We start from the raw sequence: 115,343 nt of genomic DNA on the forward strand, positions 1-115,343 counted from the left end.
AACACGTCCTTAGCCACCTTGGTGACTATGCTGCACTAGCTGAAAGAAACAAAGATAATAAAACGGTAATTAATGGCAGCGAAGTTGAGTTATTAACCCTAGAAGAAGCACATAATACAATTCTTGAATCTATCTCAAATGTGATCCGGTGTGGGTATGTTGAGGACAAGGATGGAAATACAGTTGAAGAAGGTTCTTTATCTAAGCCAATCGTTGACATCAATGCACATATAGAATTTATTGATACTCTATTTAACCACGCCTCCGCTGGTGTTTTTGAACGAAGAAAAGCAGTAAACATATTCACAACTAACTACGACACTCTTTTGGAAGATTCACTAGCACTTAATAGGGTTCCATATTGGGATGGTTTTGCAGGAGGAGCTGTAGCGCATCGTATACAAAAATATGGAGAACCCACACCAGCAAATGGACAGCGTGCGAACTTAATTAAAATGCATGGTTCGATAGATTGGTTTCTTTGTGACAAAGGGTATGTATGGCGAGTGAGAGATAACGACCTCTATCCAAAGGCAGAACGGCGAGTTTTAATTTACCCACAAGCTACAAAATATATTGCGACTCAACAAGATCCCTTTTCTACGCAATTTGATTTATTCAGAAAATCGCTAAATTCCTCCAATAGTAATATTTTAGCTGTGTGCGGCTATAGTTTTGGCGATGATCACATCAACAACGAAATAGAGTTTGCTTTATCAAAAGAAGAGAATAAAACTGTATTGCTTGCTTTCTTGGAGTGTAAGGATGCAATTCCTCCATGTCTAGAAAAGTGGCGTAATGGTAGTTTTGGCTCAAGCGTAATTATTGCCTCCATACATGGCCTGTATATTGGAAAAGAAGGCCCATTTAAAAGGAAAGGCGAAGATGATTATTGGTGGACATTCAACGGTGTAACATCAGTATTAAAGAATGGATGCGAGGTTTAATTATGTTTACACCATCTGAAGAACTAAAAATAGGTCAAGTTGTCGAGGTATCTGGAACCAACATAAAAGTTGAGATTTCCGATAAAATATCAGAATTAACAAGAACTTTTAATGGCCGTGTTTACCCGATTGGTCAAATAGGTAGCATGGTTAAAATTCACTATGGTCGTAAAATAATTTTTGGCTTGGTGACAATGCTAAGAATGCGTTCAGAAGAGTTAATTGAAGCTGGAATGCCTGTAACTCCTGATTCTGATCAACGTGTAATGGAAGTCCAACTGCTGGCTGAAGGAAGCTGGAATAATACAAAATCAACTTTGGCTTTTAAACGCGGAATTAAAACTTACCCTTTACCTCAACAAGGCGTATTCCTTCTAACCAACGAAGAAATTTCTTTTGTCTATCGCTCAGCTGAAGGTACAAGAAATGATGAAGTAGATCCATTAGTTCCTTTTGCTGTTTATAGTGCTTCTGAATCTACAGCCTGTCGAACTAACATTAATAAAATGTTTGGTATGCACTGTGCTGTTCTTGGTTCAACTGGATCAGGTAAATCTGGTACAGTTGCTGCAATTATTCATAGTGTACTTTCCCATAAAAATAACGATAAAGAGTTGTCACCTCAGATAGTGGTCATTGATCCTCACGGAGAGTACGGCTCAGCCTTTAAGACTAGAGCGGTCCAATATCGTGCATATGACATAGCAACAGGTGATGATGGACAAGATGAAATCAAGCTTCCATATTGGTTAATGTCTAGCGATGAGTTTACTAATCTGATTATCGGTAAGACAGAAAGAAGTGCTACTAGCCAGAATAACGCAGTCCAGAAAGCACTTGCACATGCAAGAATGGTTGCAGCTAATATTGTAAAGCCTTGTCCAAGAGAGTTTGGGACAAATGAATTAGATCATTTAGAAAGTTTTGATGAACCAAACCTTTGTGATGGCAAAGATACGTCAGATATTCTGGAATTCGACCGTGATAAACCTAGACCATTCTGTTTGGAAGAATTTGAAAGTCATATTAAATATATACAGGGTGGGAGAAAAACTAATGCTGGTCATGTGAGCTTGTCAAATACTGATCTAGCAAAATCTCCCGTACCATCCATACTCGATAAGCTCAAGGTTCTTCGAAGAGATACTCGGCTTTCATTTATGATGAAGTGTTGGCTCGATAATGAAGATGAAATCAAGCTACATCAAGTCCTGAATCAATTTATAGGGGCTCCTAGTCAGGAAGGTAAAGATATCAGAATTATTGATATTTCAGGCCTGCCAAACGAAGTCGCAGGTCCACTGACAGCTCTAATCGCCAGACTGCTCTTTCAGTATAAAATATTCCAGACTCAAGAAGAAAAAGAAAAAGATCCAATTCTCTTAGTTTGTGAAGAAGCCCATAGATATGTTCCAGATCATGGAGAAGCTCAATACGCTGCTGCACAGGGCGCAATTAGACGCATTGCAAGGGAAGGTCGTAAATACGGAATAGGCCTGATGCTTGTTAGTCAACGACCAGCAGATGTAGATAGTACGGTCATATCTCAATGTGGTACATGGGTTGTATTAAGACTTACAAACTCAGCTGATCAACAACATGTCGCTCGCTTTTTGCCTGATGGTCTATCTGGCATGGTTGGGGCCTTACCTATTTTATCTCAACAAGAAGCTATTTTTGTCGGTGAAGGAGCTGCATTACCTTCTCGAATTAGAATAAGAGACTTGAAAAGTGATCAATTACCTAAATCTAATACAATCCCATTTGCTCAAGGTTGGGCGAGTGAACGTTTAAACTTGGAAAAACTCGAAACTATATCTCAGCGAATGTGTGTCGACTAACTCTAGCTAATTCACAAGGCTTTAAAAATTGCTGACCTAATCAACTGTATGCTTAGGTCACAACCTAGATAAAAGATATGACCTACTAAAATTTAACCTATTTATTATGAGATAACTCAATAATGTTATTAGAGCGCAATTTTTCTTGAAGTTCATAAACCCTAAACATTAAAGTACTATTGAGCATTTCCAATTCTTTTTGGATCATCACTGCTTCATCTTTTTCCTTTCTATACTTTTTTTTAAGCGCAATTTCTTTCTTTAATTTTTTTTTGAGTTTTTCAACATCATTTGACGGATCATCATTTTCACTTGTGTTAGGATCATACTCCTTATTGAATTTTTCAATCGCAGGGATCGCTATATCATCCACAAAATCTTTAAATTTATGAATATAACTATGTCCTAATCCTGCTTCATTATTAATCCTATTTAATGATAGTTTTCCATGCTTTTTAACACGCTCAGGCTCTCCTTTTAACAATCGAACAAGCGCATTATTTAACCTAGCTTCAGTTATATCTTTTGTTCCCACTTAAACCTCCGATGTGGCTATGACGCCCTTTATCGCATCATTAAATTCTTCAAAATTTAAATCATGCTTTTTAATTGTTATTTCATTACGTTTTATCTTATGTTTCATACCAATTAAAATGCTGTTCATCATTGTGTCACCTGTATTAAGTTCTCTAAAGCTTGATATTAAACGTTTATTCTGACGTAAAACTTTCTTAGCCTCTTTATCTGTAACTAGTTGATGGTCACAAGGCTTTATCTCGCCAGGAAATTCACCTATACCGCATACTCTGCTGCAAGATGCATTCAGGCAGTAACCTCCTGTAGGGAGCTTAACAACCGATAGAGTACCATTTCGAACTAAACGTTCTATTTCATCTCGATTCATATATACAAGATGACCATTTTCAAGCTTTTCAAATTTATCTTGTGCAATACGCTCACCACCTGCGCCACTTAAATTTTCAGATTCATTATAAATTTCATCAAAAATATCCACCCCCATACGGATACCTTCTTCTTCCATCAATTCTAATAACTCGGTATCCATTAAAATGTCTTCCATGGCTTGTAATTGAGCATTATTGGCGTAGTAGTTAGACATATTTATATTCTGATGCTTATATTGAAACTTAATGGTTGCAGAAGAACCAAAACCATAGCGTTTGAAGAAAACAGCAAAAGTACGACGAAGATCATGAGGTGTGAGTTTAGGTAATTTCCCACCAACTTTCAGTTCACCTTCGCGGGTAGGGTTCAATCGATTAAATTCCTCAACGTCATTTTGAGAGGCGACAATTCCTGATTCAGCAAACGAGTCGTTAAAACGCCTTTCCATACCAGAGATAATAAAGCGAGTGTCGATCTTATCAGGCAAAGTACTAATAAATGCGCTATTAATCTCCCTAAGTGCATGTTGATAGTCATCATTCGATAATTCTCCAGCAATCACCATTTGTTCAACTTTACTAACGTACTCATTTCTTAAATGCTCAGTTATGCCATAAGCTAACTCTAAAGCGTCTTTTACAACAGGATGAGTTTGCCAAGTAGCAACCCTTGGAACCCCGTCATTCCCTTTAGAAGTTTCTCCTTTAATAACTGATATATCATTATCTTTACCTGATATTACTGTTTTATAGCTATTAATTGACATGCTCAGCATCTCACCAAGCCTCATACCAGAGAATGCTATAGCCACAATGCTACAATTGGTCAGTATTCTATTTAATACAGTACCATCCAAGAGGATTTTAAAGTCAGGAATATCATGAAGAATTTGTTTTGTTTTAATTAATGTTCTTTGTGATATTGAACCAGGTTTTTGACTTAATTCTTTTCTATTTTTTTCACCTTCCCTTATTAATCTAGCTTCCTTCATAACTCGATCAATTTCATGAATGAAAGGTTGATATAATTCAACAAGTTGAATTGCGCTAGCTAGAATAGGTTGATACATACCTATAGGAATTGCAATATGCTGCTTAGTTGGCCTTAACTCAACAAACTTTCTTAGGCTATTTCGATTTATTAATCTCATACATAGCCCGTACTCGTGAAGTTTTTTAATTGCAGTAACGACTTCATCAACGGTGGTTTCTGATTTTTTATTAAGATCCTTAACTACTTTTTTTGTAAATGAAGAGAATACTTTATCATCTGATAAAGATATCCAATTACAGCTCTTTAATGCTGTTGCAATTTTAATAAGGCCATTCTTCCAGCGCTGTATTTGACTACATGTGGCTTTTTGGTGGTGTTTTACTTCATACCTATCAGAAATAACCCCTAAAGCTCTTTGTATTCCTTCTCGGTATGCTAAATCAATATTTTTAAAAGAAACTTTAAAAGGTTGCCCCACTGCACGTGCTTCTTGCCCCGAGTAAATCCATGTTTCATCATAAATTCGACTACGTGGTAAACCATCAGAACGAGTTGTTATTACAGTATCTGCACTAAATTCAGGTATATCTCTGAGTTTAACTTTTGCGTTTATTTTCATGAGAAGACCTCAAATAAGTCGTTTAAACTGTAAACATTATTATAAAGCGGGTGTGCAGCTTCTTTTATCTTCTCTTCTGCTAACAAGAAGTTACTGCTGGATTTTTCCTTAAAGCGCTTGAGAATACTCTCAATAATATTGAAGAGCCATGTATATCGCTTTTCAGGCATAGAGTTAACAGCTGGTAACTGTTGAAGCTGCTGTAAAGTTTCTTTAAATGAAAGCATTAACCAAATATCCATAACATCAGCAACTAGAGCATGATATTCACATTCAAAACATGATAGAAAATCTGTACAGATACTTTCTTCTACGGTTGTATCAACCCCTTCTTTTTTAAGTAATTTTCTTATTATACTTGCAGAACCTTTTTTATTATCGTTACAACGAACACCAAGTGGTGTTCGTGATTCGTTATTTCTATCTTTTCCTGCTCTAAGATGTTCGTACTCATAGTTATCAAGGACATCGGCAAATTTATATTTCGCCGCTTCCGTTGCTGCTTTTATTTCTTTTCCATTAGCGATGGCATATTTAGCATCCATCGCAGCCCCTAGATTATTCTGATGCTCTGTTTTCGTTCCATGAACATAGTTTCTCGCCACAACATTTATACTGTTATTTCCAGACATTGCGACTAAATAGACGCTCTGTGTAACACGAAATAATGTATCCAACTTGGACTTTCTAAAACGTGACGGATTTATTGTAGGAAGCCCTAGTTTTTCAAGTAATTTGTTGATACAAGCTTGTGGGGAATTGATCACTGCATCGTATGTAGTTACGCTTCCGTCTTGTTTGAAATAGGGAAATACTGGAGCTGAGATGTCTCCTTCTGCCATAGTTTTAGCAACAGAAAGCCAGCTTTCTATAAACTCCTTAGCATGTTTATTAAAGCCGAGAGAATTATCTTGCTCTTGATTTCTAGCCCTACCTTTTGATGAATCAAAAATATACTTGCCACCTTGCACCTCTTTAAAATATATATCAGATATTTTAAGCTTTGCTAATGGATTAGTATTTATTCCTGTAAACATGTAAGTAATCATCATTGCGATTCTTACAATATGATTCCGTGCATCTGATTTTTGAAGTGCTTTTTTAAACGCTGCTTTTTGTCCTACAAGTTTGTTTCCTTTTAGACCTCTCTCAATGGCAACCTTATTTAATAACTCTTCATCGTATAAAGGATGTCGCTCCGGTAATGTACTTTCTTTAAAATGCTTTAATAGAGACTTATATGCCTTAAACAACGATTTAGCTAAAGGTTTTAGCTCAGTTTCAAGATCATGAGCCTGATAAGAATTATTGCCTACTGTAGCGCCTTTAACTGATGGAAGGCTTTTAGCGTCTAAACTTCTATTTAACTGTTTAAGTACCCACGAGAGTGCTTTTTTATCTGCTGACCAACTAGTTTTTTGTTTCCGATTTAACGCACATTCTTCGCTAAACCATTTCATATATTCATTTATTAAATCCATATGAAACCAGTCACCTTTGATAGCCTTAAGTCCAAAACCATCTAACCAGCGTATATAATTTATAACACCACAAAAATGAGAGTAAGTTGTTTGATTAGTATCTTTACTCATTAATTGATAAAGGTTACGAATTAAATCATTGCGCTTCATATCAACAAGTAAAGCACCTTTTTTAAAGTCAGCAGTTTGATTGTCTAAAACTGGACAGCCTTTATACTTAAATCGCTTAAAGTACATCTTTCCCCGTCCAGGTACAGCGATATTCATGTCTATTATATGAATTGGGTTAACTGTAGCTCTTGGTGCAACATTATCACGAATTGGGGCTAATTCTTTGCGTTTACCTTTCAATACTTTAAACCTCACTTGAGATATCATGAGTTAAGGCATCATCGATATCGCCTAGACCATCAAATATACCCAGGTAGTCTAAAACATCTTCATAGATCTCATCACCTGCCGGCTCATCTTGTGCAATTTTAAGGTACAATAATGTGGTTGCCGCATCTTCATGACCTAGGCATTCAGATACTAGTGCAAGAGCTGTATCAGGATCAGTTTTACGCAATAAAACTCTGAATAATGAGACTGCAAATGTTGGCCGTAGATTATGTATAACCCCATTTATATTAATGCCATTATCATTTTCAACTGTGGCTCTAATTTCATTCCAACGAGTATTAGCTTCTGTCAATTTAGTGAAAAAAGGTATACCTGTTTGACTGATAAAAATGTAGTCTTTTTCTTCATCAATACCGTCTTCAACTTCAAAGAGTGCATTATCACCCAAAGCTCTTCTTTCTCTACAAAAGGCTTTAAACTTAGCAAGTCTCGCTTGATACCTATCACTACGAGTATACTCATAGAGCATTTGCATCGTACTTGTTGGAATGATTGTGCGTCTGGGTTTATTATCATGACCATTTGACTTGGTGAGTGAGCCGTAAGTACTACCGACACCAAAGCGCATCATTTTCTTTTCAAGATTTGGTTTTACTACTTGCCCTTTATGTAAACTTGCAACTTCTTCTTTTCTTAGCCCTGTGAACCTACCCACAAGGAAAAATAAACAATACTCAATTGGAAATGAAGCCCTCTTTAGTTCCCCTCCAACATTTTTTATAACCTTTCTTGAGCCTAGTAGTATCTTCTCTACTGATGTCCACTCAACATTTGCTAATGGCTTTAGATCGCGTCTTGACGAGGGGAGCCCACCTCCTTCGTTTTTCTTCGATTTTCCAAAGTTTAAACGTAAGTCAGTTGTATGAACTTGCTTAGACATATAAGCCTTCATGCTAGTACCACTTGCTTGAAAACTTATCGTAACAACTTCATACTTAAAGGGCGGATTATTAAATTGGTAACCATTTCTAAGATAATAGGAGTAAAATTTAACGACACCATTCATATACGCTGACGCTGTTGTTCTAGCAATTTTCAATTGAGGGTTTTGTTCTTCAAGAACAGCATGCTTTAACGCAGCTCGATATTGATAAGTAATTCGTTGATTTTTACGTAAGGGAAAGGTATTCCAGGTAGGTCGAGGTAAATCAATTAATTCATCAAATAAATCTTCATCATACTCTGCATCCCATAGGCTTTGTGATTTAAGCAGAAATGAAAAGAAGTGTACTAAAGCTTTGCTATATTGATCAGATTCTTGTTTTGATTCATCGACATGATGAGCTAACAAGAACCGGTTCACCTGCTCTAATGGTTCATAAGAGACTATAGTTCCAGACTCATCTCTACCTACTAAATTCAATAAAGTAAGCTTTTTAATATGAACAGGATCTTGTTTGGAGTATTTAACTGAGAGTTCACCATTGTCATCTACAATCACTAAAGGGGTGCGATATGTATATGGTTTAATTTCAGTTGTTTTTATTTCGTAAAAGATTTCTATGAGAATACCTACCTTGATAATACTTATTAGCTATTATCAACATAGTAGATATTCTCACATCGTCAAGGTGTATAGTTACTCTTTGGGGTAAAAGGTGTTTGGGTGTTCATCCCAGTCTTCATCATCAAGATCATCATCGAGCTCATCGACTGTTTCTTGATGATAAGTGTCCCATTTAAATTCAACCGATTTTTCTTCTGGCGTTTCTTCTACTTCGTCCGGTAATTCGTCAATAAACTTCATTACCCCTTGGCAAAGTTCTTCAGTACCCATTTTATTGAAGGCCGAAATTGATCTCACTTCACCTTGCCAGTCAAGCCCCTCAATAATACGATCCGTTAGCTCTTTTGCTTCTTCTTCGAGTATTAAATCTAACTTATTAAACACTAACCAACGAGGTTTACTCGCCAGTTTTGCTGAATGTGTTTCAAGTTCACTAATAATAGTTTTGGCATTTTCTAACGGATCAGAGCCATCAGCAGGTAAAACGTCAATCACGTGTAATAGAATACGACAACGCTCTAAATGTTTCAGAAACTGCGTACCTAATCCAGCACCATCCGCTGCGCCTTCAATTAACCCTGGAATATCGGCAATCACAAAGCTACTTTGATTATCAATGCGCACTACACCTAAATTAGGCACTAATGTAGTAAACGGATAATCGGCTACTTTGGGTTTCGCTGCAGAAACACTACGTATGAGTGTCGATTTACCCGCATTTGGTAAACCTAACAAGCCAACATCCGCTAATAATAATAGCTCTAATTTAAGGCTTCGAATTTCACCCGGCGTACCATCAGTTTTTTGACGAGGTGCTCGGTTAGTACTACTTTTAAAGCGTGTATTCCCTAAACCGTGCCAACCACCTTTTGCCACTAACAGCTTTTGCTTATGCTGGGTTAAATCGCCAATCAATTCATCGGTATCAACATCAACTGCACGTGTGCCAACGGGTACTTTCAAATATAAATCATCTGCACCTTTACCGGTACAATCACGACTTTTACCATTTTCACCACGCTTTGCCCGATGAAATCGTTCAAAGCGATAATCAATTAAAGTATTTAATCCTTCGTCAGCAATGAGATAAACATCACCACCGTCCCCGCCGTCGCCGCCGTTTGGACCACCGAATTCGATATACTTTTCTTTTCGAAAACTTACGCAACCATTACCACCGTCGCCGGCTTCTACGCGAATTTCAACTTCATCTACAAATTTCATGGTGCTGTAAAACACTCCAAAACTAATTGCTTGTATGTATTATAAGCGATTTTATTCACTTAAGTGATACAAAGCCTAACTATTTAATGCTAGATCAAATATAGCTGCAAAAAAAAACCCTGCCAAACAGCAGGGTTTTTCAATTCTTAAATACTGTTACTCTGCAACAATACTTACAAACTTGCGGTTTTTAGGACCTTTAACATCAAACTGAACTTTACCGTCAGATAATGCAAATAAAGTATGGTCTTTACCGATACCCATGTTGTCACCTGCGTGGAAACGAGTACCACGTTGACGAACAATAATGTTACCTGCTAATACTGATTCACCACCGAAACGTTTAACACCTAAACGTTTACTCTCTGAATCACGACCATTCTTGGTACTACCTGCTGCTTTCTTATGTGCCATTTTTAATCGCTCCTAATTAGCCGTTAATACCAGTAATCTTCACTTCAGTGAACCATTGACGATGGCCCGCTTGTTTGCGTGAATGCTTACGACGTTTAAACTTAACAATCTTAATTTTATCACCACGGCCTTGAGTAACAACTTCCGCAGTTACTTTACCGCCAGCAATGTAAGGCGCGCCTACATTGATGTTTTCGCCGTCAGCGATCATTAAAACGTTATCAAAATCAACTGATGCGCCAACTTCTAGTTCGATTTTTTCTAAACGAACAGTTTGACCTTCAGTTACACGGTGTTGTTTACCACCGCTTTGGAATACAGCGTACATAGCTACTCCGTACTGCGCCAATGTTATATTTGACGCTTAAATTTAAAAATATAGGGCGCGAATTCTACGCGAAGATATTAGGGATCGCAAGTACATTTAAGAGATAAATGATAATTAATAAAGAATAATTTTTCCAGTTCAATAGAGCCTTCTATATCATTGAATTTCGTGTAAACTTGAGCACATATAAATTTCTGGGTAATTGAACTTTTAGGTCACTATTTTCGCTTTATGGATCTCAAAAATATACAAGCATTAGCGCAAGCTGATATGACAGCCGTTAATGATCTTATTTATTCTCAACTTCAATCTGATGTCGCATTAATTAATCAACTCGGTGTTTATATTGTTAATGCTGGCGGCAAACGTATGCGTCCAATGTTAACCGTATTAGCCGCAAGAGCATTGAATTATCAAGGTTCAAATCATATTGATATTGCTGCCATTATTGAATTTATCCATACAGCTACGCTGTTACATGATGATGTTGTTGATGAATCCAATATGCGTCGAGGCCGTGAAACCGCCAACGCACTTTTTGGTAATAGCGCGAGCGTATTAGTAGGGGACTTTTTATATACCCGTTCTTTTCAAATGATGACCAAGCTTAATAACATGGACATTATGGATATTTTATCTGATGCCACCAATATTGTTGCTGAAGGTGAAGTTTTACAGTTAATGAATTGTAATGATCCTAATACCACCGAAAAAAGCTATATGCAGGTAATTTATTGCAAAACAGCAAAGCTTTTTGAAGCGGCGACTCGTTTAGCTGCTGTTGTTGCTGATCAAAATAAAGCAACAATTCTCGCGATGCAAGATTACGGTAAATATTTAGGAACGGCTTTCCAGCTTGTTGACGATATTATGGACTACACGGCTGATGCCAAAGAAATGGGGAAAAATATCGGTGATGATTTAGCAGAAGGCAAGCCAACATTGCCATTGCTATACGCGATGCAGCACGGCACCGAAAAACAAAAAACATTGATCCAAAATGCAATAGAGCATTGTAACGGTATGGACAACTTAGACGAAATACTGCAAGCAATGGAAGAAACAGGTTCATTACGGTATACACAAAAAATTGCAGAACAAGAAGCTGATAAAGCCATCAACGCACTGGCTAATATCCCAGCATCTGATTATAAAGACGCGCTAATCTCATTAGCCCATATTGCGGCAAATAGAACGGCTTAAAGCATAATCATCAGTTTGATCTAACGGTATCGAGTTACACATGCTTAGAAAACATCTTGGTTTTATTCTTAACTTAGCCGCCATAGGCCTTTTTATTCCTGGCATATATTTACCCATGTTTAATTTAAATATGGCGGTTACTGCCCAAATCGCGAATGGCAATTTAACTTCTGAAATCGTTAATAAAGAATTGTCATTATTAAATACCATTAATGAGCTTTGGCAAGATGAACGTATATTAGTAGCCGCGTTAATCTTTCTTTTTTCTATCGCAATCCCTGTATTAAAAACAGCGTTAATAACGCTCAGTTATTTTTTAAAGAATATTCACTTAGCAAAAAAACTTGTCGCTTTTGTCAATTTTATTGGTAAATGGTCGATGGCAGATGTTTTTGTCATTGCGATATTTTTAGCGGTGCTGTCGACTAACCACGCAGAAACAGCAACTCAGCAGACGATAGCTGTTTTTGGGTTTAAAATTAATCTCATCTTAAGTAGTGAAACGTTATCGCATGTTGGGACAGGATTTTATTATTTTTTAAGTTACTGTTTGTTATCTATGATAGGCACACAACTTAGTTTAAGTGCCCTTAAACAACTTAAACCAGCCTTAAAACTAAACGACGAAAATCAACAACAATCCTCGTTAAACACCTAGCCTAAATATTCACGCCATAAAAAAAGCCAGTCTGAGACTGGCTTTATTATCAAAAGATAAAAAATTAACCGTTGATAAAATCAACACCTTCTTGAATATCTTTGTTTAATGTTGCTAACATATCGTTTTTCGCTTTTTCTTCAAAAGCAGATAACTCACCGTATGGTAAGATTTCAGCAACACCGTTTACACCTAAACGTACCGGATGAGCAAAGTATGCAGCATCACCATCTGCAACGTCTACGTAAGCGTAATCTACAACATCTTCACCTTGTAGACCTTTCACTAAAGATAAACAAAATCGAGCAGCAGCAGCGCCCATAGATAAGGTAGCAGAACCGCCACCCGCTTTAGCATTTACCACTTCAGTACCCGCGTTTTGGATACGTGGCGTTAATGCAGCGACTTCTTCATCTGAGAAAGTAACACCTTCAACTTGAGAAAGAAGAGGTAAAATAGTTGTACCTGAGTGACCACCAATGACTGGAACTTTAACTTCAGCAACGTTTAAGCCTTTAAGTTCAGCAACAAAAGCTTCACTACGAATAACATCTAAAGTTGTTACACCGAAAACACGGTTTTTGTCGTAAGTTCCCGCTTTTTTAAACACTTCGGCAACAATTGGTACAGTACCGTTAACTGGGTTAGTAATAACACCCACTAAAGCCTTAGGACAGTTAGCTACAATGCCTTCTGCTAATGTTTTGATAATACCAGCATTTACCGCGAATAAATCTGCACGGTCCATACCTGGCTTACGTGGCATACCGGCTGGAATGATAACAATATCAGCACCACTTAACGCAGAAGCTAAGTCGTCAGCACCGAATCCTTCAACATTTACCGCTGTAGGGATGTGGCTTAAATCTACTGCAACACCAGGAACTACTGGCGCAACATCGTATAAAGCTAAATCTGAACCTGCAGGTAACTGAGTTTTTAATAATAAAGATAACGCTTGACCGATACCGCCAGCTGCGCCTAATACTGCTACTTTCATTGGGTGTCTCCGAAATTTGAGTAATTACGTAAATATTTGCCGGCAAAAGATATAGTATTATCCGGCAAAAAACAATGTTTAATCGTGTAATGACATATAAGGATAGCGTATAATTCAGACAACGAAATAATACTTAGGTATTACTCGATTCGATATTTAGGCTTTTATTCATAAGAAACGTAACTATTACTATGGCAACACTACAACAAAAACAAGAAGCACTCGTTCAGGCGTTCAAAGATTTATTAAAACAAGAACAATTTGGCTCTCAAGGTGAAATCGTTGACGCGTTAAAATTGCAAGGGTTCGATAATATCAGCCAATCGAAAATATCTCGCATGCTCAGTAAATTTGGCGCGGTAAGAACTCGAAATGCCCGTCAAGATATGGTGTATTGTTTACCGGCTGAATTAGGTGTACCAACGGCAAAAAGCCCGTTAAAACAATTAGTATTAGATATCGAACATAACGAAATGATGATTATCATTCGTACCAGCCCTGGCGCGGCACAATTAATCGCACGCTTATTAGATAGTTTAAGTAAAAGTGATGGTGTACTTGGCACCATCGCGGGCGATGACACCATTTTTATTGCCCCAACTAACGTCAGTGAAATAAAACAAACCATTGAAAAATTAGAATTATTATTTTCTAAAAACTTAACCTAATGACGTTGTCGCTTGCGTTAGCTTTGCCCTAGTTGACTCAAAAAATTTAAACTAGGCGCAAAAAATGCGGCACCTGTTTCAGCTTGAGTATATTTGAGCATGTGATCAAAATGGCCATGCTCGTCCCCTTCAATCATACTTTTTAACATCATTTCAAATGGCTGCGGCGCACTACAATAAGAAACAAAAAACAGTCCTTGGAGTTTCATATCACCGTACGGCATACTTTGACGTAATATTTCTATCGTATTTCCTTCATCATCTTTAATGCTAGTACGTTTGATGTGGGACGTTTCAGGCTTGTTTTCACTGGTATATTCTTCGTTATCAATTTTCGTGCGAGCAAATACATCTTCTTGCTCTTTCACTTTCATTCTATTCCATAAATTTAGGTTATGACGATAGCGTTGAATGTGTAAATAGCTACCACTGGCAAAGTCTGCGTCTTGTTCGTCATTTACTAAGGCTACCTGGCGGCGATGTCTACCTTGAGGGTTTTCGGTGCCATCAACAAAACCGGTTAAATCACGGCCATCAAGGAAGCGAAAACCTCGCACTTGCTCAATCAATTCAACACTGTCAGCCAACAAGGCACATACTTTACCTGCGACAATATGATTTACATCAGCGCGATCGCTTCTGACCTCAATGTATAAATCATAATTTACCGCAGGAGCAATACGATCATCACACTTAATTTCAGTAAACGACTTCAAAAATTTAGGGCGAGATTCTGGGTGGAGTTCATCCCAATAGGTTGCACCAATTGCAACAACGCCCGTTAAATTACTCTCAGAAAAGCGATCCGCATATTTATCAAATAAAGCAGGTAAACGTGATAATGCTTGGCGAATATGCGCATTTTTATCATCTAATACATTAAACATTAAATAATAGCCATGTAAGCTCGGCTCTGCGCAAATACCAAATTGTTCTCTTGCCATACTGCCCTCAATAAATAAGATTTTTGTGATGCTTAACTTGCTCACAAAACTTGGTAGAGATAATAAACCTTTAATAAAGAAAAGAAAACATCGTTATTCATGACAAGGTAAATCCCGTCATCACCACTGACTGTTATAACGGCTCAAATTTAACACACAAAAAAAGCAGCGATTAAGCTGCTTTTCAATACTTTCGTTGTTAATTAACCGTTTGTGAATTCTGGATAGGCTTCCATACCACAATCAGCTTTATCAACACCTTCATATTCTTCTTCTTCAGTAACACGAATACCCATAGTTATTTTAAGTACATACCAAACCACAAAGCTTGTTACAAATACCCATGCAAAGATAGTAGCAGCACCAATTAACTGACCACTAAATGATGCACCGTCATTTGTTACTGGCACTAATAATAAACCAAACAAACCAACGACACCGTGAACAGAGATAGCACCCACTGGATCATCAATCTTTAATTTATCTAAGCTAACAATTGAAAGGACAACAATAATACCACCAATGGCACCAAATAATGTCGCTTGCAATGCTGTTGGCGTAGAAGGTTCTGCAGTAATAGCAACTAGACCCGCTAAGGCACCGTTTAATGCCATCGTTAAATCAGCTTTCTTAAATAAAATTTTAGCTAAGATTAATGCTGCAACCGCACCACCAGCCGCCGCTGCGTTAGTATTTAAAAAGACCATAGCAACTGAATGTGAATTACCAATATCACCTAACTTTAATACTGAGCCACCGTTGAAACCAAACCAACCCATCCATAAAATGAATGTACCTAACGTAGCTAATGGTAAGTTAGAACCTGGGATTGCATTGACACGACCGTCAGCTGTGTATTTCCCTTTACGAGCACCTAACAATAATACACCCGCTAATGCCGCTGAAGCACCTGCCATATGAACAATACCAGAACCGGCAAAGTCAGAAAATCCTAAATCACCGAGTGTGTATAAACCAAATACGGCATTACCACCCCATGTCCAGCTACCTTCCATTGGATAAATAACCGCGGTTAAAACGACAGTAAAGGCTAAGAAAGCCCATAATTTCATACGCTCGGCAACCGCACCTGAAACAATCGACATTGCTGTAGCAACAAAGACTACTTGGAAGAAAAAGTCAGAAGCCGCCGAATAAATTGCTCCGCCAGTAAAGCCGTCTTCACGTTCAGCGAAAGATTTCAATACTGCGTCTGCGTCAACTGTTTCTATGCCCGACAAAAAGAAACCGCCGCCATACATAATTTCATAACCGCATGCTAAGTACATCATGCAAGAAATCGCATAAAGCGCGACGTTTTTCGTTAATATTTCTGTGGTATTTTTAGCTCTAACTAAACCTGCTTCTAGCATTGAGAAGCCAGCAGCCATCCACATGACTAATGCGCCACACACTAAAAAGTAAAACGTGTCCATGGCATATTGAAGATGAAAGATATTTTGTTCCATGATATTCCCCTTAAAGTGCTTCTACGTCATTTTCACCAGTACGAATACGTACGGCTTGCTCAAGGTTGTAAACAAAAATCTTTCCGTCACCGATTTTTCCGGTGTAGGCAGATTTAGTGATGGTTTCAACTAAACGTTCAACAACATCATCATTTACGGCAATTTCAAGTTTTACCTTAGGTAAAAAGTCAACTTGATATTCGGCACCACGATATAGTTCGGTATGACCTTTTTGTCGACCGAACCCTTTTACTTCACTTACTGTTAACCCTTCAACACCGATTTCAGAGATGGCCTCTCGAACATCATCTAATTTAAACGGTTTGATAATTGCGCTAATAAGTTTCATTTATTACCCCTTTTTATAGTTTGACAATGAATATTCAATTGTTATACCAATAGAAATAAAGCATTACTAAACAAGAGGTTACAAATAAAATATTGATTTGAATGCTTACTTAAGCACCACTTTGGTGCATGGAGTTAAAAATAGTGTTGATAGTTGGTGCATGTTTACGGTAAGTAAGAAAAAACGGCGATTATTAGCAATAATCGCCGTTTATATAAGTAGAATAAATTGTTAATAGGTTATTAATAAATCATTGCAGCACTTGGGTTTAATACCGCTAAAATACCTAAACGCTCCATATCGCAATAATCATTTGCTTCTGATATAGCATCTTGTTGAAGCGATAAGACAGTTAGTTTTTCACGCGTTAACACGTCTTCTTGCGCATGTGATTTACATTGGCGGTTTAGTTGCATCATTCGCTTAGCCGTATATAACAATTTCGTTTCCATGGTGCTGTATTGGAAATCTTCTTCATTTTGAAAACGAATAGGCTCAATTAAATTATAGGGTAATTGCCAAAGTTTCAATAACTCTGCGGTGCAATCGGCATAGGTAAAACCAAACACTTCTTGTTGTTTGTTCCATGGTAATTCTTTGCTACCTATTTGATTGGCCATTTCCACTTGTTCGGCTTGAAATTGCTGCATAACCAGCTCACCTAAATTATGCAGTAAACCCAATATAAATAAACGTTCAGCCTTAGGTACTCCTAATTTAAAACCTAAATACTTAATCATCAGTGCGCAATCGACACTTTGCTCCCAAAAAGATTCTAAGAATTCAGCAGAAGCCGAAATAGACTTGAAAGCTTTAGTGGTAAAATAAGCTATCACCAAATTATAAACTTCTGTGATACCAAGCACTAAAACCGCTTTTGAAATGGTGTCTATCTTACCGGGATAATTAAAAAACGAGCTGTTCGCCAATTTTAATATGGTTGCCGCTAAAGCCGGGTCAATTAAAATGACATCAGAAATATCATCGATGGTCGATGCTTCATCATCAATAAGTTCTTTAATACGGATAAAAGAGTCTGATAAAACAAAAATTTCATTCGCCTTTTCGGCATAATCCATAGCATCCATCTGCTTTACCTTATTAACAAAATCATTGAAAAGTTACGGTTAACACGTGATATATAAAAACTCACTTTTAATTCCTTTCAACGACACTAGCATGATATTTTTTATTATAGACACAATTTACCAGTTATTTTAATTAATTGACCAACGCATGAATATGATACGAAGAAAACTTTCTAATATTGATAACCCCTGTATCAAAGAATAAATATTGCCCTTTAATACCTTGTAAAATCCCACTCACTTCAGGGTTTTTATCAAAGTTATGCGACACAATTTTTGTTGGGAATTCTTCAACAGGAAAGTTCAGTTCAACCATGTCATTGGATAATTGTTCAACTGAATCTTCACCAAATTTTAATCGAATATCGTTTAATTTCTCAGAAATTAACGGAATTAACTCTTGAGACTTTGCGATTAAATCCATTGGCTCTGCATTACCTTTTAGCATAGTTCGCCAATTGGTTTTATCGGCAATAAACTCCGCAAGTGCTATTTCAACTAATCCTGACTGTAAGCGAGTATTCACTTTAAAAACTGGTAAAGCCTGAGTAGCCCCTTGATCTATCCAACGAGTTGGAATTTGAGTATGACGAGTGATCCCCACTTTCAACCCTGAAGTATTTGCTAAATAAACATAATGAGGAATAAAACAATTCGCCTCACCCCATTCAGGTTCACGACAAGTACCTTGTTCAAAATGACACGTTTCCGGTTTCATTATACACATATCGCATTGAGCAAGTTTTTGCATACATGGATAACAATAGCCTTGTGAAAAGCTCTTTTTAGTTTTCCTTCCGCAATGAGAGCAACTGATATGCTCATGATAAATAAGGGTGAGTTGCTTACCTATTAATTCATTTAGCGGCAATAATTGCTCGCCAATAGGTAATTGATAGTGAACATGACCTTGCTCATCTAATTGAGCTGTCATCTTTCTTAATGCGCCTACTTCTGTTTGCATTGATTTACCATTTCTAAAATATTATATCGACATGTTAAGGAAAAATGGCACACTACTCCATCGAAAATTTTTAATCGTCGCACAGTCCGCCATGTCAAAACCTTCAAATTGGTACGTATACATACTGCGTTGTGCAGATAATAGTCTGTACACGGGTGTCACTACTGATGTCGCCAGACGCCTCGCTCAACACAATCAGTGCAACAAAACAGGAGCTAAATATACACGTGTACGCCGACCTGTCTCTCTCGCCTATCAAGAAACAGCCCTAGATAGAAAAACAGCCTGTCAACGTGAATACCAATTAAAGCAACTTACCAAAAAAGAAAAAGAAAAACTCGTCTCTGCATTCAATTGCTAATTACAGTACAAGTGTACGCTCAACCCCTTGATTTTACTGGTCTGCTTTGTAAGGACATCCTTATATTATTTCGATTTTTACTGAAACAACTGTTAGAATAGTTCGGTTTTGTGTTTAATGAGTAAAGTGTATTTATGTTTTTAGAAAGTTATTGTAATAACGCTGCGGGTAAAATTAATTTCACTCGTCAACAAGCAAGTGATTTTGCCAAAAAAATTGCTGATGATTTTAATCCGTTGCACGACGTAGACGCAAAAAGGTTTTGTGTGCCCGGCGATTTACTATTTTCTTTAACATTAGAAAAGTCAGGTCTTTCCCAAGAAATGAAGTTTACCTTTTCAGGCATGGTCAACGATGGTGTTGAATTGATATTCCCTGATCATATTGAATCGCATGCAGCCATTGTCGATGAAAATGATAAAGAATATTTAACCATAGATGTCAGCGGAGAAAATACTAAAGAAGTAACGACTATCAGTGCTTTAACAAAAGCTTACGTAGAATTTTCAGGTCACACATTCCCACATATTCTGGTTGCTTTGATGGCTGAAAAGCAAGTAATGATCAATCCTACACGCCCTATGGTCATGTATGAAAGCATGAGTATTCACCTTGATACACTTAATTTTCATGAAGTAAATCTTGAACTCGCCACATCAACGCTATCAATTGAAGGTAAACGTGGTGTTGCTGATTTAATTTTTAACTTAATGTCTAACGGTAAAAAAATCGGCCATGGTAAAAAGCATATGTTATTAAGTGGCTTACGCCCTTATGAGCAATCTGTTATCGATGCGATTGTCCAAGAATACAATGACAAAAAAGCTAAATTTGTGGCGTAATCAACCCGTGATAAAGCTTAGTTAAACGTAACTTGTTAACTTACACTCACTTTCAATAAAGCGTACGAAAAAAGTACGCTTTATTAATGAAATACTATTGAGACATTCGATTATGGCTTTCGATATTTAAACCTAAGCCACATTTTATCAAGCTGTACCGCACTGTTTCTCATCAACCGTTGGCATCGTTTTAACCATACTTTTGCCCATTCATGCTGTAAACTTAGCAGTGCTAGTCCTAGTGGCAAAAATAATATTGCCGGACCTGGTAGTAGAATAAAAATCAGTCCAATCGCAACAAAGATAAAACCCACCAGTGATATCAAAGTATTTTTAATTGCTCTTCCCATCGTTTTCCACCTTAAAGTTGATTGTTGCATGATCACTAACATTGGTTTTGTCTATAAAGGTAAGCAAAAATCAATCCAAAAAAAATTAACATTAATTACAAGCGCTTGTATGATTCATTAAGGATTTAAGGTGTGAAAAACACCAAAAAATTGCTTTTTAATAAGTCATAGTTTGATATTGACGATCAAACTCAGCTTGTTGGCGTTGTTCATCTTCTAGACAAAATGCAAAAATTTTCGTTGATTTTGGCTGCTGACATTTTTTAGGTTGCTGATAATAATCCAGCCAAGCTTGTTGCTTTCTGCCTTTAAATTTAGCTTTAATCGTTAATGAACTTGTAAAACTTAGTGCTTTAGGATCAGATTTTGAAATCGAATGTAATGTAGGGAGTTGCTTGATACTTGCCATTGCTTTATTTGTTTTTTTAGTTTTTTTCTTGGTTTTTTTATTCTTAGCTGTTTTTAATTTTCCTTGTTGGCAAAGCCACCATTTATCGCGTGCTTTTTGTTCACGGTCAGCAAGCGAACGTCCTTTTTTATTACTATAACCGGCTCGCTGTTGCGATTGAATATTGCGAAGCTTATCCAAGTATGGCTGACACGCTTTTTTAGTAGCCCATACAGAGCAAGAGGTGAGATAAAATATAATGCACAACACATACATAAATCGCATGTTTATTTCCTTTTAACAATCCCTGTTAACTTTTCAGTGTAGTACATTTTTACTCTACTCGGTGAAAGTTAAATTTATCGCTATACTGATGTCATCAATTACAAGAACAAGGATGTTCATCATGTCAGTTATCAGTAATTTATTAGTTACGTCACTTAGTTTCATTATCTTTAGTGGTTATGCACAAAAACCTTCTAACGCTAGCTTAACAAAGCCTAGTTTTCAGCCTCCTATTCAACATGGCGTAGTCATGCAGGAAAATATCCGTATACAAGAATACTGGGTCAGTGAAAAATTAGATGGAATTAGAGGTTATTGGAATGGCACAAAACTTTTTAGTCGCTCAGGAAATGAAATAAATCTGCCTCCTTGGTTCACTAAGGGCTGGCCCAACACAGCCATGGATGGCGAAATATGGCGTGGTAGAAACGCTTTTGAAAGCACCGCATCTTGTGTCTCTTTGCAAAAAGACAATAATGCTTGCTGGCAAACATTACGCTTTATGATTTTTGATCTACCTGGACATAAAGGCACATTTTCCCAACGAATTATCGCGATGAAAACCCTTATTCGCCAAGCTTCTGCTCCATCTCTTAAAATGATCAAACAAATGAAAATAGCGAGCAAAGCAGAGCTTTACCAGCGTTTAGATCAAGTAGTAAAACAGCATGGCGAAGGATTAATGCTACATCATCAAGATGCTTTATATCAGCAAGGGCGCAGCAAAAAATTAATGAAACTAAAAAAGTATCAAGACGCGGAAGCACGGGTAATTCAACATATTCCTGGAAAAGGAAAATACCAACAAATGCTTGGTTCTTTATTAGTAGAAACTCAATCAGGGCTGCAGTTTAAAATAGGCACCGGCTTTTCTGATCTGCAACGTAAAAATCCACCCCCTATTGGCGCAATAATAACCTATCAATTTATTGGTAAAACTAAACGAGGTGTGCCAAGATTCGCAAGTTTTAAACGAATTAGAAATATGAATTAGGACGATTAATGGAATTTCATTTATGGCTATCGTTAGCTTTTATCTGTGTCATGGGCGCATTATCGCCTGGGCCTAGTCTTGCTGTAGTAGTTAAAAACACTCTTTTTGGTGGTGCTAAGCAAGGTTATGCCACAGCCATTAGTCATGGTGCAGGTGTTGCCTTATATGCGGCATTAACCGCTTTAGGTATTGGTGTGGTTATAGTGCAATCTCCGATGCTATTTTCAATCATCCAATATGCAGGCGCAGCCTTTTTAATCTATTTGGGTATTAAGGCGTTGATGAGTAAGAAGCAAAATTTTGACCTTCAAGAAGATCAACTAGCAACAGAAGTGAATCAACAAGTGATTAATGGTTGGAAAGACGGCTTTTTAATTGCTTTTTTAAATCCTAAATTAGCAATATTTTTCTTAGCATTATTTAGCCAGTTCGTTGATACCCAAGCAAGTTATCAACAAAAAATCATTATGGTTTCAACCGTTGGTATCATCGACACCTTATGGTATTTAATTGTCGCCTTTATGTTTTCTCGGGGACCAATATTAGAAAAACTGAAACGTAATAGTTATATTATCGATAAAATTACTGGCAGCTTTTTAATTCTACTTGCAGCTAGAATTGTCGTAAATTAAAGTCTTCATCAACGCATAAATGTAAAGGTATTAGGGTAAATATTTAAACCGTAATACCTTCAACCCCTTCCCTCTTTCTGCTTCAACAAATACCGTTGGATTGCTGATTTTTTCTTGAAAAATACAATCAGGGCATTCTCGGGCAACTTCGTCTAATAAAAATGATTCATCTAAATCAGGAGAATTTAAACACAGCAAAAGGTCTGCTTTCGGTTTAACTAATATTGGGATACGGCGAATGATTTTTTTGTAATCTCGCTCAATATCGACACTACCTTTTTGAAAGGACGGAGGATCGCAGATTAAAATGTCATAAGGACCATGTTTTTTCAGCCGACCGTAAGACTTAAAAATATCAACGCCTTCAAATTTTACTCGGCTAAGGTCTTGTTTATTTAACTTATGATTTTCACGTCCTTTGGCAAGCGCAGCTTTAGCCATATCAATATTAATAACTTGTTTGGCACCACCGGCAATACCGACAATTGAAAACGCGCAGGTATAAGCAAATAAATTTAAAATATTCTTATCTTTGCCATTATCTAAGAGCCATTTTCTCCCGTTGGCCATGTCCAAAAACAAGCCCAGATTTTGAGACTTTCCTAATTGAATATGATAATTCAGACCATGCTCTTCAACAATGGTAGCCGTAATAGGCTCACCCCATAACACCTCTATCGGCGCATATTTTTGATAACGATGCTGCACCTGAATTGATAAGCATTTTGCTTGAAAAGCTGCTAACTGTGATAACGCATCAACTTGTTCAGCCAACCATTGCTGGTCAACAGCTTGATATAAAGTGATAACAATTACCGGAGAAAACCAATCAACATTAATATGCTCAAACGATTGATAAGCATGTCCTCTACCATGAAAAATTCGTTGGCATTGGTTTAAATCACTTGTTTCAAGGTGTTGCGTAATATAAGAAATCATTTGCAAGAAATATAAAAAGAAAGGCCGAATAATTATATCAAATTACACGGCCTTTTTTACAGTTTGTTTAACGATTGATTAAAAACCAAAAAGATTTATCGCGAAAAATTTCGTCGCCACGGTATTAATAAAGATAAAGAACACAATCACAGGAATAAAGGTACCTAATGAAAAATTGACATATTTTTCTACCCAAGAGCCTGCATAGCTGTCACTCCCTTCAGATAGTTCAGCGGTAAGCTGTTTTTTCTTCCAGCGGTAACTCACAAAAATACACAATAAAAAGCCATTTAACGGCAAAATAGTGTCATAAAAAATATCGTAAACCACATCAAAGAAAGAACGTGAACCACCGGCATAGTTTGTGAACTCAGTGAAAAAGGCCACCATACCAAATGACACCGTTGCAAACACCGCTAAAGTACCTGCGGTCATTAATAAAATAGTTAATGCTTTTTTACGGCTATGACATTTTTCAGTCACTAAATAAGATACAGGTACTTCTAATATAGAAACAAGTGACGTGATAGCAGCAAAGAATACTAAAATAAAGAAAAATGCCGCCACTAAACTCGCACCGATATAGCCAATTGAAACCTGTAAAGCTAAAAATATTTTAGGTAAAAACGTAAAAATTAATGACACCGAACTATCACTTAGTTCCGCTGTATTTACATTTGGGTTAAACGAGAAAACAGCCGGTAAAATCATTAAACCAGCAGTAAAAGCCACTGCAGTATCAGTTATCGCTACTAACTTAGCAGAATTAGCAATATCCGTTTTATTGTTAATATAGGAGCCGTAAGTGATTAAAATCCCCATACCAAGCGATAATGAGAAAAACGCTTGCGAAAGCGCACCATTGATTACAGAAGGCGTGATTTTAGAAAAATCAGGAATAATAAAAAATTTCACCCCTGCCATCGAGTTTTCTAAAGTTAAAACAAAAATAACCATTAAGATCAGCATAATAAACAATGTCGGCATTAACACTTTGGCCGCTTTTTCAATACCGTCTTTCACACCCGCCACTAATATAAAATTAATGATGCCAGCCACAACCGCCATGGCGATAAAAAGATAAGGACTATTGATAAAGGTACCAAAACCTTCATTGCTCGCGAGAAAATCTAAATTTCCTGAAAGGGTTAACGCAATGTAGCCAAATAACCATACTGTCAGCACCATATAAAATACCGCGATCATAAATGGTGTTAGCACTCCTAAAAACCCAGCAGCCCCCCATAACTTACTGTCATTACTTAAGGATTTATATGCACCAACCGGTTCTTTTTGCGTTTTACGACCGACCGCCATTTCGGCAATCATAACCGGTAAGCAGATAAAAAATACAAAAAGTGCATACATAATTAAGAATGCACCACCACCGTTTTTAGCTGCGTTAACAGGAAAACCAACTAAATTACCGATACCAACAGCGGAGCCTGCAGCCGCCAAAATAAAACCGATGCGTGAGCTAAAATGTTCTCTAGATGCAGTCATGATGTCCTTCTTATAATAATTCTTACTTGTTATAATTTTTATTAAGCTATCTCGATATGTTGGACAGCCTTTATTTTTGATGCTCGATGCTAGCAAGGTTTCGTGAGAATGTCTTGCCTAACATTACCGTTTACGTAAACGTTGTGTACAGATAAGTTCACCCATTGCATTTACTCGAATAAAAATGATATTAAAACCAATGAATTAATATCTCTTACCTGATTAGCGTGTAAATAATTTCGCATCCATAATTTGTAAAATATTCGCGGCTTCTTGGCTGGCAAAATCTGCCGCAGCATTCAAATCATCGGTAGATATCGCTAAACTTTTACACAATGACTCATCAATCGTATCATCATAATTAAAAGTTTCAGGGTGTGAATCAACTAATGCTAACCGTGATGCTAAATATAGCACTTTGACATCTTTATTGATTTGAATGGTATGTGCTTCATTGTAATGGCGAATTGGTAAAATAATTTTTTCTGGAATTTGCCAAATTTTTAATAATTCTGCAGAAACATCAGTATAACTAAAACCCAATAGTTCATGCTGTAATTGCCAAGGTAAGTTCTCTGGAGAATAACCTTCACATTCTTTCGCAATTTCTGGGCTGATTTTAGCCACAATTAGCTCACCAAAATTTTGTAACAGTCCCGCAACAAAGAGACGTTCGATATCGCGAATTCCTGATTTTATCGCAAGGTTTTTCGTGGCTAACCCGCAAAAAACACTCATTCGCCAAAAACGTTTTAGATCGATAGCTTGATTTGAAAAATGCTTAAAAGCTGATGCTGCAACATCGACTAACATCATATTATAAATCGCTTGTGTACCAATAATTGTGATTGCACGTGATATGGTACTAATTTCTCCAGGAAAACTATAAATTGCACTATTGGCAATTTGAAGTAATCGCGAGGTCATTGAAGGGTCTACGCTGATCACATTGGCAAAATCTTCAATAGTAGAGCTTTCATCTTCCATTAACGATTTTACTTTAAAACAAGCATCTGGCAGTGCGAAAGAACCGTTTGCTTGAATCGCATATTCATGAGCATTCATCATTAATAATGTCCAATAATTTAAGTCATTTGAGTGTAACTGGTTGTACTGTTGAAGAAAACAAAAAAGCGCGACATTTTCATGCTGCGCCTTTAAAATGTTTACCCAATAAGCAAGACGTTATTGCGCAAAAGTTTTCCCAAAAAAGTCACCTTCATTCCATACTGGACGATTTTCACCATTCGCAATTTCAACACCAATCATCATGTTTACTTCAGCAAAACTAGCTGCAGCATCCCAACGGATCGGTAAATCAATTTGATCACTGTGTTGGTGATAATGATTTTTTAAGAAATCACCAAACATTTTACCACCATCAATTTCAGGATCTTTCGATTTAAAACCTGTCATTAAAAATACTGATGGAATACCCGCTTTAACAAAGCTGTAATGATCACTACGGGTGAACAAAGCTTGCTCTGGCATTGGATCAGGGCTCAAACTAATATCAATTTTCTTCGCCGCAGATTCAACAATGCTACCTAAAGTAGAGTGGGTTGAACCAAATGCGATTACATCAGCAAAAGGGTATAAAATTAATGGCATATCTAAATTAACATTCGCTACCATTTGCATCACAGGAACCGTAGGATTATTGGCAAAATAACTTGAGCCTAATAAACCTTTTTCTTCACCGGTTACCACAACAAATAATACTGAACGTTTCGGTTTTTCTGGCATTGAAGCAAGTAAACGTGCCGTTTCTAATAAAATTGACACACCAGAAGCGTTATCTAAAGCACCATTATTTATAGTATCGACTGCTTCACCTTCTTCGTGATCATCACCGTGTTTACTCACACCGATATGATCTAAATGAGCACTAAATACCACGTATTCATTTTTTAATACTGGATCACTTCCCTCAAGCGTAGCAACAACGTTAGGGCTAGTAATTTCTTCATGACGAGATTTACTTGCTAACGTTACTTTTGCGGCTAAATCGAAACCTTTAATGCTTTCATTGGCTGTATCACTTGCAAAAACATCTGCTAAGCTTTTTTCAGCACCGGCAAATAAAGCTTCAGCACTTTCGTGGTGTAGATAAGCACCACCTTTTATTTCTTCATATTTTCCAAATGGTTTCCCATCTTTACCGACCCAACTTAAACGTGGTGTACCAGCATATTTAGCTGACTTCTCAAAACTACGTACTTTTTCACGTTTTGGCGTATGAACAGTAATAAAACCTACAGCACCACGTTCCGCGGCATGACGGATTTTTTCACGACCTGAACCTAAATGTGCACCTTCTTCAGAAGGTAAATCATCCGGACGACCCGTTAATACCACAACAATTTTACCTTCAACATCTAAGTTATGGTAATCATCGTAACCAAATTCAGGCGCGATAACGCCGTATCCGGCAAAAACAGTCTCGGCTTGCACCATGGATTCAAGTTCCAGTGATGAACCAGACATAATAAAATCATCTTTGAAAGTTAAATCAACAGTTCCAGTAGCATTTTCAATGATCATTTTCGCACTGCCATCTTCTAAATAAGCTTTACGAAAAGTCACTTCTTGTTCATAGGTGCCATGATCACCTTGTGGCAATAACCCTAATTGTTTGAAATTTGATTTCACGTAATTGGCGGCAATTTGATGACCTTCACTACCGGTATCTCGCCCCTTTAACATGTCATCGGCTAAAAATTCAACATGCGCTTTAATACGTTCAGCATTAACCTTTTCTGGTTGAGCACTCACTGTTGATTCAGTTGTGGTGGCTTGCTGTGAGCAACCTGTTAATACAGCAAGTGACAATAAGCTTGCCGAAGTTAATAATTTAAATTTCATGTAAATCTCTTTAGATATGATTAAAAATGATTTCATAGCCAATAACTATGAAGTGCTTTTACTATATAGTTAGCACTGAAAGAATTCCAGTACCACTCATCGTAGATTTGTCACCACTAAACGATTCGCACTGTCGAGTTAATCAATATTAAATATTAATTGGTACGCCAGCATCTTGTTTAACATTTTCGGTGACAATATATGTATGGGTATGTGAAACTGCTGGCAAATTGACAATTTCTGATAAAATTTCTCGATAATCTTCAATGTTATTAAACAGAACTTTAATTAAATAATCAAAACCGCCCGCCACTAAATGACATTCAGCGACTTCTTCAATTTTCACCACTTCTTTTCGAAACTCGTTAAAAACATCGCCGGTTGTTCTATCAAGAGTCACTTGCACAAAAGCTTTCATACCAAAGCCTAATTTATTCGCATTTAAAAAAGCACCGTAACGATTAATAAAGCCTTCTTTTTCTAATCGCTTCATGCGCTCTAAACAAGGGCTCGCACTTAAATTCACTTTTTTCGCTAAATCAGTGTTCGAAATCCGCCCATCTTTTTGCAAAGTGTCTAAAATAGTTAAATCAATCCGATCTAAGGTACGTGTTTTAGCAGAACTCATATTTAAGCATTATCTATGGTTGTTTTCGTAATATTCAGTAAATTATCTTGTTATTTCTCGAAAAACGCAAACACATTCTGCGGCAATAGCTATAAAATTCGCACCAAAATTTGTCACCAATAAACTTTAATAAGGTACAATTATGCTATTCACTGGTTCATTAAATACACAAAACAGCATACGTCAAAAAATTCGTGAATTTTATCGCATTGATGAAAATGATGCCGTAGATCACATTTTACCATTAGCAGAAGTGAATGTTAGTGCCAGAAGTCGTGCATGGGAACGTGCACGTAAAATGGTGTTGAAAATTCGCCAAGACCAAGCAGGCAATGGTGCTATTGATGCTTTATTACAAGAATACTCGCTTTCAAGTGAAGAAGGGGTAGTATTGATGTGTTTAGCTGAAGCATTATTACGTGTACCTGATAAGCATACACAAGACGAATTAATTCGTGACAAAATTTCACAAGGTCAATGGAGTAGCCACTTAGGCAGCAGTGATTCATTATTTGTTAATGCTTCTTCGTGGGGATTATTAATCACCGGCTCTATGGTGAATTACGCCGACAAACGTAACCACGACCGGTTTAGTTTATTGAAAAAAACCATTGGCCGCTTAGGCGAACCTGTTATTCGTAAATCAATGAACTATGCCATGAAAATTATGGGTAAACAGTTTGTGATGGGCGAAACCATCAAAGCCGCCACAGAACGCGCTGCTACGAAAGAACAGCAAGGTTATGTCTATTCTTACGATATGCTTGGTGAAGGTGCCCGCACAATGCGAGACGCTGAACGTTATTTAAAAGCTTATCAGGATGCAATTGTAACTATCGGTGATGCCGCAGTTGCTTCAGGTAAGAATGATCCACGCAAAGTACCGGGTATTTCTGTTAAGTTGTCAGCGATTCATCCGAGATACGAATTTACCCATAAAGAACGTGTCATGGCTGAAATAGTGCCAAAATTAAAAGCGCTTTGTTTACAAGCCAAACAATACAATATTGGCTTAACGGTAGATGCAGAAGAATCTGAACGATTAGAAATATCTCTCGATATCATTGAAGCCGTTTTTTGTGATATTGATTTAGCCGACTGGAATGGTTTTGGTCTTGCACTACAAGCCTATCAAAAACGCGCTATTTTCGTGGTTGATTGGTTACGTGAACTTACTGAGAAAGCGGGCCGTAAAATGATGGTGCGTTTAGTCAAAGGGGCGTATTGGGATAGCGAAATTAAAAACGCCCAAAAAGATGGCTTGCAGCATTTTCCTGTTTTCACCCGTAAATCATCTACCGATGTTTCATATCATGCCTGTGCGAACAAACTTTTAGCCTACAGAGATACTATTTATCCGCAATTTGCGACACATAATGCTTATACTGCGGCAACCATAGTTGAACTTGCCGGTGATGATAAAGAAGGCTTTGAATTTCAGTGTTTACATGGCATGGGAGATTCGTTGTATGATCAAATAGTTAGCAATGAACACATCCAATGTCGTATTTATGCGCCTGTTGGTCAGCATGAAGACTTACTGGCATACCTTGTTCGTCGTTTATTAGAAAATGGCGCCAACTCTTCTTTTGTCAATGCCATTGTCGATGAAACACAACCTGTTGAATCACTATTAGAAGATCCAGTAGAAAAAACACAACGATTAAAAGATAAATACAATAATCAAATCACTAAACCTATTGCATTATATTATGATAAAAATGGTCAAGGACGTGATAACGCAAAAGGTTTAGATTTAACCGATATTAATAGCATCACGCCACTAAAAGAATCATTAGATCAGTGGCTAAAAGACAACTTAATCAATCATGATGATATTCCAACAGATGCGATTGCGGTAAAAAACCCGGCAGATCACAGCGAAATCATTGGTTTTCATCATATTCATAGCAAAGAAGATATGCTGGCGATGATCGATACCGCGCAAGCAAGCTTCGAATCATGGTCAAACACACCTGTTTCAGAACGTGCGGCTTTGTTATGTCGAGTAGCAGATATCCTTGAACGTCATACTGACGAGTTAATTGCTTTGTGTATAAAAGAAGCCGGTAAAGTCGCGCAAGATGGTATTGATGAAGTGCGCGAAGCGGTTGATTTTTGTCGTTATTACGCGCAAAGAGCTATTGAACTTGAAGCCGATGAACGTTTAGAAGCGCGTGGTGTGGTGTTGTGTATTAGTCCATGGAACTTTCCGTTAGCGATTTTCTTAGGCCAAGTGGCGGCCGCTATTTCAACCGGTAATACGGTGTTAGCTAAACCGGCTGAACAAACCAGTTTAATCGCCTTACGGACTATAGAGTTAATGAAGTCAGTTGGCTTACCAGAAGGTGTTGTACAAGCAGTCATTGCCCGAGGCAGCCAAGTTGGCAGCGTCATCATTCCTGATGAACGCATTCAAACTGTGATGTTTACTGGCTCAACCGCAACAGGAACGTTAATTTCACAAACCTTAGCAGAGCGCGGTGGCGATCAAGTACCATTGATTGCTGAAACTGGCGGTCAAAACTGTATGATAGTTGACTCTACCGCCTTACCAGAGCAAGTGGTTGATGACGTCATTTCATCCGGTTTTCAATCAGCAGGTCAACGTTGTTCTGCGCTGAGAGTGTTATTTTTACAAGAAGATATTGCTGACAATGTCATTACGATGCTCAAAGGCGCATTAGCAGAATTACATGTGGGAGATCCTGCTCAATTAAGCACAGATATCGGCCCCGTGATAGATCAAAAAGCGCTTGATGCACTCAATGCTCATAGTGATTATATGCAATCAAAGGGGCAGCTTTTATATCAGTGTGAAGTATCGACTGAATCAAAAGAAAACGAACATTTCTTTTTTGCACCTCGTCTTTATGAAATTAATGATATTGATGTATTGCAACAAGAAGTCTTTGGACCTTGTGTACACGTTGTGCGTTTTAAAGGCAATGAAATAGAAGCGGTTATTGATAAAGTAAATGGTACTGGTTTTGGTTTAACTATGGGGATACATACCCGTATAGAAAAGCGAGCGTTTGATTTAGCTAAACTTTCACGTGCCGGTAATATTTATATTAACCGCAATATGATTGGTGCAATTGTCGGGGTTCAACCTTTTGGTGGCCGTGGACTTTCAGGGACAGGACCAAAAGCAGGTGGACCAAATTATTTAACTCGATTAGTGAAAGAAAAAGCGACACCAAATCCAGAGCAATTTAACTTATTACCTGCGCAAGTAGACGCGTTAGATGGTGGTGAAGAATCAGTTAAAGAAGCTAAATTAATGATGGAAAAAGCAGCTTCTGCTGAAAAAAATTGGCGCTTAACCGATTTAAATACCCGTATTTCTTGTGTACGTCAGCTGTTAGCAAAAATCGCTCATGTGGGTATTGTTGATGAATTAGCTGAAGATTTAGATAGAACCTTAATGTCGGCTCGTTCGCAGTTAATCAATATTGAAAAACGGTTGAAAAAACCAACGTTATTGCCGGGGCCAACAGGGGAATCTAATGTTTTATACCTGGAAAACCGCGGTAACCTGATTTGTTTTGCCGATAAAAATGTAACTTTCCACTTTTGGGTGTTATCGATTGTAACGGCGTTAGCAACAGGTAATACGGTTATTACCGTAGTTTCGGACTTATTTTACGATGAAGCATTAGCGTTTAGAGATAAATTTATTGCCACCGGTGAAGATAAAAATGTTTTCCAAGTAGCTCGATTACGTCATTTATCCACTATGTTAGAACACCCTGCTCTTTCCGGCATTGTGGTAGACAGTTCGTGTGACCGTAAACATTTCTTCAGTGAAAAATTAGCGGAACGCCAAGGTGCGATATTGCCGGTGATCAGTTCTGAATATTTAGATAATTTAATTCAGCGCTTAACGACCGAAAAAACCATCAGCATTGATACAACGGCGTCGGGTGGAAACACTTCTTTAATGACCTTGATTGAAGAAGACGAATAATCAACTGAACAACAAAGGCTCTATCAATCATAGAGCCTTTTTTATCTTTCAAAGCTAAGTGACAAATCACAACCGCTTCAACAAATTAAATTTAAAGCAGTTATTTAACACCAGTTAACTGAAGTTAACGTATTCAATAGCGGGCAAAGATAACGTAACAGCAACACCTTTGTTCTTCACTCCGACATTTTTCAATTTTATTAAGCCGTTATGATTAAACATTATTTGCCGACATAACGTCAGTCCAATACCACTGCCTTTATTTTTTGTCGTGTAAAATGGCACAAAAACATTCTCTAAGTTGGCAATGCCAGCGCCCTGATCTTCAATAATAATATGCTGCCAAGCACCTTCTTGATAAGAATTTACCTGAATGACTTTTTCACTTTGAAGTTCCATGGCTTCGACAGCATTTTTGAAAATATTAATCAATACTTGCTCAAATTGATTTTTATCAACGTGAATCATTAATTTTTCATCAATAACCGTGTTAACTTCACACATTGGGAATAACGCAGCGAGGTTATCAAGCATAATCTTCAGAGAAATGTTGGAAACGTTTGGTTTTGGTAAATGTGCTAACTGGCTATAACTTGCGATAAATTCACTTAATGATCCAGCCCTTTCATTAATAATACCTATGCCATCAAGTAACGATGTTTGTTGCTTTTCATCGGCTAATTTTTGCAGCTTTGACTGCATGGTTTGACTAATGGCCACAATAGGGGTTAATGAATTATTCAACTCATGGCTTAATACCCGTAATAAGCTTTGCCAGGCTTTTCGCTCTTTTTCCATAAGCAAACGTTCTGCATTCGTTAGCATATAAAGTTGATGCTTTTTGCCTTCACTTAAAAAAGACTCTTTCAATAAAAAATGTTCGCCGGTTAATTGGGTGTGACTAAAATCAACAATGCCAGACGTAGCATGTTCAATTTCTCCACCAATTAAGGTGGAGGAAAGCTGAATTTTTTCAATATTCTCCACATTCCCTAGCACTAATTTTTTAGCGGAAGCATTGGCCATGACAACCAACCCTGTTTCGTCGGTGGCTAAGACAATGGCATCCATTTGCTCCATGATGCGCTCTAGCAATAATCGAGACTCTTTCGCTTCAATTTTATGTTGCGATAATGTATCAGCCAACTCATTAATTAAATTGAGCAATTCTTGAAACGCTTGATTGGTTTGTAGTCGCCCTCTTAAGGTATAATCGCCATCAATCATCGACTCAATTAAATTGGACAATGTACGAATTTGATAATCAGAATTAAGTTGACTTGCCACCACAACATAGCTGCATAACAAGGTAAGAATGATGATAATAAACGCGATTAAGTAAATAGAAATTTCTGCTAATAGCAACGCGCTTATCGTCATAGCAACACATGGAATACAAACCAAGAGCACTAACTTGAGCTGATTATCACCTTGGTAATATTTAGCGTTACCCAATAACCACTGACGAGCCGACTTAAACAAGTTCATATTTACTCAATCGTCGGTAATATCCACTGCGACTTAAGCCAAGTGACTTAGCTGTTTCCGTAGCATTACCACGGAAAAACGCTAATCGTTTAATAAGCGCTTTACGCTCAATAGCTTCAAGACTCAAGCTAGGATCGTCAAGAGATTCGTGGTTATTTTCCACTACTTTTAACATTAAATCATCCGCATCAATAGACGATTTTTTACAGGTAAATAATACCCGTTCCATCAAATGACTTAACTCGCGAATATTACCCGGCCAATGATATTGTTGTAGGGCAAGTACCGCTTGGTCAGTTAATTGAGGTAATGTACGATGATATTTAGAGCTGAACTGTATCAGGAAATGCTCAGCCAGCGCAGGAATATCTTCAAGACGTTCATTGAGTGATGGTACACGCAATTCAATGGTATTGAGTCGATAATATAAATCTTCTCTAAATTGATTATTTTTAATATCAGCTAATAAGTCGCTATTGGTTGCAGAGATAATTCTGACATTCGCTTGTAATGATTTGCTACTGCCAACAGCTTCAAATTTTTGCTCTTCTAAAACCCGCAATAATTTTGCTTGCTGGGCGATAGGTATATTGGCTAACTCATCTAAAAACAAAGTTCCTTGCTCAGCCATTTCAAAACGACCGACACGGTTTTCTTTGGCATCGGTAAATGCCCCTTTAACATGCCCAAACATTTCGCTTTCAAATAACGATTCAGGAATAGCCCCCATATTTACCGGCACAAAAGAATGCTTTGCACGATTTGAAACTTGATGTACGTATGAAGCTAACATGCTTTTGCCAGTACCATTATCTCCAGTCAGTAAAATACTCATTTCACTTTGTGCTAAATCATCAAGGGTTGATAACAGGTTTTGCATGACCGGCGATTGAGCGATAATACCTTCTCGATTGCTCGGATGAGCTTGCGAAGTGAGTAAGTGGTTTTGCTGGCTAAGTCGTTGCGCTTTTTTATCGGATTGCGCTAATGCCAATTGATTCGCAATTGCACTGAGCATACGTTCATTTTTCCAAGGCTTTTGAATAAAATCTTTTGCCCCCGCTTGCATTGCTTCCACGGCAATGTCTATGGTTGCCCACCCTGTCATCACAATAATAGGGATATTCAGTTCGAGTGCCGTAATAGCCGATACTAACGAAATCCCCTCTGAACCGGAGGTAGTATCATGTTGAAAGTTCATATCAAGTAACACCAGATCTACTACATGATTTTTAATACTTTCCAAAGCCGCTTCTGGTGTCGTTACCGCTAAAATGTCGAAGCCTTCATCGGCAAGGACAAATTTTAAACTGGCAATGATATTGATATCATCATCTGCAATAAGGATTTTTTTAGTCACTATAAGGTTCATTTCCGAAGTTATTTATTCACTTTAAGTAATATTCACTCAAGGAACAAGCATTGGTTCAAGATGAAAAGCAGATAAACTTGCTGTGTTATCTGCTTGTTTCAATCTCATGGTTAACGCGCTAAGTTATTCATATCTGAGCGCTAAACTCGGCTCCATCTTTACGGCTCTTCTGGTCGGTAAATAGGTCGCAAACATCACCACTAATGATAAGCCCACCGCCACAACAACCGCCTGCATAAAATAAATAGTTATTGGAAAAATTCCTTCAGTAAATTTATGGAAACCAAAGGCAAGAAGATAAAATAATACCATTGCTAATCCAAGACCTATTAATAATTGTTTAGCACCTTGTTTTAAAAACATTTGAATAATACTTTTATCACTGGCGCCAACGGCTCTTCTGATCCCTACTTCATGAGTACGTTGTGCCACGGCATTTGCCGTTAGGCCGTAAATACCTACCATTGCCAATAATAAGGCAAAAAAGCCTGTTCCAAAGGTAATATTCGACATTAACCGCATGGAATCACGCATCATATTTCTATTTTTATCTGAAGGTTGAACTTCATAATCTAATTCAATATTTCTATCGGTTTGGAACATGGCTTGGTAAAAAATTTCACCTCTATCTTTCGTATCAGGATGAACACGATAAAACAATATTTGAGACGCATCGGAAAACTGAAGCCCTGATAAATAGATTTCATCGGCGCTATCACGCTTACCAAACATTTTACTGGCATTCATGCGATTACTTACCACACCAACAATCACGACTTTCTCATCTTTATCGTTCACTGTGATCAAAAGACTTTTCTCTAGTGGCGACTCACCTGGCCAATAACGGTTAGCCATTGACTGACTAATAATGGCAACTTTTTGCTGGCCTAGTTTGTCATTATGCGTAAATTGTCGTCCCGCTTTCAGTGAAATACCAACCGTAGCACTATCACCAATCACACTGATGGTATCAACTTTTGGTTTCTCTTCTTCTGATTGGTATTCGTGCCCATCAAGACTAATTGCGGAAGAGCCCATCCAATTGTGAGTGATCACATCCACAACTTGAGGGTGAGATTTCAGTCGTTCAATTAGTTCACTTAATAGCGCTAATTGTTGTGGCTGATCCGTATATTTTAATTCCGGTATAGTAAAACGAGCGGTCATCACATCTTGGTAATTATCGCCCATTTCCATGTTAATAAATTTATGGGCAATAAAAGCAGATATCGACCCGATAAGCATTAACACGGCCACTAAAAACACTTGCGTAGTCACTAATATTCGAGAAAAACGTCCTGACTTTTTACTCTGTGCTCCTCTTGTACCATCTCTTAATACTAAGTTGATATCTTGATTTGCCGACCGCCAAGCGGGTAAAAAAGTCGATAACAAAATGGTAACTAAAGTAAATAAAATAGCCATCGCTAATGTTTCACTATCCATACCATAGTGCCACCAAAACGCACCACCATTGGGTAACCATGAACTTAGCACAACTTCGGTATAGTCAAGCACGGCTGCCACTAATAACACGGAAAGCAATGCACCTAGGCATGTTATAAGCGTTCCTTCCCACATTAACTGACTGACTAATCGTTTTGTTTTTGCACCTAAAGCGGCTCTGATGGCCGTTTCTTTTTGTCGTTCAATGGTTCGTGCGAATAATAAATTACCGACATTAATACAGGCCAGTAACAAAATTAACCAAGAAATAAGCATTAAGAAAGCAAATACAATATTGCCATCATTACCTGTTTGAGCCATTTGAAACGTCATGAGTTGCACGGTTTTATTTAATTCTGGCAAGCCATACAATTTAACATTTTCCTGATATATTTGATTGATGGCTTGGCCAAGCTCTTGCTCAGCTTGTGCAATTTCAACCCCTTGTTTTAATCGGGCATAGGCAAAATAACTGGTGCTTTTTTCAGGATCATCATTGAAGTATTCATTGGTTAATGGCAACCAAATTTGCGAAGAATGAGGGAATCGATAAGCCTTTGGCATGACACCAATAATTTCGGTGATTTGACCATTAATCACCATGGTTTTTTCTAAGATATCGTTGCTTCCTTGGTGATCCGCTTGCCATAATTCATAGCTGATTAATGCCACAGGTTTTGCACCTTCGAGCAGGTCACTATCTTGTATCACTCGGCCTTGGATCGGCAGTACACGGCTAAATTCGAGAAAGCCAGGGCGAATATAGCTACCAGAATAATTCTTTCCTGATTGTTCAACCGAAACGCGAATATTGGCATTTTCATAAATACCAAATTCGTCAAAACTAGATAAATCATTTTTTACATTTTCAAATTCATAACCCGTGATATGTCGAAACCTTTCATTATGATAAACCGTAACAGATTTTGCCGTCGTACCTTCCGGAATAGGCAAAGGTTTATATATGGTTGAATAGAGAAACGAAAAGGTAAATAAGCTTATGGATAAACCACCAATTAACACACCAATAGTCATGGCGGTAAATTTTGGCGATTGAAACAATAAGCGCACGGCATATTTTATATCGATAAACATTGACATTTTGTTACCCCACAGCAATTTCATCAGGACTAACCGTGGCTGACTTAGGCTTAGTAAAATGATCTTTAATCAACTGACCATCAAACATTTCTAAACAACGATTCGCTCTATTAGCGGATGCATGATCATGGGTTACCATGCAAATAGTAGCGCCATCTTGATGTAAAACATCAAATAACTGTAAAACAGCTTCGGCATTTTTAGAGTCTAAGTTACCTGTTGGCTCATCAGCTAATATAATACTAGGATCATTGACCAACGCACGTGCAACGGCCACACGTTGTTGTTGACCACCGGATAATTGCGAAGGAAAGTGATTTTTTCGATGGCTCATCTCAACCTTAGTTAAAACCTCGTTAACTTTTTCTTCCATAAATTGTTTAGATTTATGCGTTTGATAAGTTAACGGCAACATCACATTTTCAAAGACGGTTAAATCTGAAATTAAATTAAACGATTGAAAAACAAAGCCAATTTGTTCAGACCTAATCGTTGCGCGTTGGTCACGAGTTAATGAAGAAACATCATTATCGGCTAATAAATATTGGCCACCGCTTGGCGCATCGAGCAAACCTAGCAAAGATAATAACGTTGATTTACCACAGCCAGATTGCCCACTTAAAGCAATGTATTCACCTTTATTAATCACTAAATTAATATCATTTAATGCGCGGGTTTCTATCTCTTCTGTGAAAAAAGTTTTACTGATATTTTTTAAGGTAATTAATGGTGTCATAATTTTTATCTCTTTATTTAACACGTTATTTTTTAAATCTAACGTTGTTTTTTAACTTGTTATTGAGTTACGTGATGATTTAGTGTCTGTATTTTTTAATTAATCATAATTTGTTGGTGATCTTGCCAAGCCGTTGAGTCTGAAATAATAACTTCATCCCCAACTGATAATCCCGTCAATATCTGAATGTTATTCACAGAAGCTTGGCCTAAATTAACTTCTCGTTTATTCGCAAACGCTTTATCTTCACTTAAGGTATAAAGATTAACCGTGGTATGACTTGGTGCATACATGGGGCGTTTGATATATAACGCATCATCAATATTACTAATTTCAATTAAGCCATCGACGGTTAAATCGGGTCTAGCTTCATTCGGCAATTGACTCGTCAACGCAACATCTATTAATACCATGCCGTTCTTCACTGCCGGATCGATGCGAGTCACTTTGCCTGAAATTTCACTTATTCGAGTATCAATACTGACAAATTGTCCTATGGAAATATCTCGAGCCCTGACTTCTTGAACCTGCAACTCTGCAAATAAAGAATGTTGGTCGGCAATTAAGGCTACGCTATCTCCCAATTGAGTACGTTCTCCTAGCTCAAGAGAGACTTGTTGGATGATCCCTTCGGTATTTGCTCTCACTTGTAATGCCGCCACCTTATCGACCACCCGTTGGTAATTATTTTCGACTAACCCCATACGGGCATTTTGCGCTATTTTAGTGGCAGCCATATTGGCTTTCATTTTCTCAGCTTTTTGTTGCTGTGCTTGCCAATACTGCATTTGCTGCTTAACCGCTAATTGACTTTTTTGATAATCAAGTGCAGAAACGGTGGCATTTCCTTGTTGCATTAACATAGTTTCGGCATCTAGTTTTAATTTAGCTGATTGATAACTATATTCAGCAGAGACAACTGAATTTTGTAAATCAACCATTTGCGATTCAAGTGCTACATAGGCGGCATGACTTTCTGCTTTATTGGCTTCAAGTTCCCAGCGAGCAGTTTCTAATTCACGATGAAGTTCAGGATTTGATAATTTTACAAGCACATCTCCAACATTAACTTTAGCGCCTGCTTTAACCAAAACTTCTTCAACTCTTCCGGCAACCTGTGAAGAAACCCAACGGATATTTAACGGCTTTAATAAACCAGAAGCACGCACATTAACTGTAAAGTTTCCTTGTTGAACTTTCGCGGTGACAAATGATTTCTTATCGAGAAAATAGGAAGCATCTCCTAAATAACTTTTTAAAAGGTAAATAGTTGTGAGCAAAGCAACCGCTGGAAAAATATACCAATGTTTTTTCCACCATGGTTTAGCAACAAATGGTCTTTGTACGTCCATAATCATCAATATTGTTATTTATTGTAGATGAATGAATTACAAGTCTTATGCCATAACACAGAAGCATTATAAACCGTTAATATAAAAGAACTTTTAAGAAAGGAAACAACAACAGTAATTTCAACTGTGTCACTTTTGGGACAGTTTATTTAATGTTCAGTCGCAATTGCGAGACACCAAGTTAGCACATCCCTTAAAACTCGGCGTCTTGTTGAAAAGCCATCGTTTTTTTAGTGACTGGGTGTTCAAACGCTAAATATTCGGCATGTAAATGAAGCCGATTAGCTTTTTTACCATATAAATCATCCCCTAAAATGGGCATATTTAAGCCATCGAAATGAGCACAATGCATGCGTAATTGGTGAGTTCGGCCTGTTTTAGGATAAAGATAAACTTTGGTCAGTTTTTTATCAGATGTAAATGTTGGCTGTGGATGATATTTTTCAAAGCGAGTTAATGCTTTTTTACCGTGAGTAAAGCACACTAACTGGCGTGGTCTGTCATTAATATCTACCGTTAAAGGTAAATCTATGCTGCCTGTTTCTGTCGTTAGCTCACCTTCAATAATAGCGACGTATCGTTTCTCAATGGTTTTGTTTATAAACTGTTGTTGAAGTTTTTTGTGCGCTCTTGGGTTTAGCGCCAATATCAAAAGCCCTGACGTTGCCATGTCTAAGCGATGGACAATTAATGAGCCCGTTGCCTGAGGAAATTTTTCTTTAATACGGCTATAAACAGAGTCAGCTATCGATTTTCCAGGTACTGAAAGAAATTCAGCGGGCTTATTCACTACGACAATATCTTGGTCATGATAAACAATCGGCAAAGGCTTACCAGCCGCAGGATTTGTTAACAATGGGTTTTCATCCAATGCCATTCCTGCCAGCATATGTGTAAGAATCGGTTGGCATTTTCCCTGACATGCGGGGTAAAAGTTTTTATGTTGGCGAATTTCAGATTTAGGCGCTGCTCCCCACCAAAATTCTGCCATAGTGATTGGCGTTAAATGATGACGAAACGCATATTGTAATAACTTAGGTGCAGCACAATCACCCGCGCCTGCTGGAGGTGTTTGAAAAAGTGAATCTTTAAACAAGGTTATTAAATTTTGTGCTTCGCCACTTTGATTAAGAAATTGATATTGCTTAAAGAGGTACTTTTGTAGCGCATTTGATAATTTTTTTCGCTGCTTTTTTAAATCAGCAAGCGCTGCTTCTAACGGCTTAAGTGTTGATTCAATCGCCGCAATTTTTTCTTGCCAATGTTGTTTTAAATCCGCTAAAGCATGTTTGTCTTCAACACTTTCTCGACTCATTTGAATGCTATGAGCTTTATATTCCTGCGCATTTAAATCACCATCATTATACGCTTGCTCAGCGATTAAGCGCTTGTGCTTTCGCGCTTGGCGATTCGTTATCATTTTTTCACGATGCGCTTGTAGCTCACTTTCAAACTGACTATTTTGTTCAATTAACTGACAACTTAATTGTTCAATAGCGGGGTTCTGCTCAAGTCTCGATATTTGTTGATTAATATTATTAATAACTGATTGTTTCTCAATAAAAAAGTTATCTTCTTGCTGGATATCGAACACAGGAGGGACAAATTTCGCTAAACAACTTTGATTGGCAAGTTTGCCGGAAAATGCAGATAAATACCCTAACTCACCATGGCTATTTTTCACAACCAATACGCCAAACATTTTACCACTAACTTCTTCAGGAATTGCCGACGGAGTCGTGAGTTGATGAGATGGAATACCAAAATTATGATGCCATTGGCATTGATTCGTTAAATATTGCTGCAACTCTTTCACGGCCACAAGTGCCAAAGGATGGGGCTGATAATAAAACGGGTAAGTAAAGCGCTGTGGTAAACAGTGATCCGCTATCGATTCTTTAAAAGGGGTAAAGCAAGATTCACCAGAGAGCATAACAAAGCGAGTAGTAAAATTAACGTGGCTGCATTATAAGTGAATCGATAAAAAAGTTCGCATTTCTTAGTTATTTTTTATTGGCCAATAAAAAATAAAAACACTCGCTGAATCAAACTTAACTGATTTATGCGAGTGTTCTTTGACTGATTAAAAAGCTTTTATCTGTTTAAGACGGTTTAAGCTCTAACTTGGCCTTCACCATTAACGAGATATTTTTCTGTCGTTAATGACTCTATGCCCATTGGTCCGTAGGCATGTAATTTCGAGGTAGCAATGCCAATTTCAGCACCAAGTCCTAATTGTGAGCCGTCAGAAAAACGTGAAGAAGCATTTACCATGACCACTGAAGCATCCACTAAACGTTGAAAATTCATCGCTTTTTGTTGATCTTCCGTACAAATAACCTCGGTATGGTTACTACCAAACTGATCAATATGATCAATGGCTTGACCAAAATCATCTACCACACGAATCGCAATCTCTAAGCTTAAATATTCTTCACCAAACTCTGAATCAGCTAAAGGCACTATGTCGTCAAAATAAGGTACCGTTCGAGCACAGCCATTGACTTTCACACCAAGCTCTTGAAAACGTTTTGCAACTAAAGGTAAAAATTTATCCGCAACCTTTTGGTGAACAAGTAAACCTTCTAAGGCATTACAAACACCGGTTCTTTGGGTTTTGCCGTTTAACAGTAAAGCTAATGCTTTGTCGATATTAGCTTTTTCATCGACAAATAAATGACAAACGCCTTTATAATGCTGGATCACTGGAATTTGGCTATTTTCACAGACAAAATTGATTAAGCCTTCGCCGCCGCGAGGGATCACTAAATCAATGTAATCTTTTTGCGTGAGTAACTCTGTCATTAAAGCTCTATCTGGTTGATCAATGACAGTGACAATCTCTTTTGGTAATTGATGTTTCACAAGTACTTGTTGTAAAACGTTCGCAATGGCTAAACTACTGTTTAACGCTTCTTTTCCGCCTCTTAATATGACGGCATTACCTGACTTAATACATAAACCTGCGGCATCAGCGGTCACATTCGGTCGAGCTTCATAAATCATACAAATGACGCCTAAAGGCACCCGCATTTTGCTAATTTTCAAACCATTAGGTCTAACAACTTGCTCTCTAAGCGTGCCAACTACTTCAGATATTCCTGCAACTGTTTCTAAGCCTACTGCCATATCTTCGATGCGAGCAGCATTTAACTGTAAGCGATCGAGCATTGCTTCACCTAAGCCTTTTTCTTTCGCAAAACTAATATCGATATCATTCGCTGCCATAATAACTTTATTGTTAATTCTCAAGGCATTAGCCATATCATTTAATAACTTTGTTTTGGCTTCACTTGTTTGAATGGCCATAACTTTAGCGGCTTGTGCAGCTTTTTTTGCAATGTTGGTAATTAAACTCATTAAGACTCCATTAAGGCAATAAATTGATTAGATAAAATAGGTTCATCCGTTTTATCTAGTTCTTCAGAAAAAGATGAATTATCGCTACACGCGATAAAGTTAAGTAAGCAACTACTGTAATTGGTTTTTACTTTTGCCAGTTTTTCACCACTATGCTTTCTAAGTAAGACAGTATCTCCAGACGAGAAATTACCTTTTACACTGACTAAGTCATCAATATCTAAAATATCGTTAAGTTGATTGGCAGTGATCTCATAATCCTCACTCACGATTAATTCCCCTTGCGCACGGGTAGTATGACGCATCCAGTGCACGCCATCGTGCATCGGGTCTTTATGAGGATAAAAGTGTGTACCAGGATTCTCATCTTTTAATAACGAATTAAAGCTTTGTTCTTTAAAACCATTGACGATGAAAGTATCAATACCATGAGCAATGGCTTTTTCGGCGGCTTGAATTTTGGTTTTCATTCCACCTGTACCAACACTACTTGTCGCACCGCCCGCCATGGCATAAATGTCGTCATTAATTTGATACACATCTGACAATAGTTTTGCCTGGTCATTTAAATGTGGATTGGCATCAAAAAGTCCGTCAATATCGGAACATATGATCAATGAATCAGCTTTTGCAGCTGTCGCAACCATTGCCGATAAATTATCATTATCACCGACTTTCAATTTGTCGGTGGTAACGGCATCATTTTCATTGATAATAGGTAAAATATTATTCACTAATAACGTATCTATGGTATTTCGAATGCTTTCGTAACGATCTCGATTACGTAAATCACCATGCGTTAATAATAATTGTGCGGTAGGGAAATCAAAAAGTCTGTCCCAAGTAGCCATCATTTCAGATTGACCTGCAGCTGCCATGGCTTTTTTGATCACAATATTATCTTCACCCGACTCCTCAAAGAGATGAGCACCAGCCCCCACGGAACCAGAAGAAACTAATACCACTTGTATGCCTGATAAACGGCAACGGACAATAAAATTTGCAATACTCAATAAATATTGACTACTACATCCATTTTGGTTCGGTGCAAATAACGCACTACCCACTTTAATAACTATTCTTTGCCAAGTTTTAAAACTCACATGAAACCCTTAAAAGTTACATAGCACTTATGACTAAGCACTAATGACGATAAATGTGTTGAGTATCTAAATACCCAAAAGTTGATGATTAAGGCTCTTTGCAAAGCCTGTTCTTCCTAAACCCTTGAATTTTAATATTTATTTAACCTGTTTTTTTTGAACAAAGCTTACCTTCGTTTCATATAAAAACGATTAATGAAAAATAAAAATACAAATAGTACTAATTAAATATAGGAGGAGGATTGAATAAATTAATATAACGATTGAAATGACAAGCAGGAGGGAAGTGATGGTTTAAAGGTGTTCTAGAATATAAATAACCCTTGGTACTACTGTCTTTTGAAATATCACGTATGATATTCATTTTGTTTCCTTCTTGTTTAATCGTTAGCATTCTAATAATTAGTACTCTAACTAATAACCGCTATAAAATCAACCGGCATAATTGCCTAGATGACGTAAAGCCCCGTTAACTTCTCTTTAAAAAGAAGATACTAACAATTGTTTGTTTTACTCTCTAGGCTAGGTTAACTAAGGATTTTAGAGTATTGGTTTTCCATTTTCACAAGCTAAATACTGGCAATAATTTAGCAAAGTCATTTGTTTAAACCATTAAGGAATAAGTTAGAAAGTGTGATATTAAATGCTAAATCATTAAGATTCGTTCCGGCATATTCAACTAAAAAGTCCAATATAAGAGAAATTAAAAAGCCGCTTATTCTACTAAAAAGAATAAGCGGCTATATCAGGAACTAATGATAGTTGCCTTTGAGTAATTTCCCCCAAATATTACATTGCGGGTACTTTGCTAAAAACTTTACTTGGTCGTTTACGTTTTCTAAACCAATAAAAATACAGCCCAGTTAATGCTAACCATAAAGGCGTTAGCCCTAAAACACACCAAATAATTTTACTTGGTATTCCCGCAAAATAACCAAAATGAAGCTTTCTAAAGGTATCAATAACAACCGTTATAGTCGATTGGGTACGAATATCTAAAGCGGCCATTAATTCTCCTGATACTCGATCATAAGTAACAGTACTAGCATATTCACTAATTAAGAGATTATCAGTAGGCACTTCACCAAAAAACGTAATATGTAACTCTGGCTCAAAAGGGAAAATGAAATAGGTAGGATTAAACCCTTTGATATCTTTTTGAGACTTATCCACTAACCTTTGAAAATCTATATTTTGACTATAGAGAGGCTTAGTTAACAGCGGATGAGGCTCAATATGTTCACTCACTTCATGAACAACCGCGGCAATATTAAAATAGCCCCCAGTGATCGCTAAAATAATTAACACCGGCGATGAGATAATACCTATAAATTTATGCACATCACTATAAAAGATACGCCTTGCCGCTTTAAATCTGAGAGTAAATAATTTCTTCCAAAATTGACGATATAAAATAATACCGCTGATACCTAGAAATAATAAAATAATGGCAAAAATTGAGCCTAACACAGTGCCGGTAAAATCTAATAAAAACGTATAATGTAACGACAACAACCAGTCAGTAATATCGTGTACAACGGTGACAGGTTTAGAGAGTAATTCACCGGTATATTGATTGAGATAAAGTTTATACCAATGCCCCGTAGCTTTTTCAATAATATAAGCAGTATCAGCACGAGACTTATCATCGAATAACTCCCAACTGCCCATTAAGAACTGGGGATTAGCCGTTTCTACTTTGTTGATCAAGGTATTTAAATTCAGTCTTGGTGTAGTTTCATCTGCATTGACAGTCATATGCTCGGGCATCAACCAGGTATCGATCTCAACTTTAAACACCAAAATACTACCGGTAACCGCAATAACCATTAAAGGAATTAATGCTATTAGCGCACTCACTGAATGCCATTTAAAAAGTTTTTTTCTCATAATTAAATCCAAAAAGACAAAACACTGCCAAAGCAATGTTTTGTCTATTATTTATCGAATAAACATTTCGCGATAATTACAATGACCAACTAATCGTTGCAGAATAATTTGCTGGTGCAGCATAATAACCTTGTGCCCAATATAAGCTGTTTATATATTGTTCATCTGTCACATTGTAGGCATTCAAAGTTAATGCAAGCTGTTCTGTAAATTCATAACGCGCCATTAAACCAACCACCGCATACGCTTTTTGTTTGGTAATGATTTCTTGCCCGGCATTACTAAAACCTTCAGCAACAACACCTTGTAATCGAGATATTTCATCTTGCCAACGCATATTTATGCCCAATGACAAGCCTTCAACTTGCGGTACGCGATAAGTCGCCGCCACTTTAAATAACGTTTCAGGGGTATAGTCAGCAACGTTAGCATCTATCTCATCTTCAACATCAATATTAAAATGTGTAAAACCAATACTAGTTTGTAAGCCAGGCAATAACTCCCCTGCTAAGTCAAACTCAAAACCTGAGCTTTCTACGCCTTTCGTACCAATAAAACGAGAATCTCCCGGCGAAGAACGATCATCATACCTTGCAACATTCTCTTGGCTGGTTTCAAAATAGGTGACTGTCGCTAAAAATTTATCGTCAAATAAGTTACTTTTTATACCTACTTCTTGGCTCTTACCTGTGATTGGCGCTAAAACATTGTTATTGATGTCTAACTCAGTTTGCGAAACAAAGGTTTCGGTGTAACTTGCATATGCCACAAGGTTATCGGTTATTTGATAAACCCCACCAATATACGGAATAAATTGCTCATCACTGGCATCTTGCACAACACTATATGACTCACCTTTTATCTCCCAGTCATTTTGGCGGCCACCCGCCGTTAAATGAAAGTGATCAGTGAGGCTGAATCGTGCCGTAAAATACAATGCTTTTTGATCGCGTGATACATCTGAACCTGTTTTCCCATCAGCAAACGTAGCTTTAGGCGTGTTACCATCCCACTCTGTTAAAGGAGGCATCACTGGGAAACCATTGCCGGTGGTATAATCGTATAGCGATAATTCTTCCCCCGACATGGAAGAGTGATTTGCCCCAACAACAAATTCATGCTCGCGGCCAAAAAATTCAAATTCACCCGATAGATATATATCGATTAAATCGTGTTTGTCGTCATTGTCATATTCACTGGCATAACCAAACAGTCCTAACTCTGTTGATTTATCAGGCGTACCATAAACATAAAATAACTCCGAATCTTCATCTGTACTTTTATGTGAATAGGTACCACGCAGTTGCCAACCATTATCAAAGGCATGACTCACTTCTAGCACCGTATTTTCTTTGCTGATATCCCAGTAAGACCAATCTGCTGAAGTACTGGTTGAAATATCATAATTAGTTGCTGAACCATCGGTGTAAAATAAAGGATTCGCGCCCCAGTTATTGCCTGTCGCTTGACTATCGTTGATAGTATGGCTTAACGAAAACTTAGTATTCTCTGTCAATTGATGTGCTAAAAAGACATAAAAAACATTTTTCTCTTTGTGATATCGGTCTAGATATGAATCAGCATCTTGCTTAACAATTACCGTTCTTATCGCCGTACTGTCAGTGAAGTTATAACTACCATCAAGCTCTAAACGCTGGTTATCCCAACTGCTTAATGTGCCATTGATATTTATTTCATTTTCCGCAGTAGGACGCTTGCGAATAAAATTGATCGTGGCAGATGGGTTGCCTACACCAGTCATTAAACCGTTGGCTCCACGAATCACTTCGATGCGATCGTAAATTGAGGTATCTTCATCAGCATGATTATTTCCAGAACTAAGTGGTAAACCTACGCCATCAACCTGAAAATTGGTTATATCGAAACCACGAGCGGTATAATAAGTTCGATCCGTTTCAATGCGTTCCACATTCACCCCTGTGGCGGTATCTAAAACAGCATCAATATTGGTTAATTGATAATCTTTCATTTGACTAGCCGTGATCACCGAAACCGACTGCGGAATATCAATAATATCGAGCTCTAATCTTGAAGCGCCACTAGCACTGTGTGCGTTATAACCTTTTAAATAGCTACCTTTTACTTCAATGCGTTCTATTTCACTTTCATTTTTTTCATCATTTGCACTTGCATTGGTTGCCAATAATAACGCTAAAGAAAGCGCAGATAATTTCATATTTTTCACGTTTCGATCCTAATTAAGGGTGAGTTGGCATAGAGGCAAGCTCTAGAACCTTATTAACATTTATTAGAGTAAAAACTCATTTATGTGCATATCATACCACTGCAAACACAAATGTAAATACGAATTACTATCATTAGCGTAAACTTATTGTACAAATGAACTGTTTTAAGGTGTTTAGTTTGTTTAACTCTCCACTGTGGGTTTCAATTTATCTAAGAAAATTATATCCATCACTTGAAACGCAAATGAAAATCATTATTATTTGCTTTTTTAGCAATTAAAAGGATAACTTGATGGAAAGCGAGCAATGGAAGTCATTACTAACTCACGGGAATGACTGCTTTAAAGATAATCAGTGGCAAAAAGCTGAATACTTTTATTCTGAAGCTTATGATCTACTTGCATTTGGCTATAGAAATAATCCGCAATGTATTGAAACTATGATGGCATGGATTTGTAGTTGCCATAATTTATCTTCCCTCTATGAAAGAATGAATAAATTAACCTTATCGCTAAAGTTTTTAACCGTACCTCACGACTATTTAAAAAAAGTTAGTGAATCGGATCAAGCTGACAACGATATTAAGTTACTAGCATTAAAAGGACTGTCACTGACCTTCCCACCGATTTTAGCATTCAGTAAAAATCACCCTATTTGTGAGGATTGTGTAGAAGAGTTATCAAACATGGCAAGTGTTAGTGAGTTTTCAAAACGACAAATGCATTAACAAAATGAAGTTGAGTATTAACTCGTGAATATTAAAAATAAAAACCGCTTATTATCCTTTGATAACAAGCGGCTATAGGCTGAATAACAATAAAGCTAAAAGTTACTTAAAATAATTAGCTGGGCTTTTCACTTTTAGAAAATAAAATAAATCCTAAAACGGCAGATAATAATGATCCACAAATAATACCAAGCTTCGCTTTTTCAATGGTAGCGATATCCCCGATAAACGCCAAGTTGGTAATAAATAACGACATCGTAAAGCCAATGCCTGCAAAACAGCCTAAAGCAGCGAAGTCACGCCATTGCATATCAATAGGTTTTTCCGCCCAGCCTAATTTTATAAAAAGCGATGAAAACAAGACGATCCCTAACGGTTTGCCAATCAATAAACCTAACAAACAACTCCAAAATACCGGCATAGACAAAATTTCGGCTGAACTTTCAGGGAGAACAATTCCCGCATTTAACAAGGCAAATAATGGTAATACAAGCAAACTAATTGGACTATGTAATTTACTTTGCCAGCGCTGAACCGGTGTTGTCGCTGATTTCGCAATAACCTCAGCTGCTTCGGCTAATTCATGTTGCTTTTGTTGATCTAAAATCGTTTTCTCGTGATGGTCTATCCGTTTAAATTTTGCGATTAAGCGCTCCATTGAATGTGCGAACCAATTAGTGTCTGCTAAAGGCTTTGTCGGCACGGTTAACGCCGCAAGAATACCTGCGGTAGTTGCATGCACACCAGAATGTGAAACAAACCACCAAAGAACTAAACCTGAAAATAAATAAAACCAAACAGCGCGAATACCTACCAAGTTAGCGATAAACATCACGGCTAATACAATAGCGCCATAACCTAAATACAGTAATGACACATTGTCGGTATAAAAAAGGCCTATCACCAATACCGCACCTATATCATCCACGATAGCCAGTGCAGTAATTAAAACTAAAACTGACTTAGGTACTCGGGCTCCCAATAACACTAACAACCCTAAAGCAAAGGCTGTATCTGTTGCCATTACAATGCCCCAGCCCTGCCAGTCACTTCCTCCTAAAACCGACATGACCATTAAATAAGTTAACGCGGGAACAACCATACCGCCAAGCGCCATTGAAATTGCCAGTATTGAACTTTTGGCATCTTTTAATTCGCCGGCTAATACTTGAAATTTAATTTCAAGTCCGAGTAAAAAAAAGAATAATACGATCAAGCCTTCATTCACCCAGTCAACGGCAGAATGATAAAGCTGGCTTTCTCCCCAAATAAAGCCAATGTTAAAATTGGTTAACCAAACATAGTGTTCATGCCAGCTAGAATTTGCTAAAAACAATGCAATTGCGGTAGCAAATAACAATAAAAATCCTGCCGAAGACTGGCTATGAATAAAAGCTTGTAGCGGAGAAATAACCTTTTCGAACTGTTGTTCAAGTGGCATTCTTTCCCGATTTTGTTCTTTTATATTAATTTTCAACGTCTTGATTCCTTTTGCTTTAATAAGCGTTTATAGAAAAATTAAATACCTTGAGCTAATGCAGCTTTAACTAATCTATTGAGCGCGAAACTATTGGCGCCAACTAAGTAATTTTGAGTGTTTGTTTGTACACAGTGCTGATGAATTTTCTTCATTGTTAACGCTAACTTCTCATCCATTTTTTCGAAAGACTCAGGATAAAAGTTCGCGTTTTGCCCCATCTCGAAGGTAGACATTGCCACGCCCCCCGCATTAACCGCTTTCGCAGGTAAGAAACTTATCTTATGTTTTTTAAAATAATGAATGGCTTCACTTGTGCAAGGCATATTGGCTCCTTCGAACACAAATAACACACCATTTTTCACCAATTTTTTGGCATCATTAATATCCAACTCATTTTGTGTCGCGCATGGAATCGCGATATCAGCGTCAACTTCCCAAGGTTTCTTATCTGAGTACCATTTGATATCCGCACCATTGGCTATTTGACTTAAGTCGGGCTTAGCTTTTTGAGCAAGCAGCTCATCGATAAGTGCTGCACGTAATCCTTTAGTTGCCAATAGGTAGCCAGAAGAATTAGATAAAGTAAGCACTTTGGCGCCTTGCTCTATGGCTTTTTTGGCTGTATTTAATGCGACATTACCTGCGCCTGAAAGAATCAGAGTTAAGTTGTCAAGCGACTGTTCTTTATCCGCAAGTACTTCTTCAACAAAATAGATAACACCAAAACCGGTTGACTCGATACGTACATGACTCCCGCCAAATCCCACATCTTTACCCGTAAGAGCCCCTGAAAATTTATTTTTTATTCGACGGTAAGCACCGAACAAGTAACCAATTTCTCTAGGTCCAACGTTAATATCACCAGCAGGTATATCGGTATTAGGGCCAATATATCGATAAAGTTCTCCCATAAACGCCTGACAAAAACGCATAATTTCATTAGTCGACTTGCCTTTAGGATCAAAATTGGCCCCCCCTTTCGCGCCACCAATAGGGAGCCCAGTTAAGGCATTTTTAAACGTTTGTTCAAGCGCTAAAAACTTCAACACTGACTCATTGACATCAGGATGAAACCTTAGCCCTCCTTTGTAAGGACCGATTAAATTTGAATGTTGAACTCGCCACCCCCGATTAACCTGAACTTCACCTTGATCGTTTTGCCAAACGACATTAAAGCTGATCACTCTATCTGGCTGTAATATACGTGCTAAAACATTATATTGTTCACAAGACTCAGCCAGCGCAGGATCTAATTCACTAAATGCAATTAATTCTTCTATCGCTTGTAAGTACTCAGGTTGTTCTGCAAAGGTATCGGATAGTTTGCTAACAAGCTTTTTGACATAATTGGATTGCATAACGAAAACTCCAGGTTTCTGCAATTAGCAGTGCACACAATGGTATTCATTTAGAATATATCAATATTGACTATCCAACATTTATGCCAAGTAAAAAATGGGGCTGAAATCGACAAAAGACTTAAAAACCAATCGTCTTTAACTGATTCAGTGAGAACAATTTACATATTCAACATGTAATTTTTTCATATTAATGTTCACTCCGCTAAATTCCCCATTAAAATCTTCCTTCAATAGCAAAGTAAACCCTTTAAATTCATTGCGTTAAACAATCCAATAATGTCTGGCACTTTTTGTGCAACAACACTTTTGATATCAACAAAGATAGGAGATTGACATGTTAAAGTGGACGTTTACTTTTTTAGTGATTGCCATTATTGCTGCGATATTAGGCTTTAGTGGTATAGCTGGTGCCGCAACAAGTATTGCAAAAGTTATATTCCTCATTTTTATCGTTTTGATGATTATTTCATTCATTCTGAACATCACGCGTGGTAAAGCTCCCAAGCCTTAACAGTATTTTTTAACTTTTTTGTTAACTTAAATTCGACATCTTTACTTTTATAAGAGGATCTAATTATGAATATATTTAAATTGTTACTAACAACGACTCTGACATTATTTACCCTAAGCGCATTGACGGCATGTGAACAAGGACCAGCAGAAGAAACAGGAGAGAAAGTAGATGAGGCGATCACAGACGCTGGCAATGCCATTGAAGATGCCTGTGAAGAACTAAAAGATAAAGTAAAATCTGAAGATAAAGACTGTTAATGAACGTGCTAATGAATACTTTTGTTTAGCCTATTCATAGCAAATCATTAACACTTACAATACTGATAATAACGAGACCTTAGCAAACGCAAATACGCCAAGCTAAGGTCTATTTTTTTACGTCAATTGACACAAAGTTGTGGCACTACAACAATACATTATTAATAACGGCCACTTTCTCTTCGGTTAATAAGCAGCTTTACGATTAAGCCATTAAAGAAACGTTAACTGAACACCTAAACCAATGCGTTGTTGGTGTCGATTGTATTCAATGAGTGAGTCACCATAACCATTAAAATATTGCAATAATACCTCATAGCGCTCGTTTATTGGGTAAGATAGGTTCAATTCAACGCTACCTTTATTGTTACTTGTTCTTAAGTTATTTCTCACTAAAGCTAAAAAATTAACTTGCTTAAATTGAGTACCCACAGCAATTTCACCATACCCCAGATAACGCGCAATATCAGGATTATCATCTCCTAAAGCATCAAAAGGGTCAGCTTTTTCATCTTCTTCAATTCGATACCATGCCTTTAAACGAACAAAAGTGGCATGATTACTAACAGTTGCCGACGCATATAAACGATTCCAGCTGCGTGACTTTAAACCGCCTCGCCCGTTCGATTGATGTGAAAGACCTAAAGTAAACTCATTAACATTAAAGCCAAACAATGATGTATTGCTTTTCCACGCATAAAATAATTCAGGTTCATAATTGGTTTCTCTAAACGGTTTAGATTTTTCACTATTATAAAGTTGCCAAAATGACACCGCAGTGAAACCAAAATAGACACCATCGCCACGTTGTGATGCTAAATACACAGGTAGTTTGATACTTAATTGATACTTTGCTTCCAAATTGTCAACATTATCTTTATTTAATCCATTTGTGGTAATGGTGTTGGGATTTGTCACATAGCTAAATGGCAAAATATAATTTTGTCGATATTGAGAAATGGAAAAAGGATTTAACACTGCATTACTTTGCGAATGTACTCTTTCGTTTAATACTGAAACCGGTTTTACCGCCATCTGATTAGCAGATAATGTTGTGCTAACCAGAGTTATCATACTTAATATACACCTTTGAAAAACTGAAGGTATCTTTTGAAACATTTTATCGCCTTTAATTACTAAACACATCATTGGGTTGGAATTTTTGGATAAATCAATTTATTTCATTCTGATTATCATCGCTTTGTTTATTCAACATAGCGTTTAATTTCTCTCCTCCTTTGATAGCAAAATCTAGCGTCCTAATTGGAAATGGTATAAGAATGTTCGCACTTTTCAGCGCATCGTTTATCGCGGCAACCGCTTGATGACGTGCCTGCATAAAACCAGTTTCGCCAGGATAATCTATCCAAAACCATACCAATAAATTAATACTGCTATCGCCAAATCCTTCAGCATAAACCGCTGTCTCATCTTTTTTAATAACAAAGTCACATTGATTCAACTGTTCAACTATGACCTTAGCCGCTTCTTCAGGATCATCTGCATAGGAAATACCAACCGGAATTTCAATACACCGAATACGATTGACTGAAAAGTTAGTGAGAATATTACGAAACAAGATTTTGTTTGGGACGATTTCTAATTGTCCAAAAAAGGTTTCCACCAGTGTATTACGCAAGTTAATTGTTTTTACCGTACCAAATACACTATCAGCACGAATAACATCACCGACTTGAAAGGGTTTACGTATTCCCATGGCAATCCCTGCAATCAAGTTTTCTGTCATATCTTGGAAAGCAAAACCAATGGCTAAGCCAACAATTCCAGCCCCTGCTAATAAAGAAGTAACGGTGCCTTTTAAACCGATAAAATCTAGCGAGATAAAGATACCTGCGATTAAAATACTGACCTTACCAATAGAAGTCAGTAAATCAGCAATTTGTTTTGAATCTAACCCTTTGCGTAATATGTTTCCGATAACTTTACCAAAAAATCGTGCCATTATAGAAAAAATAAACACGATCAAAAATGCCACAACAACGTTGGGGATATGCATGATTAATTCTTGCAACCATGTGTCTAGCTTCTCTTCAATCAACCCCGAAAAATTATCTAACACGTTTAAATTCATAATTTGCAACTCACTCCAAATGCTCATGTTAAAATTGACAATAAAACCTCGTAAGTACCAGGGTCCCTTACAATGATTTCTTTTGTTCCGCTAAATATTCGGTTAAGGCTGATTCTTTTTTCTGAATCACCTGTAAAGAGTTTTTAATTTCATTGGTATATTGTTCGACGTGTCTTTTTAATGATTTACTTTCAATAAAACGCTCTAAACTATTGATCAATTCAATGTTTTGCTTAGCATGTTTGCACAATTGTTGAAGCTCATTCAGTAATGTCATTCCAGCTAATTGATAGTCTGAACTTTTTAAAGGGGAATATGTTTGAAGAGAACTAGCAGATTGCATCGCGATAAGGTGATTTAATCTAGAAATAGATAACAATCTCATGTCTATTTCTTCATGAAAATCTAACCCAACCTGATTCGTTTTCAGGTTATATTGCAAACTCAAGAGATTTTTAATTTCTTCTGTATATGTTTGAGCTATTTCTTCAATGAGTGCTAGATCACCGTAACTAACGTTTGTACTATCAAGATTACGCACATTACCTCCACAAAAATGCTGAGTACTAATGACAATAACCAAGATTTATGCCAACCTACGCAAGCTAAGCAATCCTACTGACTAGAATGCGATATTTGATTTGCTAAGTACTTTTTACATAGTAACTTTGTAATTTTGACAATCTCTCCTTCGATCAGGAATGTAAATATGTATACCCCTTCTGTATTAATTAGTGTCTCGAGTGAAAGCTTTGTTAACCTTTTATCTTCATTATCTTTAGACAAAAAATTTGCAGTGAAGCAACGACCAAAGTTGCAATGGCTCAATGGGCTATCTGAAAATCCTGATATCGCCATAATAGAAACGAATCAATTTAGCCAAGATGATTATGAATTTTTAGCTGAGCATAAATTTTTTCCTGACACAGACTTTATTTTCCTCAGTGAAGGGATGCCCAACGAATTACTCGATAAAGCGGTATTAAAATGCGCAGCTTACCACTATCGCACCCCGATTGAAGTGACGCATATTGATGAGCTTTTGGAAGAATTTTTCGACGAATCGCAATTAAGTCATGTCGCTAGCCACGTCGTAAAGTCGAGTAACTTAGATCAGTTCGGACTTTTATACGGCTCTTCGCGAGTGATGAAAAAGCTTTATCGAAGTGTGCGAAAAGTGGCGACCTTTGATACTAGTGTGTTAATTGTTGGTGAAAGTGGTGTTGGCAAAGAACTCGTTGCTCATACTTTGCATAATGCTAGCGAAAGAGCAGAAAAACCATTTATTGCTGTTAACTGTGGTGCTTTAAGCCAAGAGTTAGCTAGCAGTGATCTTTTTGGTCATATAAAAGGTGCATTCACCGGCGCCCATCACGCAAGAGATGGCTATTTCACTCAAGCAAAAGGAGGCACGTTATTTCTTGACGAAGTCACCGAAATGCCAGAAGAACTTCAAGTACAACTGCTTCGTGTCTTAGAAACAGGCGATTACTCACCGGTTGGCAGTAATAAAGTATTACATGCCGATGTTCGCATTATCGCGGCAACGAATCGAGATTTAGCCGATGCAGTCGCCGATGGTATCTTTAGAGAAGATCTTTATTTTAGGTTAGCTCAATTTTTATTACACGTGCCACCATTACGAAGCCGAGGCGATGATATTCAAGGCTTGGCAATACACTTTCTAGCTTACAAAAATAATGATGAAAATTTAAATAAACCAATTTCAGAAGCGGCAATTGCCAAGCTAAGCGATTATCACTGGCCGGGTAATGTAAGAGAGCTGAAATACTCGATAGAACGCGCCTATATTCTTGCAACCGATATGATCGATACTGATCACATTGTATTAACAGAACAACAAAACCAAGACAATTTGAATGTTCCGGTAGGTGTCCCTCTTGCACAAGTCGAAAAGCAAGCAATTCTTGAAACCTTGGAACAACAACAAGGTAACAAAAGTGACACGGCTCGCTTATTAGATATTAGTGTAAAAACCTTATATAACAAACTTGAAAAATACGACGATTCAGAAAAACCACAAGAATAGCGTCACGAATAAGTACTGAACTAAAATCAATCGTGAACTGATGGCCGCTTAACGATCTTTGTTCACTCAAATGAATGAGTAAGCGATAATTATATCCTGATAATAATTACAAATAGCTCATGTAATTTTTTCACACTTTTGACCTCCCTCTCCTTTTACCTTTTAACAAAAACCAAGTTATTGATTAAATAACAATGACTTAACTTGTCTGGCACAATCACTGCTTTATGGTTAATACCTTACAACAAAAGGAGATAACTGATGAAGTTCAATTTAACAAAACCAATCTTGATTTGTGGATTCTTATTGTCATCACCTTCGTTACTTGCCGCTCAAAAGTGGCAAGATAAAGCGCTTGATGCATGGATTGACGGTAAGGCTGAAACAACTTTAATGTTTAATACTAATTTAAATGCATTTGATATTAATACCGACGTTAATCATCAAGTAATAACGCTTACAGGTAAAGTAGATAGCGAAATAGAAAAAGACCTTGCAGAAGAATTACTACTCACTCTTGAGCAAGTGAAAAGCGTTAATAATCACTTAACTGTGATGTCTGATCCGGCTATTTCTCTACAAGAAAAAACCATCAACACTTTAACGGATGCGAAAATTAATACCGTAGTCAAAACAAAATTATTGATGGATCAAAATATAGATGGCACAGATATCGATGTAGACACAACAGATCGCGTGGTTACTTTATCAGGGAAAGTCTATTCTGACACTGAGCATGATCTAGTCGTCTCAATTGCTCAAAACACTAATGACGTGAAAGAAGTCGAAGATGAATTAACGATTGTTAGTCACTAAACAAGTTAACTCTCAATAACATATTAACCAATTAACCTGACTCAATGAGATAACAATTTGAAGCGTTTGCTTCGATTGTTATCTCTGTAACTAATCATGGAGATGACATGCATACTATATTTGACGCCTTAAAAGACAGCCATGAAAAACAACGCTTACTGCTTGAGATAATATTGAAAACATCCCCAGGTTCTAAAACACGGGCCGAGTTTTACTTATTACTAAAAGAAGAACTTGAAAATCACTCAAGTGCCGAAGAACGATACTTTTATGCCCCCTTAATAGAGAATGACCAAACCATTGAGCTAACTCGCCATGGTATTGCAGAGCATCATACTATTGACAAAATTATCGAAGAGCTTGACGCTACGGACTTAAATTCACCCGCATGGTTAACGCTGGCAAAAAAACTTCAGCATAAAGTGTTACATCATTTAGAAGAAGAAGAGAGAAGCTTTTTCCAAATGGCAGGTAAAGCACTTACAGATAACCAAAAAGTAAAATTAGCTGAGCAATATGACCAAGAAATGGCACTTTAACTGCCATTCAAATTGTATCTTTGATTAATTATCTGGAGGGCTAAATGTTTATCGTTAAATACTATGTAACTGCGGCATTGCTATGTTTTTTGATGGCTTTTTATTTATCTTTCGTATTGTTTCAGGCGCTATTAATATGGCTTGGACTTTCTTTGCTGTTAGTTTCCATAGCTTATACTTTTGAAATGCCTTCAATATTTAGAAAAAGCCAAGACGGTAAAATTTCAGCTTGGATACAATGGGCATTTATTCCCTTTCTTACGGGTGCAAAAATATATAATGCTTGGGCAAGAAGACATGATAAAGCGCCTGCGATCCAAAAAGTACAGGACAATTTGTACCTTTCTCGCCGCTTATTTAGCGAAGACTTGCACACTCTGAATGAACAAGGTATCAGTTGTATTGTTGATGTTACGGCTGAGTTTGTTGGGTTAGAAAGCGCCATGACAGATAAAAAGTTTGATTACTTAAATATTCCGACACTGGACCATCAAGTACCTTCGTTAAAGCAATTGTTTCACGCGCTCAATTGGATAGATGTACAAATATCACAATCAAATGCGGTTGTTGTCCATTGTGCCTTAGGAAGAGGTCGCTCGGTATTTGTCGTCGCCGCTTATATTTTAAGTAAAGATACAAGCTTGTCAGTAGAACAAGTGCTAACCTCGCTTAATCAAATCAGAAGTACAGCAAACCTTAATAGAGCGCAGCTAAAAATATTACATGCTATCCAAAACAACAAGCAACTCCAACTTCAATCACCAACGTGGTTAATTATTAATCCGGTGTCCGGCGGAGGAAAATGGCAAACTTATCAACAACAGTTATTGCGTGAATTAACAAAAACAATGCGCTTGCGTGTTTATGAAACAACACCATCATTATCGGCAAAAGACCTTACTGAAGACGCTATCAAACAAGGGGTATCAACGGTTATTGTCGGCGGTGGTGATGGTACTGTCACCGAAGTTGCCGGCGCACTTATTCATCGAGATATCACCCTAGGTATTATTCCTTTAGGAACAGCAAATGCATTGTGTCATGTGCTATATGGTATCAACTCTAAGGTTTCGCCAATTGAGAGTGCTTGTCATGCAATCACCAGTGATAATATTCAGAAAATTGATACCGCGCAATGTAATGGTCAGCCAATACTGCTGCTATTAGGTATTGGCTTTGAGCAAAAAATGATCGCGCACGCCCATCGAGAGGAAAAAAATGAACAAGGTCAATTGGCCTACTTAACGGGGTTTTTTAATGCCGTGATGAGTGAAGAACACCAAGAAATACGTGTAACATTTGATGACGAAACCACTGAAAATATTAAAGCACATAGTTTAGTTATCGCAAACATTGCACCATTTAGTACAGTATTAGCTCATGGAGGCAAACCTCCAAAAGTTAATGATGGACAATTGCATGTCACCTATTTAGACAACAGTGAATCGTTAGGAGGAAGACTATTAGCACTCTCCGATCTGACCTTATCAAGTTTAGGCTTACAAGATAAATCGACACTATTTCAATACAAAGATGCCCAACACATTGTTATACAAGCAAAAGAGACAATAGATTATGTCATTGATGGTGAAAATTTTTCAGCAGAAGAGTTATCAATCTCAATCAAGCCTGAATCTTTAAAAGTATTTTCAGGATGATTGAATAACAGATTATCATAATTAAAAATCAGCCCCCAGCATAAGCGCAAGGGGCTATTGAATAAGTGAGATAACCAATAAGCTAATGTGTATAAAAATTGTCAATTATGACAATCTAATTATTGATTTAAAATTTATAACCAATGTTTAACGTAATAAATGGTGTAGTTTCAATCTCCCCTCTATCGGCGAACCAATGATATTCATCAGCTCGAGTAAAACCAACCCCAGTCCCGATGACAAAACCATTATTTTCTAATCCGTCAAAGTGATAATCATACGTCACAAATATAAAACCATCTTCGGCCTGAATGCTTTCTTTACCAACCACAAAGCCGTATGCATGCTTATTTTTTACATCGCCAAATGTTGTTTGGGCGCCCAATGCAAAACCTACAGCACCAATTGCCGCATAGTATTTTGTTGATGTTGTTTTGTAACCCAGCTGGGCACCAATAATGCCGCCGTATTGGTGGCCTAAGCCTATGGTAGTTTCGTACTCGCCAGCAATAGATAGCAACGGTAACAAAGCCAAAGTAATGAGTGTTTTTTTCATAGAATTCCATTTGATACAAATTGATAAACGACTTACCAATAAATGTTGAAGATGAACAATTGTATCTACCTGACGGTCAAATAAAGGTAAAATCTTGCGTTGTTTGTCAGGCCCGTTCAATTCCCTCTATGTTGCCAAGCGCAAAGCAAAAGTGACGCAATATTTTTATACTAACTAAGATTATTCACCCTTGGTTCACTTTCGGCTTGATATCTTTGCTTTCACTTTACTTACTAAAACTATTTTTAAAGGAAGAATATGAAATTTATCGTGTCAAACCTCTCAATTATTGCGTTAACTTTAGGGGGACTTTCTGCTAACGCTTCACAAGATTATAATTTTTTGCAAGTGCATGGAATTGTCAAATCTGAATACTCAGATATTGACCAATTTGGATTAACTGGCTTTGAAGTACGTGCTAACAAGCGTTGGCAAAACGTGTTTGGTGAACTCCGCTACCGAGACCTTAACGATACAGAAGATGGTATTAAATTCGAAGAAGACCGCTGGAGCGCAAGTTTAGGTTACATCATTCCGTTTTCTGAAATCATGCATTTTGATGTACGTGCAAACTACGGCAACATTGAAGCTGAATTAAGTAATAACAATGGCCACACTGGCTTTGACGTTGACTATTACGGTGGTAGCGGCTTTGTTCATTACACTGTGGCTAGAAACATAAACCTTTACGCAGGATTGGAAGTTCAAACCACAAAAGATGCCCCAAATCAAAAAGCCTATCACCTTGGTGCTAACTATGCCTTTGGCAAACTATCTCTAGGTACTGAGTACGTTAAATATTCAGACTCTGATGCACTCAGTTTATTTTTACGATATGAAAAGGTTAGTAATATGAGTTTATAAGAAATATTAACAGATTAGTTATTAAAAGATAGATTTTAAGGGGAGAGCAATTTGAAAACGCCTGTATTGGTTGGGTTAGTAGAATTTATATGACTTAACGAAATATATTAAAACATAGGTAATAAATCTCATAGATCGTATCAGGAAAAAATTGAAGTAGAAACAGAAACTTGAGTGAGTTTTAAAAAATTTAGATATGAAAAGAAAACCGTGTGCCAATTTTCTTAATTTAACGTACTGATATTAAGAAGTTTTAGCATACCGCTTGCACTATTATAGATAGAGCAAGCGGTTACTAAAATTTATGAGTCAACACATAAGCCGGGTTTTGTATCTCTTCCGAAGAAAAGTGACAATCATTCGTCTAGGCTATAAATCGCTCTATAGCTCAAGCAACCTACCCGAATTCAACGCGAGCCACGCCATACGAATTCCTATTTGGTCTTGCTCCGGGTGGAGTTTACCTTGCAATTACTGTTACCAGCAATCCGGTGCGCTCTTACCGCACCCTTTCAGCCTTACCTGTGAAATCTCGAAAGATAACCATCGGCGGTCTTCTCTCTGCTGCACTTGTCGTCGGCTTACGCCGCCCAGGCGTTACCTGGCACCCTGCTCATTGGAGCCCGGACTTTCCTCCCCCTAATAATATCGAAATAAATTAGGCAGCGATTGTCTAGTCAACTCGAGGCGCATTCTACCTGATAGAACCACCAAGGCCAACAGATAAAGTCGTTAGTTAATAACTTTCCCTGTAAACGATTCTTTAATGGCCTGTGTTAGCTGGGGCACTATCGCTTGATGCCTTTTACGAATAAAATGATAAAGCTCAATAACTTCTAATTCTTTCATACAATGGTTTTTATTATTTTCTAGGCGAGATCTTACTGTTTCAGGTAGTAATTTTTCAGAAATAATAATCACATCAACGCGATGTGCTTGTAACATTGCCAAAGCCTGTTCATTGGTCTCTACTTCCAAAAATTCAATATTATGTTTTATTAAACGAGACTTAATTGATATAAAACCTCTTAAAAAAGCAACTTTGCTAGACTTTATCGACTCCCATGTTGAAAAACATTGGTTTACATTATTGCCATAACTTCTCATTGAGAGTGATAAGATAGGAATAGGTATCATAATGTAGTCAATTAAATTTTGAGCGAGTTCTGCTGACCTAACAAGCTCAGCATCCACCCAATCGCTGTTATTAGCCGTTGCTAATGATCTTATCGTCGGTAAACGAACAATTTCAGCATTCACCCCAATTTTTTGATAGGACTCAAGCAGTGTATTTTCAACGCTAGGTAAGACAGCTGCGATATCTGGAGCTGTTATTTTAAATGTATTTTTGGTTGACTCAGCAGAGAGTACACCACTGAAAAATAATAATAAAATATAAATTTTATTGAATGAACGATGTAAAAATCTTCGTCTAAAATCCATGTTTTTTTCTTTCCAATTAAGCGAAGATTTTCGCTTTAATAACCAAGATAATAAGTTATTTTAACGATAATGCTATATCGTAAAGAGCATTTTTCTTAATGCCGTGAATTTCAGCCGTGATGGCACACGCTTTTTTAGGCTTCATTTCTGCTAATAATAATTTTAACGTCGCAATGGCTTGTGGAGATATTTCATTAACATCCGCTTTATAGCCTTCAATAATTAAAACCATTTCACCCTTTAATTGATTAGGATCTTGCTCTAACCATGTCAGTAAATTTTCTGCCATGTCAGAGTATATTGTCTCAAAGGTTTTAGTCAGCTCTCTTGCGATAACAACATATCGATTACCACCTAAAGTTTCAACGATATCTTTGACTGTATCAATTGCTCTTCGAGGCGCATCATAAAACACCATAGTTCTGACTTCATGTTCTAGCGATTGTAAAACCGTTTTTCGGGCACCAGATTTTGACGGTAAAAATCCTTCAAAACTGAATCTGTCTGTTGGTAAACCAGCTACCGACAATGCTGATATCGCAGCACAAGCGCCAGGTACAGGTGATACTTTTAAACCTAAACTCCGACAGTGTCTAACTAGATGAAATCCAGGGTCACTGATTAACGGAGTACCTGCATCGGAGACTAAAGCAATATTTTTACCTTCTTGCAATAAGCTGGCAACATAGTCTTGTTTTTGTCTTTCGTTATGATCGTGCAGTGATAAGGTTTTATTCGAGATAGAAAAAGCAGACATTAATTTCTTAGTATGTCGAGTATCTTCACAGGCAATAACATCGACGCTTGCAAGGATATCTAACGCCCGTTGACTAATGTCGGCTAAATTACCAATCGGGGTGGCAACAATATATAAGGTTCCTAAAAGTTCTGCTTTATCTGTCATTTATCTATACTTGTGTTGAGCCAATTGAAGATGACGTTTATTATACAGTAACTAGATAAATTACGGGCTTTTCTTTGTGAACAAAAATTTATTATCACAGCGCACTTTTTCCCTACTGATCTTATTCTTGCTAACGAGTACATTGTTTAGTTGCTCCACTAACAAAGTCAGCCCCAAAAAAACGATCCCGACTGAAAGTACTGTTGAAATTCGTCAAGACAAGGACGTCAGCGCAGCAGAATATCTCAGACAAGCTAAGCAAGCCCCTACTCAACAGTCAATCAATTTATTGATAGCAGCAAGTGCTCGTTTTATTGAGGAAAATCAACTAGCCAAAGCTTTATGGCTCGCAGACCAAACACTACCTCTTACGGAAAGTGACATTCAGCAAAAACAACTTTTGCTAATTAAAGCACAAAGTTTACTCCTGGCAAATAATCCCGAGTTATCACTAGAAAGCCTTAAAAAAATTGAACAAGTTAATTTGCTTTCAGAGTCTTTTCAGCTTACCTACTATCAAACACTCGCAGAAGTTCAACACCAACGAGGGTTGAATTTAGCTGCTGTAGATGCTCGTTTAAGAGCATTTAAGTTACATCCCAACATCACGATTATAGATGTAGAAACGCTCTGGCTCGCCCTTAATCAATTATCCCAATGGGAAATTGAACAACTCGTTTCAGCGCAGCCGCCTCATATCGATGGTTGGCAGCAACTTTTAAACTTTGCTCATCGCTTTGGGTATGATTCAACCAGTTTTAACCGTTACTTAACCCAATGGCAAAGGCAATTTCCACTTCATCCTGCGAACCCATTAATTCCACAATTAATGAACGAACAATTAACTTTTGCTGAACACCAGCAAAACATTGCCATTATCTTACCACTTTCGGGAAGACAGAAAGCAGCGGGAGAGTCGGCACAACAAGGCATTTTATCAGCGTATAATAATGATCAAAGCAAGAAACTTTATTTTATCGATTCCAATCATCTTGATATGACGACCCTGAGTCAAACCTTTATAACTCAAGAAATTAACTACGTGATTGGCCCTTTGCTAAAAGAAAATGTTGATCTATACCTTGCTCAACCAGACCTTACCTTACCTACATTGTTATTTAATTCACCGACAAAAGAAGCTTTAAAAGATCAACATATGGTGCTTTCAATGAACCCTGCAGACGAAGCAATTCAAGCAGCAACCACCTTAAGCCAAAAAAACTTTCACCATCCTATTATTTTTAGTCAAAAAGATAATGTCAGTAAACGTATCGCTGAAACATTCGCTAAGCAATGGCATAAAATCACCGGAAAAACACCAGAAACCGTTTATGTCAATGATGGCGCAACCATGCAAAATGAACTGAAAGACAGCCTTGGTGTTTCGACAAGCCAAACACGTATTAATAATATTGATAAGCGGATTAGGCAAAAGATTAAAACAGAAGCAAGAAATAGACGTGATTTAGATATGATCTATGTCGTTGGCTCCCCCAATGAGACCCGTTTATTAAAACCTTACATTGATGTAAATATCAGTCCTTTTGCGAAAAAAATCCCCATTTTTGCTAGTTCACGTAGCCATAGTGATAACGCCGATAAAAGTGATAGTCGTGATTTAACAGGGTTACAGTTTACTGAAATGCCTTGGATCTTACCAAGTAAACAACAAAATCAACCGTTAAAGCAATTAACAGAAACTATTTGGCCCAACAAAAGTGATAGCCTACAACGCATATTTGCTATGGGTTATGACAGCTTATCGCTGATTGATAAATTTAACATGTTCAAGCAATACCCTTATATCAGACATTATGGACAAACGGGTATTTTGAAATTAAACAATAATACGGTATTAACGCGTAGTTTATTATGGGGGCGTTACCAAATGGATATGGTACAAGAAATTGCTGTGGAACAAACAGAATAAAACCCGTCAAGCAACTCAAATGAGCAAAGTAACTAGCAAAGAGTTAGGTGACTTTTGGGAGCTTTACGCTGAGCGTTATTTAACCGACAATGGCTTATGCTTATTAAGTAAAAATTTTCATAGTCGCCAAGGCGAAATTGACTTGATCATGAAAGAAAACGACTGTTTTGTCTTTGTTGAAGTAAAATACCGTAAGAATAATCAATTTGGTGGCGCTATTTCGGCGGTTAGCCAACAAAAACAACAAAAAATCATCAAAACAGCAACATTTTTCCTACAACAGCAAAACTTAAATGAATATAATACCGCCTGTCGGTTTGACATCGTCGCCATTGAAGGCGATGCCAATAAACCAAAGATACAGTGGCTAAAAAATGCTTTTAGCTAAAGTCTATAATAGAATTAATTACCCAGCTTAAAATATGGAGCAAAGTTCATTTATGTTAGAACGAATTAAAAGCAATTTTACCGAAAGTATTCAAACTAAAATTGCTGCGAGCGAAGCGCTTGCCAGTCCAATTGAACAAGCGGGTATGGTGATGGTACAAAGCCTACTTGCGGGGCATAAAATTTTAGCCTGTGGAAATGGCGGCTCTGCCGGCGATGCCCAGCACTTTTCTGCGGAGTTATTAAATCGTTATGAAACTGAACGTCCTCCTTTACCAGCTATCGCATTAACAACCGACAGTTCAACGTTAACTTCAATAGGCAATGATTATCACTTTGATGAAGTGTTTTCAAAGCAAGTACGTGCGCTAGGGAATAATGGCGATGTGTTATTAGCCATTTCAACCAGTGGTAACTCTCGTAACGTCATTAAAGCAATTGAAGCCGCCGTAGCTCGAGATATGCCGATAATAGCCCTCACCGGTAAAGATGGTGGCGATATCGCAGGTTTATTAGGCGAAGGCGATGTTGAGATCCGTGTACCATCTTCACGTACAGCTCGAATTCAAGAAGTGCATTTAGTGGTCATTCATTGTTTATGCGACATTATTGATACCACCCTTTTCCCACAAGAAGAATAACCCGCATGAAATTAAAACAATTTATTTTTATTGCTTCCACAGCCGTTATTTTGCAAGGTTGTGTTGCTGCAGCTGTTGTAGGAGTTATTGGCGGAGCAACAGTTGTTAACGATAATCGCAGTTTAGGCAACCAAGTCGATGATCAAAAAATTGAACTCGTTGCTCATAATAATTTAGCGAAAGTAAACGGACTTTCAGATAATACTAACCTACAAGTGGTCAGTTTCAACGGTAAGGTTTTGGTTGTTGGTCAAGCACCAAATAGCTATTTAAAAGATTTAGCCATTAAAACCATTAATCAAGTTGAAGGGATTGAGCATATCTACGATCAAATCCGCATTGGCAATACTGTCTCTGTTACCACCAAAAGTAATGATGTTTGGTTAACCTCTAAAGTAAAAACAGCTTTATTTGCCAGTGATCAGCTTGATGCTACCAATATTAAAGTTGTCACAGAAAATGGGGAAGTGTTCTTAATGGGCTTAATTAAAAACAGTGAAGCCAATGCTGCCGTTGAAGTTGCTCGAAATATCAGTGGTGTGAATAAAGTATTTAAAATGTTTGAATATTTAGATTAAAGGAATCTTGGTATTTACAACATGGTGGCTCAGAATGAGCAGAACATTAAAAAAATCCACCTAATTTACTTAGGTGGATTTTTTATTTAACTACTTTTAAGCTCGCTCGACTTTTACTGGCACTTTTCGGTGCTAGAGCTTTGTCATCATCATCGGAACTTACCGTTGATAAAGGCGCTGGAGTTGTTTCTTCGGGTAACTCTTCAACCTCAGGATGCTCTATCGCTAACGTAGTGCCGGCACCATTTTCTTTCGCAAAAATAGCAGCAACGGCGCCAAAGGGCACCACAATATTTTCAAGCTTGCCACCAAACCGCGCACTAAAGGCAATTTGTTCGCCAGCCATTGATATTGCTCCCACGGCAGATGATGAGATATTTAAGGTAATTTGCCCGTCATTGACATATGACATTGGCACTAAAACACCATAAACATTTACATCAACTACGATATAAGGCGTGAGCTGATTATCAGATATCCAGTCATAAAAAGCCCTAACTATATAGGGCTTTGATGATGTCATTTCGTCAGACATCGAGATTAAACCGGATTTCCAAAACGTAATTCACGTTCGGCTTCTGTCAAAGAGGCTTGGAATGACTCACGTTCAAATAATTTAAGCATATAAGTTTTAAGTTCTTTAGACCCTTGTCCATCTAACTCAATTCCTAATACCGGTAAACGCCATAATAACGGTGCTAAATAACAATCAACTAAACTAAATTCTTCACTCATAAAGTAAGGCGCTTCGTTTAAAATAGGCGCAACACTTAATAAGCTTTCTTTTAATTCTTGTCGTGCTTTATCTGCTTTATCTGCTGGACCATTCAAAATGATCTTAGCTAAGCTATACCAGTCTTGCTCAACACGATGCATCATTAAACGACTACGTCCACGAGAAACAGGGTATACCGGCATCAATGGCGGATGAGGAAAACGCTCATCCAAATATTCAATGATAATTGATGCTTCATATAATGCTAATTCACGATCAATTAATGTTGGTACTGTTCCATATGGATTTAAGTCAATTAAATCTTCTGGCAAATTCGCCATATCAACCAAGTGAATATCTACACCAACGCCTTTCTCCGCCAACACAATACGTGTTTGGTGGCTATACATATCATCTGCATGAGAATATAAATTCATCACTGAGCGTTTGTTTGCAGCTACGGCCATTTTGCCTCCAAAATTCTACGATTAAAAAACTAACAATGGGGGCAAATGCCCCCAGAAAAAATTATGACACTAATTTAAAATTAGTGTACATCTCTCCAATACTCTTTTTTCAGTAAGTAAGAAAGAATAAACAAGATCAATAGGAAACCAATTACCCAGTAACCAAGTGCTTCACGTTCCAGTTTATTTGGCTCACCAACATATTCAAGAAAATTAACAAGGTCACGAACAAAAGCGTCATATTCTTCAGCAGTCATACTACCGCCTTTTGCTGAAGATAACTCACCATGCTCATCTATTGTTCTTACCCCTTGAAGGTCTTGTAATACATGTGGCATACCAACATCTTTGAAGACTTTGTTATTTACACCGAACGGACGGTTACTATCTTCGTAAAACGTACGTAAATAAGTATAAATATAATCAGGACTTCTAAAACGAGCTTCTAAGGTTAAATCTGGTGGCGCAGTACCAAACCATGCTGCAGCTTCTTTTGCTGGCATAGTGTTAGTAATATGATCACCAGGTTTTTCACCGGTTGGCATCCATTTTTCAACACCTTCTTTTTCATCGATTCCTAAATCGGCGAAAGTACGGTTGTATCGTTGATATTGTAACTGGTGACAACCTAAACAATAATTTAAGTATGACTCAAAACCACGTTTTAGTGACTCTTTATCAGATAAATCGTTATTTGCTTTGTCCAAAGCCATGCTAGGACCAGCAGCAGAAGCCATCAAAGGAACTAAAGCTAAAATTGTAATAAGTAACTTTTTCATTATCCTGAAACCCTCTCTGGTACTGGCTTAGTTTTTTCATTTTTACTGTAGAACCAAAGTGCTACGAAAAATCCAAAATATCCAAAAGTGGCAATTCGACCGATTAAATTAGCTAAATCAGTTGCCGGCATAGTACCTAAAATACCTAACACGATAAAACAAATAGCAAACTGAGTTAGGTTTAAGAAATGTACTTTACTACGATACTTAAGTGCTTTAACGGCACCACGATCAAACCATGGTAAGGCGAATAACATACCGATCGCTGCGAACATGGTGATCATCCCTAATAATTTGTCAGGAATAACACGTAAAATGGTAAAGAAAGGTCCAAAATACCATACTGGAACAATATGCTCTGGCGTTTTCAAACCATTTGCAGGTTCAAAGTTTGGCGCCTCAATAAAGTAACCACCACCTTCTGGAGCAAAGAACATCACCCAACAGAATAATATTAAGAAACCAACCACACCCATAATATCTTTAACCGAATAGTATGGATGGAACGGTATCGCGTCGACAATATCGTATTTATCAGAATAATGTTTATGGAATTTAAACTTACTAAGTTCTTCCGGTTTGACACTACCTTTAGGTTTCTTAATATCAGTCCCTTCAGGGTTATTAGAACCCACTTCATGTAAGGCTAAAATATGTAAGAAAACCAACACAACCAATACCAGTGGTAGCGCAACTACATGTAATGCAAAGAAACGGTTAAGTGTGGCACCAGAGATTACATAGTCACCTTTGATCCATATCGTTAATTCTTCACCAATGACAGGGATAGCACCAAAGAGCGATATAATGACTTGTGCTCCCCAATAACTCATATTACCCCAAGGTAATAAGTAACCCATAAAGGCTTCAGCCATCAATACTAAGAAGATTAACATGCCAAAAATCCACAATAATTCACGTGGTTTTTGATAAGAACCATACATCATGCCGCGGAACATATGCATATATACAACAATAAAGAATGCCGAAGCCCCTGTTGAATGCATATAACGTAACAACCAACCGTAATCAACATCACGCATGATGTATTCGATTGATGCAAAAGCGCCTTCGCCTGAAGGCTCATAGTTCATGGTTAACCAAATACCCGTTAAAATTTGGTTGACTAAAACCAACATGGCTAACGAGCCAAAGAAATACCAAAAGTTAAAGTTTTTAGGTGCTGGATATTGTGCTAAATGCTTATTCCAACAATCTGTTACGGGTAAACGCTTGTCAATCCAAGCCATAAAATTTGCAAACATTACGCTTCTCCTTGACCAACACCAATTAAGACGGTGGTTTCAGTTGGGAATGAATGCTCTGGCACTACTAAGTTAGTAGGAGCAGGAACACCTTGGAATACACGACCAGCCATATCAAATTTTGAACCATGACATGGGCAGAAGAAACCGTCTTTAACACCTTCAACTTGTTCTTCAAAAGTACCTTGATGATATGTTGGAGCACAACCTAAGTGAGTACATACACCTAGCGCCACCATATATTCAGGTTTGATAGAACGGTATGCATTGGCTGCATATTCAGGCTGTTGAGGTTCCGCAGATTGTGGATCACGTAATTGATCTTCGTGATTGGCTAAAGCGTTTAACGTTTCTTCCGTACGACGTATCACATAGACGGGTTTACCGCGCCATTCAGCACGAATTAATTGACCAGGCTGTAATTTACCTACATTGATTTCTACGGGAGCCCCGGCAGCTTTCGCACGCGCACTTGGGTTCCAAGATCCAATGAAAGGCACTGCCACACCGACAACACCAACACCACCAACTACCGAAGTAGCAGCAGTTAAAAAGCGTCGACGGCCGTTATTCACGGGCGTATTGCTCATCCAACATCTCCAATTATTATTTTATTTAAACATGTTCGTTGTTTACGAAAACTAAATCAGTGCCACACACACACCGGTTCTTTTTTGTTCAAATGAAACTAACGACAAAAAATTTTTCTGATCATAAAGAAAACCCCTATTTTTTACAAGGTAAATAAGGCAGTTACCTCAGCAAAAATCTATTTATTTTGAAAGCTCATGCAAACTCAACATGACAGATGCAAATGATTATTATTTATTATAATAAATAATCGCATGGCGGGTTATTTTACCCGCCAAAAAGTTTTTCAAACCACGAAGGCTCTTTAGTTTGTTCAGTTTTATGCTGCTTGCATGAATCGTTTAATTTTAAGCCTTCATAAATAGCGGGATAGAGAATGGCATTGTTACACGCAACTTCTAAGGCGTGCCCAGTTTCTTGGTCAAATGGTACAAGTTTGACACCTGTTGGCTGTGCTATTTGTTTGTTCACGACACCAATTTGCTGTAAATATTCGGCAAATAAGGTCAGTGCACCACTACTGCCAGTAAAATCAGTCGCTTTATTATCATCTCGCCCTAACCATGTTGTGACCATATGTTTAGCATCATAGCCAACAAACCAACTATCACGTTGATCATTAGTCGTTCCGGTTTTACCGGCGACTACTTTATTTTTTAATCGCCAACTGAGCGATCTTGCGGTGCCCTGTTGTGTGACTTGCGTTAACATAAAATCGGTTAAATAACTCGCTTGTACAGAAAAATATGGAGTAGATTCAACCACATGTTGAAAGAGCGTTTCACCCTGCGCTGAAATGACTGACTCAACTACATGGCTTTGCACATGCTCACCTTGATTAGCGATAGGCAAATATAGCTGATTTACTTGATAAGGCGACATATTAATCGACCCAAGTAATAACGAAGGTCTTAAAGTAATATCATCGTTATACCCTAATAAATGAATAATATCAGCGACATTATCTAAACCTAATGCCATCCCCAAATTAATCGTAGGTATATTTAATGATTTAACTAAACTTGTAAAAATAGAGACTTTGCCACGATACTCTCCATCATAATTTTTAGGTCGCCAGACTTCACCGTCGTTTAAATCAAAACTTAATGCTTTATCATCGAGTAATGTGCCTAACTGATATTGTTGATAACGCTCTAATGCGGCAAGATAAATAGCGGGTTTAATTAAGGAGCCAATCGGTCGCTTAGCATTTAATGCACGATTAAATCCAGCGTAGCCACTTTTTTTATCCCCAACGAGTGCTTTAATTTCACCGCTTTTAATATCGGTTAATATCATAGCGACTTGCAGATCGTGTTCATTTTTCTTCGCTAGTTCAATCAATTGTTTATTAACTGTTTTTTCTAAAGCGATTTGTTCAGACACTGAAAAGGTGGTAAAAACTCGTATGCCCGATTGTTGTAAAGCTGGTGAAAGCAACTCAGATAATTCTTTTTTAACTAATTGCAAATAAGCGGGAAATTTCTGTTTTTTGGGTGCCAATCGACGTGACGTTCTAATTTCAAGAGGTGTTTCTAACGCTAATAAGTAATCCTCTTTCGACATATATTCTTCTTTAAACATCAACTTCAGCACTAAATCTCGTCGTTTTTTAGTGCGCACAGGATAGCGCCAAGGATCATAATAACTCGGTCCTTTTATCACCCCTATTAACGTCGCCATTTGTGCATTGCTAAGTTGCGCGATATTTTCGCCAAAATAAAATTCTGCAGCCAAACCAAAGCCATATATACCATTGGCAAAATGCTGTCCTAAGTAAACTTCATTTATATACGCTTCGAGTAATTGATCTTTACTGTATCGATACTCTAACAACAGCGACATGATAGCTTCATTCACTTTGCGCCATAGTGTTTTATCGCGCGTTAGATACATATTTTTGACTAATTGCTGCGTTAAAGTACTCCCCCCTTGCACGGTTCTTCCGGCTTTTAAATTATTATAAAGTGCTCGTAAAATACCCAGCGGGGAAATACCAGCATGAAAATAAAAGTCTCTGTCTTCAACAATTAACAAAGTATCGAGTAGTTTTTCGGGAACCGATTGCAAAGGGATCAACACGCGATCTTCTTTATTTTCGGGGATGATTCGCCCCATTAAATAAGGTTCAATTTCAACATAATTAGTAGTTTGATTATCAAGATATAATTGACTTACTTCTTGAATTTGACCTTTTAATTTGACATCGATAGTGACGATATCAGACGCTTCAACACCTGCGCCAAAGTCAAAAGCACGACGATATATAATGATGCGTTTTTTAGAAATGGCAAAATCGCCCGGCTTTTTAACCGCATTAGTATGTCGATATCCCGTAAGTAACAAGTTATCTTTCAAGCGAGTTAAATTAATTTCATCGCCTAAGTGAAAACGTTCGACCTTGCCAAACACTTGTACCGGAACTTGCCAGCGTTGTCCTTCAAACTTTTCAACCACTTTCGCATCAAGATACAAGGTATAAAATGCTAATAAAATGAGTAAAATGAAGGTAAGTTTTGCGGACAATACAAGCGCCCACTTTAATTTAGACGCTTGTTTTTTATTACCTTCTGTAGGCGTTTTCTGTTTTTCTGACACCAATGCCTCGTTATTCTTTTTCTGATGAATGCTCTTCAGACACTTTTACATTATTAGACTTTAAACGTTGTCGAAATTGTGCTTTCGCTAACTTCTGCATATCAACGACTTGATCACTTTCATCGACGATTTCACGCCCAAGTAAGGTTTCTATTGCATCTTCAAGTGTCACTAGACCAGCGGTTTGACCAAATTGGTCTTCAACAAGAAAAATATGATCATTACGTTTAATAAAAATATCGAGTAACAATAATACGGGTAAGTTTTCTGACACCCGATGGATTGGCAACATAATTGATTGTATAGGTTGCTCTCCCTTTCCTTGCAATTCTATTTGAAATAAATGGGCTTTTAATACCACACCAACAATATTATCAACCGTTTGGTCAAAAACAGGAATACGGGTAAAATTTGCGGTTTTCTCAGCAGCCAAAGCATCAGATACTGACGTTTGTTGATCAAGCGCATGTACAACACTTCGAGGCGTTAAAATATTGATAACTTTCATTTCTCGCAAAGTTAAAATATTTTCAACCAACTGATTTTCTTGATGATATAAAGAGCCATCTTTATGCCCTAACGCAGCAAAAGCTCTGATTTCATCACGACTCACAACATCCGATTTACCGTTATTAAATAACCGAGTTACCAAAGATGAGAACCATACCAACGGATAAACAACTTTCACTAAAAAGCTGATGATATAGGCAGAAGGAATCGCTAATTTACGCCAGAACTTAGCGCCAATGGTTTTTGGAATGATTTCTGATAGATATAAAATGGCTAACGTTAGTAAGAATGCAATTAAGGTTTCTTTTTCTTCGCCAAACACTCTTATCGCTTGTGCACCTACCCCAGCAGCCCCCATAGTGTGAGCAAAAGTGTTTAAAATCAAAATACTTGAAATAGACTTATCAATATTTTTTTTAACCGTTTTGAGCACCTTGCCACCTAACGGTCGTTGTTTTAGCGTTTTTTCAACAAAACTCGGCGTAACCGATAATAAAACCGCTTCTAGAATGGAACATAAAAATGAAACACCAATGGCAATCGCTAAATAGGTGATAAGTAAAGTCATAAAATTTTAATACGTTAAATAAGCTAAAAAAACCATTGTAAACCACGTTAAGGCGCTTTCATATGCCTTTTGGTTTTGTTTGTTGGTTGAGCACTAGCAGGATCATCAGGCCAGTAATGCTTCGGGTATTGAGCCTTCATGTCTTTTTGTACTGCTTTATAACTCCCTTGCCAAAAGCCTGCTAAATCAGCAGTCACTTGAATAGGCCTTTGTGCAGGAGAAAGCAGTTCAAAAGTTAAATTTACCTTAGCACTGTTTCCGCCAACCGTTGGCGTTATTTTTAAACCATAAACTTCTTGCATTGGTAAAGAAACAATTGGCGCTTGTTCAAGGCTATAACGGATGGCACATTTTCTTCCCGTTGGACCCACGTAATAACTCGGAGCATAGGTATTCAATTGTTGTTGCTGTTGATAATCAAGCAAAGTTAATAGCATTTCTGAGACATTCAACTTTGCAATTTGAGCACGATGGGTTATATCGCTAATGAAAGGTTGTAACCATAACGACGACCTTTCAATAAGTGAACGCTCACTTACGTCAGGAAGTTTCAATTCACTAAACGTTAAGTTAAGCCATTGCCATCGTAACCATAAGTTTTTATCTTCAGATTGCCAGTTTAATAAAGACAGGCCATTTTTGCGTAATTGCGCTTGCCATAAAGCAAAAATTTTTTCTCCACTAATTAGCGATTTATCTGGTTTTTCTTTAAGAAGAATGGCACCTATTTTCTGCTGATTCACCGCCAAAATTCGTCCTGACTTTTCATCAAACGTAAGATGTTCGTGCATGCTAGTTTTTACCAAAGACCAGGCTAGAAGCTGTTCAATATCAACAATAGCAGCAATACGTAATTGCAGTTGCTGCTGAAACTGAGTGACATGGGCAGCCACTAAATACTCTTCGTTGTTTAACGCATCAGCAAATGCTAATTTAATGCCTTTACCATTACTGGCTAAGTAATCCCCCTGATCATTTCTTCTTTTTAATAACCTTTCTGGGTACGCTAAATAAACCAGTAAACCTAGATTATCAAGCGGTAACTTTTCTATTTGCTGCGAATTGCCTAATTCAATTGATATGTTTTCAGCGAGTTTATTGGCTTGTCGCATTATTTGCCGCGCTTTATAATTTTGAGTTTTTGAAAGAATAAAACGTACCCGTTGCACAATATCGCTATTGTCGCGCGCTTGCTCAATTGAAAAAACATCTCGCTCTTCTAATAATGCCGCTAAGATACAAGCGAGATAAGCCAGTCCTTGACAGTGATATTTTTTTTCAAGCGACTTTGCTTGAATAATCATATGCGCAAACCGTGCATGACAGGATAAGTTAACAACTTGTTGTCCATGACGGGTTAACTGCCTTTTGTCGTCGACAACGTCAATATTTTTTAATGTTTGCCAAGCTTGCTCCTCCATTATTTCATTGGGAAGATCTAAAAATGGCATGTCTTTTAAACGGCTGACTTGCCAACGTGCGGCTTCAATCACAACAGGCAAAATATCCGCTTGATGAATAGCGAGACCATTTTGCATTGCTCGTCGATGAAACTCTTCTTCATCAAATAATCGAATACAGTGACCCGACGATAATCGTCCTGCCCTGCCCATTCGTTGTATCGCAGAAGATTTAGCGATATTTCGCTGTGTTAATTTATTGGTTAACGTGCTTTCATCATAAAGGGCTACTTTTTCAAGACCAGAGTCGATAACAATATTAATGCCTTCAATGGTTAAGCTTGTTTCAGCTATATTAGTGGTGAGGACAATTTTCCTAACATTGGCTTGGCATGGTTTAATCGCTTGTTGTTGTTCAACAAGGCTAAGGTCACCATAAAGCGGACAAATGATTAACGTATCATTCGCTCTCTTATTTAATGCCGAAGCAAGGTAACGGATATCGCCGCTACCTGGCAAAAAAACTAACATTGAGCCATCATGCATTTTCAGTGTTTGCAGGATCACTGCAAGTATTTGTTCTCGCCAAGGCTGATTATTTTTAATTGGCTGATATTCAAGAGTAACGGGAAAACTGCGACCTTGGATATGTAAACAGACGGCATCAGGTAAAGCATTTGCTAATTCATCACTGGCTAACGTTGCTGACATTAACAATAAAGTTAAATCTTCTCGTAACCCCTGTTGAATATCGCGAGCTATAGCAAATGCTAGATCCGCTTGCAATGAACGCTCATGAAATTCATCAAAGATCACTAGTGACGTATTAGTTAATTCAGGATCCGCTTGCATAATTTGCACGAAGACGCCTTCGGTGATCACTTCTAAACGAGTATATTCAGACACCTTACTTTCATTACGGAGCCGATAACCGACACGTTTTCCAACGGTTTCTCCTAATTGACTAGCTAAATAGGTCGCAATATTTTTTGCCGCGACACGCCTTGGTTGTAGTAAATAGATTTTACGTTGTGACAACTCCGGCAATTCAGGTTGCTCTGCTAATAACCATAACGGTAATCGAGTGGACTTACCCGCTCCAGGTTCGGCGGATAAAATCAATGTGCGATGTAATTTCAAACTACTCAGAAATTTAGCTTTGAGGTTATCAATAGGTAAAGGCGTTGGCATGTAAATTTACTTTATCTTTTTCATACTTTTATTTTAAGGACTTATAGCAGAAGTTCCATACATTTAACGAGACAGGAATGTCGTTCTACTTATTTAAACGGTGTATTAACGCCTAATGAAATGACTAATTGTTGTCATCGATACGTCACTATACTGTCATCTCTGCGCAAAATTTTTGTCACAAACATGCCATAAAGTATTGAAAAATAATTCGACTCACTTAATGGTAAAATAATGATAACACTTAAAAATATATCTTTAGCAGGTTTATTACTTGTGTCTCTCACTGCTTGTGATGGTGATGATGGCAAAGACGGTGCAACTGGTTCAACAGGTTTAACCGGCGAACAGGGAACGCAAGGCGAACAAGGGGTTGCTGGCGAAGACGGTAAAAACGCCACGAACTCTTTAACGACGTCACTTGTGGCTCGTGCCGTATTAAATGTTGAGTCACCTGAAGGTGCCGCTGAAATAGTACAATATCAACAATCAACTGGTTGGATTTACGCCATTAATAGTTCAGGGGAGAAAGCCACGGTTGATGTCTTAGACTTAAACAATATTGACCCTGCGGCTTTGACCAAAGACAGTGAAGGTGTCGTCACTAACACAAATATGACGTCAGTCATGCAATTAGATTTATCAGTTAACACTGCGGGTGATGCTAATAGTGTCGCTATCTCAAATACCCTAAATATGATGGCTGTTGCGATGGCGGCTGAAGAAACAGGCGATTTAGGCTTTATCGCCTTTTATGATATTTCTGGTGCAACACCAAGCTTTATCAAAAATGTACAAGTGGGTCATCTACCCGATATGGTAACATTTTCAAAAGATGGTACTAAAGTAGTTGTTGCCAATGAAGGTGAGCCAAGTGGCGATTATACGATAGATCCTGAAGGTAGCATCTCTATAATCGATATCAACGATGGTGTTATTTCAGATACTGCAATAAACCTTGATTTTACTGCATTTAATGATAAAAAAGCGGAACTTATTTCACAAGGTGTTATGTTCGCTAATCCCTCAGGTAGAACAATCAGTGGCCAATTAATTAATACTACCGTTGCGATGGATCTTGAGCCTGAATACGTGGCTATTTCATCAGACAGCCAAACAGCATTTGTTTCAATTCAAGAAAATAACGCAATCGCAATTGTTAATTTAGCCACCAATACATTAGAAGAAGTAAAAGGCTTAGGGTTTAAGGACTGGTCTAATTATCAAATAGATGCATCAGATAAAGATGGTGGTATCAATTTCAAAACCTATCAAAATTTATATGGCATGTATCAACCAGACACTATTGCAACGTTCACATGGCAAGATGCGAATTTTATTATCAGTGCTAATGAAGGAGATGGCCGAGAATATTTCTTTGACGCAAGCTCTGAAGCTGATTGTACTGCAAAAGGCGGCCTTGATTATGATGAAGATGACGGTTGTCTTGCCTATATCGATGAAAGCCGCGTTGAAGATTTACCTTTAGATCCTATTGCTTTTTCACAGGTAAATAATGACGACGATGATATTGGTAGACTAAAAGTCTCCATGGTCAAAGGGGATATCGATGGCGATGGTGATTATGACCAACTATACACGTACGGTGCGCGCTCGTTTTCAATTTGGGATCAAAATGGCAATATCGTTTTTGATTCAGGTGATGACGTTGGCAAAATAACCGCGGCCATTCACGGACAAGCTTTTAATAACGACGAAGATACTAACGAAGGTGATACTCGTTCTGATGCAAAAGGTGCTGAGCCTGAAGCGCTTACCATTGGAAAAATTGGTGAAAATACCTATGCGTTTATTGGTTTAGAAAGAATGTCAGGGATCATGATTTACGACATTACTAACCCATTTAACGTAAGCTTTGTTGATTATTTTATCAACCGAGGAACGACTGAAGAAGCAGAAATTACTGGCGATTTAGCCCCAGAAGGCATGTCTTTTATTCCTGCCACGGCGACATCAAATGCTATGTTAATTGTTGGTAATGAAATCTCAGGCTCAGTAAGTGTGTGGGAAATAAGCCAACCATAAGCGCGTTAAACAATCAAAATCAACAGTCAAGGCTTCATTTATTGAAGCCTTTTTATTTTCCTACCTATTAAATTAGCTAACCTTTTGATTTTTACTATAATCAAGCAAACCCCCTCTAAGGTTAAACCATGAAAAATAGTAATATTGTTGAGTTTAGATTTCTTGCGGAGCCAACCGATGTAAATTTTGGTGGAAAAGTGCACGGTGGTATGGTGATGAAATGGATTGATCAAGCATCATATGCTTGCGCAGCTCAATGGAGTAAACGCTATTGTGTGACTATTTCTGCAAATGGTATTCGGTTTATTCGCCCTATTTTAGTTGGTCAAATGATCACTGTGACTGCACGTATCGTACATACGGGTAAAACAAGCATGCACATATATGTAGTGGTTCGGGCTGGCTACCCAAAAGAAGACAACATTATTATTACCAATCGTTGTTTTATCACCTTTTTAGCAACAGACGAAACGGGTTACCCCGTAAAAGTAGATCCCTATATTCCAGAAACTGAGGAAGATAAGTTATTAGAAGAAGCTGCTATCGAAGCAAAACATTTTGCTAAAACGTTAGATAGCGATTTTGAAGAAAAACTTGGTTGGAAGTAACCGCAGATATTATTTCACCCTTGTAAAATCCAGTTTAAAACGACCTAGTATTCTTGCTCGATAGTACAAAAATAACTACCTGATTATTAAGCGTTTAAAAATTTGCTTCTTTTGATAAATCTGCTTACTTGGCAGGCCCTGAAAAAATTGCTATCTATATTATCCCTTTAACGGCAGGAGATAACACATGCAATTTGCAGAACATGGCAATTACACTATTCAACCCCAAGAAAACATTTTAGTCGTAGATGCCCATGGCCCCTTCAATGAACTGACTGCCGATCTTTACATTCAAGACATGTACGATGCATGTGAAAAATTTTCAGGAAAAACATGGGGATTATTAGTGACTTTTTATGGAAATAGCGTGTTCTCACCAGAAGCAGAACAAGCCTTAATTGAAGTCACAAAATATCGAATGAAAAAAGGCATGATCGCCAATGCTACCGTGATTTTAGAAAGTAGCTCTGCCGATCTGCAACAAATGCAATTACGTCGAATATACCAAGGGTGCAATCTCACTTTTCATGTCTTTAGTGATATTTATAGTGCCCGTAATTGGTTAGAAAGCTTTGTTGTCGAACAATCAAATGCCATGTAAAAACAAGGTTGAAGATGATAAATAAACAAAAAAGAGCGCGATTTGCGCTCTTTTTTGTTAATAATGAGTATCGCTTATTTAGATGGCTCACTCGTTAGTAAGTTCGCTATTGTCGCAATACCTAACCCTGTGGCTCCTGCTGCCCATAGCCTATTACTGTTACCGTTATAAGCCGCTGATAAATCAAAGTGTAGCCACCCCTTCCCTTCATTGGGGACAAAACGCGATAAAAAACCTGCGGCATTACTTGCCCCTCCTGGGCCACCGCCTGGAATAGGTCGACTATTTGCCGTATCAGCAAATTCTGACGGACATTTTTCTTGATGCCAAATCTCTAAAGGTAGTTGCCATAAAGGTTCGTTTACCGCTTTTGCAGTAAGCTTAGCTTGATCAGCTAACTTTTGATCGAGTGAAAACAAGGCTGAATAATCGCCTCCTGTTGCCATGACTGATGCACCGGTCAAGGTTGCTGCATCAATGATCATTGCAGGCTCACTTTCTGCCGCTAATAATAGTCCATCGGCTAAAACAATACGGCCTTCGGCGTCCGTATTAGCGACTTCACAAGTCACCCCATTTTTATAGGTTAAAATATCACTCAGCTTATAGGCATGACTGGAGATCATATTTTCCGCACAACATAAAATTAGCTTAACGCGTTGATTCAGTCCTTGACGAATCGCTAGAGCCAATGCTCCAGCAACAACCGCCGCACCACCCATATCTGCTTTCATATTAAACATGCCTGCATTCGATTTGATGCTGTAACCACCGCTATCAAAGGTAATGCCTTTGCCGACCAAACAAGTTGAAACAGGTGTCTTCTCAGCTTTGCTCGGATTAAAATCTAATTCAAGCAAACAAGGCGGATGAATACTCCCTTTACCTACGTTATAAATGCCAACCCAACCCTCTTTTTCTAATGCTTCTCCTGCTATCACCTTAGCGGTAACCTTATCAGGAGCTTGTGCCGTGATATAATCAATAGCCGATTTCGCCAAGCTTTCAGGAGGTAATTGCGTTGGCGTTTGGTTAGTTAAATCTCGTGCCCATCCAAAAACAGCCAATTTGTTATTTAAAGAATCAACACATGATTTTTCACCGGTAAACTCAACCGATGTTAATTTTTCAGCACAGGTAAAGCCTAAAGCAAATGCCCATTGCGTATCTTCACTCCATAACTCACCAACCAAGGTAGCAGTGTCTACGCCCATTTTTTCGATACTACGCGCAGCTTTTTGAATGTTTTGTAAAGGAAATTTATCGGATACGGGAAGATAAATATAAACTTTACCTTCGTGAATTTGAACTAACTTTTCACGCTGCCAATCGGCAAGTATCGGTTGATTAATTAGTGATATCTGACACGTTGAATTCATAACTATAATTTCTCTCAATTAGGCTTTAGCTAATTCTACACTACTGAGAATTTTTTTAATCAAACAATTCAAGTTGCAAATAATAAAGGATAAAAAACGCAATATCGGTGGGTCATTAGATTTAGCCTAAGATGGCCAAACTTTTCAATTGACGCTGCTCAATAAACTAAAAGCGATAAGTAACACTTTTGAGAGGAAGCGAACCTTGAAGGCGGTATAGTAATTAGTTCAGTTTGAATTTCTTTAAAGGTAAAACTCGTTCTCAATGAGCAATTTTTCTGCGTCTTCTCTGTGGTTAAATTTATGTAAAGGAACACCTGCATTATCAATATGATGCTGTATGTGTTTTCCTTGGTCTATATCATCTACTAGCCAACATTCTATTTGCTGGTTTTTTCTCGCTAACTGGATTATTCGATTGTGTTTGAAATTAATCACTTCCTCAGAAACTCGCCAACCGCGAAGATCAGCAAATAATGCCCATCGATCATTTCTTACCCGAGAGATAGTTTCATCGAGTAGTGTTAAATAACCAATGTCAGCGTGTATATTCCAGTCGCCTGAAATTTTCGCCACAACGATATTATTTTTTAGCTCTACTGTGTATGTTGGTTGAGTCATATAAAGGTATCAATTTAAGACTGTGTCGAATGCCAAAATGTTATTCCAACAGCCTGTTTAACTTACTTTCAGTTTATTTCAAAAAGATGTAAATTTTGTATAAAGTACCTTTTGCTCACTCTTAATACAAGATCATAAAGCATTTACTAAAATATAAAAATAAAACTTCTGCAGATGGCTAAGAGGCATGAGTTCAAAGCTGACTTTGAACTCAATTTAATGGCGTTTAGACGATTTAATTGACCGAGTATGGTGTCATTAATAACGTTAAAATGAGCCTAAAACGCTACTTTCCTTCAATGAAAATCCAATTTATTGTTTATAAACTACGCCTTGTTTCATCACGAATGTCACACTCTTCATCGCGCTAATATTCTCAAGAGGATTGCTCTGAACGGCGATAATATCGGCTCGCTTTCCTGACGCAAGCTCACCTCTGTCCTCCACACCTAATAGATCAGCAGCAAAAATTGTTGCCATACGCAGTGCATCTGCCGCTGTAATACCATGACGTATTAAAGACTCGAACTCGAGTGCAGTATTTACATGCGGAAAAACGCCATTATCTGAACCAAAAGCCATCTTAACCCCGCCTTTATAGGCAAGTGTTAAGCTATTTACTACTAGAGGTTTGAGATAGTTACTTTTGGCTACTGTTGCCGCAGGGGTTTCAGGAGGTAACTCAAATTCATTTAGATAAGTTTGAGGGACCAAATATGTGCCTCGCTCTTTCATAAGTTTGATTGATTTTTCAGTCAAAATAGAGCCATGCTCGATTGAATCGACGCCAGCGATAACGGCTGCATTTATACCTTTGGTTCCATGTGCGTGAGCGGCGACTTTCAACCCTAATTTATGTGCCTCTCGAACGATGACTTTCAATTCATCCAAGGTATATTGCTGTGCACCAATCTCGGCATTTTGTGAAAATGAAAAAACTCCGCCAGTGGCACAAACCTTTATTACTTTGACGCCATATTTAGCTTGATATCGAACAGCTTTCATGACTTCAACAACGCCATCTGCTATCCCAGATTTTGGCCCTAATTCGGCAATGCCTGGCGCATAACCTGTCCAATCACAATGTCCGCCCGTCATTGAAATAGCGTGTCCAGCCGGCCAAATATCAGGACCGTCGACATATCCCGCATTTATCGCTTTCATTAATGCCACATCAGGAAAACCAGGTTGAGCCCCTAAATCACGAATGGTTGTAAAGCCAGCATCAAGCACATCGCGAGAAAATTTAACGCCCTGTAATGCCCAATCCGCAGCTGTTTGTTTTGCTATTGCGGTAGTCCAGTCATCACCCGTAAAATAATCACTGGTAATATGCGTGTGCGTATCAATTAGACCGGGCAATAATATTTGACTACTCAAATCTATTATCGCTAGATTTTTAGGGAGAACGTCTGGGTTGATAGATTCTATGTTGCCATTTTTAATGATTAATGTTGCGGGAGACACTATTTTGGCATTTCGTACATCTAACATGCCTTTAGCTTTTATAATTAAACTTGAGGGGGAAACTAACTCAGTAGCATTAGTACTCCATGAAAAGCATGGTAGCAACATTATATAGAGGATAAAAAGAGCGCTGCTTTTTAAATTTTCTTTCGTTAATCCAAACATGTATCTTCCCTATTTTTATTTTATTCAGCCACTTAAAGAGACTAGTCTATCTTGAAAACTTTACCTAGTTTTACATATTTAAGCCTAGAGGTTGTTTACGTAAGTGACAACTATATAAGCAATTTAACAATTATAAAAAACATCTATAACCGCTTTCTTTGCTTTAGTGATACAGCAGGCTACTGGCTTTGATAAATTTATCGCTATTTCAAACTCACCTTGCGAAAAAGAAAGTAATTCGCGATTTAACTTGTCTTAACGTAACATAATAAAAAATCAACTCGCTTACTTTAAATCATGCAAATTCATGCTCAAAAAGCCACGTTAATTAAACGTTATAAACGCTTTCTCGCGGATGTAACGCTTGAAGACGGTACAGAGACAACCATTCATGTGGCAAACACAGGCGCTATGACCGGTTGTGCCACTTCTGGTGATACAATTTATTATAGTGTTTCAGGGAATAAAAAACGTAAATACCCCTTTAGTTGGGAGTTATCTCAAACAAAGGAACAACATTGGATTTGTGTTAATACCATTCGAGCAAATCAGCTCGTGGAAGAAGCATTAATTAATCAAAAAATTAGCGAACTTAAAAATTTCACGGATTTAAAACGTGAAGTAAAATATGGCAATGAGGGTAGTAAAGTTGATTTTCACCTCATTGACGAGCAAGGCAAAGCAACCTTTATTGAAGTCAAAAGCGTCACCTTGCTCGAAAAACAGCAAGGATACTTCCCTGATGCTAAAACTGAACGAGGCCAAAAACATTTACGTGAATTAATTGAAGTTGTAGAGCAGGGCAATCGTGCAGTTTTATTTTTTGCCGTGCTTCATTCAGGTATAAATTCCGTAAAAGCGGCAGCCCATATAGATGAAAAATATGCTCATCTTTTGCAGTTAGCAAGACAAAAAGGCGTTGAAGTTATCGCTTATCAAGCCCATTTTGACAATAAGCTCGAAGGCATCAATATAACGCTTGAAAACCCTTTAAGCGTGAAATAATCTCAGTAAAACATTGACGCGGTATAGCAAAACTTGATAAAAAAGTGGGCTTGCGGGTAAGGTAGACATCAACACAGGATAAGCCTATCAGCTAACCCTTTGATTTAATTTGATTAATATTTATTTTTAATTTTTTCTTGAATTTTAAACACCGCAACACAATATAGTTCTGATAATTAAGATCTATTATAATTGGCACATGCAATCAAATAATAGAATTTACGCGTTATTTGATGTACGCAGCATTAGGAGAATAAGCATGCCAAACAACAAAAAAGCATTAGGCATATTAGCTTTAGCAGGTGTAGAACCTTACGTAGAAAAAGCTGGTGAAGAATACATGAACGCTGAGCAATCAGAGCATTTTAAGAAAATTCTTGATGCTTGGCGTGTACAACTTCGTGAAGAAGTTGACCGTACGGTGACTCATATGCAAGACGAGGCAGCAAATTTCCCAGACCCCGTTGATCGTGCTGCACAAGAAGAAGAGTTCAGCCTTGAATTACGTACTCGAGATCGGGAACGTAAACTTATCAAGAAAATTGAAAAAACTTTACAGTTAATCGAAGAAGATGATTTTGGTTTTTGTAAAACTTGCGGTATCGAAATCGGTATTCGCCGTTTAGAAGCAAGACCAACAGCAGATTTATGTATTGAATGTAAAACCTTAGCTGAAATTAAAGAACGTCAGTTAGCTGGTTAACCATCATTATAGATGACGGCTAGTGACATGATGCGACCACTCGTTCAATACCGTGGTCGCTTTGCTCCTTCCCCTTCTGGTCACCTTCATTTTGGCTCGTTAATTACCGCCCTTGCGAGTTATTTAGAGGCAAAAAAAAACAATGGTACTTGGCTCGTTAGGATTGAAGATATTGATCCCCCGCGAGAAAAACAAGGCGCCAGCGCCCATATTTTAAAAACATTAGACGCGTTCGGTTTACACTGGGACGAAGATATTCTTTTTCAAAGCACCCAGACTGATTACTATCAACATATTATTGAACAGCTCTTTGCAGAGCACCATTGTTATTATTGTCAATGTACTCGAGCGAAAATCAAAGCCAATGGTGGTATTTATCAAGGACATTGTCGTCACTTAAATCTAGATAATAATCAAAATGCCATTAGGGTTATTAACCAAGTTCAAATTGATCAATATTCCGATCTCATCCAAGGGCAAGTACAATGTAATAAGGCCCTGGCAAAAGAAGATTTTATAATCCGAAGAAAAGACGGTTTATTTGCTTATCAACTTGCCGTAGTCGCTGATGATATATACCAAAATATTAGTCACGTAATTCGCGGTTGCGACCTACTCGAGCCCACCGCACGTCAATTAAGCTTTTATCAACTTTTGTCTGATAAAGCATTTAGTCATTTGTTTCAGTCAAAACAAGATAATAATCACCTGAGTGAAAATATAAAAGCACCTGTATTCGGTCATATTCCGCTGGCCGTTACTGAGCAAGGCTACAAACTGAGCAAGCAAAATAAAGCACCCGCGATAGATAATCACAAGCCGCAACCCGCCCTATTTGCCGCGTTACAATTTTTAGGTCAACAACCACCGAATGATTTGAAGCATTTACCTGTAGATGAAATCATTCAGTGGGCAATTACACATTGGCAGCTTGATTCTGTTCCTAAAAAACAAGAAATCCAATTAAACTAAGCAATAAAATGGTTAAGATGCCGTTTTTTCATTCTCTTTTTAGCTTCACTGTTATATTATTGCGCCGTTATCCTTCATTTCTATAGGCAGTTACCATTAAAAGCGTGATCAATTTGTGCAAAAAAGTTTTAGGTAAGAAAAAAAATAAAACGTCACCTAAAAATATCAATCACTCCCCACAAATTTTTACCCGAGATCAACACCCCGTTTCTCGTAGTTTGATCAGTGCTAGCGCCTTAAAGGTTTTGTATCGTTTAAATAAAGCTGGCTATGAAGCTTACCTTGTCGGCGGGGGCGTTCGCGACATTTTACTTGGTTTAGCTCCAAAAGATTTTGATATCGCAACCAATGCCACACCAGAACAAATAAAAGCTTTATTCAGAAATTGCCGATTAATTGGAAGACGCTTTCGTTTAGCACATATTGTTTTTGGCCGAGAAATCATTGAAGTTGCCACTTTCAGAGGACACCATGAAAGTGCTCCTCAAAAACAACAAGATTGCCAAAAAACCTCTAAACAAAGTGAGCATGGCATGTTGTTGCGCGACAATATTTATGGCTCTATTGATGAAGATGCTGAGCGTCGAGATTTCACTATCAACGCCTTGTATTATTCATCAGCCGACTTCAAAATTTATGACTTTGCTAACGGGATCAGTGATATTAATGCGAAAAAAATTCGCTTAATTGGTGATCCTGAAACACGTTACCGCGAAGATCCTGTAAGAATGTTACGTGCGATTCGCTTTGCCACCAAACTTGATATGGACATTAGCGAAGAAACTCGTCGCCCAATTAAAGCACTAGCGCCATTACTTGAAAATATTCCACCAGCAAGAATGTTTGAAGAGTTTTTAAAATTATTTCTTTCTGGCAAAGCTTACAGTAACTTTCATTTATTACGCGAGTATCAACTTTTTCGTTATTTTTTCCCGATTGTTGATCAAGCACTGAATAACAATGAAGAGCCCTATTTACTAGCATTTATTGAACAAGCTTTAAAGAATACAGATGATCGCATCAATAATAACAAGCGTGTTACCCCTGCCTTTTTATTTGCTGCTTTTTTATGGTATCCATTACAAAAACACATTTCTCAATTACATGCAAAAACGCAATTGACGCCGCAAGATGCATTTTTTAATGCCTTAGGCGAAATAATGTCTGAACAACAACGTAGTATTGCGATACCCAAACGGTTTCAAGCCGTAATGAAAGATATCTGGATATTACAAGATAAGCTTAACAAGCGAGTCGGAAAACAAGCTTATAAAGCATTCGAGCATCCCAAATTTAGAGCCGGATACGACTTTTTATTGTTGCGCAGTGAAATTGAAGCGACCGCTGAAAATACTCACCTAGCAGAATTAGCTAAATGGTGGACTGACTTTCAGCAAAACAATCATGAAACACAACAGCTTATGATAAAAAGTATTGTAAAGTCAGGTGCAACCCAACGACGAACCCCCCGTAAACGTCGTAAACCTAGAAATCAAGCCGCTAAAAGTAGTGAATAATGACCTTAGCGTATATCGGACTTGGCAGTAATTTATCTGATCCTAAAGCTCAAATTCATCTAGCAATTGAGCAAATAAAGACGATCCCAAACACCCACTGCATTAAAATATCTTCTTTATATTATAGTCGTCCTATGGGGCCACAAGACCAACCTGATTATATGAATGCCGTAATGGCCGTTGAAACACAATTGCCTGCTTTAGTCTTGCTTGACCATTTACAAGCAATTGAAAATAAAGCAGGTCGAGTTCGAAAAGAAAACCGTTGGGGCGCGCGTATTTTAGACCTTGATATTCTTCTATTTGGTGATAAAACCATTAATAACGAACGGTTAACGGTGCCTCATTATGGCATGAAAGTACGAGAATTTGTGATCATTCCTTTAGCCGAAATTGCTGAAACACTTGTCATGCCTGATGGCACGAGTATTTCAACTCTTGCGAAAAACATCGCCACAAATGATTTAAAAATTCATAGCCAATTAGACTCAATACGTTAAAATAAAGCCCAACTAAACATTAGCTAACGTTTACAACTCTGGAAAAATCATGGCAAAAATTACCACAGCAACCTTACAAAAAATGAAGCAAAATGGTGAAAAAATATCAACCATTACCGCTTATGATGCAAGTTTCGCTAAGTTATTTGACCAAGCAGGTATTCACGCCATTTTAATTGGCGATTCACTAGGCATGGTATTGCAAGGACAAGACGATACTCTACCTGTTGACATCGAACATATGGCCTATCATACGCAGAGTGTTAAACGTGGAGTCGAAGAAGCGCTTATTATCAGCGATATGCCATTTATGAGTTATGCCACTAAAGAACAAGCTTTTACCAATGCAGCTAAACTGATGCAAGCAGGTGCAAGCATGGTTAAAATAGAAGGTGGCCTTTGGTTAGCGGAAACAATTCAAGGGTTGGTAGAACGCGGAATTCCAGTTTGTGCTCATTTAGGTTTAACACCACAGTCAGTTAATGTGTTTGGTGGCTTTAAAGTGCAAGGTCGAGATGAAGATAAAGCTCTTGAAATGATTGCACATGCTAAAGCTTTAGAAGCTGCGGGTGCGCAACTTTTAGTACTTGAATGTATTCCCGCAGGTCTAGGGAAAGCAATTTCACAGGCGATAACCATCCCCACTATTGGTATTGGTGCCGGTAAAGATACTGACGGGCAAATTCTTGTTATGCACGATGCATTAGGTATTTCGTGTAGCTATATGCCTAAATTTTCACGTAATTTCTTAATTGATACTGGCGATATTAAAAAAGCAATCGAGCTTTATATTTCAGAAGTTAGTAAAGGGAATTTCCCTGGCGATGAGCATATTTTTAAATAAGCATTGCACCTGATTATCTATTTATCATCCAAGCTAAAAACCTCGATTTTGCTAAACCGTAAAGGTAATACATATGAAAACAGTCAGTGAAATAAGTGAACTTCGCGAGACCGTAAAAACCTGGCATCAACAAGGCCTTACCGTCGCATTTGTCCCGACGATGGGTAACCTTCATGACGGTCATATTTCATTGGTCACAGAAGCACATAAACACGCTGACAAAGTGGTTGCGAGTATTTTTGTCAACCCTATGCAGTTTGGAGCAAATGAAGATATTGATAGTTATCCACGTACCATGGCCGACGATCAACGGAAATTAGCGTCTGCAAATACCGACTTACTTTTTACGCCCACATCCGAAATTATTTACCCGAAAGGACTAGATAAACAAAGTTATGTTGAGGTGCCTAATGTTTCCGAAGGTTACTGTGGCGAAAGCAGACCTGGGCATTTTCGAGGGGTTGCTACTGTCGTTTGTAAGTTATTCAACTTAGTACAGCCGGATGTCGCTTGTTTTGGTTTAAAAGATTATCAACAAGTACAAGTGATTCAAACCATGGTTGAAGACTTATCAATGCCAATAAAAATTGTTCCGGTTGAAACGATGCGTGAAACAAGTGGCCTGGCTTTAAGCTCTCGCAATGGTTACTTAACCGAAGAGGAATTAAAAGTAGCGCCCGCATTAAGTCAAAATATTCAATGGTTAGCGGAACAAATTAAGCAAGATAATGATTTTATCGGTTTGGCAAAAAAAGCCGCCAGTTATATCGATAATGCGGGCTTAAAAACTGACTATATTCACATTTGTCATGCTCGAACTTTACAACCTGCTAGTGAAGACGATCATGAGTTAGTCATACTAGCAGCAGCTCATTGTGGCAAAGCAAGGTTGATAGATAATTTACAAGTCACGTTAACCTAGCTAAAACAACGTTTGATTTAAAACCATAGACATAAAAAAAGCGCCCGTCGGCGCTTTTTTTAAACATTTTGCTAACTGACTAAGATTACTTCTTAGACAATGCACCAAAACGTTTATTGAATTTATCAACACGACCACCAGTCTCAGCAGCTTTTTGCTTACCAGTGTAGAATGGGTGACATTCTGAACATACGTCTAAGTGTAAATCTTTACCTACTGTAGAACGAGTAGTGATTACGTGACCACAAGAACAAGTTGCCTTGAACTCCGCGTAATTTGGGTGGATGCCTTCTTTCATGGGTAACCTCTGTATAGGCCGTATCGCCACTTAGTCAGTATTTATTGACTGCTAAGCACCATACGAGTTAAAAATAATGGTGGCGAATAATAAAGGATCGCCTTAACCACTGCAAGGAAAACTGATAAAAAAATAACCGTTTACCGCTTTTTAACTAATTATCGATGTTATCGACACTCTTTGCTTGGCAAGCCATCACTAAACATTCAAAATAACCACAACGTAAATGACAAAAAGATGACGAACATTTTGCTGCAGGATATTTATATACAAGTTGCCATTCCTGTCCCTATGCGTCAGTTATTCACTTATCTTGTGCCAAACGCATTACTTAATGATAAGAGCTTAGTTGGTGAGCGCGTTATCGTGCCTTTTGGTCACCGACAAGTCATTGGTATTGTCATTTCAGTGGACGATGACACTCCTTTAGAAAAAGACAAATTAAAAGCGATTATCAGCCGCATTGACTCAGATACTCACTTACCTGCACCGTTACTCAAATTACTCACTCTTGCCGCGCGCTACTATCATCACCCAATTGGCGATGTTTTTCAGCAAGCGCTGCCCGTGTTACTGAGAAAAACAGAGCCACCAAAAAAACCGGTTTGTCATTATTGGCAATTCAATGAAAGTTGCGAACCAACAAAAATAAAGACATTTAAACAAGGCCGCGCAAAAAAACAAATCCAATTATTAAGGCTCATTGAAAACCATCATAAATTAACATGGCCTGAAATTCGTACCTTAGGTTATACCAAAGCACAATTGAAAAGCTTAGAAGAAAAACAATTTATTAGCGCATTAGAAAAGCCAATTGAAGTTTATCACTGGCAAACTAAATATTTAAATGAAAGTGACAAACTGAATTTATCGGCGGAACAAGCGGTCATTGTCTCGGCCATTGACCAATCAACGGAACAATACAGTTGTCATCTAGTCGATGGTGTCACCGGCAGCGGTAAAACCGAAGTGTATTTACAGGCCATGGAAAAAGTCCTTGCCAACAATCAGCAAGTACTCGTTCTCGTCCCTGAAATAGGTTTAACACCGCAAACATTAAATCGATTTGAACAGCGCTTTAATGTCCCTATTTTTTTGCACCATTCAGGATTAAATGACAAAGAACGCTTTGATACGTGGCAAAGTGCTCTGCAAAACTGTGCAGCGATTGTCATTGGTACTCGTTCAGCGGTTTTTAGTCCATTGCCAAAACTTGGCTTAATTATTGTTGATGAAGAACATGACGGCTCATTTAAACAACAAGACAGCTTTCGCTATCATGGCAGAGACATCGCTATTTTACGGGCTAAACAATTAAATATTCCGATTGTTTTAGGCAGTGCAACCCCTAGTTTTGAGTCGTTACAAAATGCGTTAACCAATAAATATCATTATCATCAATTAACCAAACGAGCGGGTAAAAGTGTAGAAGCGAAAATATCGCTGATTGATGTTGCTAATCAACCCTTAGAATTTGGCCTTTCAAAGCCACTTAAGCAATTAATCAACACCACGCTTAACAGAGGCGAACAAGTACTGGTTTTTTTAAATCGTCGAGGATTCGCGCCAGCTATCAATTGTAATGAATGCCACTGGGTTGCTGATTGTCATCGATGTAACAAACCTTATACCCTGCACCGTTCGCAAGGTTTATTGATTTGTCATCATTGCACTAGCCAAAAACGTATTCCTCAACAATGTCCAGATTGTGGCAGTGTACGCATAAAACCCGTTGGGCAAGGGACAGAGCAAATAGAAGAATATTTAACAGAAACATTTAGCCAATATAGTACCGTGCGTATCGACCGAGACAGTACCCGTAAAAAAGGAGAATTAGCCAAACGTTTGCAAGCGATAACCGATAAAGAGCATCAAATTTTAATTGGTACGCAAATGCTTGCCAAAGGACATCATTTCCCTGATGTCACCTTAGTTGCCATGTTAGATATTGACGGTGCATTATTTAGTTTTGATTATCGAGCCAGTGAACACATGGCGCAATTATTAGTACAAGTTGCAGGGCGAGCTGGGCGAGCGAGTAAACCTGGTAAAGTGATAGTACAAACACAATATCCACAACACCCGTTATTACAAGATTTAGTCAATAATGGTTATCGCCATTTTGCCCAACAAAGCTTAACAGAACGTAAAATGGCATATTTGCCTCCGTTTGGTTATCAAGCCCTGTTTCGAGCCGAAGCAAATTACCCTTCTTATCCTGAAAAGTTTTTACGCCAATTAGCTCAAACCCCAATATCATCCTGTGAAATAGCGGGCCCGATGCCAGCAGCCATGGAAAAGAAAGCGGGAAAATATCGTTTTCATTTAATTTTACAAGCGAAATCTCGACCAGAATTACATACTGCAATTAGACAAATGATCGCGCAAAGTCAGCAAAACGAATGGCTTAACAAAGTGCGATGGACAATTGATATCGACCCAATAGATCTCAGTTGGTGAGGAATAAAAATAAGAAAGTGTAAAGAAAAAAGTAGCTTGTGCGCTTTTCCATAATAAAGACAAATATTCCCTGTTAATTTCAAACCAATTCGCTAAAATAACCGAAGTTTTCGCTCTAACATAGATAAATAAGCAATAATGGCTCATCAAGATTACGTATCGCGTTCGCGCACTCCTAAGAAAAAAAGTAATCCATACCAACCAAAGCACGCGGAAGTTGCAGTAGGTCTTTCATTAAAAATTAAACTAATTGCCTTAGTGTTACTTATCGCTTTACCGGCTTTTGCTTACTTATTATGGTCAATAAAAGATATTGAAACGCCCACAGTTGCCGAGCAAATTGAGCAATCGCAACATGAAGAAAATGCCAGTCAGTTACCAACGCCCCCTAAAGAAAAATGGCAATATATGGAACAACTAAAATCGAAAGAGGTTGAAGTTGGTGAATATGCAGTTGTCGAAAAAGGTCCATATAAAATGCAATGTGGCTCGTTTAGAACCCGAAAACAAGCAGAAGTAATGAAAGCCAATATCGCTTTTTCAGGTTTATCGGCTCAAATTAGTGCTGCCAAAGGCTCAAGCGGCACATGGCATAAAGTTTTTTTAGGCCCATACGAAAAAAAACGTAATGCAGAAAAAGATAAACACAAATTAAGTAGTAACAATATCAGCACTTGCCAAATATGGTTATGGAAATAATTTCCACGCATCCTTGAAAAGTTCACGACAGACCCTTATTTAATCTACATTGATATAGCTGATACGCCCGTATCAGCCTAAATTTTTTGAGGTTTGATGTGACTACTATTGTATCTGTAAGACGTAATGGCAAAGTAGCTATTGGTGGCGATGGCCAGGTTTCTCTTGGTAATACGGTAATGAAAGGTAACGCCAAAAAAGTACGCCGTTTATATAACGACAAAGTACTAGCTGGTTTTGCTGGCGGCACCGCCGATGCTTTTACCCTTTTTGAACGCTTTGAAAGTAAACTTGAACAACATCAAGGACATTTAACCAAAGCAGCCGTTGAATTAGCAAAAGACTGGCGCAGTGATCGTGCATTACGTAAATTAGAAGCCTTATTAGCCGTGGCGGATGAAACAGCCTCGTTGATCATTACGGGGAATGGCGACGTTGTTCAACCTGAGCATGACTTAATCGCTATCGGCAGTGGCGGTAATTTCGCTCAATCAGCAGCTACAGCATTACTAGAAAATACTGAGCTTTCCGCCAAGGAAATTGTCGAAAAGTCATTAAAAATTGCTGGTGACATTTGCGTGTTTACCAACCATTCTCAAACAATCGATGAACTTTAACTCAACAATATATTTTATCGTCTTTATTTCAACACGATAAAGCAAAAGTATTACTCCCAGCAGTAAGGAAATAAATATGTCGAACATGACACCACGTGAAATTGTTCACGAACTAGATAGCCACATAGTAGGCCAAGCGGATGCAAAACGTGCTGTAGCTATAGCGTTACGTAATCGCTGGCGCCGCATGCAATTAAATGAAGAGCTGCGTACAGAAGTTACTCCGAAAAATATATTAATGATCGGACCAACGGGTGTTGGTAAAACTGAAATAGCCCGCCGTTTAGCTAAGCTTGCCAACGCTCCGTTTATCAAGGTGGAAGCAACGAAGTTTACTGAAGTCGGTTACGTAGGGAAAGAAGTAGAAACCATTATTCGTGATCTTGCTGATATGGCATTTAAAATGACCAAAGAGCAAGAAATGGCGCGGGTAAAGCACCTTGCCGAAGAAGCCGCAGAAGAACGAATTTTAGATGTATTAATTCCTAATCCGCGTGATAACTTTGGTAATGAAGAAAGCTCCGATAACAGTAGCACTCGTCAAATTTTCCGTAAAAAATTACGTGAAGGTAAATTAGACGATAAAGAAATAGAGTTAGACTTAGCCGCACCACAAGTTGGCGTAGAAATTATGGCGCCTCCAGGTATGGAAGACATGACCTCGCAGCTGCAAAACATGTTTCAAAGCATGTCGAGTGAAAAAACCAATAAACGTAAATTGAAAATAAAAGACGCTTTCAAAGCATTACAAGAAGAAGAAGCCGCAAAAATTGTTAATCAAGAAGACATAAAAATCAAAGCTCTCGAAGCAGTTGAACAAAATGGCATTGTATTTATTGATGAGATAGACAAAATTTGTAAGCGTGGCGATAGCTCAGGTCCAGATGTATCTCGCGAAGGTGTACAACGTGATTTATTACCATTAGTAGAAGGCTCAACCGTTAGTACGAAACACGGCATGGTAAAAACAGATCATATTTTATTTATCGCTTCAGGTGCCTTTCAAATGGCAAAACCTTCTGATTTGATCCCTGAATTGCAAGGCCGTTTACCTATTCGCGTTGAACTTCAAGCATTAACCAGCGATGATTTTGTACGTATTCTTACCGAACCGAATGCTTCGTTAACTGAACAATATATTGCCTTAATGGCAACTGAAGGTGTTGATATTTCTTTTAGTGAGGATGGTATCAAAGCAATCGCAAAGGCCGCTTGGCAAGTAAATGAAACCACTGAAAACATTGGTGCCCGTCGATTACATACCATGATGGAAAAACTTACCGAAGAAATTTCTTATACAGCGAATGATCGAAGTGGCGAAGTGATCGTCATTGATGAAAAACACGTACAAGACACACTGAATGATGTTGTGAAAAACGAAGATTTAAGTCGTTTTATTCTTTAGTTAAATACCGTGCACTCAACAACATGACGAGTTAAAAGTGAATGGTGAGTAAATGCACAGTATTTATCACTATCATTTTTTACAATAAAGGCGCTAAAAAGCGCCTTTATTTTTGAATCGTTGTCAGTTAAAGCGCTATCAATGATACAAAAATGATAACGAGTGATACTTATACTTTAAACTGATTTACTTCATTATTTAACACATCTGCTTGCTGTGAAAGCTCTTCACTCATTTGGCCGTTTTGGATAGCTGATTCACCAGAACTTTCCGCAACATCCCTGATCATCACAACATGTTGATTCACCTCAGATGCCACCGTGCTTTGTTCTTGTATCGCGGTAGCAATCGCAGTATTCATTTCCATAATAGTAGAAACATCTAACGTTATTTCTTCTAACATTTCACCGGCTGAGCTTGCTTGATCGGCACTTTCTTGACCTTGGGTACGACAAGCCGCCATATGAGAGACAATATCTTTGGTTCTTGATTGTAATGAACCAATAATGCTCTCAATTTCTTGTGTTGAATCTTGCGTTCTACTGGCCAAAGTTCTAACTTCATCAGCTACAACTGCAAAGCCTCTCCCTTGCTCACCCGCTCGTGCAGCTTCAATGGCGGCGTTGAGGGCAAGTAAGTTTGTTTGTTCAGCAATCCCTCGAATAACATCGAGTACTGAGCCTATAGTGTCACTGTCTTTCGCTAATTCTTGTACAATATTTTCAGACTCTAATAAAGTATTAGATAACTGATCAATTTGAGTAATCGTACTTTCTACACCTGACTTGCCTTTTTCAGCATTTTGGTGAGTTGTTTCAGCTTTATTTGCCGCCTCATGAGTATTACTGGCAATTTCATCTACCGTGGCCACCATTTCAGTTACCGCAGTAGCTACTAAATCAGTTTGTTGAATTTGAGAATCAACACCTTCGTTCGCTTTATGAATATTTTCAGAAAGGTTACGCGTGGCAATGTTTACCGTATCAACCGATTGGTTTACTTGAACAATTAAGTTTCTAAAACTCCCGATCATTTGGTTAAACACGCCCGCCATTTCTGCGAGTTCGTCATTGCCTTCCGTTGAAATTGCAATGGATAAATCTTTCTTATTCGAGATATCAATCATAGTATCTTTGAGTTTATTAATACTATTTAAAATATCTCTACTGGTCCAAACCGCGGCACTAATTGCTAATACCAGAATAATAAATGAAGCACTGTACGAAATCGTAGCGATAGAAGATATATGATCTTTTACATCTTGTTTAGTTTGTGCAACTAACTGCGTGGTATAATTATCCACTTGATGAATAGTATTTCTCATTTCACCCAATTGCCCTTCAGATGCTGTTAAGCCAAGTTTTACTTGGCCGGCAACTAAGTTCTCAAAGGCACTTCGGTAAACGTTCATACTATCTAACAATGAATTTTGAGTCGATGAATCTAGGTTACTGCCTCTAATATCGTTTATTAACGCGTCGGCATTACCCTGCCAACGGGTTAAATATTTTTCATCCAAACGCAGCATAAAATCTTTTTCATTACGGCGTAGTTGCAACATTCCGCTCAACAGTTGGTAATTACTCTTACCTAAAATTTCTTCTGCATCATGTACCGCACTTCTTAAACTGCCATATAAACCATCGGTGGGTGTTAATCCTATCTCCTTTTGGGTTTCAACCAATTCCAGAAAAGTTTTTTCATAATCACTGATAACTTTTAATAGACTTTTTATTTGGTTGGTATTCGAGGAGCTACTTTCAAAGTTTTTTTCTAGATGATTTAAATTTGATTTTAAACCTGCGACATTCTTTTTAAAGGATGCTACGTATTTTAAATCTTTTCGGGATAGGAAATCTTTTTCATCACGCCTAAGGTTTAATACGTCACTTTCAACAGCTCCTATAGTCCGTGCAGTATCCAAATCATTTTGTAGTGAACCGGATGAGTAGTTCAAGATAATCAACAAAAAGACTATTGCCACCACCAAAATAGAAGTATTTAAGGCAAGTTTTTGTTTTATAAGCATAATTCATTACCAAACAGAAATAGTTAAAAAAGTCGGCTTTAGAAAGTATAGACACAATTTAAAAAATAAAGAAATTTTCTAAGTTATTAATTATTAGTTATTAATCTAATCTACTTACTTTTTACGTGTTAAATAATTAGCAATTTTTTCGGGCGGCAGGGGTCGATTAATAAAATATCCTTGAACGGCGTCACAACCTAACTTCCTTAATAAGTTTAATTGCTCTAAGGTTTCTACCCCTTCGGCTAACACCCTTTTTCCTAAACCATGTGATAATTTGATCATCGAATTTACGATCGTTAAATCAGAATCATTGGTTGAAAACTCAGTAATAAAACTGCGATCGATCTTAATTTTATCAATCGGTAATTGCCTTAAGTAAGCCAAAGAAGAATAACCTGTACCAAAATCATCAATAGAAACTTTAATGCCCATGTTTTGCAATACCACGATGGTGTCCATTGCAACACTGATATCGGTAATCACGACATTTTCTGTGATTTCCAGTTCTAAATAGCTTGAAGGAACATCATACTTAAACAATAGGGTTTGAATTTTTGAGATAAGTTTGGGATCTTGAAATTCTACCGCGGTCATATTCACAGCAATAGCTACTCGTCGCTTATATTGCTTATACCATTGCGCATTGGTTTTACAGGCAAGATCTAATACATAATTATCAAGCTCACCATTCATTCCTAACGCATCAAAATCCGGTAGAAATTTATCCGGTGATAAGAGTCCCTTTTCTGGATGCTGCCATCGAACGAGCGCTTCAACTCCTTCAATGCGATTGGTTAATAAATTAAGTTGCGGCTGAAAATACAAAATAAATTCATTGTTTTGTAAACCTTGGCGAATTTCTTTTTCAACCGCTAATAAATGACGACCATGCGATTGCATGCCACTTTCGTATTTAACGCTCGGAATATTCTGACTTTCAGCATGAAACAAAGCTAAATTGGCTTTTTTTAACAGATCTTCTGCTTCACTACTGTCTTGTGGTGATAAACAATATCCGACACTACATTGTAAAGGTATTTCTTGTTGGTTAACCAAATACGGCCGGGAAATTAAATCATGTAAATGTTGGGCCGCTTTTTGCTGTTGGCTATCTTCAATAATTTCAATGGCAAAAACAAAAGAATCACCGCTTAAACGTCCTACAACTAACGGCAATAAAATGCTTTCAGATAATCGAACGGCAATTTGCCCTAAAATCAAATCTCCTACCTTTAACCCATAAGTGTCATTAACAAATTTAAATCTTTTAATATCAATAAGGTATACAGCTAACTTTTGATTATTTTTTACCGCTTGTTCTATTGCAATAGGTAGCTTTTCGATGACTTGTTCACGATTCAAGGCACCAGTGAGTAAATCATGTTTATCTAGATATTGAGCTCGATTAATTGCTATTTCGGCAACACTTCGTTCTGCACCTTGCATCCAAACCAATAATAAAAAGCCTAAAGTCACTTTGGCGCCAAAATCAAAATAGACCAAAATAGCGGTAAGGTCTTGTAGCCAAGGCTCAGTTAAAAAGCCAACAGATAAAAATGAAAATAATAAATAGCGAAAACACATTAATGCACTATAAAAGAGCAAAATAGTGCCTGAAAAGTGAAGTTTTTTAAGATTAAAAACAAAGAAGAAAATAAACATAAAAATACCTGCAAAGATAAAGTCAGCTAAACTTTCTCGCAGATAAAATCGATTAAAGACCGCTTGCTCATCAAATGCAAAAAGCAATGAGACAAAAATCCCCAAAAGAATTGGGACGATTATGGTTTTTTTAACGAGTCTATTGGAATATTTTAAATTTTTATTTGTGTAATACAACCCAATAAAAAAAAACCAAATAAACAAGTATTGGTTCACTTGTACGATACAGGTTAATAAAATTTGAACTGGGGTTAATTCATGAAATTGAGGTAAGAATTTTTGTATTGATAGCGCTAAATGCTGCACACTTAAGCACGCTAAACTTAACGTCCAGTATTTTACATAACGTCGACCAAAGCCTTGATAGAAAGAATAAAGCAAATAGGTTAGAAAGCTATAAACGGCTGTTTCTATAGAAAATAAGAAGCCTAAGGCAAAGTTATTATCTACTCCCATTAATTTTATTTCCTATGGTTACGTTATCGACCATTTAATAATCTTTCATTATAGATTACAAGTAATAACGATTAAATTTAACATCGCTGGCTCTTGTACCTAACTATAGGCGCTGTATACTCTTATTAAAAATAACTCTCATTTAAAGTTAATTAAGGAAACTACAATGGAATATAACACTTCAGAGTTGTGCAACATTTATGCAGATTTAGTTGACGTTTTAGAGCCTATTTTTTGTAATTATGGTGGTCGTAGTTCATTCGGCGGAACAGTTGTTACCATTAAGTGTTTTGAAAGTAATGGCATTATTGAGCAGATAGTACAAACCGACGGTACAGGTAAAGTACTTGTTATTGACGGTGGAGGCTCTACACGACGTGCCTTAATCGACATTAATATTGCTGAAACTGCAGCCAGTAATAACTGGGAAGGAATAATTTGCTACGGTAGTGTCCGTGATGTTGACGCGCTTGAAGAGGTAGACATAGGGATTCAAGGATTGGTTTCTATCCCTGTTGGAGCAACAGATACCGCTTATGGCGAAAGCGACCTAGCCGTTAATTTTGCTGGCGTCACTTTTTTACCCGATGACCACGTTTACGCAGATAACACGGGAGTTATTCTTTCTCCTGAACCTTTAGATATAGAATAACTATTTGCCCTTATGGTTTAATTACACTGTTGTTTTTGCCAGTGCGCCAGCCATTTTGGCGCATCATCAACACTCAGTCCTTGATGAATCGATTGACCTTGAGCAATATCTCCGCCTATCGCTAGATAAGATTTTTCAATTTCTCGATTATTGATGCCAACAGCAACAATTGGTATTTCCATTTTACGAATTAAATTTATCAGAGCATTCACTATCGTTTTCTCCGATTGATCATTTTGTTGATTATTCAGTAAGGCACAATCAATTTTCACTTGTTGGATTGCCGTTCTTCGAAGATACCTTAACGCTTCATAACTACCTGAAAAATTATCAATTGATATTTTAATCCCTAATGCTTTTAATTGATCAATCATCATCCGCGCTCTAAAGGCGGAGTCGAGTAATACTTGCTCACTTAGTTCTATGATTAAATACTCGACTGAAACCGACACTGTTTTCGCTTGCTGCTCAATAAAGTCAGTAAGCTCGGTTTCTAGTAAATCTTTACTCGATAAGTTTATTGCTACATAGGCTGGCATTCCCGAACGATGCATATTCGATAACAGTTCAAAAGCTTGTGTGATCATTTGTTTTGTTAATTGATAAATTTCACCACTGAACTCAGCTATTTCATTAAATTCATTGGTTGATAAACTTACGCCATCGCTATCTTGCCATTCGATAGTTAATTCAAAGCCTTTAAATTGTTTATCTAATAAAGAGATTTGTGGCTGAGCTAACCAGTTAATTCGTTGATGAATAATATCTTGTTTTAATTTTTCCATTTTTGCCAAATGGCGTTCTGTGTATACGGCAGCCTGTGTGTTAAAATAACTAACCCTTTCATCTTGGTTTTCACCGGATAATAATGCATCACTTGCGTGTGCAATTAACTGTTCAAAATCTAACTTATCATCAGAAATAGCGGCGCCAAACGCTAATTCAAAGTTCAATGAAAAACTTTTAAAGCTCATGGCTTGTGGGACCGCTGCTACTAGTTTTTGACAAATATCTTCTACGACAATTTTCACAGGGTGATTTGATAAACGGGTATCAAGTACAATTAAAAAATCTAAGCCTTGCAGACGAGAAATTCGCACGGGCGTGCTTTCATCATTAAAGTTCACTAATAATTGTTCATCACAAACACACTGCTGTAAATTAAAAGCGAGTTGTAATAATAAAATATCGGAATTTTGGTGACCTAGTACTTTATTTACTTGATAAAAATTGAGTGGTTTAAATACAATTGCTACAAATGGACTATCAGGTTTATTACTCACAATTCTTTTTAAACGTAATAAGCTTTGCTGATAACTCGGTAAATTCGTGATTGGGTCTAACGGAACAACACTAGTCTCAAATTTATTACTTTCTCGTTCTGATTCAATTGTTAATGTTGTTAATTGGTGTTGTATCGCTTCAACGATCCCCCAACAACCGTTTACAATAGCAAATAAATAACTCAACACACTCAAACTAAGTACCCAAACAATTGACGCTTGAACATTTAGCCATAAATAAAGAGCTACACCATAGAAGGCAACGGAGATGATTAAAATTGTCATTCGCCTGTTAGCCGTTTTGTTTACTCGAGAATGATAAGCCGTAAATCCTGTTAAAAGGACTAGAGACCCAATAAATACTAACCAGAGTTGAAAAACATCAACTTCACGCAGCCAGAAAACACTACAGATAAACGCAACACAAGCCCCCACCATAACCCAAGTTAAGATTTTTGTTATCACATTCTGACTAAGACTCGTTTGCAGCCACAAAAATGCCGACAACACAAAAACAGCGCCTGAAATTAGCAACGTTGGGGTTTGCCATTGAGACAACGACGTAAAAGCAAAAAATTGCATTAATAACGACAAGGTTAATAATGCCAGAAAACGCCATTTCACCCGAAGAACAGGTTTTAAAAGCGCCATAATAATCAATAAAGGTAAGCTCAAACCTAATACAAAGGCAATATTAAATTCAGCAAAACTGTATGTGGGTAGGCTCTCAAGTTGGTTTGCGGCAAACACAAAATGTGGCACAAATAAAAAACTAGAAACGACAAGCCAAAGCTGTTTTATAACAACGCGAAAGCGTAAAGTACGTTTGTGCATGATTAACCTTAAAGCATTTATACCGCAATACTACTTGTGCTAAGACTAATCAATACGATTACTTTTGTACAGCAATCAAGCATACAACCGCATTAATTATATGACTCTTTTGCCTGCTTGATACAATGTGACCAGGGGATTTACTCCAAATTGATAACATAATTCTGCAGGCTGTTTTATATCCCAACAAGCTATATCGGCATCAAAGCCTACGGCAAATTTTCCTTTAGAGTTAGCTAAACCAAGCGCTTTAGCGCCATGACAAGTGACACCAGCGAGTGCCTCAGCCGGTGTTAATCGAAAAAAAGTACACGCCATATTAAGCATTAATTGTAAGTTATTGATTGGCGACGAGCCGGGGTTAGCATCGGTAGCAATTGCCATGGGTACTTGGTGTTTTCTTAATAAATCAACCGGTGGCAATTGTGTTTCTCTAAGAAAATAAAATGCGCCGGGTAATAATACGGCCGTCATCTCTGCCTTTTTCATTGCAGAAATTCCTGCTTCATCAAGAAATTCGATATGATCTGAAGAAAGCGCGTTATATTTCGCCGCTAATTCACTGCCTCCTAAATTTGATAATTGCTCTGCATGGACTTTTACTGGCAAGCCAAATTTTCGAGCACAAGCAAATACACGTTCGGTTTGAGCAAGATCAAACCCGATCCCTTCACAAAAAACGTCAACGGCATCCGCTAACTTTTCTTGAGCTATTTTAGGGAGCATTTCATTACAAACCAAATCAATATACTCATCAGGTTTGTCCTTATATTCCACCGGCAGCGCATGAGCGCCTAAAAATGTACGTTTAATGGTAACGGAAACTGTCTTGGCAAGCATGCCTGCTACATTTAACATTTTGACTTCGTTTTCGACATCAAGTCCATAACCTGACTTAATTTCTACCGTAGTAACGCCTTGCTGATGAAGTGCCGTTAAACGTTTTAACGCTGCATCAAATAATGTTTGTTCACTTGCTTTTCGGGTAGCAGATACCGTAGACACTATACCACCGCCTGCATTGGCTATTTCTTCATAACTTTTACCTTCTAAACGCATTTCAAATTCATTGGCGCGATCGCCCCCGTAAATTAAATGGGTATGGCAATCAATCAACCCTGGTGTTAACCACTGGTTGTTACCATCAATCACTTCAACGGTTTCTTTATCGTATGCAGGTAAATCCATTTCTTTGCCTAACCAAGCAATTTTACCATCCGATATTGCGATAGCTCCTTGTTCAATAACGCCATAGCCGGCAGCACCTTCAGACATTGTGGCTAAATTTACATTAACAAAAAGGGTTTGCCAGTTTACAGGTGAGCGCAAAGGTGAAGTCATGTTAAATAATCCAAAAGTTTTAATCGTTGAAAAAGCGACTAGGCTTTATGAGCAACAGGTAGATTTCAATGTAATAAGTGACATTTTACCCGATAGTGAAAACATTCGCAATAGTTGTATATACAACTATTGACACGCAGAAATAATCGTGAGATTGTATATACAAGAATGTAGTAATACGCTCATTATATAATAAATTTTGGAAATCTTATCGATGACGCAAGTAAAAGCAGCAAAATTTACCATCATTAAAGATCATATTTGTAAAATGATCGAATCAGGTGAATGGCTTCAACACAGTAAAGTGCCTTCTGAAAATGTCTTAGCAGAGCAATTTTCAGTCAGCAGAATGACCGCACGCCGAGCATTACAAGAATTAACGGAACAAGGCTTACTCGTAAGAACCCAAGGAGCTGGCACTTTTGTCGCCACTTTTAAATCGCAATCATCACTTTTAGAAATTCGTAATATTGCAGATGAAATTCAAGAGAGAGGTCATCAACATCACGCTCAACAAATCGAATTAATCGCCGTTGATGTCAATCATGAATTAACCATTTTGTTAGGTTTAAAAGAAGGTGAGAGTGTTTTTTATTCTGAAGTTTTACACTTTGAAAATAATGAGCCGATTCAATTAGAGCAACGCTATGTTAACCCTAAATTAGTGCCCGATTATTTACAGCAAAACTTTGCCGAAATTACCCCTCATGAATATTTATCGAGTGAAGCACCGTTAACTGAGGCGACCAATGAAGTTGAAGCCGTGTTAGCCAATCAGGAGACATGTGCACATTTGAACATTGAAACAACAACCCCTTGTTTACAAGTTAAGCGTCGCACCTGGTCGAGTAAAGGTGTAGTGAGCTTAGCGATATTAACGGCTCCCGGTAATAAGTACCGCTTAGGTAGCCATTTAGTTTTTTAATTTTGGAGCAATAAGATGACGTTTAAATATGGTGTTGACCGTTTAAATCTTGATATTGTTAATGGTATTGCTAACGGTAGTATCAAGGCTGAACTTTGCCAAGAAGCATTAGATAAAATTAACACAAGCAGACAACGTGTTGAAAAAATGGCCGCTTCAGACAAAGCGGTATATGGTATTAACACTGGCTTTGGCCCGTTATGTGATACGCAAATATCACCTGAAGATACAAATTTATTACAGAAAAACTTATTAATAACCCATGCTGTTGGTGTCGGTGAACCCATAGCAAAAGCCATCTCTAAGTTAATGTTAATCACTAAAGTACATGCGTTAAGTCAAGGCTTCTCAGGCATCCGTTTAGAGACGGTTGAAAGAATGTTAACCTTTCTTGAGCTTGATTTAATACCAGTTGTACCTGAGCAAGGTTCAGTGGGTGCATCTGGTGATTTAGCGCCGTTATCTCACTTATTTTTACCTTTGTTGGGTGAAGGTGAATTTTGGGATAATAAAGACGGGCAAACGGGTAAAACAGTTCCTGCAGCGCAAGCATTAAAAGAGCACGGCTTAGCGCCAATGGAATTACATGCGAAAGAAGGTTTAGCGTTAATTAACGGTACACAATTTATTTTGTCACATGGCATTACCGCGCTAACAAAAATGCGTTACTTATTAGACCTAGCAGATATGACGGGCGCGATGAGTATTGAAGGCATGCAAGGTAGCGAATCCCCTTTTAGAGATGAGCTTCATCAAACGCGTGCTTTTAAAGGTAATTTAGAAGTTGCGGCACGTATGAGAAGTTTTTTTAAAGACTCACAAAACATGTCTGCTCATGAAGAATGTGACCGAGTACAAGATCCCTATTCTCTTCGTTGTATTCCACAAGTGCATGGTGCATCACGTAATGCCTATTATCACTTAGAAGAATTAGTTGAAATCGAAATGAATTCAGTGACCGATAACCCAATCGTTATTAGTAGCGAAGAAGCTATCTCAGGTGGTAGTTTCCATGGACAACCACTTGCTATGGTACTTGATTACGCATCTATTGCAGCTGCAGAGCTAGGAAACATTTCTGATCGTCGTTGTTATTTATTATTAGAAGGTTTACACGGTTTACCAAGGCTATTAACCACGGCTGGCGGTTTAAACTCAGGGATGATGATCCCACAATATGCAACGGCTGCTTTAGTAACAGAAAACAAGTCACTGTGTTTTCCACCATCAGCCGATAGTGTCCCTACCTCAATGGGTCAAGAAGATCATGTTTCTATGGGCAGTATTTCCGGTAGAAAACTCAATCAAATATTAGGTAATTTAGAGAAGATACTCGCTATCGAATTAATGTATGCAGCACAGGCTATAGAGTTTAGACGGCCAAATAAATGTTCAGACATTATTGAAAAAAACCACCAATTAATTCGAGAAAAAGTGACTAAGTTAGAAGAAGATAGACTGTTAAAGCCAGATATTGATGCCATGATCACCTTAGTAAAATCTCAAGCATTTATCGTTAACTTTAACCATTAATAAAGGGATATAACTATGACTGATTCAATGACTTTCAAAGAAGAAATTAAACAAGGTATCCCAAGTGAATTGCCACCAGCAAAGCCTTATCCTGAAAATGCGAACCGTGCGCCAAAACGCAAAGATATTTTAACGGTTGAAGAAAAACAGTTAGCGGTTAGAAATGCGTTACGTTATTTTCCAAAAGCATGGCATCAAGAACTTGCAACTGAGTTTGCGCAAGAGTTAAAAGATTTCGGCCGTATTTATATGTACCGCTTCAAGCCAAGCTATCATTTAAAAGCACGCTCCGTAACTGATTATCCGGCTAAATGTCAGCAAGCGGCGGCCATTATGTTAATGGTTGATAATAATTTAGATCCAGCCGTTGCTCAGCATCCTGAAGAATTAATTACCTACGGTGGAAACGGTGCTGTTTTCCAAAATTGGGCACAATACTTATTAGCGATGAAGTATTTAAGTGAAATGGAAAGTGATCAAACGTTGCATATTTATTCTGGTCACCCGATGGGGTTATTTCCATCCAGTGAAGATGCCCCTCGTGTTGTCGTGACAAATGGTATGATGATCCCTAACTACTCAAAGCCTGATGACTGGGAAAAGTATAATGCTTTAGGCGTTACGCAATACGGTCAAATGACTGCAGGGTCATTTATGTACATTGGCCCACAAGGGATAGTGCATGGCACTACCATCACAGTGATGAACGCGTTTCGTAAAGTGTTAAACAAAGGAGAAAAACCACAAGGCAAGATTTTCCTGACCGCCGGCTTAGGCGGCATGAGTGGCGCGCAACCAAAAGCGGGTAACATTGCTAACTGTATAACGGTTTGTGCTGAAGTGAATGCCAATGCCGCCACTAAACGTCATCAACAAGGTTGGGTAGATGAATTAATTGATAACATGGATGAGCTCATCAGCCGCGTTAAAAAAGCGCAAGCTAATGATGAAGTAGTTTCAATTGCCTATATAGGTAACATTGTAAATGTCTGGGAAAGCTTTTATGAACAAGATATTTACGTACATTTAGGCTCTGATCAAACATCTCTTCATAACCCGTGGTCAGGTGGTTATTATCCGGTTGATATTAGCTATGAAGAGTCAAACCGTTTAATACGTGAAGAGCCAGAAGTGTTTAAAGAAAAAGTACAAGCGAGCTTAAAGCGTCATGCTGATGCGGTGAATAAGCACACAGCACGTGGGACTTATTTCTTTGATTACGGCAATGCCTTCTTACTTGAAGCATCTCGCGCTGGTGGTGATGTGATGGCTGAAAATGGCATTGACTTTAAATACCCATCCTATGTGCAAGATATTTTAGGCCCTATGTGTTTTGACTATGGTTTTGGTCCATTCCGCTGGGTTTGTGCATCGGGTAAACCTGAAGACTTAGATAAAACAGATGCTATTGCAGCCCAAGTACTGAAAAAAATTATGCAAGAATCGCCTGAAGAAATTCAGCAACAAATGCAAGACAACATTACGTGGATTGAAGATGCGAAACAAAATAAGTTGGTAGTAGGCTCTCAAGCTCGTATTCTTTATGCTGATGCACAAGGTCGTATGGAAATAGCGAACGCATTTAACGACGCGATTGCAGCAGGAGAAATTGGTCCTGTCGTATTAGGTCGAGATCACCATGATGTGTCAGGTACGGACTCACCATTTCGTGAAACATCAAACATTTATGATGGTAGTCGTTTCACTGCCGATATGGCTATTCACAATGTGATTGGCGATAGTTTCCGGGGCGCAACGTGGGTATCAATTCATAACGGCGGCGGTGTTGGTTGGGGTGAAGTCACTAACGGTGGTTTTGGTATGTTACTTGACGGCTCTAAAGCAGCGGAGCGCCGATTAAAATCAATGTTGTTATTTGATGTTAACAACGGTATTGCCCGACGAAGCTGGGCACGTAACGAAGAAGCCAACTTTGCGATTAAACGTGAAATGGCACGCACTCCTAAGCTTAAAGTGACATTAGCCAACTTAGTGGAAGACGATATTTTAAATAACTTATCGCTGTAGTTGCCTGACGCTGATTTTCACTAAATTGGCATCTACGATTTAAACTTTAAGAATAGTAAAGCCGGCACTCGCCGGCTTTTTAGCATTGTTTGCTCTGGGGAGTCCTTCAGTTATTCAACACTGGATTATAGGGTTTTAACTTTTTCGCTAAACAGCGCTCTTACTCGAGTGATGCCAGAATAAAACCCAACCGTTACTAAAATACTCAATATATATACGACAATCGCCTTCACATTGAAGTTTTCTTGCCAATAAATACTCAGCCCTTCACTTGAACCATAAAATAAATTGAGTATTAAAATATGAATAAAAAGGTAAAGCGCTAACAGAAAAAGTTTATTTTTAAAATAATGCATAAATTTATATCGCCTAACAATAACTAACCGTCATTCAATTTTTTATCTTGCTCAGTATTTATTAGCCAAGCTATTAAGTCATCATATTGATATTGGTAGCCTAGAGTATTCCGTATTTTATCACTCAGGACTTTCCGCCTAGACTCAGCTACCTCGGTTTGAGTATCAAAACGAGGCGGAGCAACATTAAACGCTTTAGCAGCAACCGTATAAAAATATTTCTTTGTCACATGGGTTTCGCTAACCGCATTAAATACACCTTGAATAGAATCGTTTTTTATCATCAACAGAATTTGGCCAACCATGTCCGCTTGATGAACTAAATTAACATAGGCTTTAGGTGATGTTAGTACTCTGTTATTTTTAAAGAAAATAGCTGGATGCCTTTTAGGGCCAACTAAACCAGCTGCCCTGATCACCACTCCTTGGTTTGAAAAATCGAGTACATGCTGTTCAGCTTGGCTAAGCAGTTTTACCTTTTCAATATTATTGTTTAATTTTGCCGACTCAGTTATATCACCATCAATCCCTTCATAAACAGCCGTAGAACTGATCAAGATCACTTTTCCAACATGACAGCTTTCGGCCTGTTTTATAATGGCAGCAATATGATCAGGATAGTCTTTTTTACCTTTTCTAATGCCAGGCGGAATACAGATAATCAGAGTTTGACAACGAAATACCGTTGGAACACTGTTATTGACCTGATTCATAGGCAAAGAAAGCAATTCAGCTTGCGCCCCCAATTCGTGTATTACTGAGAGATTTTCAGTGTGTTGAGTGGTTGCAACGACTTGATATTTTTCTTGAACTAACGCTGTGACAAGCGCTTTGCCTAACCAACCACAACCAATAATACCAACTCTTTCTTGCTCATTTTTATGACGGTCTTGTTCAGCGTTCATTACAGTAAACTCATGATTAGGGTTAACTTGTCTTTTGAATTAATCCAACAACTTGCTTAGATAGATCATTAGGAATTGGAATCGATAAATTATACTGCAAAATTTTCCAGTGATTATTAACTTTAAGTAATATCCCAGTGCCTCGACATTGACCATAATTTTTATTAAAAAGCAGTTCATCAAAAAACGCGATGTCAGTATCGTTAACTATAGTGATATTTCTTTGTGTCGATTCATATAGCCAGCCAATTTTTTGATTAAAATGTGGTTTGACATATTTTTTAAATTCTTCTTTTGTCCAACGCTCATTTCCATCCGTTCCTAAAAATACCGCTTGTTCCGCAAATAAATTAAAATATGCCTCATAATTTGCTTCTGCAGCAGCCAGATGAAAACGTTCAAGCGTTTGATTGATTATTGTTTTTTCAATCGACGACTGCGCGACAACTGAACTGGCGACAATAAATAACCCCGCACACAATAGCATTCTTAACATTGATTTTTTTCCTTGTTGATCACAACATACTTGCCAATAAATTTTGCTGCTACTGTATCACCACTATAAACATTTACTGAAATGGTCATTTTCGCCTTACCGTTTTCGACTAAGTGCTCTGTGCTCCCATCTACAAGCAATTGTTCTGTTTTAGCACATGACACACCATTAATAGGCGCTAAATATTTAATATTTCCCTCGGCTAAAACAATATCTCCATGGCAATGGCTGTTTTGTAAAAGTAAATACACCCAACCCCACCCCGTTAATGTGGCAAGAGTATAAATACTGCCAGCAAACATTGTGTTATGAAGGTTTTTATTAAACATAGGATCGCAATGAGTGACCAATTCTAAACCATCGTAATAGCCAATATTGATATTCATTGCTTTACTTAAAGGAATAGTTTTATGCCAAACGTCCATTAAATTTTTCGCTTGTTTGCTACGATGAGTTAATAAAACACTCAACTTTTTCGTCATAGCATAATGTTGAATATCACCATACAATAAATGTGCTTTTCCCATATTTTGATAACCAGATTTTAGATAAAACGCTAAGGCAACTTCTCGAGCATTTAGCTCAATCAATGTCGCACCACGTTTTTGCGCTTCTGCTTCTAAAGAGTCAAGCAAGCATTTCCCCATTCCGCTCCCTTGTGCTGTATCAGCAACCGCCATATAGCGTATTTGAGCTTGGTTTTCGTTGGTAAAGTGTAATCTGCCAACGGCTATTGCATTACCTTTTTGATCGAATATAGCGCGATGAATTGCTTGATCTTCAAGATTATCTAATTCGCTACCTCGTTCTTTGCCCCATGGCGAACGTAATATCAACCAACGTAAATAATAATATTGTTCAAACTCTTTTTTTGTTTTAGGTGTTCTGCAAGTGATCATTGTCTATGCTTATAGTAATAGTATTGTCATTCTAATAATTATTTGATATTTAATGAAATTAGCCGCTCAATTACAACAAAGTAAATTACTTTATTTGCATCAAGGCAACGAAAATTTAGCGGTTGCTGAAAATGAACATTATCGCTGGATTTTATTTGATGATGTTGTGCAAAGCATCATGTTAAAGCGAGTGCCTAGTAAACTGACTATTCCACATCAATATTTTATGATGTTACCTCTGTTGTTTCACGTACCCAATAAAATTATTGAATTAGGTTTAGGTGGTGGCAACCTTGTTCGTTATTTAACGAATATTTTACCTAACAGTGAGATATTAAGCATCGAATATAATGCACAAGTGATTGAGTGCTTTGAAAACTTCTTTAATCCACAAAACATACAACAACCCATAGCTCATTCTTCCTTTGAACTGTGGTTAGCTAAGCAAAAGAAACAGCAACGCTGTGATTGGCTTATTTATGATATTTATCAAACAGATGAAAACCCTCAATACTTTCTTAAACAAATAAAGCGTGTTTTAAATAAAATCGATAAAAATACTTGGTTAACCATTAACTTGCCCGATTTAAATGAACATGATCTCAATATCGCGTTATTGCATCTATCTTCGCTGAAAGGCAGCCGAATGATGCGCTATTTTCATATTCCTTATTACAAAAATATTATTATTCACTTAACGCCGATTGATGCCGTACTAAGTGATAACAACTCAGTTCTTCCTCATTATGCCTTAACTCGTTTGGCTAGGTTTTGGCAACACGGCATGGTAAATAGATAAAAAATTAAATAGATAAAGTAAAGGTTACTGGTCCATCATTTAACAATCGAACTTTCATATCTGCACCAAATTGACCAGTTGGTACTTTAAAGCCTTGCTTTCTTAATTGCTGACAAAAATATTGATACAAATTGTCACTAAATTTTGGCTCTGCAGCAGAAGTAAAGCTAGGTCTCATTCCTTTCGTGGTATCTGCAGCTAATGTAAATTGCGAGACCACTAAAATGTCTCCTTGCACCTGCTTCACATTTAGGTTCATTTTACCGTTTTCATCTTCAAACACTCGATAACCAGCAACGCGTTCAGCCAGTCTTGCCGCTTTTTTTTCATTATCATCTGGCTCAATCGCTAATAACACTAACAGTCCATGATTTATTTCACCGATTATTTGCTGATTAACTTCGACGCTAGCCTCTGTGACACGTTGGAGTAAGGCAATCATCTTTTAGTCTCTTGTAAAAAGTTCGCCATGACATCGGTTGCCTTACAAAGTGCATCGATTGTTTGACTCTCAAAGCCGCTATGCCCTGCTTGAGGTAAAATTTGTAAACTGGCATTTACCCAATGCTTGGTTAAATTTGCCGCGGTATTCAATGGGCAAACCATGTCATATCTTCCATGGATAATAATCGCAGGTATATCACTGATGTTAGCAATATTATTAAGAATATAATTTTCTTCAATAAAGCAGTGATGATAAAAGTAATGATGAGAAAGCTGTGCCATACATAAAGCTTGATGACTATCTTCTATTTGCGCCATGCCTATATGGTGATGTTCAATGGTTGAAAGCCTTAATTCCCATAAATACCATGCTTTACACGCAGCAATTTTAGCGACTTCATTATCAGATGAAAATATTTGCTGATAACCTTCAAGTAAATTATCTTGAAAGTTACCTTCAAGAGGTTTGATAAAATCTTGGTAATATTCAGGAAAAAAACGTTCAGCGCCATCCACCTGATACAACCAATCATATTCTTTTTTCGTCCCTAAAAAAATGCCTCTTAAGATAAAACCAAGCACAACTTGGGGATATCGAATACCATAGATGAGTGCTAAGGTAGTTCCCCATGACCCACCAGAAATCAACCATTTATCAATAGACAAGTGTTGTCGTATCTTTTCAATATCTTCAATCAAAAAGTCTGTGTGATTGTTTTCAATTGACGGTGAAGGCTTTGACTGTCCACAACCACGTTGATCAAAAATAATAATACGGTATTTTTCAGGATCAAAATATCGACGATGATTATTACTTGAACCACCGCCAGGACCACCATGCAAATACAAAACAGGTATACCATTAGGGTTTCCTGATTGCTCTAGATAAATTTGATGAACATCATCTACCTTAAGCCATTCGTGATGATAATGTTTAATTTTAGGGTATAAAGCACGAGACATTATTTAGTCCTTTTGCTGTGAAAAATCTTCAAGGCATACGGTAAACAAGGCGCCAAACAGAACAACCAACCAAGACAAATATACCCATAAAAACAAAATAGGGATCCCCGCTAATGCCCCATATATTGCTTGATATGAAGGAAGCTGCGTGACATAAAAAGCAAAACCTTTTTTCGCAATTTCAAACAAAACGCCCGCCAAAATGGCACCTGAAAGAGCAAATTTAAAACTCACATCTTTATTAGGAACGACAATATATAAAATAAAAAACGCAAAAATAGAGGCGATAATCGGTAAAAGCCGTAATAAAACATTAGCAACACCTAAAACATCATAATCACCTAACGACATCAATGAAACAATATAAGAAGTGGCAGCTATACTACTACCGACAAGAACAGGGCCTAATGTTAATACCATCCAGTACATTGAAAATGAAGTTACGATCTTACGCTTTTTATCAATGCGCCATAATTTGTTAAGACTTTTATCAATTGCAGAAATCAACATGAGTGCAAAAAGAAATAAAAAAGTAATTGCAATGGCTGACATTTTAGAAGCATTTGCGACAAACCCCGTAATATATTCTCTAACTACATCCCCTGTAGCAGGTAAAAAGTTATGATAGACAAAACCTTCGATCATATCTTTAATATCTGAAAAAATAGGGAATGCCGTCATAACTGACAACATAACAACCATCAGGGGAACCAATGACATCAAGGTTACATATGATAAATACCCCGCCGTCACATGGACTTGTTCGGCATTCATACGGCGCAAAAAAAACCAAAAAAACTTAGCGGTTTTTGTCCAAAGTGCTGAATTTAACAATTTGTTAATAAATTCCATAATCATTAGTAGTTAATATTCCTGTATTTACAGTATATTATGATTAACAAGATTTATTCTATAATGTTTTATTAAGAAAAAGAGGTGTTTTATGTCAGGTCAAGGTTCAGGTGGAAACGTATTAGCGGCTATTTGTAGTTTTTTTATTCCCGGCTTAGGCCAACTCGTTCAAGGTAGAATTTTAGCGGCGATATTCTTCTTTATCGCGATGGCAATTTCGTGGGTACTGGTTTGGTTATTAGTTGGTTGGATTTTAGTTCCTATCGTCTATTTATGGTGCATCATTGATGCTGCTCGTTATAAATCCTCGGATTAGCCAATATGTTTTATAAAACAATTATTCTAATATTTGCTTT

The 115,343-nt window shown here is 37.7% G+C and carries 105 protein-coding genes and 1 other RNA gene (1 of these 106 running past the window's edge); 43 read left to right on the forward strand and 63 right to left on the reverse strand.

From position 1 onward, the window contains the following. Both RM573_RS15705 and RM573_RS15710 read left to right on the forward strand, forming a co-directional pair. A partial coding sequence (locus RM573_RS15705; protein ID WP_311584159.1) for an SIR2 family protein occupies positions 1-947 on the forward strand: 947 nt, incomplete at its 5' end. Between the two features lie 2 nt (positions 948-949). After that, entirely contained in the window at positions 950-2,788 is a 1,839-nt protein-coding gene (locus RM573_RS15710) for an ATP-binding protein (protein WP_074498715.1), read from the forward strand. 97 nt (positions 2,789-2,885) lie between these two features. On the opposite strand, the gene RM573_RS15715 is transcribed toward RM573_RS15710, so the two are convergent. The 7 genes from RM573_RS15715 to rplU form a co-directional block, all read right to left on the reverse strand. After that, positions 2,886-3,323: a hypothetical protein gene (locus tag RM573_RS15715; RefSeq protein WP_074498716.1), complete on the reverse strand. Its 438-nt coding sequence runs from the start codon at positions 3,321-3,323 to the stop codon at positions 2,886-2,888. After that, positions 3,324-5,306, reverse strand: a complete 1,983-nt coding sequence (locus RM573_RS15720; RefSeq protein WP_311584163.1) for a site-specific integrase — start codon at positions 5,304-5,306, stop codon at positions 3,324-3,326. After that, a complete protein-coding gene (locus tag RM573_RS15725) occupies positions 5,303-7,138 on the reverse strand; it encodes a hypothetical protein (protein WP_311584165.1) in 1,836 nt (611 codons plus the stop codon). Before RM573_RS15725 ends, RM573_RS15720 begins: the two co-directional genes overlap by 4 nt. Positions 7,139-7,142: 4 nt before the next feature. Then, a complete protein-coding gene (locus tag RM573_RS15730) occupies positions 7,143-8,630 on the reverse strand; it encodes a site-specific integrase (protein ID WP_233143921.1) in 1,488 nt (495 codons plus the stop codon). Positions 8,631-8,768: 138 nt separating this feature from the next. Beyond that, on the reverse strand, positions 8,769-9,920 hold the full coding sequence (cgtA, locus tag RM573_RS15735; protein ID WP_311584168.1) for an Obg family GTPase CgtA: 1,152 nt from the start codon (positions 9,918-9,920) through the stop codon (positions 8,769-8,771). A 156-nt stretch (positions 9,921-10,076) separates the two neighbouring features. Then, positions 10,077-10,334, reverse strand: coding sequence for a 50S ribosomal protein L27 (gene rpmA, locus RM573_RS15740; protein ID WP_303449418.1), 258 nt, complete (start codon positions 10,332-10,334; stop codon positions 10,077-10,079). Between the two features lie 16 nt (positions 10,335-10,350). After that, positions 10,351-10,662, reverse strand: a complete 312-nt coding sequence (rplU, locus tag RM573_RS15745; RefSeq protein ID WP_303449419.1) for a 50S ribosomal protein L21 — start codon at positions 10,660-10,662, stop codon at positions 10,351-10,353. 231 nt (positions 10,663-10,893) lie between these two features. Between rplU and ispB the strand changes: the two genes are divergently transcribed. After that, positions 10,894-11,865 carry an octaprenyl diphosphate synthase gene (gene ispB / locus RM573_RS15750; protein ID WP_311584173.1) on the forward strand — a complete coding sequence of 324 codons (972 nt, stop codon included), beginning with the start codon at positions 10,894-10,896 and terminating at the stop codon, positions 11,863-11,865. 40 nt (positions 11,866-11,905) lie between these two features. Next, the gene (locus RM573_RS15755) at positions 11,906-12,523 is read left to right on the forward strand and encodes a paraquat-inducible protein A (protein ID WP_311584176.1); all 618 of its coding nucleotides are present in this window, start codon (positions 11,906-11,908) and stop codon (positions 12,521-12,523) included. A 64-nt stretch (positions 12,524-12,587) separates the two neighbouring features. Here RM573_RS15755 and mdh read toward each other — a convergent pair whose 3' ends face one another. After that, positions 12,588-13,523 (reverse strand): malate dehydrogenase, encoded by a 936-nt coding sequence (mdh, locus tag RM573_RS15760; RefSeq protein ID WP_311584178.1) that lies wholly within the window; start codon positions 13,521-13,523, stop codon positions 12,588-12,590. Positions 13,524-13,714: 191 nt separating this feature from the next. Here mdh and argR point away from each other — a divergent pair, with 191 nt between their 5' ends. Beyond that, positions 13,715-14,191 carry a transcriptional regulator ArgR gene (argR, locus tag RM573_RS15765; protein WP_311584181.1) on the forward strand — a complete coding sequence of 159 codons (477 nt, stop codon included), beginning with the start codon at positions 13,715-13,717 and terminating at the stop codon, positions 14,189-14,191. A gap of 17 nt (positions 14,192-14,208) precedes the next feature. Here argR and RM573_RS15770 read toward each other — a convergent pair whose 3' ends face one another. From RM573_RS15770 to RM573_RS15790, 5 genes are all read right to left on the reverse strand, one after another. Beyond that, positions 14,209-15,135 carry a Dyp-type peroxidase gene (locus RM573_RS15770; RefSeq protein ID WP_311584184.1) on the reverse strand — a complete coding sequence of 309 codons (927 nt, stop codon included), beginning with the start codon at positions 15,133-15,135 and terminating at the stop codon, positions 14,209-14,211. A 203-nt stretch (positions 15,136-15,338) separates the two neighbouring features. After that, positions 15,339-16,604: an ammonium transporter gene (locus RM573_RS15775; protein ID WP_311584188.1), complete on the reverse strand. Its 1,266-nt coding sequence runs from the start codon at positions 16,602-16,604 to the stop codon at positions 15,339-15,341. 10 nt (positions 16,605-16,614) lie between these two features. Further along, positions 16,615-16,953 carry a P-II family nitrogen regulator gene (gene glnK, locus RM573_RS15780; protein ID WP_311584191.1) on the reverse strand — a complete coding sequence of 113 codons (339 nt, stop codon included), beginning with the start codon at positions 16,951-16,953 and terminating at the stop codon, positions 16,615-16,617. 242 nt (positions 16,954-17,195) lie between these two features. Beyond that, positions 17,196-18,041, reverse strand: coding sequence for an HDOD domain-containing protein (locus RM573_RS15785; RefSeq protein WP_311584194.1), 846 nt, complete (start codon positions 18,039-18,041; stop codon positions 17,196-17,198). Between the two features lie 133 nt (positions 18,042-18,174). Next, positions 18,175-18,975 (reverse strand): DUF2797 domain-containing protein, encoded by an 801-nt coding sequence (locus tag RM573_RS15790; protein ID WP_432280246.1) that lies wholly within the window; start codon positions 18,973-18,975, stop codon positions 18,175-18,177. 121 nt (positions 18,976-19,096) lie between these two features. On the opposite strand from RM573_RS15790, the gene RM573_RS15795 reads away from it, so the two are divergent. After that, a complete protein-coding gene (locus tag RM573_RS15795) occupies positions 19,097-19,366 on the forward strand; it encodes a GIY-YIG nuclease family protein (protein WP_311584199.1) in 270 nt (89 codons plus the stop codon). Between the two features lie 134 nt (positions 19,367-19,500). After that, entirely contained in the window at positions 19,501-20,208 is a 708-nt protein-coding gene (locus tag RM573_RS15800; protein ID WP_311584202.1) for a DUF3581 family protein, read from the forward strand. 110 nt (positions 20,209-20,318) lie between these two features. On the opposite strand, the gene RM573_RS15805 is transcribed toward RM573_RS15800, so the two are convergent. After that, complete coding sequence (locus RM573_RS15805) at positions 20,319-20,588, reverse strand: PGPGW domain-containing protein (protein ID WP_311584205.1); 270 nt, start codon at positions 20,586-20,588, stop codon at positions 20,319-20,321. A gap of 127 nt (positions 20,589-20,715) precedes the next feature. Next, positions 20,716-21,231, reverse strand: a complete 516-nt coding sequence (locus RM573_RS15810; RefSeq protein WP_311584207.1) for a hypothetical protein — start codon at positions 21,229-21,231, stop codon at positions 20,716-20,718. 121 nt (positions 21,232-21,352) lie between these two features. Here RM573_RS15810 and RM573_RS15815 point away from each other — a divergent pair, with 121 nt between their 5' ends. Continuing rightward, positions 21,353-22,225: a DNA ligase gene (locus RM573_RS15815; RefSeq protein ID WP_311584210.1), complete on the forward strand. Its 873-nt coding sequence runs from the start codon at positions 21,353-21,355 to the stop codon at positions 22,223-22,225. Positions 22,226-22,233: 8 nt separating this feature from the next. Then, the gene (locus RM573_RS15820; RefSeq protein ID WP_311584212.1) at positions 22,234-22,857 is read left to right on the forward strand and encodes a LysE family translocator; all 624 of its coding nucleotides are present in this window, start codon (positions 22,234-22,236) and stop codon (positions 22,855-22,857) included. 30 nt (positions 22,858-22,887) lie between these two features. Here the strand turns inward: RM573_RS15820 and RM573_RS15825 are convergent, their stop codons facing one another. The 5 genes from RM573_RS15825 to RM573_RS15845 all read right to left on the reverse strand — a co-directional run bounded on the left by RM573_RS15825 (position 22,888) and on the right by RM573_RS15845 (position 28,792). Further along, positions 22,888-23,796, reverse strand: a complete 909-nt coding sequence (locus tag RM573_RS15825; protein WP_311584214.1) for a class I SAM-dependent methyltransferase — start codon at positions 23,794-23,796, stop codon at positions 22,888-22,890. Between the two features lie 78 nt (positions 23,797-23,874). After that, a complete protein-coding gene (locus tag RM573_RS15830) occupies positions 23,875-25,299 on the reverse strand; it encodes a sodium-dependent transporter (RefSeq protein ID WP_311584217.1) in 1,425 nt (474 codons plus the stop codon). A gap of 222 nt (positions 25,300-25,521) precedes the next feature. Then, a complete protein-coding gene (locus RM573_RS15835; protein ID WP_311584220.1) occupies positions 25,522-26,367 on the reverse strand; it encodes an HDOD domain-containing protein in 846 nt (281 codons plus the stop codon). 117 nt (positions 26,368-26,484) lie between these two features. Continuing rightward, positions 26,485-28,164: a M28 family metallopeptidase gene (locus RM573_RS15840; RefSeq protein ID WP_311584223.1), complete on the reverse strand. Its 1,680-nt coding sequence runs from the start codon at positions 28,162-28,164 to the stop codon at positions 26,485-26,487. Between the two features lie 148 nt (positions 28,165-28,312). Then, complete coding sequence (locus RM573_RS15845) at positions 28,313-28,792, reverse strand: Lrp/AsnC ligand binding domain-containing protein (RefSeq protein ID WP_311584226.1); 480 nt, start codon at positions 28,790-28,792, stop codon at positions 28,313-28,315. A 142-nt stretch (positions 28,793-28,934) separates the two neighbouring features. Here RM573_RS15845 and putA point away from each other — a divergent pair, with 142 nt between their 5' ends. After that, positions 28,935-32,762 (forward strand): bifunctional proline dehydrogenase/L-glutamate gamma-semialdehyde dehydrogenase PutA, encoded by a 3,828-nt coding sequence (gene putA / locus RM573_RS15850; RefSeq protein WP_311584229.1) that lies wholly within the window; start codon positions 28,935-28,937, stop codon positions 32,760-32,762. Positions 32,763-32,876: 114 nt separating this feature from the next. On the opposite strand, the gene RM573_RS15855 is transcribed toward putA, so the two are convergent. The 11 genes from RM573_RS15855 to RM573_RS15905 all read right to left on the reverse strand — a co-directional run bounded on the left by RM573_RS15855 (position 32,877) and on the right by RM573_RS15905 (position 48,807). After that, positions 32,877-34,250, reverse strand: coding sequence for a sensor histidine kinase (locus RM573_RS15855; RefSeq protein WP_311584232.1), 1,374 nt, complete (start codon positions 34,248-34,250; stop codon positions 32,877-32,879). Continuing rightward, a complete protein-coding gene (locus tag RM573_RS15860) occupies positions 34,237-35,610 on the reverse strand; it encodes a sigma-54-dependent transcriptional regulator (protein WP_311584235.1) in 1,374 nt (457 codons plus the stop codon). The genes RM573_RS15855 and RM573_RS15860 overlap by 14 nt, the downstream gene beginning before the upstream one ends. A 135-nt stretch (positions 35,611-35,745) precedes the next feature. Further along, on the reverse strand, positions 35,746-38,169 hold the full coding sequence (locus tag RM573_RS15865) for an FtsX-like permease family protein (protein ID WP_311584237.1): 2,424 nt from the start codon (positions 38,167-38,169) through the stop codon (positions 35,746-35,748). Positions 38,170-38,173: 4 nt separating this feature from the next. Continuing rightward, positions 38,174-38,905: an ABC transporter ATP-binding protein gene (locus RM573_RS15870; RefSeq protein WP_311584240.1), complete on the reverse strand. Its 732-nt coding sequence runs from the start codon at positions 38,903-38,905 to the stop codon at positions 38,174-38,176. Between the two features lie 95 nt (positions 38,906-39,000). After that, a complete protein-coding gene (locus RM573_RS15875; RefSeq protein WP_311584242.1) occupies positions 39,001-40,257 on the reverse strand; it encodes an efflux RND transporter periplasmic adaptor subunit in 1,257 nt (418 codons plus the stop codon). A 193-nt stretch (positions 40,258-40,450) separates the two neighbouring features. Then, positions 40,451-42,190, reverse strand: a complete 1,740-nt coding sequence (locus tag RM573_RS15880; RefSeq protein WP_311584247.1) for an RluA family pseudouridine synthase — start codon at positions 42,188-42,190, stop codon at positions 40,451-40,453. 179 nt (positions 42,191-42,369) lie between these two features. Further along, on the reverse strand, positions 42,370-43,617 hold the full coding sequence (locus RM573_RS15885) for a glutamate-5-semialdehyde dehydrogenase (RefSeq protein WP_311584252.1): 1,248 nt from the start codon (positions 43,615-43,617) through the stop codon (positions 42,370-42,372). Beyond that, a complete protein-coding gene (gene proB / locus RM573_RS15890; RefSeq protein ID WP_311584256.1) occupies positions 43,617-44,720 on the reverse strand; it encodes a glutamate 5-kinase in 1,104 nt (367 codons plus the stop codon). The genes RM573_RS15885 and proB overlap by 1 nt, the downstream gene beginning before the upstream one ends. Positions 44,721-44,940: 220 nt before the next feature. Further along, positions 44,941-45,084 carry a hypothetical protein gene (locus RM573_RS15895; RefSeq protein ID WP_311584261.1) on the reverse strand — a complete coding sequence of 48 codons (144 nt, stop codon included), beginning with the start codon at positions 45,082-45,084 and terminating at the stop codon, positions 44,941-44,943. Positions 45,085-45,509: 425 nt separating this feature from the next. Continuing rightward, complete coding sequence (locus RM573_RS15900) at positions 45,510-46,610, reverse strand: PepSY-associated TM helix domain-containing protein (protein ID WP_311584264.1); 1,101 nt, start codon at positions 46,608-46,610, stop codon at positions 45,510-45,512. A 76-nt stretch (positions 46,611-46,686) separates the two neighbouring features. Then, positions 46,687-48,807, reverse strand: a complete 2,121-nt coding sequence (locus RM573_RS15905) for a TonB-dependent siderophore receptor (RefSeq protein WP_432280247.1) — start codon at positions 48,805-48,807, stop codon at positions 46,687-46,689. Between the two features lie 302 nt (positions 48,808-49,109). On the opposite strand from RM573_RS15905, the gene RM573_RS15910 reads away from it, so the two are divergent. Next, on the forward strand, positions 49,110-49,544 hold the full coding sequence (locus tag RM573_RS15910; protein ID WP_311584274.1) for a DUF2753 family protein: 435 nt from the start codon (positions 49,110-49,112) through the stop codon (positions 49,542-49,544). A gap of 115 nt (positions 49,545-49,659) precedes the next feature. On the opposite strand, the gene nhaA is transcribed toward RM573_RS15910, so the two are convergent. Both nhaA and gdhA read right to left on the reverse strand, forming a co-directional pair. Then, positions 49,660-51,021 (reverse strand): Na+/H+ antiporter NhaA, encoded by a 1,362-nt coding sequence (nhaA, locus tag RM573_RS15915; protein ID WP_311584277.1) that lies wholly within the window; start codon positions 51,019-51,021, stop codon positions 49,660-49,662. A 41-nt stretch (positions 51,022-51,062) separates the two neighbouring features. After that, positions 51,063-52,382, reverse strand: a complete 1,320-nt coding sequence (gene gdhA, locus RM573_RS15920; protein ID WP_311584280.1) for an NADP-specific glutamate dehydrogenase — start codon at positions 52,380-52,382, stop codon at positions 51,063-51,065. Between the two features lie 337 nt (positions 52,383-52,719). On the opposite strand from gdhA, the gene RM573_RS15925 reads away from it, so the two are divergent. Next, complete coding sequence (locus tag RM573_RS15925; protein ID WP_311584283.1) at positions 52,720-52,896, forward strand: DUF1328 domain-containing protein; 177 nt, start codon at positions 52,720-52,722, stop codon at positions 52,894-52,896. 65 nt (positions 52,897-52,961) lie between these two features. Continuing rightward, positions 52,962-53,156: a hypothetical protein gene (locus RM573_RS15930; protein ID WP_311584286.1), complete on the forward strand. Its 195-nt coding sequence runs from the start codon at positions 52,962-52,964 to the stop codon at positions 53,154-53,156. A gap of 213 nt (positions 53,157-53,369) precedes the next feature. Here RM573_RS15930 and RM573_RS15935 read toward each other — a convergent pair whose 3' ends face one another. From RM573_RS15935 to RM573_RS15945, 3 genes are all read right to left on the reverse strand, one after another. Further along, on the reverse strand, positions 53,370-54,230 hold the full coding sequence (locus tag RM573_RS15935; RefSeq protein WP_311584289.1) for a phospholipase A: 861 nt from the start codon (positions 54,228-54,230) through the stop codon (positions 53,370-53,372). 97 nt (positions 54,231-54,327) lie between these two features. After that, complete coding sequence (locus RM573_RS15940) at positions 54,328-55,248, reverse strand: mechanosensitive ion channel family protein (RefSeq protein WP_311584291.1); 921 nt, start codon at positions 55,246-55,248, stop codon at positions 54,328-54,330. Between the two features lie 67 nt (positions 55,249-55,315). Further along, positions 55,316-55,789 carry a hypothetical protein gene (locus RM573_RS15945; protein ID WP_311584294.1) on the reverse strand — a complete coding sequence of 158 codons (474 nt, stop codon included), beginning with the start codon at positions 55,787-55,789 and terminating at the stop codon, positions 55,316-55,318. A 168-nt stretch (positions 55,790-55,957) separates the two neighbouring features. Between RM573_RS15945 and RM573_RS15950 the strand changes: the two genes are divergently transcribed. The 4 genes from RM573_RS15950 (at position 55,958) to RM573_RS15965 (ending at position 60,311) form a co-directional block, all read left to right on the forward strand. Further along, positions 55,958-57,298: a sigma-54 interaction domain-containing protein gene (locus tag RM573_RS15950; RefSeq protein ID WP_311584297.1), complete on the forward strand. Its 1,341-nt coding sequence runs from the start codon at positions 55,958-55,960 to the stop codon at positions 57,296-57,298. Between the two features lie 261 nt (positions 57,299-57,559). Continuing rightward, positions 57,560-58,114 carry a BON domain-containing protein gene (locus tag RM573_RS15955; RefSeq protein ID WP_311584300.1) on the forward strand — a complete coding sequence of 185 codons (555 nt, stop codon included), beginning with the start codon at positions 57,560-57,562 and terminating at the stop codon, positions 58,112-58,114. Between the two features lie 107 nt (positions 58,115-58,221). Next, positions 58,222-58,653 carry a hemerythrin domain-containing protein gene (locus RM573_RS15960; RefSeq protein ID WP_311584302.1) on the forward strand — a complete coding sequence of 144 codons (432 nt, stop codon included), beginning with the start codon at positions 58,222-58,224 and terminating at the stop codon, positions 58,651-58,653. A gap of 44 nt (positions 58,654-58,697) precedes the next feature. After that, complete coding sequence (locus RM573_RS15965; protein ID WP_311584305.1) at positions 58,698-60,311, forward strand: diacylglycerol kinase family protein; 1,614 nt, start codon at positions 58,698-58,700, stop codon at positions 60,309-60,311. A gap of 127 nt (positions 60,312-60,438) precedes the next feature. On the opposite strand, the gene RM573_RS15970 is transcribed toward RM573_RS15965, so the two are convergent. Next, on the reverse strand, positions 60,439-60,867 hold the full coding sequence (locus tag RM573_RS15970) for a hypothetical protein (protein ID WP_311584309.1): 429 nt from the start codon (positions 60,865-60,867) through the stop codon (positions 60,439-60,441). A gap of 258 nt (positions 60,868-61,125) precedes the next feature. Between RM573_RS15970 and RM573_RS15975 the strand changes: the two genes are divergently transcribed. Continuing rightward, entirely contained in the window at positions 61,126-61,731 is a 606-nt protein-coding gene (locus RM573_RS15975) for a porin (RefSeq protein ID WP_311584312.1), read from the forward strand. A gap of 301 nt (positions 61,732-62,032) precedes the next feature. On the opposite strand, the gene rnpB is transcribed toward RM573_RS15975, so the two are convergent. The 3 genes from rnpB to rsmI all read right to left on the reverse strand — a co-directional run bounded on the left by rnpB (position 62,033) and on the right by rsmI (position 64,078). Then, positions 62,033-62,416, reverse strand: an RNA gene (gene rnpB, locus RM573_RS15980) — RNase P RNA component class A. A gap of 47 nt (positions 62,417-62,463) precedes the next feature. Then, positions 62,464-63,174: a transporter substrate-binding domain-containing protein gene (locus RM573_RS15985; RefSeq protein WP_311584314.1), complete on the reverse strand. Its 711-nt coding sequence runs from the start codon at positions 63,172-63,174 to the stop codon at positions 62,464-62,466. A gap of 55 nt (positions 63,175-63,229) precedes the next feature. Next, positions 63,230-64,078 carry a 16S rRNA (cytidine(1402)-2'-O)-methyltransferase gene (gene rsmI / locus RM573_RS15990; protein ID WP_311584317.1) on the reverse strand — a complete coding sequence of 283 codons (849 nt, stop codon included), beginning with the start codon at positions 64,076-64,078 and terminating at the stop codon, positions 63,230-63,232. 76 nt (positions 64,079-64,154) lie between these two features. On the opposite strand from rsmI, the gene RM573_RS15995 reads away from it, so the two are divergent. From RM573_RS15995 to dolP, 4 genes are read left to right on the forward strand one after another with little or no spacing between them, the layout of a single operon-like run. Next, a complete protein-coding gene (locus RM573_RS15995) occupies positions 64,155-66,008 on the forward strand; it encodes a penicillin-binding protein activator (RefSeq protein WP_311584320.1) in 1,854 nt (617 codons plus the stop codon). A 19-nt stretch (positions 66,009-66,027) separates the two neighbouring features. Then, positions 66,028-66,396 (forward strand): YraN family protein, encoded by a 369-nt coding sequence (locus RM573_RS16000; RefSeq protein ID WP_311584323.1) that lies wholly within the window; start codon positions 66,028-66,030, stop codon positions 66,394-66,396. A 52-nt stretch (positions 66,397-66,448) separates the two neighbouring features. Beyond that, positions 66,449-67,036 (forward strand): phosphoheptose isomerase, encoded by a 588-nt coding sequence (locus RM573_RS16005; protein WP_303449478.1) that lies wholly within the window; start codon positions 66,449-66,451, stop codon positions 67,034-67,036. Positions 67,037-67,041: 5 nt separating this feature from the next. Continuing rightward, positions 67,042-67,614 (forward strand): division/outer membrane stress-associated lipid-binding lipoprotein, encoded by a 573-nt coding sequence (dolP, locus tag RM573_RS16010; RefSeq protein ID WP_311584329.1) that lies wholly within the window; start codon positions 67,042-67,044, stop codon positions 67,612-67,614. 82 nt (positions 67,615-67,696) lie between these two features. On the opposite strand, the gene RM573_RS16015 is transcribed toward dolP, so the two are convergent. The 8 genes from RM573_RS16015 to hrpB all read right to left on the reverse strand — a co-directional run bounded on the left by RM573_RS16015 (position 67,697) and on the right by hrpB (position 77,698). After that, positions 67,697-68,149, reverse strand: a complete 453-nt coding sequence (locus RM573_RS16015) for a ClpXP protease specificity-enhancing factor (protein WP_311584332.1) — start codon at positions 68,147-68,149, stop codon at positions 67,697-67,699. 5 nt (positions 68,150-68,154) lie between these two features. Continuing rightward, positions 68,155-68,796 carry a stringent starvation protein SspA gene (sspA, locus tag RM573_RS16020; RefSeq protein ID WP_311584335.1) on the reverse strand — a complete coding sequence of 214 codons (642 nt, stop codon included), beginning with the start codon at positions 68,794-68,796 and terminating at the stop codon, positions 68,155-68,157. An 80-nt stretch (positions 68,797-68,876) separates the two neighbouring features. Continuing rightward, positions 68,877-69,578: a cytochrome c1 gene (locus tag RM573_RS16025; protein ID WP_311584481.1), complete on the reverse strand. Its 702-nt coding sequence runs from the start codon at positions 69,576-69,578 to the stop codon at positions 68,877-68,879. After that, positions 69,575-70,840 (reverse strand): cytochrome b, encoded by a 1,266-nt coding sequence (locus RM573_RS16030; protein ID WP_311584337.1) that lies wholly within the window; start codon positions 70,838-70,840, stop codon positions 69,575-69,577. Before RM573_RS16030 ends, RM573_RS16025 begins: the two co-directional genes overlap by 4 nt. Next, positions 70,840-71,430, reverse strand: coding sequence for a ubiquinol-cytochrome c reductase iron-sulfur subunit (gene petA, locus RM573_RS16035; RefSeq protein WP_311584340.1), 591 nt, complete (start codon positions 71,428-71,430; stop codon positions 70,840-70,842). Before petA ends, RM573_RS16030 begins: the two co-directional genes overlap by 1 nt. A 268-nt stretch (positions 71,431-71,698) precedes the next feature. After that, complete coding sequence (gene mrcB, locus RM573_RS16040) at positions 71,699-74,029, reverse strand: penicillin-binding protein 1B (RefSeq protein ID WP_311584343.1); 2,331 nt, start codon at positions 74,027-74,029, stop codon at positions 71,699-71,701. Positions 74,030-74,039: 10 nt separating this feature from the next. Next, positions 74,040-75,107, reverse strand: a complete 1,068-nt coding sequence (locus tag RM573_RS16045) for a CNNM domain-containing protein (RefSeq protein ID WP_311584345.1) — start codon at positions 75,105-75,107, stop codon at positions 74,040-74,042. A gap of 47 nt (positions 75,108-75,154) precedes the next feature. Further along, the gene (hrpB, locus tag RM573_RS16050; RefSeq protein ID WP_311584348.1) at positions 75,155-77,698 is read right to left on the reverse strand and encodes an ATP-dependent helicase HrpB; all 2,544 of its coding nucleotides are present in this window, start codon (positions 77,696-77,698) and stop codon (positions 75,155-75,157) included. A gap of 234 nt (positions 77,699-77,932) precedes the next feature. Here hrpB and RM573_RS16055 point away from each other — a divergent pair, with 234 nt between their 5' ends. From RM573_RS16055 to RM573_RS16065, 3 genes are all read left to right on the forward strand, one after another. After that, positions 77,933-79,744: a choice-of-anchor I family protein gene (locus RM573_RS16055; protein ID WP_311584350.1), complete on the forward strand. Its 1,812-nt coding sequence runs from the start codon at positions 77,933-77,935 to the stop codon at positions 79,742-79,744. 128 nt (positions 79,745-79,872) lie between these two features. After that, a complete protein-coding gene (locus RM573_RS16060) occupies positions 79,873-80,352 on the forward strand; it encodes an acyl-CoA thioesterase (protein ID WP_311584353.1) in 480 nt (159 codons plus the stop codon). 187 nt (positions 80,353-80,539) lie between these two features. After that, on the forward strand, positions 80,540-80,953 hold the full coding sequence (locus RM573_RS16065) for a hypothetical protein (protein WP_311584356.1): 414 nt from the start codon (positions 80,540-80,542) through the stop codon (positions 80,951-80,953). A 74-nt stretch (positions 80,954-81,027) separates the two neighbouring features. On the opposite strand, the gene pepB is transcribed toward RM573_RS16065, so the two are convergent. The 3 genes from pepB to RM573_RS16080 form a co-directional block, all read right to left on the reverse strand. Then, entirely contained in the window at positions 81,028-82,332 is a 1,305-nt protein-coding gene (gene pepB / locus RM573_RS16070; protein ID WP_311584359.1) for an aminopeptidase PepB, read from the reverse strand. Positions 82,333-82,575: 243 nt separating this feature from the next. Then, a complete protein-coding gene (locus tag RM573_RS16075; protein WP_311584362.1) occupies positions 82,576-82,953 on the reverse strand; it encodes a hypothetical protein in 378 nt (125 codons plus the stop codon). Positions 82,954-83,265: 312 nt separating this feature from the next. After that, the gene (locus tag RM573_RS16080; protein ID WP_311584365.1) at positions 83,266-84,585 is read right to left on the reverse strand and encodes a metal-dependent hydrolase family protein; all 1,320 of its coding nucleotides are present in this window, start codon (positions 84,583-84,585) and stop codon (positions 83,266-83,268) included. Between the two features lie 297 nt (positions 84,586-84,882). On the opposite strand from RM573_RS16080, the gene sfsA reads away from it, so the two are divergent. The 7 genes from sfsA (at position 84,883) to panC (ending at position 91,048) form a co-directional block, all read left to right on the forward strand. Then, positions 84,883-85,590 carry a DNA/RNA nuclease SfsA gene (gene sfsA / locus RM573_RS16085; protein WP_311584368.1) on the forward strand — a complete coding sequence of 236 codons (708 nt, stop codon included), beginning with the start codon at positions 84,883-84,885 and terminating at the stop codon, positions 85,588-85,590. 259 nt (positions 85,591-85,849) lie between these two features. Further along, the gene (dksA, locus tag RM573_RS16090; RefSeq protein WP_311584371.1) at positions 85,850-86,293 is read left to right on the forward strand and encodes an RNA polymerase-binding protein DksA; all 444 of its coding nucleotides are present in this window, start codon (positions 85,850-85,852) and stop codon (positions 86,291-86,293) included. A 27-nt stretch (positions 86,294-86,320) separates the two neighbouring features. Next, positions 86,321-87,265 carry a tRNA glutamyl-Q(34) synthetase GluQRS gene (gene gluQRS, locus RM573_RS16095; protein ID WP_311584373.1) on the forward strand — a complete coding sequence of 315 codons (945 nt, stop codon included), beginning with the start codon at positions 86,321-86,323 and terminating at the stop codon, positions 87,263-87,265. A 113-nt stretch (positions 87,266-87,378) separates the two neighbouring features. Beyond that, positions 87,379-88,782 (forward strand): polynucleotide adenylyltransferase PcnB, encoded by a 1,404-nt coding sequence (gene pcnB, locus RM573_RS16100; protein WP_311584376.1) that lies wholly within the window; start codon positions 87,379-87,381, stop codon positions 88,780-88,782. Beyond that, on the forward strand, positions 88,782-89,282 hold the full coding sequence (gene folK / locus RM573_RS16105; protein ID WP_311584379.1) for a 2-amino-4-hydroxy-6-hydroxymethyldihydropteridine diphosphokinase: 501 nt from the start codon (positions 88,782-88,784) through the stop codon (positions 89,280-89,282). The genes pcnB and folK overlap by 1 nt, the downstream gene beginning before the upstream one ends. 49 nt (positions 89,283-89,331) lie before the next feature. Continuing rightward, complete coding sequence (gene panB, locus RM573_RS16110; protein WP_311584382.1) at positions 89,332-90,126, forward strand: 3-methyl-2-oxobutanoate hydroxymethyltransferase; 795 nt, start codon at positions 89,332-89,334, stop codon at positions 90,124-90,126. Between the two features lie 73 nt (positions 90,127-90,199). Further along, complete coding sequence (panC, locus tag RM573_RS16115) at positions 90,200-91,048, forward strand: pantoate--beta-alanine ligase (protein WP_311584384.1); 849 nt, start codon at positions 90,200-90,202, stop codon at positions 91,046-91,048. 85 nt (positions 91,049-91,133) lie between these two features. On the opposite strand, the gene rpmE is transcribed toward panC, so the two are convergent. Continuing rightward, complete coding sequence (gene rpmE / locus RM573_RS16120; protein ID WP_311584387.1) at positions 91,134-91,346, reverse strand: 50S ribosomal protein L31; 213 nt, start codon at positions 91,344-91,346, stop codon at positions 91,134-91,136. Between the two features lie 237 nt (positions 91,347-91,583). On the opposite strand from rpmE, the gene priA reads away from it, so the two are divergent. The 4 genes from priA (at position 91,584) to hslU (ending at position 96,527) form a co-directional block, all read left to right on the forward strand. Then, positions 91,584-93,806, forward strand: coding sequence for a primosomal protein N' (gene priA, locus RM573_RS16125; protein WP_311584390.1), 2,223 nt, complete (start codon positions 91,584-91,586; stop codon positions 93,804-93,806). Positions 93,807-93,944: 138 nt separating this feature from the next. Beyond that, positions 93,945-94,505, forward strand: coding sequence for an SPOR domain-containing protein (locus RM573_RS16130; protein ID WP_311584392.1), 561 nt, complete (start codon positions 93,945-93,947; stop codon positions 94,503-94,505). A 98-nt stretch (positions 94,506-94,603) separates the two neighbouring features. Continuing rightward, positions 94,604-95,122, forward strand: coding sequence for an ATP-dependent protease subunit HslV (gene hslV / locus RM573_RS16135; RefSeq protein WP_311584395.1), 519 nt, complete (start codon positions 94,604-94,606; stop codon positions 95,120-95,122). A gap of 76 nt (positions 95,123-95,198) precedes the next feature. Next, complete coding sequence (gene hslU, locus RM573_RS16140; protein WP_311584398.1) at positions 95,199-96,527, forward strand: ATP-dependent protease ATPase subunit HslU; 1,329 nt, start codon at positions 95,199-95,201, stop codon at positions 96,525-96,527. A 169-nt stretch (positions 96,528-96,696) separates the two neighbouring features. On the opposite strand, the gene RM573_RS16145 is transcribed toward hslU, so the two are convergent. Together RM573_RS16145 and RM573_RS16150 are read right to left on the reverse strand one after the other, a co-directional pair. After that, positions 96,697-98,556 carry a methyl-accepting chemotaxis protein gene (locus tag RM573_RS16145; RefSeq protein ID WP_311584401.1) on the reverse strand — a complete coding sequence of 620 codons (1,860 nt, stop codon included), beginning with the start codon at positions 98,554-98,556 and terminating at the stop codon, positions 96,697-96,699. A 114-nt stretch (positions 98,557-98,670) separates the two neighbouring features. Next, complete coding sequence (locus tag RM573_RS16150) at positions 98,671-100,677, reverse strand: putative bifunctional diguanylate cyclase/phosphodiesterase (protein WP_311584405.1); 2,007 nt, start codon at positions 100,675-100,677, stop codon at positions 98,671-98,673. A gap of 166 nt (positions 100,678-100,843) precedes the next feature. Between RM573_RS16150 and rraA the strand changes: the two genes are divergently transcribed. Continuing rightward, a complete protein-coding gene (gene rraA / locus RM573_RS16155; protein WP_311584408.1) occupies positions 100,844-101,329 on the forward strand; it encodes a ribonuclease E activity regulator RraA in 486 nt (161 codons plus the stop codon). A 17-nt stretch (positions 101,330-101,346) separates the two neighbouring features. On the opposite strand, the gene RM573_RS16160 is transcribed toward rraA, so the two are convergent. Together RM573_RS16160 and hutI are read right to left on the reverse strand one after the other, a co-directional pair. Then, positions 101,347-103,446 (reverse strand): EAL domain-containing protein, encoded by a 2,100-nt coding sequence (locus tag RM573_RS16160; RefSeq protein WP_311584411.1) that lies wholly within the window; start codon positions 103,444-103,446, stop codon positions 101,347-101,349. A 96-nt stretch (positions 103,447-103,542) separates the two neighbouring features. Then, positions 103,543-104,787 (reverse strand): imidazolonepropionase, encoded by a 1,245-nt coding sequence (hutI, locus tag RM573_RS16165; protein ID WP_311584414.1) that lies wholly within the window; start codon positions 104,785-104,787, stop codon positions 103,543-103,545. Positions 104,788-105,001: 214 nt separating this feature from the next. Here hutI and hutC point away from each other — a divergent pair, with 214 nt between their 5' ends. The 3 genes from hutC to hutU are packed head-to-tail and all read left to right on the forward strand — an operon-like array spanning position 105,002 to position 109,273. Further along, a complete protein-coding gene (gene hutC, locus RM573_RS16170) occupies positions 105,002-105,712 on the forward strand; it encodes a histidine utilization transcriptional repressor HutC (RefSeq protein ID WP_311584417.1) in 711 nt (236 codons plus the stop codon). 15 nt (positions 105,713-105,727) lie between these two features. Then, positions 105,728-107,245 (forward strand): histidine ammonia-lyase, encoded by a 1,518-nt coding sequence (gene hutH, locus RM573_RS16175; protein ID WP_311584420.1) that lies wholly within the window; start codon positions 105,728-105,730, stop codon positions 107,243-107,245. 15 nt (positions 107,246-107,260) lie between these two features. Continuing rightward, positions 107,261-109,273 carry a urocanate hydratase gene (hutU, locus tag RM573_RS16180; RefSeq protein WP_311584423.1) on the forward strand — a complete coding sequence of 671 codons (2,013 nt, stop codon included), beginning with the start codon at positions 107,261-107,263 and terminating at the stop codon, positions 109,271-109,273. A 125-nt stretch (positions 109,274-109,398) separates the two neighbouring features. On the opposite strand, the gene RM573_RS16185 is transcribed toward hutU, so the two are convergent. The 4 genes from RM573_RS16185 to RM573_RS16200 are packed head-to-tail and all read right to left on the reverse strand — an operon-like array spanning position 109,399 to position 111,929. Beyond that, positions 109,399-109,629: a hypothetical protein gene (locus tag RM573_RS16185; RefSeq protein ID WP_311584426.1), complete on the reverse strand. Its 231-nt coding sequence runs from the start codon at positions 109,627-109,629 to the stop codon at positions 109,399-109,401. 23 nt (positions 109,630-109,652) lie between these two features. Further along, positions 109,653-110,534 (reverse strand): NAD(P)-binding domain-containing protein, encoded by an 882-nt coding sequence (locus RM573_RS16190; RefSeq protein ID WP_311584429.1) that lies wholly within the window; start codon positions 110,532-110,534, stop codon positions 109,653-109,655. A gap of 22 nt (positions 110,535-110,556) precedes the next feature. Beyond that, positions 110,557-111,030, reverse strand: coding sequence for a nuclear transport factor 2 family protein (locus RM573_RS16195; RefSeq protein WP_311584431.1), 474 nt, complete (start codon positions 111,028-111,030; stop codon positions 110,557-110,559). After that, a complete protein-coding gene (locus RM573_RS16200; RefSeq protein WP_311584434.1) occupies positions 111,024-111,929 on the reverse strand; it encodes a bifunctional GNAT family N-acetyltransferase/hotdog fold thioesterase in 906 nt (301 codons plus the stop codon). The genes RM573_RS16195 and RM573_RS16200 overlap by 7 nt, the downstream gene beginning before the upstream one ends. A gap of 52 nt (positions 111,930-111,981) precedes the next feature. On the opposite strand from RM573_RS16200, the gene RM573_RS16205 reads away from it, so the two are divergent. Next, positions 111,982-112,728 (forward strand): polyamine aminopropyltransferase, encoded by a 747-nt coding sequence (locus tag RM573_RS16205; protein ID WP_311584437.1) that lies wholly within the window; start codon positions 111,982-111,984, stop codon positions 112,726-112,728. A 4-nt stretch (positions 112,729-112,732) separates the two neighbouring features. Here the strand turns inward: RM573_RS16205 and dtd are convergent, their stop codons facing one another. Genes dtd through RM573_RS16220 form a run of 3 tightly spaced genes read right to left on the reverse strand, consistent with a single transcriptional unit; the run spans position 112,733 to position 114,993 of the window. Then, positions 112,733-113,170: a D-aminoacyl-tRNA deacylase gene (dtd, locus tag RM573_RS16210; protein WP_311584440.1), complete on the reverse strand. Its 438-nt coding sequence runs from the start codon at positions 113,168-113,170 to the stop codon at positions 112,733-112,735. Then, positions 113,167-114,135 carry a prolyl aminopeptidase gene (gene pip / locus RM573_RS16215; RefSeq protein ID WP_311584443.1) on the reverse strand — a complete coding sequence of 323 codons (969 nt, stop codon included), beginning with the start codon at positions 114,133-114,135 and terminating at the stop codon, positions 113,167-113,169. The genes dtd and pip overlap by 4 nt, the downstream gene beginning before the upstream one ends. A gap of 3 nt (positions 114,136-114,138) precedes the next feature. Next, a complete protein-coding gene (locus RM573_RS16220) occupies positions 114,139-114,993 on the reverse strand; it encodes a virulence factor BrkB family protein (RefSeq protein WP_311584445.1) in 855 nt (284 codons plus the stop codon). Between the two features lie 85 nt (positions 114,994-115,078). On the opposite strand from RM573_RS16220, the gene RM573_RS16225 reads away from it, so the two are divergent. Together RM573_RS16225 and RM573_RS16230 are read left to right on the forward strand one after the other, a co-directional pair. Next, positions 115,079-115,303, forward strand: coding sequence for a hypothetical protein (locus tag RM573_RS16225; RefSeq protein ID WP_311584448.1), 225 nt, complete (start codon positions 115,079-115,081; stop codon positions 115,301-115,303). Between the two features lie 5 nt (positions 115,304-115,308). After that, on the forward strand, positions 115,309-115,343 hold the 5' portion of the coding sequence (locus RM573_RS16230) for a DUF2959 domain-containing protein (protein ID WP_311584450.1). The gene runs 607 nt beyond the window's last position; the window shows 35 of its 642 coding nt (coding positions 1-35); the start codon lies at positions 115,309-115,311; its stop codon lies beyond the right edge, outside the window.

It is taken from the genome of Thalassotalea castellviae, assembly GCF_031846185.1.
Classification (GTDB): Bacteria; Pseudomonadota; Gammaproteobacteria; order Enterobacterales; family Alteromonadaceae; genus Thalassotalea_H; species Thalassotalea_H castellviae.

Excerpts from the sequence above, each read along its gene's own strand:
- RM573_RS15710 (WP_074498715.1), top strand. The coding sequence starts at position 950 with ATGTTTACACCATCTGAAGAACTAAAAATAGGTCAAGTTGTCGAGGTA.
- RM573_RS15720 (WP_311584163.1), bottom strand. The coding sequence starts at position 5,306 with ATGAAAATAAACGCAAAAGTTAAACTCAGAGATATACCTGAATTTAGT.
- cgtA (WP_311584168.1), bottom strand. The coding sequence starts at position 9,920 with ATGAAATTTGTAGATGAAGTTGAAATTCGCGTAGAAGCCGGCGACGGT.
- rpmA (WP_303449418.1), bottom strand. The coding sequence starts at position 10,334 with ATGGCACATAAGAAAGCAGCAGGTAGTACCAAGAATGGTCGTGATTCA.
- rplU (WP_303449419.1), bottom strand. The coding sequence starts at position 10,662 with ATGTACGCTGTATTCCAAAGCGGTGGTAAACAACACCGTGTAACTGAA.
- ispB (WP_311584173.1), top strand. The coding sequence starts at position 10,894 with ATGGATCTCAAAAATATACAAGCATTAGCGCAAGCTGATATGACAGCC.
- RM573_RS15755 (WP_311584176.1), top strand. The coding sequence starts at position 11,906 with ATGCTTAGAAAACATCTTGGTTTTATTCTTAACTTAGCCGCCATAGGC.
- mdh (WP_311584178.1), bottom strand. The coding sequence starts at position 13,523 with ATGAAAGTAGCAGTATTAGGCGCAGCTGGCGGTATCGGTCAAGCGTTA.
- argR (WP_311584181.1), top strand. The coding sequence starts at position 13,715 with ATGGCAACACTACAACAAAAACAAGAAGCACTCGTTCAGGCGTTCAAA.
- RM573_RS15770 (WP_311584184.1), bottom strand. The coding sequence starts at position 15,135 with ATGGCAAGAGAACAATTTGGTATTTGCGCAGAGCCGAGCTTACATGGC.
- RM573_RS15775 (WP_311584188.1), bottom strand. The coding sequence starts at position 16,604 with ATGGAACAAAATATCTTTCATCTTCAATATGCCATGGACACGTTTTAC.
- glnK (WP_311584191.1), bottom strand. The coding sequence starts at position 16,953 with ATGAAACTTATTAGCGCAATTATCAAACCGTTTAAATTAGATGATGTT.
- RM573_RS15785 (WP_311584194.1), bottom strand. The coding sequence starts at position 18,041 with ATGGATGCTATGGATTATGCCGAAAAGGCGAATGAAATTTTTGTTTTA.
- RM573_RS15790 (WP_432280246.1), bottom strand. The coding sequence starts at position 18,975 with ATGACAGCTCAATTAGATGAGCAAGGTCATGTTCACTATCAATTACCT.
- RM573_RS15795 (WP_311584199.1), top strand. The coding sequence starts at position 19,097 with ATGTCAAAACCTTCAAATTGGTACGTATACATACTGCGTTGTGCAGAT.
- RM573_RS15800 (WP_311584202.1), top strand. The coding sequence starts at position 19,501 with ATGTTTTTAGAAAGTTATTGTAATAACGCTGCGGGTAAAATTAATTTC.
- RM573_RS15805 (WP_311584205.1), bottom strand. The coding sequence starts at position 20,588 with ATGCAACAATCAACTTTAAGGTGGAAAACGATGGGAAGAGCAATTAAA.
- RM573_RS15810 (WP_311584207.1), bottom strand. The coding sequence starts at position 21,231 with ATGCGATTTATGTATGTGTTGTGCATTATATTTTATCTCACCTCTTGC.
- RM573_RS15815 (WP_311584210.1), top strand. The coding sequence starts at position 21,353 with ATGTCAGTTATCAGTAATTTATTAGTTACGTCACTTAGTTTCATTATC.
- RM573_RS15820 (WP_311584212.1), top strand. The coding sequence starts at position 22,234 with ATGGAATTTCATTTATGGCTATCGTTAGCTTTTATCTGTGTCATGGGC.
- RM573_RS15825 (WP_311584214.1), bottom strand. The coding sequence starts at position 23,796 with ATGATTTCTTATATTACGCAACACCTTGAAACAAGTGATTTAAACCAA.
- RM573_RS15830 (WP_311584217.1), bottom strand. The coding sequence starts at position 25,299 with ATGACTGCATCTAGAGAACATTTTAGCTCACGCATCGGTTTTATTTTG.
- RM573_RS15835 (WP_311584220.1), bottom strand. The coding sequence starts at position 26,367 with ATGATGAATGCTCATGAATATGCGATTCAAGCAAACGGTTCTTTCGCA.
- RM573_RS15840 (WP_311584223.1), bottom strand. The coding sequence starts at position 28,164 with ATGAAATTTAAATTATTAACTTCGGCAAGCTTATTGTCACTTGCTGTA.
- RM573_RS15845 (WP_311584226.1), bottom strand. The coding sequence starts at position 28,792 with ATGAGTTCTGCTAAAACACGTACCTTAGATCGGATTGATTTAACTATT.
- putA (WP_311584229.1), top strand. The coding sequence starts at position 28,935 with ATGCTATTCACTGGTTCATTAAATACACAAAACAGCATACGTCAAAAA.
- RM573_RS15855 (WP_311584232.1), bottom strand. The coding sequence starts at position 34,250 with ATGAACTTGTTTAAGTCGGCTCGTCAGTGGTTATTGGGTAACGCTAAA.
- RM573_RS15865 (WP_311584237.1), bottom strand. The coding sequence starts at position 38,169 with ATGTCAATGTTTATCGATATAAAATATGCCGTGCGCTTATTGTTTCAA.
- RM573_RS15870 (WP_311584240.1), bottom strand. The coding sequence starts at position 38,905 with ATGACACCATTAATTACCTTAAAAAATATCAGTAAAACTTTTTTCACA.
- RM573_RS15875 (WP_311584242.1), bottom strand. The coding sequence starts at position 40,257 with ATGGACGTACAAAGACCATTTGTTGCTAAACCATGGTGGAAAAAACAT.
- RM573_RS15880 (WP_311584247.1), bottom strand. The coding sequence starts at position 42,190 with ATGCTCTCTGGTGAATCTTGCTTTACCCCTTTTAAAGAATCGATAGCG.
- RM573_RS15885 (WP_311584252.1), bottom strand. The coding sequence starts at position 43,617 with ATGAGTTTAATTACCAACATTGCAAAAAAAGCTGCACAAGCCGCTAAA.
- RM573_RS15895 (WP_311584261.1), bottom strand. The coding sequence starts at position 45,084 with ATGAATATCATACGTGATATTTCAAAAGACAGTAGTACCAAGGGTTAT.
- RM573_RS15900 (WP_311584264.1), bottom strand. The coding sequence starts at position 46,610 with ATGAGAAAAAAACTTTTTAAATGGCATTCAGTGAGTGCGCTAATAGCA.
- RM573_RS15905 (WP_432280247.1), bottom strand. The coding sequence starts at position 48,807 with ATGAAATTATCTGCGCTTTCTTTAGCGTTATTATTGGCAACCAATGCA.
- RM573_RS15910 (WP_311584274.1), top strand. The coding sequence starts at position 49,110 with ATGGAAAGCGAGCAATGGAAGTCATTACTAACTCACGGGAATGACTGC.
- gdhA (WP_311584280.1), bottom strand. The coding sequence starts at position 52,382 with ATGCAATCCAATTATGTCAAAAAGCTTGTTAGCAAACTATCCGATACC.
- RM573_RS15925 (WP_311584283.1), top strand. The coding sequence starts at position 52,720 with ATGTTAAAGTGGACGTTTACTTTTTTAGTGATTGCCATTATTGCTGCG.
- RM573_RS15930 (WP_311584286.1), top strand. The coding sequence starts at position 52,962 with ATGAATATATTTAAATTGTTACTAACAACGACTCTGACATTATTTACC.
- RM573_RS15935 (WP_311584289.1), bottom strand. The coding sequence starts at position 54,230 with ATGATAACTCTGGTTAGCACAACATTATCTGCTAATCAGATGGCGGTA.
- RM573_RS15940 (WP_311584291.1), bottom strand. The coding sequence starts at position 55,248 with ATGAATTTAAACGTGTTAGATAATTTTTCGGGGTTGATTGAAGAGAAG.
- RM573_RS15950 (WP_311584297.1), top strand. The coding sequence starts at position 55,958 with ATGTATACCCCTTCTGTATTAATTAGTGTCTCGAGTGAAAGCTTTGTT.
- RM573_RS15955 (WP_311584300.1), top strand. The coding sequence starts at position 57,560 with ATGAAGTTCAATTTAACAAAACCAATCTTGATTTGTGGATTCTTATTG.
- RM573_RS15960 (WP_311584302.1), top strand. The coding sequence starts at position 58,222 with ATGCATACTATATTTGACGCCTTAAAAGACAGCCATGAAAAACAACGC.
- RM573_RS15965 (WP_311584305.1), top strand. The coding sequence starts at position 58,698 with ATGTTTATCGTTAAATACTATGTAACTGCGGCATTGCTATGTTTTTTG.
- RM573_RS15970 (WP_311584309.1), bottom strand. The coding sequence starts at position 60,867 with ATGAAAAAAACACTCATTACTTTGGCTTTGTTACCGTTGCTATCTATT.
- RM573_RS15975 (WP_311584312.1), top strand. The coding sequence starts at position 61,126 with ATGAAATTTATCGTGTCAAACCTCTCAATTATTGCGTTAACTTTAGGG.
- RM573_RS15985 (WP_311584314.1), bottom strand. The coding sequence starts at position 63,174 with ATGGATTTTAGACGAAGATTTTTACATCGTTCATTCAATAAAATTTAT.
- rsmI (WP_311584317.1), bottom strand. The coding sequence starts at position 64,078 with ATGACAGATAAAGCAGAACTTTTAGGAACCTTATATATTGTTGCCACC.
- RM573_RS16000 (WP_311584323.1), top strand. The coding sequence starts at position 66,028 with ATGAGCAAAGTAACTAGCAAAGAGTTAGGTGACTTTTGGGAGCTTTAC.
- RM573_RS16005 (WP_303449478.1), top strand. The coding sequence starts at position 66,449 with ATGTTAGAACGAATTAAAAGCAATTTTACCGAAAGTATTCAAACTAAA.
- dolP (WP_311584329.1), top strand. The coding sequence starts at position 67,042 with ATGAAATTAAAACAATTTATTTTTATTGCTTCCACAGCCGTTATTTTG.
- RM573_RS16015 (WP_311584332.1), bottom strand. The coding sequence starts at position 68,149 with ATGTCTGACGAAATGACATCATCAAAGCCCTATATAGTTAGGGCTTTT.
- sspA (WP_311584335.1), bottom strand. The coding sequence starts at position 68,796 with ATGGCCGTAGCTGCAAACAAACGCTCAGTGATGAATTTATATTCTCAT.
- RM573_RS16030 (WP_311584337.1), bottom strand. The coding sequence starts at position 70,840 with ATGTTTGCAAATTTTATGGCTTGGATTGACAAGCGTTTACCCGTAACA.
- petA (WP_311584340.1), bottom strand. The coding sequence starts at position 71,430 with ATGAGCAATACGCCCGTGAATAACGGCCGTCGACGCTTTTTAACTGCT.
- RM573_RS16045 (WP_311584345.1), bottom strand. The coding sequence starts at position 75,107 with ATGACTTTACTTATCACCTATTTAGCGATTGCCATTGGTGTTTCATTT.
- hrpB (WP_311584348.1), bottom strand. The coding sequence starts at position 77,698 with ATGCCAACGCCTTTACCTATTGATAACCTCAAAGCTAAATTTCTGAGT.
- RM573_RS16055 (WP_311584350.1), top strand. The coding sequence starts at position 77,933 with ATGATAACACTTAAAAATATATCTTTAGCAGGTTTATTACTTGTGTCT.
- RM573_RS16060 (WP_311584353.1), top strand. The coding sequence starts at position 79,873 with ATGAAAAATAGTAATATTGTTGAGTTTAGATTTCTTGCGGAGCCAACC.
- RM573_RS16065 (WP_311584356.1), top strand. The coding sequence starts at position 80,540 with ATGCAATTTGCAGAACATGGCAATTACACTATTCAACCCCAAGAAAAC.
- pepB (WP_311584359.1), bottom strand. The coding sequence starts at position 82,332 with ATGAATTCAACGTGTCAGATATCACTAATTAATCAACCGATACTTGCC.
- RM573_RS16075 (WP_311584362.1), bottom strand. The coding sequence starts at position 82,953 with ATGACTCAACCAACATACACAGTAGAGCTAAAAAATAATATCGTTGTG.
- RM573_RS16080 (WP_311584365.1), bottom strand. The coding sequence starts at position 84,585 with ATGTTTGGATTAACGAAAGAAAATTTAAAAAGCAGCGCTCTTTTTATC.
- sfsA (WP_311584368.1), top strand. The coding sequence starts at position 84,883 with ATGCAAATTCATGCTCAAAAAGCCACGTTAATTAAACGTTATAAACGC.
- dksA (WP_311584371.1), top strand. The coding sequence starts at position 85,850 with ATGCCAAACAACAAAAAAGCATTAGGCATATTAGCTTTAGCAGGTGTA.
- gluQRS (WP_311584373.1), top strand. The coding sequence starts at position 86,321 with ATGATGCGACCACTCGTTCAATACCGTGGTCGCTTTGCTCCTTCCCCT.
- folK (WP_311584379.1), top strand. The coding sequence starts at position 88,782 with ATGACCTTAGCGTATATCGGACTTGGCAGTAATTTATCTGATCCTAAA.
- panB (WP_311584382.1), top strand. The coding sequence starts at position 89,332 with ATGGCAAAAATTACCACAGCAACCTTACAAAAAATGAAGCAAAATGGT.
- panC (WP_311584384.1), top strand. The coding sequence starts at position 90,200 with ATGAAAACAGTCAGTGAAATAAGTGAACTTCGCGAGACCGTAAAAACC.
- rpmE (WP_311584387.1), bottom strand. The coding sequence starts at position 91,346 with ATGAAAGAAGGCATCCACCCAAATTACGCGGAGTTCAAGGCAACTTGT.
- priA (WP_311584390.1), top strand. The coding sequence starts at position 91,584 with ATGACGAACATTTTGCTGCAGGATATTTATATACAAGTTGCCATTCCT.
- RM573_RS16130 (WP_311584392.1), top strand. The coding sequence starts at position 93,945 with ATGGCTCATCAAGATTACGTATCGCGTTCGCGCACTCCTAAGAAAAAA.
- hslU (WP_311584398.1), top strand. The coding sequence starts at position 95,199 with ATGTCGAACATGACACCACGTGAAATTGTTCACGAACTAGATAGCCAC.
- RM573_RS16145 (WP_311584401.1), bottom strand. The coding sequence starts at position 98,556 with ATGCTTATAAAACAAAAACTTGCCTTAAATACTTCTATTTTGGTGGTG.
- RM573_RS16150 (WP_311584405.1), bottom strand. The coding sequence starts at position 100,677 with ATGGGAGTAGATAATAACTTTGCCTTAGGCTTCTTATTTTCTATAGAA.
- rraA (WP_311584408.1), top strand. The coding sequence starts at position 100,844 with ATGGAATATAACACTTCAGAGTTGTGCAACATTTATGCAGATTTAGTT.
- RM573_RS16160 (WP_311584411.1), bottom strand. The coding sequence starts at position 103,446 with ATGCACAAACGTACTTTACGCTTTCGCGTTGTTATAAAACAGCTTTGG.
- hutI (WP_311584414.1), bottom strand. The coding sequence starts at position 104,787 with ATGACTTCACCTTTGCGCTCACCTGTAAACTGGCAAACCCTTTTTGTT.
- hutC (WP_311584417.1), top strand. The coding sequence starts at position 105,002 with ATGACGCAAGTAAAAGCAGCAAAATTTACCATCATTAAAGATCATATT.
- hutH (WP_311584420.1), top strand. The coding sequence starts at position 105,728 with ATGACGTTTAAATATGGTGTTGACCGTTTAAATCTTGATATTGTTAAT.
- hutU (WP_311584423.1), top strand. The coding sequence starts at position 107,261 with ATGACTGATTCAATGACTTTCAAAGAAGAAATTAAACAAGGTATCCCA.
- RM573_RS16185 (WP_311584426.1), bottom strand. The coding sequence starts at position 109,629 with ATGCATTATTTTAAAAATAAACTTTTTCTGTTAGCGCTTTACCTTTTT.
- RM573_RS16190 (WP_311584429.1), bottom strand. The coding sequence starts at position 110,534 with ATGAACGCTGAACAAGACCGTCATAAAAATGAGCAAGAAAGAGTTGGT.
- RM573_RS16195 (WP_311584431.1), bottom strand. The coding sequence starts at position 111,030 with ATGTTAAGAATGCTATTGTGTGCGGGGTTATTTATTGTCGCCAGTTCA.
- RM573_RS16200 (WP_311584434.1), bottom strand. The coding sequence starts at position 111,929 with ATGATCACTTGCAGAACACCTAAAACAAAAAAAGAGTTTGAACAATAT.
- RM573_RS16205 (WP_311584437.1), top strand. The coding sequence starts at position 111,982 with ATGAAATTAGCCGCTCAATTACAACAAAGTAAATTACTTTATTTGCAT.
- dtd (WP_311584440.1), bottom strand. The coding sequence starts at position 113,170 with ATGATTGCCTTACTCCAACGTGTCACAGAGGCTAGCGTCGAAGTTAAT.
- pip (WP_311584443.1), bottom strand. The coding sequence starts at position 114,135 with ATGTCTCGTGCTTTATACCCTAAAATTAAACATTATCATCACGAATGG.
- RM573_RS16220 (WP_311584445.1), bottom strand. The coding sequence starts at position 114,993 with ATGATTATGGAATTTATTAACAAATTGTTAAATTCAGCACTTTGGACA.
- RM573_RS16225 (WP_311584448.1), top strand. The coding sequence starts at position 115,079 with ATGTCAGGTCAAGGTTCAGGTGGAAACGTATTAGCGGCTATTTGTAGT.